Raw genomic sequence first — 115343 nt, 5'->3', positions numbered from 1 at the left:
TCGATATCGAACACTAATTTTTGCTTTATGGTTTTTTCCCAATCATAAACACCGATTGTGGTTATTACTGATAATTGCTCAATAAATACGATATCCATCACGTCATCTCTTATTTTTTCTGCTCATCGGATACCACTTCCGATGAAATATGCGTATTATCCATACATGCCTAACGAACTTACATAAACATTGGAGAATACAAATGAGTGCTAACGCACTTGGAATGATCATCTTCGCCTACTTGTGCGGCTCAATCTCCAGCGCGATATTGATTTGCCGACTGGCAAGACTACCTGATCCAAGAAAATTTGGCTCTGGCAATCCCGGAGCGACCAACGTCCTACGTATTGGTGGAAAAGCGGCCGCAGCGGCAGTACTTATCTGTGACGTCCTAAAAGGGATGCTTCCTGTTTGGCTCGCCTACTATTTAAATGTGCCTCCTTTTTATCTCGGCATTGTGGCAATCGCGGCTTGCCTTGGGCATATCTACCCTGTTTTCTTCCACTTTAAAGGCGGAAAAGGCGTCGCCACAGCATTTGGTGCTATCGCTGCCATTGGTTGGGATTTAAGTGGTCTTATCGCAGGAACGTGGTTACTCACCGTTTTACTAAGTGGCTATTCATCACTTGGCGCAATCATCAGCGCACTGCTTGCCCCTTTTTATGTTTGGTGGTTTAAACCAGAATTCACTTATCCCGTTGCGTTATTATCATGTCTTGTACTTTACCGTCATCATGACAATATTCAACGTTTATGGCGCGGCCAAGAGAGTCGGATCTGGCACAAATTGAAGAAGAAAACCGAAAAAACAGAAAAAGAGATCATTCAAGAAGCGAAAGAGCAAGAAAAAGAAGATTAATTAGTTTCTGTTTAAAATTTGAATTGAAAAAAGAAAAGCCACTTTGAAAGTGGCTTTTCTTTTGCAGATATCGTGTGCCAAATTAAAAATAGACACTTTACAATATATTATTTACTTTCGAGGGCAGGCAATTCAGCTAAAGGCCAGCGTGGTCTTACAGTCACACTTAACGGGCCTTCTGTACCGCCTTTAAAGCGGATCATCCCCGCTAATGCAATCATTGCACCATTATCAGTACACAGTTCAGGACGCGCATAAAAAACTTCGCCGCCTAATTGCTTCATCACGGTTTCCATTTTCGCACGTAATGTCCGATTAGCACTTACACCACCTGCCATCACTAAACGTTTAAAACCTGTTTGTTCTAAAGCTCTACGGCATTTTATCGCTAGCGTATCAACAACAGCATCTTCAAATGCCCGTGCAATATCAGCGCGAGTTTGGTCTGAATCGTCATTTTGACGAATAGTATTAGCCGCAAAGGTTTTTAAACCAGAGAAACTAAAGTCAAGCCCCGGTCTATCTGTCATTGGGCGAGGAAAAACAAATCGACCTTCTGTGCCCTGTTGCGCCATTTTCGATAATACAGGACCGCCGGGATAATCTAATCCCAACAATTTTGCTGTTTTATCAAAAGCTTCGCCAGCAGCATCATCGATAGATTCACCTAATAAGGTGTATTCGCCAATTCCTGTCACACTGATTAACTGTGTATGACCACCAGAAACCAAAAGCGCCACAAATGGAAACTCAGGTGTTTTCTCTTCAAGCATTGGCGCCAATAAATGGCCTTCCATATGATGAACAGGAATAGCAGGAACATCCCATGCAAAAGCTAATGAGCGCCCAATTGTTGCACCTACAAGCAAAGCGCCAACAAGACCAGGGCCCGCAGTATAAGCAACTGCATCAATATCTTTTGCCGTAAGATTTGCTTCTTTCAGTGCCGCTTGAATAAGAGGTACTGTTTTACGGATATGATCCCGTGAAGCAAGTTCAGGAACTACACCACCATAATCGGCGTGCAGTTTAATTTGGCTATAAAGTTGATTCGCTAATAGACCGGCTTTATCATCGTAAATTGCGATACCGGTTTCATCGCAAGATGTTTCAATACCTAAAACTCGCATGACGCTTCCAAATTCTTCTTCGCGGACTCGCGTAATAAATCGATTGTACCATTATTTCGGTGATTTTATACGCCTTCGGCACATCTTTTACATACCAGCATGTGACAAATTCCTTTTTCTGTTCTATAATTATCCACCTATTTTAAGTGATTTAAATGTGTGGTTAGCGATTTTCGCTTTTCGTGTTCTCCCAAAAAGACACAAAAGTGAGAGTTTGCGTTTCAATTTTGTGCATCTCTTTACAAAGTGCCCTGCTTTGAAGTAAAATTCCGCACCATTTTAAATGTCGGCTGGCTTAAATAATGCCAGCGCAAACCGATTTCTATTGAGGTGAGAGGCACATGCCGGTAATCAAAGTACGTGAAAACGAGCCATTTGACGTTGCTCTTCGTCGTTTCAAACGCTCTTGTGAAAAAGCAGGCGTATTAGCAGAAGTTCGTCGTCGTGAGTTTTATGAAAAACCAACGACTGAACGTAAACGCGCTAAAGCATCAGCAGTAAAACGTCACGCTAAAAAATTAGCTCGCGAAAACGCACGTCGTACTCGTCTGTACTAATATTTTGCGGCTTATACCGCAACATATGCAGACACTGTAGTCGCAGTTAAAGGCCGTGCTTTCTTCTGAGAGCGCGGCTTATTCTCGTTCAACAACAGGCGTAAAAGGGCTTATGGCTGGACGAATTCCACGTTCATTTATCAATGATTTGCTAGCTCGAACCGATATCATCGATCTTATCGACGCTCGCGTGCCGTTAAAAAAACAAGGCAAAAATCATTCAGCGTGTTGTCCGTTTCATAATGAAAAAACGCCCTCTTTCACAGTAAATAGCGACAAACAGTTTTATCACTGTTTTGGTTGCGGCGCGCATGGCAATGCTATTGATTTTTTAATGAATTACGACAGGCTCGATTTTGTCGAAACCATTGAAGAGTTAGCAGCAATGCATGGGTTAGAAGTTCCTTATGAAACAGGAACAGGCAGTAGTCCTATTGAACGACATATAAGACAAAATCTCTATCAAGTGATGGAGAAGTTGAATCAGTATTATAGTAGCGCTCTCAATAAACCTGATGCACAGGAAGCAAGAAACTACCTTGCGCATCGTGGGCTTACTGAAGATATTATTACCCGTTTTTCTATTGGATTTGTACCAACTGGTTGGGATAACGCCCTAAAACGTTTTGGTCAAAGTGCCGATAATAAAGCCTTACTTCTTGAAGCGGGTATGGTAATAACTAACGATAATGGTCGTACTTATGATCGTTTTCGCCAACGAGTCATGTTTCCGATCAGAGATAGACGTGGCCGTGTTATTGCCTTTGGTGGACGAGTGTTAGGTGATGATTTACCTAAATACTTGAACTCACCAGAAACAGAGATTTTCCATAAAGGCCGCCAACTTTACGGGCTTTATGAAGCGCAACAATCTAATAATAACGTCACAAAGCTATTAGTTGTTGAAGGTTATATGGATGTTGTGGCATTAGCGCAGTTTGGTATTGATTATGCCGTTGCCTCATTAGGAACCTCCACTACAGCAGAACATATCCAGTTGCTCTTTCGGACAACGGATAACATTATTTGCTGCTATGATGGAGATAGAGCTGGTCGTGATGCCGCATGGCGAGCATTAGAAACCGCCCTTCCTTTTTTAAATGATGGTCGCTCTTTACGTTTTATGTTTTTACCCGAAGGTGATGATCCTGATTCATTGGTTCGCCGTGAAGGTAAAGAAGCTTTTGAAAAACGTATGGAACAAGCACATTCATTATCAGAATTTTTATTTGATTCACTCGTTCCTCAAGTGGATCTGAGTACTCAAGAAGGCAATGGTAAGCTATATAGTTTAGCCAGACCATTAATAGATAAGATCCCAAGTGAAACTTTACGTCTATATTTATTAAGAGAGCTTGGAAGCTTAACGGGAAATCCCGATATAGAGCAGATGGATCGTTTATTTGGTAAAACGCCGGTTAATCACGAATTATCGTATCAACCGACAAAATTACGCACCACACCGATGCGTATATTGATTGCCCTATTGATACAAAACCCAGAATTCTCTAAATTAGTGCCCCCTCTCGAGGGATTAAGTACAGAAAAAATTGCAGGTCTATCGCTTTTTATTGAATTAGTTTCCGTTTGCCAAGCACAACCGGGCCTAAATACAGGACAGATTATCGAACTCTATAGAGAGAATAAATTCGGTAAACAGCTTGAAAAATTGGCAATGTGGAACGATATAGATATAGATGAGATTGCAGAGAAAACCTTTACAGACACGTTAGATCATCTTTTTTTAACCGCAATGGACGAGCGTCTAAACGCACTTATTGCGAAAGAGAGAACAGAAGGCCTAACGCAGGATGAACGCGAAGAAGTCCAATTGATAATACAGGCACGCGTTAAAAAGTAAACACAGAATTAAGATTAAAAACACGGCTTAATTGCCGCTATCGGTAGGTACTAAAAACCTACATTTGCTACGCTGAGGGGACCGTAGCAATCGACAATGAAAATGCCCCTCCGTAGTTATTGTTGGCTGAACAGTTATCGCCGACCGACACCAACCCAAATTACTTTGAAGTGTGGATACCGTCTTATGGAGCAAAACCCGCAGTCACAGCTGAAGCTACTTGTTACTAAAGGTAAGGAGCAAGGCTACCTGACCTATGCTGAGGTCAATGACCATCTGCCGGAAGATATCGTCGATTCAGATCAAATCGAAGACATCATCCAGATGATTAACGACATGGGCATTCAGGTTATGGAAGAAGCACCTGACGCCGATGATCTGATGCTGGCAGAAAATTCAAATGATACTGATGATGATGCTGCAGAAGCCGCAGCTCAGGTACTTTCTAGTGTAGAATCTGAGATTGGCCGTACAACCGACCCTGTGCGTATGTATATGCGTGAAATGGGTACAGTTGAACTGCTCACCCGGGAAGGTGAAATTGATATCGCAAAACGCATTGAAGATGGTATTAACCAAGTTCAATGTTCCGTTGCAGAATATCCTGAAGCAATTACTTATCTTCTTGAACAGTATGATCGCGTTGAAGCTGGCGAAGCACGTCTTTCAGACTTAATTACTGCGTTTATTGACCCTAATGCCGAAGAAATGGCAGAAAGTGAAGATGTCAACTTAGACAAAGATGATGAAGTCGACAACAGCGCTGAAGACGAAGATGAAGACGAAGATGAAGATGGCGACAATGACAGCGATAGCGATGATGATAACAGCATCGATCCTGAATTAGCGCGTCAGAAGTTTACTGAGCTTCGTGAGCAATACGAAAAAACTCGCAAAACTATCAAGGCGAAAGGTCGTAACCACAAAGATACAGAGCTTGAAATCTTATTGTTATCTGAAATTTTCAAACAGTTCCGTTTAGTACCGAAACAGTTTGATTATCTGGTTAACAATATGCGTGACATGATGGACCGAGTTCGTGCTCAAGAGCGTCACATCATGCGTCTTTGTGTTGATCAAGTTAAGATGCCAAAGAAAAACTTCATTACTTTGTTTACAGGTAACGAAACCAATGACACATGGTTCACTGCTGCTCGTGCAATGAATAAGCCTTGGTCTGAAAAACTGGCAGGTATTGAAGAAGAAGTACAACGCAGCTTACAAAAACTGCAACAAATTGAAGTTGAAACTGGACTGACAATCGAACAGGTTAAAGATATTAACCGTCGTATGTCTATCGGTGAAGCCAAAGCACGTCGTGCGAAAAAAGAGATGGTCGAAGCGAACTTACGTCTCGTTATCTCTATCGCGAAAAAATATACCAACCGTGGTCTACAATTCCTTGACCTAATTCAGGAAGGGAATATCGGTCTGATGAAAGCGGTTGATAAATTTGAATACCGTCGTGGTTATAAGTTCTCAACTTATGCAACATGGTGGATACGTCAGGCAATTACTCGTTCAATCGCTGATCAGGCGCGTACAATCCGTATCCCTGTTCACATGATTGAAACGATTAATAAACTGAACCGTATTTCTCGTCAAATGTTGCAAGAGATGGGACGTGAGCCTTCACCAGAAGAGCTTGCAGAACGCATGCTGATGCCTGAAGACAAGATCCGCAAGGTACTGAAAATCGCTAAAGAGCCAATCTCCATGGAAACCCCAATCGGTGATGATGAAGATTCACATTTAGGCGATTTTATCGAGGATACAACTCTCGAATTACCACTGGATTCTGCAACATCAGAAAGCTTACGTTCAGCAACTCACGAAGTGTTAGCAGGTTTAACATTACGTGAAGCGAAAGTCCTGCGTATGCGTTTTGGTATCGATATGAATACCGACCATACCTTGGAAGAAGTGGGTAAACAGTTTGATGTTACCCGTGAACGTATTCGTCAGATTGAAGCGAAGGCACTGCGTAAATTACGCCACCCAAGCCGTTCTGAAGTATTGCGTAGCTTCCTTGACGAGTAATCAACTTACTTTTCAATAAAAGTTATAATAGACGCCTGTGATATCACAGGCGTTTTTTATGGGATTTCAAAACGGTATCTGCAATCTATCTAAGCTACGATAAATTTCATCTACACATATTTATAAAAAATAGCCTTATTATTTATATTATTGTGCCTATACGTAAGCTTATCCGTTAATCGTTAAACTATGTTATTGATATCACAGTTATTCTCTGTTTTATTTTTTATTGTTTAGATTGAACAGAAATTGCGCATACAGTCATTCAAAGGCTAGACCTAGTGCCAAATGGCACGTATAATCTCACCTCATTAGGCCCCTTAGCTCAGTTGGTTAGAGCAGGCGACTCATAATCGCTTGGTCACTGGTTCAAGTCCAGTAGGGGCCACCAAATTTTAGCTGTTAAATCAGCACATTAAGCCACTTCTTAGCAAGTGGCTTTTTTATTTTTATAGATCGTTGCCCCATTTTGACCCATCAAATATTTTTATCTCATACCAAACTAACAAATTCACTACTTATAAAACCCTGTTTAAGCCAGTAATGCTTGTATCAATATAATAATTTCTCTTTACTTAAGTGGTGAGTTATACCGCCTATTTACTGTAATAACTCATTACTTAACCATCAAAACAAGCGCCACCAAAGAAATACATTTAAAATCATCTATACATTACACCAGTAGTTAATTTGAAAATAATTGCCAATATAATTAATACGTAGATAAATTTATTCTATTTTTATTTCTATTTGCCAAAATAAAAGCCCACTTTAATCGTGTTATTAAAGTGAGCTTGTTTTAAATACGATATTGACTGACTAATTCAACTTATTAGTATTGTTCTTTAATTTGAAAGACTGAAACTTTATCCGTTAAGTTCTGTGCTTTCTCATCTAAAATCATTGTTGAAGTTGCGCCTTGTTCAACTAAAGCCGCATTTTGCTGAACAACAGAATCCATTTGGTTAATGGCGACTGCAATCTGTTCAATACCCACTTTTTGCTCTTCCGATGCGATACTAATACCCTGCATAATATCGCTAACTTTAGTAATAGAAGAAACGATATCCTGCATATGCTCGCCCGTTCTATTCACTAATTCTCGACCATGAGCCACGTCAGCAACGGATTCTCTGATGATTTGATTAATTTCACGCGCAGCATCCGCACTTCTTGCTGCTAAATTTCTCACTTCTGTTGCAACAACAGTAAATCCACGACCTTGTTCACCAGCACGTGCTGCTTCAACTGCTGCGTTTAATGCCAGAATATTAGTTTGGCTTGCAATGTTATTAACCACATCATTGATTTCAGCAACCTTTAATGTTCCTACCTCGATTTTTTTCATCGAGTTAATTGCATCATTCATGATATTAGAACCATCAATCGCCAAATCACGAGTCTCTGCGGTAATGGAGTTAGCTAAAACCGCATTATCCGTGTTATTCACTACCGCAATTTTAATCTCTTCCATACTCGCAGCTGTCTGTTGCAGCGCACTTGCTTGCTCTTCGGTACGAGAAGAGAGATCTTGGTTACCAGAAGCAATTTCCGCTGAGCCTTTTTTAATCTCTAGCGCTTCTTCTTTAACAAGTTGAATAGTCGATGTTAGCGAAGTTTGCATATCACCCACATTAGAGAACAAGGTTCCAAACTCATCATTTCGTTTCTTAGGTAGAGTGAAACTTAAATCACCCTCTCCTACTTTTTGCAAAATGGCTGATAGCGTATTCAAGTTAAAGATAAACGTTTTATTTACCCAACGGATAACGATATAAAGAAGAACAAGAATGATCCCCAGAGCAATGATCGTTGTGTAAAATGACAACTGCACCATCCAAGCTTGCTGTGCTTTAATGTCATCATTCACACCTTTCGTGATCATAAGATATTCATCAAAAAGTTCAGATAGGCGAGTAAAGTCGTTAGAGAGATTTGATTCTGTGTAATCTAGCGTATCAATAGGTGCAATAAGTTCATCTAGAAGATAATAGAATAACACTGAGAGCTGTTCTGAATTACGTTGAGCATCAGGGCTTATCTTCTTCACACCTACCCAATGAGTAATAGTCGCTTTAGATTTTGTTGCCAGTTCTTTCGCTTCAGCAACAAGTGATTTAATGGTTTCTTGCTTGTTCTCATCCGTCATCGTTTTCAACAACATTAGATAGTTGACGTGAGAACGAATGGTCGCTAATTCATATCTTGCTTCTTGAACACTATTTAGTCTGGTATTCAAGGAATCCAATGATGCGAAGTTTTCTTGCATTCTATAAATAAAAAACGACGACAATACAGATGATAATAAAAAAATGGCTAATAGTATGATGGAACCTACTTTAGCTGATCTTTCAATACTCATGAAATAATCCACCCCGGCAATAAAATAATACAAATGTACTCATTTATCGGCACGAAATAGATTTTATTTACTTATTAATCAGAATTCTCGATACAAACACTTAATACAGTTCTCAATCAATGATGCCAATCAGTCTTTTACTCTGTTTCCATACCATTAACGAAGATCATATACCGTAATGAAATAATATTTCAGTGTTATTAATTAGTTAGTAACGATGGGTTTGATTTTGATTAAAAATAAACGTCGGTAAAACATTTAAGTTCTGCAAAAAATAATAAACATTGTTTAGCAATTAATACTTCTTAAGTATTTTTACGTTATAGCTCATAAATTTGAGATAAATAGCTTCAGAAAAGGGAGGAAATGGAGTACATATACTTAGGATATTATTAACAAAAAATCATCATCTGAAAAAGAGCAAAATAAGGAAATAAGCACTCAATTTATACTTCTACTCTCTTTTAGGGGAAAGTAAGCATTTCTTAAATATAAACCAACCATCATTGCAACTAATACTTCAAAATAAGCTCATCTTCTTAGTATAGAACAATCAAATCATCTCAATTTATAATATTCCCCTCAAGAATTATTGAGTTATATCAATTTTTTCATTTTATCTGATTAAGTAAAAAATAGGGTTAAATATATTATTCAAAAAAATACATAACCCATTTTCATTATACAGCCCAAATTTCAATTTTATTCAGAGAATTCTTACGTCCTGCAATTTTCATAAATACCCATAATACGAGTAAAATACATTTCCTTACAGTATCTAACCCTTTCATACAATCCATCTTATAAAGATGAAAAATGAAACATAAAATAACATATAACTTACCAAACAACATTTTTCACCAACGAAAACTCATATAATGAGTATCGCAATTAGTTTGTAATTTCATTAAATTACTTAACGTATTGATATATCTATCACTTACTAAAACTTAAGTATAACCTTACAATAATTACTCTCTTGATAGGTGTGACCTATTACAAAATGTAATCGCATAGGGTAAACCATTTTTACGCAATAATTTATGTGTAATATAGTTATTCAAACTTAAATGACTAATTTTAATATGTGATAACTTCTATATATTAGACCTCATGTTATTGGAATTAATTTATGAACGATCTAGACATAAAAGTAGGCCTTTTTTTTAAGAAGGCTAGAAAAGAGAAGAAATTATCAGGTCGTGAGCTGGCAAAAATAATTTCTGTCAGCCAACAACAAATATCCCGTTATGAAAACGGTAAAAATAGTATGTCGCTTAGCCTAATAAATAAGTTACTTATTATTTTTGATAAATCATGGGATGATTTGAATCGTGAAGTAATAAGCGCCTATAACGAAAAAGGACCTAGTGCACAATCTAAAAAAAGGGGCTATGAATTTAGCACTAATGTTATTAGTCAGCTAAATTAAAAAACAATCATTTAACAAAATTACGTGAACATTACTATAAAGAATTATCTATGAAAATAAAATATTTAATTATGTTTTATTTTCATAAGCTATTAGCTTTATAAAAGTAGGGGTGTTAACAAAAGACAAACTATTACTCTGTAATAATGAATATTAATTATTAGGAAAATAAATAACGCTTATTAAGCGTTATTATTTGCCACGGACTGCTTTTATTTATTTTTACACTAATGGTGAGTCAATAAATAAGTTTCTAAATATTAATTTTAATATTTAGCGATTTATTAAAATGTAGTTATCTAATATAAAACGAAGGAATTTAGAATGAAAAAATCTATCATTGGTGCATCTTTAGCAATGGCATTTGGTCTGATGGCTGGTAATGCATTTGCTGCTGATAATACTGGTACGATTACTTTTAATGGTGAATTAACTGATACAACTTGTAAAGTTGACATCGAAGGCCAAGGCCCAGACGCAACTATTACTCTACCAACAGTCAGTACTGCAACTTTAACAGCTGCGGGCCAAGTAACTGGTCGTACTGGTTTCAATATGAACCTGTCTGACTGTAAAGTCGGTGCTGCTGGCCATAGCAAAGTATCTGCATTCTTCGAAACTGGTGCAACTGTTGACCAAGCAGCTGGTCGTCTGAAAAACATGGATGTAGCTGCAACTGGTGCAAAACTGGTTCAATTACAATTGTTAGATGGTAGCAATGCATTCGCACCAATCAAAATTGGTAATACGTCTCAAGTAAATGCAACTACTTACGTTCAAATTACTGATGAAAAAGCCACTCTGCCATACGCTGTTGAATACTACGCTATCGGCAAAACCGAGGCTGGTAAAGTAACAAGTAGCGTTGTTTATACTCTTCAGTATAAATAATCGAAATAAACAGGGAGGAGAATTCTCCTTCCTGTTTGCTTTTTATTAATGGAATAAAGATAAATATGAAAACCACTAAATTAATTAAAAGCTTTTTTTTGAGTTTATTAATTATTATTCCAACATGGGTGAATGCTGCCGTCGTAATTAGTGGCACTCGTGTTATTTATGATGAAAATGAAAAAGAAGTAACTCTTAAAGTTTCTAATGAAGGAACTGTTCCTGTATTAATTCAAAATTGGCTTGATACTGGAGATGTCGATGCAGCACCAGAAACTATTCAAGTTCCTTTTGTATTAACACCACCCGTATTTCGCATTGAACCAACTAAATCTCAAACGTTAAGGATCGGTTATACCGGTGGCGTTGCTTTACCAAAAGATAAAGAAACTATTTATTGGCTAAATGTATTAGAGATACCACCTAATGCAACAGATAAAGAAAATAAATTACAAATTGCTTACCGCTCTAGAATAAAACTATTTTATCGTCCAATTGCACTAAAAGATAAAATGGGAGCGATTAATGCTGCTGAAGGCTTAAAGTTTTCAGTTTCAGGTAACACTTTAAAAGTCATAAATAATGCCCCTTATTATGTTTCTTTAGTTTCTATTTCTCTTAATGGAAATGATAAACAGCCTATTGATGGTGAATTAGTCCCACCATTAGGTAGCCATAATTTTGCTATACCAAATGGCGTATCCGCAAATACAGGAAATAAAATCGTTTATCGATATGTAAACGATTGGGGCGCAATGAAGATAGTTGAATCAAAACTTTAATTCTCCAGTGACTTTATAAAATATACGGGAATACTCAAATGAGCAGTTATATTTTAAAAACTATTATAATATCTGCTGGTGCGACTTTTTTTTTAGTCGCGCCCTATACCTATGCAGAAAATATAACAGTAACAGAGAAGAATAAATGGCTGCCGAATGGTAATCGTGCATTATCGAGTGTAAATAATACGTTACCTGCGCATGTTGCGACACAAAGCTTACCAGCAAGTGCTAATGGCAATAATTTGCCTACCACAAATGGTAATAATAATACCGCAACCACATTTAACCCGATTTTTATGAATACGTCACAAAGTGATATTGATATCAGCCGTTTTGACAAAGAAAACTCAATATTACCTGGTACGTGGGATGTTGATGTTTATGTCAATAATCATTTTATTGCTAAACAGAAAATCACTTTTAGAGAAATGGCCAACCAAAAAGTTGAACCCTGTCTCACAAAAGACACGATGAGTCTTATCAATATCAAGAGTGATAAGCAGTCTCCATTGTTAAAAAGTGCACTGGAGCTTCATGAATGTATTGAATTAGTCAATCTCGTTCCTTCAACAGCCGTTACCTATGATCCTTCAATACAACGTCTTAATGTTGAAGTACCGCAAGCACTTGTTGGATATAAGCCAAGAGGTTATGTTAGCCCTTCACTATGGGATAGAGGGATCAACGCCCTGTTAGTGAACTATAACGCTAACTATTTTACGTCTAGAAATAACGGTACAAACTATAATTCCGCATTTGCCGGCATTGATAGCCATGTGAATTTGGGGACATGGAGTTTCCACCACACCGGTAACTACTCATGGGACGAAAACAATGGCCATGATTACACATCAACCTATAACTATTTAGAACGTATTATCACTACTATCAAAGGGGTGGTACAAATCGGTGATGTGTTAACAACAGGTCAGTTATTTGACTCTCAACCACTAAGAGGTATCCAACTCTTTAGTGATGAAAAAATGTTGCCTGATTCTCAGCGCGGGTTTGCACCAACCATTCGTGGTATTGCCAAAACGAATGCGCGAGTCATTATCCGCCAAGATGGACGTGTTATTCACGAAACCGTAGTTTCACCAGGTCCATTCGAAATTGATGACCTCTACCCTTCTGGTTATGGTGGTAACTTAGATGTCACCATTCAAGAAGCTGATGGTACACAACAAAACTTCAAAGTTTATTACGCTTCACTGGTGCAATTATTACGCCCAGGGCAACATAACTACACTGTTGCAGCAGGTCATTTAAATTCCAAGTCTGTAGATTATGATCCTACTCTATACCAAGCCACCTACCGCCGTGGTTTAACCAATATTATTACAGGTTATGCAGGTGTTCAGGGTACTGGTGCAGATTACTACGCTGTTCAAGTCGGTTTGGCATTAAGTACACCTTTAGGTGCCTTTTCTGCCGACGTTACACAAGCTCGAGTGCATTTAAATACGACCGCTTCTGCTGTTAATAGCGGACAGAGTTATCAGGTGAGTTACAGTAAATATATTCAAGATACCAACAGTAACTTGACTATTGCGGCATATAAATTTAACTCCGAAAACTTCTACGACTATACCTCTGCGGTACAGGCAATAAATGAAGAAAAACATGGCAGAAGTATTAGCAATATCTGGCGTCCAAAGAGTCGTTTTAACGTCACCATCGATCAAGGATTAGCTGAGGGGTGGGGTAACTTTTATGTCACAGGTTATACCCAAAACTACTGGAATAATGATACTACCGACTTACAGTACCAATTGGGTTATAACAACAACTGGCGTAGATTGTCTTACGGTCTTAACGTAGGTCAAGTCCGTAATGCCGAAGGTAAAAAAGAAACCACTTTTGAGATGAACTTTACCTTGCCATTGTATGATCTCAGTATTGACCATATGCCAACTCTAACCGCCGCTGTGACTCGTGATGGTCGAGGTTATGTGGGTGAAAGACTCGGTATTTCTGGCTCTGCGGGTGCGGATAACCGTTACTCTTATGGTGTAACCGCAATGAATACAAACCACGGCGTTGGCTCAAGTATGACAATGAGTGGTAATGCAAGAACAAACTTTAGCAGCTTAAGTGCAACCTACGGTATTGGTGAGCACTATCAAAATGCATCAGTTGGCGCGAGTGGTTCGTTAGTCGGTTGGTCAGGTGGTTTAGCTACATCGCCTTATCAAGGTAACACCTTCACTATTATTGATGCTGATGGCGCAGAAGGGGCCGCGGTAAGTGGCTATCCAGGCATCGAAGTTAACAGCTTTGGTTATGCTTTAGTGCCTTACTTAACTCCGTATCAATTAAACGATATCACAATTAACCCTAAAAATATGACCACTAGCGTTGAATTACAAAATACTCAAGCCTTTGTCGCGCCATTTGAAGGTGCAATAACTAAAGTTGTCTTTGAAACTGATAAGGGTACGCCATTGTTGATTACTATCCAAAGAAATAATGGACCTATTCCATTTGGTAGTGTCGCTTACGATGAACAGAACAGTGAAGTGGGTAGCATTGGTCAGGGAGGACTTCTCTACGCCCGCGTTAAAAATCCATCAGGTCGTTTAACGATTAAGTGGGGACCAGGTGAAATTCAGCAATGTACTATTAACTATAGTGCCCCAACACAAGATAAAGATAATCAAAGTAGTTTTGTTCAACTGACTAGTGTATGTGGAGAATAAAGTATGAAGCCGATTATTAAAAATTCATTAGCCTTAATGCTTCTACTTTTTCCTGTTACGGAGGTTATAGCAGCACCACCTATAACTTGTACACGTATTGATTCATCTTTACCTAGAAATTTTAATATCAATGTTGGTGGTGCTATACATGTAGGGGTTGATAAGCCGATAGGTTCTATTATTTATACCTCAGTATTAACCATTGATACCTATCTTTATGGGCATCTATGTAATCGAAATAGAAATGCTAATCCTCATGGTACTTATTTCATTTATGAAACTACTACTCTAAAAATGTTATCAGCCAATGGAACAAAAGTGACAGGTATAGCGGGTATTCCGACAAATACTTATCAAACTAATATTCCTGGCATCGGTATTAATTTTTACGCAAACAATGATAAAAATAATACGTTATCACCGGGTGCTCCCGTTATTAACTGGGAAGGTAACCGTGAAATAAGTGATGGAACACTCAACGGTGCATCTGGAATGAAATATTGGAGTAAACCTCAATTAAATTTTTCTTTAATTAAAATAGGTCCAATTTCTCCTGGTATTATTAATTTAAATAATTTTACTAATATTGAGATGATTATTGATTATCGCGATAAAGGCGTAGCTGTTATTGCTAATGATTTCCCTTTTGTACACACACGATACCAATTGATGGGTTCAATAAGTGTCACATCATCATCTTGTCGAACACAGGACTATAACGTTAATCTTGGTTCACATAAAATAGGAGAATTGCCAACAAAAGGAAGTACGACAAAATGGATCAACTCAGACATTAACTTATATTCTTGTCCTGCATTTAGAGGATATTACTCAGGATATAGAGGGAATATTATCTCAACAGAAAATAAGCAAACTTTCCCAGATAAAAGCCCTAATGAGATAAAAGTAAGAATAAAACCAGCAAATCCAATTATTTCCGCATATCCCGGCACTTTTGCGATTGATAATATCCCTGGTGCGGCAAGTGGTGTAGGAATACAACTTGCATTCGGTGATACCGGCGAGGATTTCGTTAGCTTTAATACGCTAAAAACCTTTTCACAGCCAGTCACTGAAAAAGCAGGTACTGTCACAATTCCATTACGGGCGCGTTATATTCGTGTCGACGACAGAATATCGGCAGGTTTAGCCAATGGGGCTGCAACCTTTATGATTGAATACTATTAATCCCTTATTCTGTTTGCCAACAGCATAAAATCGCACCTCTTAGTCTAAATCACTAAGAGGTGTTTTTTTATGGCTCATTATTCTAATTTTCATTATTAATAATAAAAATCATTATTTATCAACAAATAAGACCGCCTCTATCTCATTTTTAGAACAATGATATAATAAGTAAAATATATTTCTCAAACTCTGATGATTTACGGAGCCTTACCCTGTATGCAACCCCAATTTGAAAACGCGAAAAACACCGTAAAAACGTTATCAGTGTTTGATTTTGATGGCACGCTAACCTATCACGACAGTTTTATTCCTTTTCTAAAATTCGCCTTTGGAAAACGTAAATTCTCACGCCGTTTAATTAAAATGGTGTTACCAACATTACGTTGCTTTAGACGCAAACTCACGCGTGATGAACTAAAAGAAGTGCTTATCAAAACCTTTCTAACCAATATTGATGAACAATGGTTAAAAGAAAAAGCAGAAGAATTTTGTAAGCTTTACTGGGCTAAATTGATGCGCCCTACTGGCTTATTCGCTGTTGCAGAAGAAGTGAATAGCAATGCTGAAGTGACAATTTGTTCTGCATCACCCGCGATGGTGTTGCAACCTTTTGCCAAGCGCTTAGGCATTAAACTAATAGGAACAACGCTTGAAGTTATTGATGGAAAGCTGACAGGCAAAATTATTGGTAATAACTGTCGTTGTGGTGAAAAAATAAAACGATTAGAAGCGGTATATGGGGACTTAACACAATACCATTTAAGGGCGTGGGGAGATTCTCGTGGTGATCATGAATTGCTGTTTGCAGCGCAAGATCCTCATTGGCGTCACTTTCATACTGGTCGTCGTAAATCTAAAAATTCACCGATTAAAGTAACCGTAAAAAAAGAGCCTTAATCGCTTACTATTTGCTTATCGATACAAACAAATAGCCCCCGCAAAAGCGAGGGCTAAATAGAGTCTTAGATATTTACGCCGTGTTGTGCTGCTAACGCACCTAAACCACCCGCAAAACCTTGACCAACTGCTTTGAATTTCCACTCTGCGCCGTGGCGATATAACTCACCAAAGATCATTGCAGTTTCTGTTGATGCATCTTCAGAAAGATCAAAGCGTGCAATTTCAGTATTATTGTCGTTGTTATAAACGCGCATAAAACTGTTGCTGACCATACCAAAGTTTTGTTTACGGTTTTCTGCATCATAAATGGTGACTGCGAATACCAGTTTTTTCACTTCAGCAGGGACTTTTGATAGAGTGATTTTTACTTGCTCATCATCACCATCGCCTTCCCCAGTACGGTTATCTCCTTGGTGCTCAACGCTTCCACATTGACTCACTTTGTTATTAAAGAAGATAAAACTTGCGTCTGAAAGTACTTTTCCATCTTCACCTACCATGAACACTGACGCATCTAAATCGAACTCTGCGCCATCAGTCACGCGGGCATCCCATCCTAGACCAACCATAGCAACCGACATTGTTGGTGCTTCTTTAGTCAGAGAAACATTACCACCTTTAACGAGGGAAACTGCCATATCAAAGCTCCTACTTTATTGAATAAACTGGCAATCACATCTTATGATTGCCAGCGGTTAGTGTCTTATAAATCGACTATCAAGAGGCATTAATACCGTATTGAGCACAAACTGAACCTAAACCACCCGCATAACCTTGACCAACAGCGCGGAATTTCCACTCCGTGTTATGGCGGTATAGCTCACCAAATAACATTGCTGTTTCTGTTGATGCATCTTCAGTTAAGTCATAACGAGCAACTTCAATTTGGTTGTCATCATTAACTAAACGAATAAATGCACCAGATACTTGGCCAAAGCTTTGGCGACGAGCTTGCGCATCATGGATAGTCACAACGAAGATAACCTTATCGACATCATTCGGGATCATGTCTAATTTGATTTTCAGCGCTTCATCATCACCATCGCCTTCACCAGTACGGTTGTCACCAGTGTGAACAACTGAGCCATCAGCAGATCTTAAGTTATTATAAAAAATGAAATCGGCATCGCTACGCACTTTTCCATTTGCAGCTAACAGAAATACAGACGCATCTAAGTCAAAATCTTGACCATCTGTAGAACGGGCATCCCAACCAAGTCCGACAAGGACGTTTTTCATCGTTGGGGCTGCTTTGCTCAGAGAGACATTACCACCTTTAGAAAGAGAAACGCTCATTTTATAACCTCTTTAGTTTTGTTTTTAATATTCTGATTTCTCAAGAATATTTATTAATTTGTCTTACCTTCATCATCTTTTTTCTCTGGGAATACAAAGCTTGCAATAATACCCAGAGCAAGAACACCTAGCACAACAAATAGGCTAGTTGTCGCGGAGATGCTGTATCCATGTTGCCAGATATGATCTGTTGCATTTAAACCCAGTTTTGCAGCAATAAAGAACAACAACACAATAACCGCTTTTTCAAGGTAAACCAGATACTGTTTTAACGCTTCTAACACGAAGTAAAGCGTACGTAAGCCTAAGATTGCAAACATCATTGCACTATAAACAATGAGGGGTTCACGGCTTACTGCGATAATAGCGGGAACCGAGTCGAAAGCAAACATCACATCAGAAAGCTCTACAACAGCGACACACAGCATAAGTGGTGTTGCATATAACGCGGCTTTTGTACCACGACCGATAGTAATTTCTTTGTTTTCTGGTTTTGCTAATTCAGCATCAACTTCTTTTTGTGTTAATACAAAAGCGTGTCCTGTGATTTTTGGCCATATAGGGAAAAATCGTTTAACTAAGCGATAAGCAAGATGTTGTGAATAATCTTCAATTTCTTCACTGTCATCACCGCTTTTCAGCATCATAACTGCCGTCCAAGCAACGATTAAGGCAAATACTACCTCAACATATGGTCCTAAACTTAACAGTCCTGTACCGATGGCAACAAAGATCCCACGGAAAACGATAGCACCGATGATACCCCAATAAAGAACGCGGTGACGGAAGCGGTCAGGTACAGCAAACCAAGAGAAAATCGCCATCATGACAAACAAGTTATCAACGGAAAGCACTTTCTCTAATGCATAACCTGTTACGAATAAGCTCGCAACTTCTGCACCATGGTGAATATAAAGGAATCCTGCGAATGCCATTGCAATAGCAACCCAGAATATAGACCAAAATATGGCATTCTTTAACGTTATCGGCTTATCTGCACGATGCATAAATAAGTCGATAAAAATAGCGCCAATCGCAAGTACAACAAAGACAATGACAGTTTCTGTCGGAAAACCAATATGTGTGGATACCATAATAATTCCTGAACGGTTCCCTATAAATTAATTACAAACCAAATTCTGCGGGCTCAAAGCCTAATGCAATGGCAATAGCACGCACCGCTTCTTTTTCATCATTGTCAAAATCACCATCACTTTTCGCAACAGCAATACCGACACGAATAGCTAATTGCGCAGCTTCTGGCTGATCTTTCATTGCCAGAATATACTTCATGGTTTCGCCTTTACCGACTTCAGTATCGAACTCGAAACTCAGGATTAGCTTATTAAAGAATTCGATAACTTCAGTAGTATCAAATACTTTAAGTTCATCCGATGCTTTTAAAAAACCAAGCATCTTCTGTTTTTCTTCAGAACTCACACCGTCACTGGCAATGGCGATACGCGCACAAACCGCAACAGTACCTTGCATAAATTTTTTATTTTTAAAGCGACCAACTTGCTTGGCTAACTCAGAACGGCTTGTATTAAAACCTTCTTTTAATTTGTTAAAAAAACTCATGTTATTTTTCCTTATATCAATTTGATCACTTAGAGCCCGCTGTCCAGCGAAACCCCCACCCGTAGGCATTATCCATATCACGGTGGCCTTTAAAAAACTCATTGAGACGTTCAACTTTTATTGATCCGTTCTCATTAACTAGTCGGGCAATCGCACACATGCCTCGACCATTATTACCATCAGTTAAGCGTGTTTCGATAGGTGGTTGATCAGGAACATGAATAGTGACCACACCATCAGTCTTGCTCCAATTCGGTACACCTTCATAAATAAACGCGAAAATCAGCACTTGCTTAATATTTTTCCATTCACGCCCATTCACAAAGATCCATTCACCACCAGCAACATCTCCTGTGCGGTCATCACCTTGCAATTCAACATAAGGAATACGATTAAAATCGCCAAACCCGTTTCCTAATGCTTGAATAACGGACTTATGCCCTTGTTGAAGTTCAACGAATGCACCGATATCTAGGTCGATACCTTTATTGCCGCCGAACAATCCGCCTAATAACCCAGAGCTCCCGCTTTTGCTTTCACGATGCCAATCAAGGTTGATTCGAATTTTACCGAAGTCATCTTTCTTCGTAAGGCTGATTGCTGGTTTCTCTTTGGTTAAAGAGACTTTACTTAAGTTCACCGAACTTGGCGCTGGCGTTGGAGCGGGTGCCGGTTTCGGTGCTGGTGCTGGTGCTGGAGCAGGATCTGCAATATCAACACCAAAATGTTCAGCGAGTGGTTTTAAACCCCCGTTAAACCCTTGGGCAATAAAGCGGAACTTCCAACTACCATTACGACGATACAATTCACCTAAAATTAATGCCGCTTCAGGACGGCCGTTAATATCAACATTACCGTTCGCCACCACTTCGTTATTAGCATCAACTTGAATCGATAATCGTTGTAAATTTGCGATAGTTTGTTGACCATCACAGGTCGCAGTAAACGCAATTTTTTCAACATCAGGATGCAAACGGGCTAAATCCACAGTAAAAGATGTGCTGTTTCCAGCTGTCGCATAAATAACGGTGCGATCATCATTGGCTGTCTGCCCATAAAACACCATATCGGTGTCGCCATTCACTTTACCTGACGCATAAAGTCTAAAAGCAGAAACATCAACAGGCGCGCCTGATTGAATTCTAACGATTAATGTTTGATTAGGAACCGGTAAGTTCCCACCTGGAGTCATATTCATTTATCGCACCACCGTAGCCACAATATCAGGCATCATGTCGTTAATAACACGGCCTTTACAAGGCGCACCAAACGCAGTGAAATCCCATTGACCATGATTACGTTGTAAAGAAGCAATCACGATACCTGTATGAGAGCCTTGCTCTGTTAAGGTATAACGCACTAGCTCTTTGTTAGTTGTTTTATCAACAACACGGCAGAACGCGTTTTCAACTTCATTGAATGTTTGCCCACGGAAACTGTTTACTGTGAATACCAAGTATTCAACATTTGTTGGTAAACGGTCTAAATCAACGAAAATTGTTTCATCATCGCCATCACCGTCACCTGTTAAGTTATCACCAGAGTGAATAACTGACTGACAACTTGATTTTAATTTTCTAAACCAAATGGTATCGATTTGATTGCCACTTGCGTCAAGCAATACGCAACTTGCATCTAAATCAATAGAACCACCACCACCAAAAAGACCGCCTAATAATCCTTTTTTCTTAATCGGATCCCAGCCCAAACCAAACATTAAATGGCTCAGTGTAGGTGCTTGTTTACTGAGAGAAACTGTTTGATTCTTGCTTAATGAAACCATAATTAAATTCCTTCAGAGGTAGAGTGAAACAATAACGCCATTTGTGATTAATTCCATATCATGAAAATCATCATATCATGATGAAGTACACGAGCAAGACTATTTTTCTTATTCAAACTTAAAGTTTTGTCAACCAATTGATATTAATGACATTTTTATTGTAATAAAATGTTAAAAACACAAGAAAATCATAATAATAACGCAATCAATCACCCATTTTTAAAATTAACTCAAATAAATCATATTATGATTGACACAGTTCTTCGAAATCTTCATGATTATAGGCATTGAACCCTACACTTTTATTTCACGGTATACAGAGTAATGAATAACACAATTTGGTTTATGGAAGGTTTATCATCACAACGCGATATAATTCAAAGTGTTAAAGACTTTGCAAAACAGCAGCACCAAGAGATCTTTGTGCTTGCATCTCATCGTCATACTCGAAATGAGATTTTATCGCTTGCTGATGGGGCTTTTTATGAACCTCTTGAAGAGACATTACGCTTAAAATTTATTGCTGATGTTGTAAAACAGCATCAAGTGAGAGTCATTCACACGGGGCGCAATAGCGCATGGTTTGAATTACACCGCCAAGAAATTGAGTCGTTAGGGGTAAAATTAACAACCGGAGCCACACAACTTGAGCAGCTTCAGTTAGCTGATAATAAAGTCGCCTTTGCACAAGCGATGGAACAATGTGGACTTCCTGCGGTACCTTCTATTTATATTGAATCGATCGATGAATTAGAAGCGCATATAAAAGAGCCTCCTTTTGGTGAAACTCCTTTATGCATCAAACCCGTAAAAGGGATTTATGGCATGGGTTTTTGGCGTTTTGATAATCAAGTTTCGCCGATGGCACTGTTTAATCACCCAGAAAATCGCCAAGTCAATCCTCAACAATATCTTGATGCATTAAAGGCAGTAGAACATTTTGAACCTTTAGTTTTAATGCCTTATTTACCGGGTCCAGAATACTCTGTGGATATGGTGGTTGAGCAAGGTAATGTTATTGCCGCTGTTGCTCGACGCAAAGAGGGTGCAATACAACATTTGGAAATTTCAGGCGAGGCTTATGAATTAGGTAAAGCGTGTGCAACGGCAATGAAAGCCGACGGGCTTGTGAATGTGCAGACTCGAAATAATCATCAAGGCAACCCGCTCTTACTTGAAATTAATATGCGCCCTTCTGGTGGTATTGGTTATACCCAACATTGTGGAATTAACCTTGCAGGTATTTTTGCTTTACGCCAATTAGGATTAATGAGTATTGAAGAGGCTCAAGCCCAAAATAACCATTTTACACCAACAAAAATACGCTCAATCACCGATTCTATTGTTTTCAATTCAACGTTAACAAACTTAATCAGTACGGATAATAATTAATAATGAAAAATAGTATGAGTGACTCATCCGTTTATCGTCGCCCTCTTTCTTGTGGCACATTAAGTGTGACGCCAAATTGCCCTATTGAGTTACTTGATGAATTATTTGATATTGCAGAAAGACGCAATCCTAAGCGTGCATTTTTATTTGTCAGTAAAGTATTGGGGCGTCATATCCCTGTTTCACCGAAAAAAATGCGTGAAACCTATCAAAAACTTGCCTGTCAATTTCCTGACTCACTTGAAGGCCCTGTTCTGTTTATTGGTATGGCAGAAACCGCAGTCGGTTTAGGTGCTGGCGTTTTTGATGAAGTGAGAAATCGCTATCAACAAGCTGTTTATTTAACATCAACACGTCATCCTGTTGATCAAGGTGAATTGTTGTGTGAGTTTAAAGAAAATCACAGCCATGCGACTGATCACTTACTCTATTTGCCTAAAACAGCAGAACAACGCCTGTGGGTACAACAAGCAAAAACTGTTGTATTAATTGATGATGAAGCCACTACGGGCAATACTTTTATTAACCTACTTTCAGCACTGCGTGAAGAAGGTGGATTAACCCACATTGAGCAAGTTATCGCTGTAACCTTAACCGATTGGAGTGGTGATTCTATCTCTGAGCGCTCCCCATTACCGATTAAGACCATCTCTTTAGTTCAAGGTAAATGGCAATGGGATGCCGATCCAAACGCGCCTTTACCTGTTATGCCTAATGTTAATATTACTGCATCAGGGCAAGTAGCGATCACCGGTAAACAGAGCTGGGGTCGATTAGGGATGACAACGCCGGCAAGCGATCTCGGTTTATCCATCAATGCTTCTTTGGGTGAAAAGATCCTTGTCTTAGGATCGGGAGAATTTGTCTGGGAACCGTTCTTATTAGCTGAACGCCTTGAAAAACAAGGTGCTATTGTAAAATATAGTTCAACAACCCGTTCACCTATTTCAACTAATTTTGCCATTCAATCAGCGATTACATTTACTGATAATTATGGTTTAGGTATTCCTAACTTCGTCTATAACGTAGCTCATCAACAATTTGATCGCATTTTGCTTTGTTGTGAAACACCAGCCGAAAGTATTGATCACCAACTGATTGAAGCCCTCAATAAAGTTGCCCCTATTGTTGAGGTAATCAGTTATGACTAAGCCCGTTATTTTAACTGATCTCGACGACACCTTATTTCAAACACGTCGTAAGATGGTCGATGAATTAGCGCTAGAACCCTATAAAACGGGTGCGCTCGATAGAAGCTTAGAACCTCGTAGCTTTATGACTCAAGAGCAAGCCATGCTTGTCGATTGGATGTTAGAGCACGCAGATTTAATTCCAGTTACTGCGCGCGGAACAGAAGAAATTAGCCGAGTCACCATTGCGTTTCATTCTTGGGCGATCACCACACACGGTGCAGTGATATTAACGCCTGAAGGCACAGCAGATGCGCAATGGCAAAGCCATATCACTCAAAGCTTAGCGACCTATACACAACGTTTGTTGACGCTACAACAATCAATTACGCAATTAATGGCGCAACGAAACATTGATGGTTGGGCACGTATTAACTATGAATACGATGATTTGCCTATTTATTTAGTCATGAAGCATAACGATAGCACTCGCTTAGACGAGCTATATGCCATAGGTGATGAAATAGAAAAAACATTTTCAACCGACGGTTTTTATATTCATCGCAACAGCAACAATATTGCTTGGTTACCCGAGCCTATCGAAAAAGGCAAAGCTGTCACCTATTTGCTCAATAAATTAAAAGCTGAGCGAGGTGTTTTCCCTGTAATTGGACTTGGCGACAGCCTTAGTGATCATCGCTTTATGAAATTATGTAGTTGGTATGGGCTTCCTCGTCAAAGCCAATTTGCAGATGCGATTAACACAAAAATTTTTGGAGAATAAACATGATGGATCATAAGCCGTTTTCTGGCTCTTATGTATCAGGAGATGTCGATTTCCTACTTCAACCGGTGAATATCGAAATGACGCCCGTTGAGTTAAAAGAAGAGCTGATACAGTCGGGTAAACGCCACTATTCTGACATGCTAAGTCAAGAGCCTGAGCCAACAACATGGCATTTAGATCTCTTTGAAAAAGCACTAGAAACAGGCGCTACACGCTTAGCAACTGAAGTCATAATGTTGGCTAAATCACTAATTGAACGCTTTGGTGATACCCCAATAATCCTAACAAGCCTTGTTCGTGCAGGTGTTCCTTTAGGCGTCATGTTGCAACAAACATTGCGTAAAATGGGAAAAACCTCTTATCACTACGGTATTAGTATTATTCGAGATAGGGGCATTGATAGCGAAGCACTTTCATGGATAGAACAACGCCACGGTACAGAGGGTATTGTTTTTGTTGATGGATGGACAGGAAAAGGCGCTATTACAGGTGAGCTTATTCGTTCGTTATCAGGACGAAAAGGCTATCCAGCTCAACCTCGTCTTGTCGTCCTTGCTGATCCTTGTGGCTGTGCATGGCTAAGTGCCAGCGATGAAGATTGGCTTATCCCCTTTGGGATCATGGGAGCCCCTGTTTCAGGTTTAATTTCACGTTCAATTTGGACTGAAAAAGGCTTTCACGGCTTTGTGGATTGCCAACATTTAAAACAGTATGAATGCAGTCGTTATCTTGTTGATACTGTTGGAAAAGTCGTTGATATATTAATCAACAACGAGATCCCACTAGCCACATTTAAAGAACAACAATCAGACTTAAAAAAGCTGAGCGAAAACGTCGTTAGTTCACTTGCAAACAAATATGATATTTCAAATATCAATCGTATAAAACCCGGTATTGCTGAAGCCACACGCGCTGTTTTACGCCGTGTACCTGACCATGTTCTTGTAAGAGAAATAGCCGATCCTGATGTTGCGTTACTGGTTTATCTTGCGCAAGAAAAAAATATTGCTGTTATTGAAGCAGGGCAAGCGCTTGGTCAATATCGTGCAGTGACTATCATTAAAAAGGTGAAATAATGATTGAACGATTATCCCCGTGGAATTTAGGGGCAACGCTTTATATGCCTGCAACACGAACAGATATTGCAACAACGATCATCGACCAGAAAATTGAAGGGTTACGCTCTTTAATTATCTGTTTAGAAGATGCCGTGAGTGATGCCGATATTCCTGTTGCATTAGAAAATTTGGCAGCGTTATTAAATACCTTAGCAGAACACAAAAAAAACAGTGATTGTAGCCATTGGCCACTGCTGTTTATTCGCCCTCGCCACACTGAAATGGGTCAATGGATCACTGAAAACCTTGATGTCAGTGCCATCGATGGTCTTGTTTTACCTAAGTTCACGCAAGCTTCTCTGCCAGTTTGGTGGAATATTATTGAAAATACACATTTATGTATGATGCCAACACTTGAAACAGAAGAAGTGTTTGATGTTATTCAAATGACAGAGCTTGCAAACCATCTGTTAACTCACCCTTGCCATAACAGAATTATTGCATTACGTATTGGTGGTAATGACTTAATGAATGTCATTTCTCTTAGACGCAATCGTCAATTAACACTTTATGATGGTCCAATGGGTTACGTAATAAAAATGCTGGTTGCTGTCTTTGGTGCTCGCCAATTCGCCCTTACTGCGCCTGTTTGTGAGCATATTGATGATCATCATATTATGGATAAAGAGCTGGCACTTGATATTGCCAATGGTCTTGTCGGTAAAACGGCAATCCATCCAAAGCAAATTCATAAGATTGAACAAGCGCTCATGGTATCTCAATCCGATCATTCAGATGCGTTGCGTATTTTAAATTCAACACAAGCAGTCTTTAAATCACAAGGTGCAATGTGTGAACCAGCAACACATCGTCGCTGGGCATTGAGTATTTTAACCAGAGCTAAAATTTATGGCATTATTCCTAACCAACAAAATAATGCTCAACGTTTTAACGCAACATAAAATACTCTATAACGAGCTGTAATCTCTATGAGATAAAATAATTATCTTATATTGATTTCGATTTATAAGTTTCTAGTTAAAGCATGTTATCTTTAACTAGAACTTATAAGAATAACGCGAAATTTTTTATTTAAAAAAGTGTATTTTTTTTATTTCAATTATTAATTTATACTACATTTAATAGGAAGCTTATTTTATTTATCCTTGTCAATACAGAACAAGAATAATAGAAATTATTGCTGAATATTTTGACACACAAATGACAGAATAAGTGGTAACTAAGCATGCAATTAAGCACTCGTCAGGTCAGAGTCTTTACACTGGCAACCCTTTTAAGCTCTGGAAAAAAGGTTCCAACCATTAAGATTATTTCTGCTCTTGAATGCTCAGAGCCTACGTTAACTCGTGTTTTAAAAGAGATAAGAGATTCTTATGGCGCTGAAATAAAATACAGCAAAGCCTCTCGCGCATATCAAATGACTGAACGAGGTCAACTCGATAGTAAAGCATTACGCCGTATGCGTGAGGCATTATCTGCCAGTGAAGATCTTCGTCATAATGGAATGACAAGCCGAGTTTATCTTGATAAAGATAAGAAAAAATCGGTTTCACTTTCATTAAAAATGTCAGCATTACGTAAGATTGATAGATTATCTTATTTAAATAATTCCACACGTAGTGAAGCTGTTGAATTATTAGTTGATCACTATATTGAAAATTTAATTCAATCAACACTCGAAGAAATAGCCGATAAAGAAAAAGAAAAAAAGAATTAAAAATAGATAATAAAAAGTGACTTGATACTTCTGTATCAAGTTATTTTTTATAAAATAATAAAAAATGAAAAAATATATAAAAACTTATTTAATAAGTTTGATTTATATATTTAATCTTACTCTTCTTCTATTTTAAGTTACGTTAAAAATAGAAATTATCAATATGCTAACAGATTGAATTAATTAATTTTTCATGGTTACTATTATTTTTAATTAAAACAAGGTATTTATACCTAGTCATTATTAGCTAATCATTTGGCATCTCTCTTATTGTGATACCACAATAAAAAACACTTCCTTTAATAAAATTAAATCACTCCGCCACTCAATTTTGGAGTAAAAGGCAGCCCAATTCCTCTTTTATTTTACTTTTCATGCGATCTTTATTCAGATTAATAATATTGGACAATCATCACTGCGTTTTTTCTCTAATTTAATTAAACTAAGCATTATCTCAATTGAACACCTTCATGAGTCGGTTAGTATATTAATCGCTTACTTCTACCTCACTCACAGGATAAATGCATGAGAAGATTGCCAGTTTACCTTTTACTTGATACATCGGGTTCTATGCATGGAGAACCTATTGCAGCAGTAAAAAATGGCGTTGAAATGCTCTTATCAACACTACGCCAAGATCCTTACGCATTAGAAACCGCTTACATTTCTATCATCACCTTTGATTCAACCGCACAACAGATTGTGCCACTCACTGATTTAATCAATTTTAAAGTACCTGATTTAGTCGCAAGTGGAACAACTGCATTAGGTTCAGCACTTACTTTAGTTTCTAGTCGTATTGAAAAAGAAGTACAAAAAACCACGGCTGAAACAAAAGGTGATTGGCGTCCATTGGTTTTTGTGATGACAGATGGTGCCCCAACAGACGATTGGAAAAAAGGCGTTGAGAAATTTAAAGCGGCACGCACGGGTGTTGTTATTGCGTGTGCGGCAGGACGAGCAGCACAAACTGATGTGCTCAAAAATATCACTGAAATTGTATTACAGCTAGATACTGCGGACTCCAATACGATTAAGTCATTCTTTAAGTGGGTTTCAGCCAGTATTTCTGTCGGTAGTCAAAAGGTCGATTTAACTAAGAAAGATATTAGTGATCTTGATGACTTACCACCGCCACCTCCTGAGGTTAACGTTGTACTTTAAATAAAAAAGGAATGAATATGTCGGTTAGTTTAAAAAAAGGACAAGGTGTTAGTTTAAAGAAAAATGAATATGACCTTTCCTCTGTCACTATCGGTTTAGGCTGGGATATCAACGAAGAAAAACGCGGATTCCTTGGTGGGCTTTTTGGTAAAAAAAGCGAAGAATACGATTTAGATGTTATCGCCTTCTTATGTGGCGAAAACGGTAAAGTAAACGATTTAGGCAAAATTGAAGGTGGGCAACCTTCCCTCGTCAATGGCGATATTATTTTCTTTAATAGCCTACAACATAAATCAGGACAGATTTGGTTAACTGGTGATAACAGAACGGGTGCAGGCGATGGAGACGATGAGCAGATCATCGTGAAATTAAACACACTTGATCCTAAGTTTACCAAAATTGTCTTTATTGTTCAGATTTACAATGGTCGAGAGCTACAACAACACTTCGGTAAAGTACAAAACGCCTTTATCCGCGCTGTTGATGCCAAAAATATAGAAATGGCTCGTTTTGATTTATCTGGAGGCGAAGCCTTTAACAACCAACGTTCAATGCTGTTTGCTGAATTAGTCAGAGAAGAGAATGGCTGGAAACTTAACGCCATTGGTGAGCCTTCAAGTTCAGATAGCTTTATTTCTTACTTAAAGGATTTCACCTAATGAGAAGACTTCCCGTTTACCTATTAATTGATACTTCTGGATCAATGAGAGGTGAATCTATTCATGCAGTTAACGTAGGGATACAAACAATGCTTAATGCATTGAGACAAGATCCTTACGCATTAGAAAGTGTGCATATCTCTATCATTACCTATGATAATGAGGCGCGTGAATTTATCCCATTAACCGCATTAGAGGATTTCCAATTCTCTGATATCACTGTACCTAGCTCTGGCGGTACTTTTACGGGTGCAGCACTGGAATGTTTAATCAAGTGTGTTGATCGTGATATTAAGCGCTCTGATGGTGACCAAAAAGGTGACTGGCGTCCTCTCGTCTTTTTAATGACCGATGGCACACCTTCTGATGCTTACGCCTATGGTGAAGCGATTAAAGAAGTGAAAAAACGTTCATTTGGTTCGATCATCGCTTGCGCTGTGGGTCCAAAAGCCAAACACGATCACCTTAAAGAGCTCACATCTCAAGTAGTGGCTTTAGAAACGCTAGACTCCAATGCCTTCTCTGGCTTTTTTAAATGGGTTTCTGCCAGTGTTGCATCTGGCAGTTCAAGTGCAGGCGTGAATACGGATAAAGATACCCTACCGCCACCACCTCCTGAAATCCAACTGGTACTGTGATCCGCAAAAGCAAAGCACTTCAAAAGGCTTTGCTTTTATTTTATTCAGGCTTTGGTTTATCCATCACAATACATAACAGCCACGATAAAGTGATAAGGTACAACAATGAGAAGGCTACCCATTTTCTTTGTTTTAGATTGTTCAGAATCGATGATCGGTGAAAACCTAAAAAAGATGAATGACGGTCTGACAACTATTATTAGCGATCTTAGGCGCGACCCGCACGCCCTTGAAACGGCTTATGTTTCTATTATTGCCTTTGCTGGCGTTGCAAAAACGATTGTTCCACTCACTGAAGTCGTCTCTTTTTATCCTCCCCAACTTCCATTAGGAGGAGGCACTTCATTAGGCAGTGCATTACGAGAACTTTCTCACCAAATCGACACTCAAGTAAGAAAAACCACCCTTGAGCAAAAAGGTGATTGGAAACCTGTCGTTTACCTTTTAACAGACGGCAGACCTACCGATGATTACGCACAAGAGATCAAGCGCTGGAAAGCTCACTACGCCAACAAAGTTAACTTAATTGCGATTGGATTAGGCTTAAGTGCAGACTTACATGTACTGTCACAATTAACTGAAAATGTACTGTTATTTACCGAAGCACAAGAAGGCGATTTTACTCGTTTTATTAAATGGATAACGATGTCAGTGGTTTCTCATAGCCGAAGTGTTGGCGAAGACCCACCACCACTTTTAAGTCAAACAGAACATATTGTTCGTCTTGCGAAAGATGATGTCGCGCGTGCTTATGATGAATCTTGTGTCACTTTTGTTGGTCGTTGTAGCCATACACGCTCACCTTATTTAATGAAATACGAACGCCCCCCCATGAAAGCTTCAGGGCTGAATTTTAATCTCAACCTTAATGGCTTTAACTTAACGGGTTGCTACACCTTAAATGAAGATTACTTTGCATGGAGTGATCTCAGCGCCACAGCATATCAAGTTAATACCAGTGAACTTCATGGCACACCGGGTTGCCCTTATTGTGGTAATGCCACTGCTTTTGCCGTTTGCCAATGTGGCAAATTGCTCTGTGTAAATGGCCCTGAAACCGTTATTTGCCCTTGGTGCGATAACAACATCACCTTTGGTGATAACAGCAACCAATCTGACTTTGATGTCACACGAGGTAAAGGCTAATGGATAAAAAAGCCCTACTCACAAAACTGATTATTGATGACACGCTGACACAACAGCGCATTCCGGTACATGAAGAGCTGGTTATTGCGCTGTATGAAGATGCAGAAATCGCTCAACACATTGATTTTATTATTGATAAAATCAATGCAAAAACGGCAGAAAAAATAACATCACAAGACAAAGCACAGCCTATTCTTCTGTTATTGCCACCAGCCCGCGATTTAGCCTCTGAAGAAACATCATTACCAGAAGAGAGCCCATTAAAACCGGGACAAATTCCAACACACTCATCGCCAATGCCAACAGAAAAACCGATTATTCAACGCCCTACGGCAAAAATTACTCTTTCTAATGCCAAAGTAGGTACAGCGTTTAACTCTACGCTCAATATAGAGCTAGATACCCTCGAAATTGCCGAAATTGAAGCAATTGATTTTCCTGAAGCACTTGGAATAAGCTTCGATCCTGAAAGTCGTTGCTTAGTGGGTATGCCGACAAAAAGTGGCAATTTCACATTGGTTGTCCATTGGTCTGTTAATGCTATTCGCTATCACAATGACGTCTTATTAATCATCAATCCTGATCCTCGTAGCTTATGGCAAATCAACGAGCCTCCCGCTGATAGCCCTTATCCCAAAGCGCATATAGATAGCAAACTTATTCTTGAAGAAGGCATTCGTATTGCAGGCGCAAGCCGTCGCGGTCGCTCTCATGAACATGCAGGCACATTCCGTGATGATGATTTTTACATTCACCACGATGATCAAAGCCAATGGAATATTTTAATTGTCGCGGACGGTGCGGGTAGTGCGCGCTATTCTCGTGAAGGCTCACGCATTGCTATCAATACCGTAAGCCACTATTTAAAATCACAGTTAAGTGAGGGAAATGAAGCATTTAAACCTCATCTTGCAGCCATCCATCAATGGAATGACAACAACGCCATTAATCAAGTGGGAAGCTTCTTTGCTCAACTCTTTCGTAATGCGGCGCAATTAGCGATTAATAACCTGAAAAACGAAGCCATTCATATTAATGAGCCGGTAAAATCTTTTTCGACTACGTTATTAGCCACGGTTTCTTTGCGTATCAATGATGAGTTATTTGCTGCCTCATTTTGGATGGGAGATGGTGCGATTGCGGCTTATGGTCCCGCAGGAAAAGTGCGCGTTTTAGGTATTCCTGATAGTGGTGAATATGCAGGGCAAACTCGTTTTCTTGATGATAGTGCGCTCAACGATACTGAGTTTAATCGACGCATTATTATTGGTAAGTGGAAAGAAATTTCACATCTTATTTTAATGACGGACGGGGTGTCTGATCCGGTATTTGAAACAGATAATGGCTTACAAGATCCCAATAAATGGGCTGCACTCATTGATGAAATATCGCCTTGTTTAGCTTCTCCTGAAAATGCAGATAAGGCATTGGCTGAATGGCTGAATTTCTTTTCAGCAGGCAATCACGATGACCGCACTCTGGTTGTGGCTTGGTAATCATAAAAGAGAGAATGGGTGAGTTTCATGGCAGAGATCATTACCTGTACAACGCAAAGTGGAAAAACAGTTCAGTACGTCAATGAAATTATTGGCTCTGGCTCAATGAAAGATGTCTATTTTTCCCCTGACCGAACCTATGTTGTTGCCTTTTATAAAACAAAACAGAATGCACAAGCCAAAGATAGAATCGATATGATAACAGGCTCTTATCGGCACAATATTTTTGAGCAAAGTGGCGGAGAATATTGGAAAAACCTCTTTTGCTGGCCAACAGATGTTGTCGAACATCAAGGCAAGATTGGGATTGTTGTTCCAACTTATCAATCCCACTTTTTCTTTAAATATGGATCTAAAAACAACGACTTTCTAGCGATAAAAGGTCGAGAAAAAGAAGGTAAATGGTTTGCTAGTGCCAACAACCAAAATAAATTTCTCGATCCTCGCGAAAGAGGCAATCTGTTAAATTATCTGAAAGTCTGTTTATTGCTCTCTCGTGCCGTGCGCCGAATGCATGCCGCTGGCTTATGCCATAGTGATTTAAGCTATAAAAACGTCCTTATCGATCCTGAGCAAGGTCATGCTTGTGTGATTGATATTGACGGTTTAGTCGTTCCCGGTAAATACCCACCTGATGTCGTGGGAACACCTGATTTTATTGCGCCAGAAGTGGTAAAAACTAGCCATTTACCGAAAGAAGATCCTAACCGTATCTTGCCAAGCATTACGACCGATAGGCACGCACTTGCAGTATTAATCTATATGTATCTGTTTTATCGTCATCCATTACGTGGCGGTAAAATTCACGATCTTGACGATGAGATGCGTGATGAAACATTGTCTATGGGTGAAAAAGCGCTGTTTATTGAGCATCCAACCGATCGTAGCAATGCGGTAAAATTGAATCAGGTAAAACCGTCATCTCTCCCTTGGGCTGATCCTGAAAAAATCCCATACACGATTATGGGACCGTACCTAACACCTCTTTTTGAAAGAGCCTTTATTTCAGGGTTACACGATCCTTCTCAACGCCCTACCGCAGATGAGTGGGAAACCGCTTTAGTTAAAACGGTAGATTTAGTTCAGCCTTGTCAAAATAAAGATTGTGAACAGCAATGGTATGTTTTTTCAGGAAAAACACATCCTGTTTGCCCTTATTGTCATACACCATATAAAGGACAATTACCGATTTTAAATCTTTATTCTTCACGTAAAGCGGGTAGCTTCAGACCTGACGATCACCGCTTAATGGTTTGGAGTAATCAATCACTCTTTCCTTGGCATGTTAATCGCCTTATTGCGCCTAATGAACGTACCACCGATGAACAGAAAAAACGTGTAGGTTATTTTGTTTATCACAATTCAACATGGTGGCTTGTTAATGAGCGTATTGATGGATTAATGGTATTACCAGAGAAAAAGCAGATAGCGATTGGCGATAAAATTGCACTAACAGATGGGTTGCAATTTGTATTATCGACAGAAGAAGGCGGGCGACTTGTTGTGGTGCAGTTAGTATCAAATTAATAAAGTAAGAGAATAATCTATTTAATTTATCGCGGGTTATTCTCTTTTTTCATGGTATTAAATTTAACCTTGAGCTCCAAGCTTAAATTTCATAACCAAATTTAAATCTTTTACTGGTTTTCCTGTTTCATAGCGCCATTGTTCCATAGCGTGAATAAGTGACAAACCAAAAACATCCACTAAAGGTGAATCTAGCATCCTAATATTTTGTACATGCCCATTTTCATCAACATCAAATTTCGCCTTTAGTTCACCTTCAATACCTTGAAAATAAGCTTTTACAGGATAATTAGGTAATGGACGTGATAAATTCTTAGGGTGATTTTTAAACGCTAGATTTAACTCATCTATTTCACTCTGAGTCAATTTCACTGGTTCACTAACTAACTTTGTTTTCAATAACAAATGAGATTGTTCATCTGGCTGCATTGGTTGAGTAGCACATCCACTTAATAAAATGGTACTGCAAAGCAAACTTAAAATAGCTAATTTTATTTTCATTTTTCGTTTCTAAAATAAGATTAAGTATAAAATACAATAACACATCTCATAATCATTTCTATTCTCAGATCTATATTTAGTTAAGAAAAACTGTGCAATTAATCCTATTTTAGCCATTTTATTTAAATTCAAGTTAGATCACATATTTACCTCTCTCCCTTTCCATTTAACGCTAACGTTCAATATTGGATATCAAGATCTCAGTTTATTAAGCCCCGTTATTTACAATACCCCACAGTGATAATTGGAGGCATGAATGAAAACTAAAAATAAAATCAATGTGCTAGAACTTATTTCGCCAGAGATGAAACAAGTTATGCAATTTTATGCAGATAATCCGCAATCAGCACCAGAAAATGATGGTTATCCATCAATGCGTCTTGCTTATAATCAAGATAGGCGTTATTGGAATGCAGATGCACCAGAGATGTTTAGCATACAAGATATTTCGGTGAGTACTTCTTATGGAAATGTATTAACACGTCTTTATAAACCCAAAGAAAAAACACCCGCAACACTCTATTATCTGCATGGCGGTGGTTTTATTTTAGGGAACCTAGATACTCACGATCGCATTATGCGGCTGCTTGCCTGCTATACCGGTTGTGCCGTTATTGGTATTGATTATTCACTGTCACCCGAAGCGCACTATCCTCAAGCTATTGATGAATCGGCACAGATTTGTCAGTATTATCATCAACATGCAAAACACTATGATATTAATACGCAACATATTGGTTTTGCGGGTGATTCGGCAGGTGCAATGTTGTCTCTTGCCACCGTATTGTGGCTACGCGATAAACAAATTTACTGTGGCAATATCAGTGCTGTTTTGCTTTGGTATGGATTATATGGCCTACGCGATTCCACCAGCCGTCGCCTTTATGGGGGAGAATGGGATGGATTGCGCCAACAAGATCTAGAAGAATATGATAATGCATATCTAACCGCACTTGGCAGTCGTGATGCACCTTATTATTGCTTATTTAATAACGATTTAACGCAAGATATTCCACCTTGCTTTATCGCCAGCGCACAATATGACCCACTTATTGATGATAGTGTGACGCTATTTAAAACCTTAGAAGCCCATCAATTAGCTTGTGAATATAAAATGTATCCAGGCACATTACATGCCTTTTTACACTACTCACGTATGATGAAAGTGGCTGATGACGCCATTCGAGATGGCGCTCGCTACTTTGTCAAACAACTGACTTTGTCAAACAACTAGCTTTGTAAAACGTCAGCCTATTAAAACTCAAGATTTCGAATAAAACGATAATCCGCAGACGCCTCTTTAAGTCGATACAGACTTGCAGGGCGTCCTCTTTCTGCTCGTTTTTCTCCAGTATCAATCAATAAGTCAGCTTGTTCGATGCGTCGTCTAAATGATTTTTTCTGGATCTCTTTACCAATCAAAATTTCATGAACATGTTGCAATTCTGGCAAGGTAAATACTTCTGGTAATGCAAACCCGGGAACAATCGAATAGAGTGATTTTTGCTTTAATCGCTCTCTCGCTTGGGCAATTAATTCATGATGATCAAACGCTAAGCTTTGTTGTGCAATCTCATCAATAGGGCACCACATCACCGAATCCACGGTATCGATATGTGCTTCACAGGCTTGATGTGCAATCAACGCGGTATAACAAACCGTCACCGACCAACCTCTTACATCACGCTGGCTATTTCCCACGGAACAGAGTTGCTCAATATAAGGGGGGATCACGCCCGTTTTCTCTTTTAATTTTCTTAGCACCGTATCTTCAAGGCATTTGTCTTTCACTTCATCGACAAATCCACCGGGTAAACCCCATTTTCCTTTTTCAGGATGCTCCCCTCTTTTTACCAACAACACTTTTAACTGCTCTTCATGATAAGTAAACAGTACGGCATCAACGGTGATCAGTGGAGATAGGAAATCACGACGGTTATAACTGGCTAAAAAATCTTGTTCATTCATGGCGTAAGCTTTATTAGAAAACGATGAAACTATTTTAAGCCTAAACAGCAAAAAATCAAATTTTGTCATAAAGACACTAAATCAGTTGACAAGCATAGTGTCGATAGGACACAATCCAGTTATTGTCATAAGGACACTAACTGGAGAGACACTATGTTTAACTTAAATTACTTTAAAGCTGATTCATCAACATTCATTATCAAATCCGTCAATGGTCGCGTTCGCCAACAAGGTAAAGGTTTGAGTTTTTGGTATAACTCAGCCACAACCTCTATTGCGGCATTACCTTTAAACGCGCAAGAAGCACCTTTTATTTTTAACTTTCAAACCTCAGACTTTCAGGGATTACGCATTCAAGGGCAAATCTCATTTCAGGTTAAAGCACCTGAAAAAGCCGCAGAAGTACTCAACTTTAACTTGAGCAAAAACGGCAAATCGTATGCCTCTGAAGATCCACTCAAACTCAGTGATCGTGTTGTACGTATTGCACAAACCTTAATTCAAGCAAAGATCCAAAGTACCCCACTTAGAGAAGCGTTATTACTTAGCCAATCACTAGTCACTTTGGTGATGGAACAATTAGTTGAACATCCATCATTAGAAGCATTAGGTATTGCGATTTTAGATGTCTCTATTGCGGCAATCACTCCATCACCCGAAACCTTAAAAGCACTTGAAGCTGAAGCGAGAGAATCCTTACTGAAAGAAGCCGATGATGCAATTTATGCCCGTCGTAAATTCTCAGTAGAACAAGAACGCACCATTAAAGAGGCTGAATTAGAAACCGATTTATCTGTTCAGCGTAAACGCCAAGAGATTGAAGAAGCACGTTTAGAAAACGAACGTACATTATTACGCGAACAAGCTGAGATTGAAAAAGAACGCCTTGAAGCCAAGGTTAATGCTGAAGCAAAACGCAAAGAACTGGTCGCATTAAGTGCTGAAAATCAGAGAACACAATCAGAAGCAGATGCTTATGCTATTGAAGCTACCATGCGTGCTTATCGTGAATTGCCAGTTGAAAATCTAAAAGCCATGGCACTAGCAAAAATGGACTCGCAGCAATTAATGGCAATGGCATTTGAAACCTTAGCGCTGAATTCAGGAAAAATCGGCGAGTTGAATATCACACCTGATTTATTTAGCCAATTTATGAAAAAAGGCAGTAAATAATGCAACGTAACGAAGATTTTCGCTTTGTGCTGGTGATGAGAAAAAGCCGCTTACAGGAATTAATTGAGCGCTTTAATACTTGGTCGCAAGCCAAATTCTATTTAGAACACAATAATGTTGAGGTAAAGGATTACCTCAATGAACACAATTTATATCAAAAGCAACTCACTGAAGCTGAGCTGATTTTAAAATCATTAGGACGATTTCAACTTTTAGAAAGGGGTTTATTACCCAGCTATCAATTCTCACCTCACGATATTGTGGTGGTAATTGGTCAAGATGGGCTTGTAGCTAATACGCTGAAATACCTTAATGGACAGCCCATCATTGCGATAAACCCTGATCCATCAAGATGGGATGGTAAATTATTACCCTTTGAAATAGGACAATTAAAAGAGACAGTCATCAATACCATTAATAAAAAAATGCCATTTAAAACGGTCACTTTTGCACAAGCGACAACCAATGATGGTCAATCCTTATTAGCGGTTAATGACTTATTTATTGGCCCTAAAAGCCACACTTCCGCACAGTATATTTTGCAATGGAATGGCGCTGAAGAAGTGCAATCTTCATCAGGTATTATTGTATCAACAGGACTGGGATCAACAGGATGGTTTCAATCTATTCTTGCTGGCGCGATGGCAATTACAGGAGAAGCTTCGCACCCTCTGTTACAAGGTTTTAGCTGGAGTGAACGAAAGCTACAATTTAGTGTAAGAGAGCCGTTTCCAAGTAGAACAACAGGTGTTGCATTGACTTTTGGCACTATTGAGCCTGATTCACCACTGCAATTAGGATCTTTGATGCCAGAGAATGGTGTGATTTTCTCTGATGGCATCGAAGATGACTATTTACAATTTAACGCAGGTTGCATTGCCCACATTAGTATCGCTGACATACAAGGGCAATTAATTAGCCAAAAAGGACGTCAGCGAATTTAAATTTAATGAGTGCTCTTTAATACCGTTTCAAGTCCAGAGATCATCACATCAAGGACAAACAAAAATGCAGCATCACCATTATCACTATCCATAATTGCAACGGCTTGGGTTAATAATGGCGGATAGGCAACAGCATCCGTCTCTGCTTTTTCACGCTCTTTTTGGCTTTCTTGATGCTCTTGAGTTTCCAGTACAGAACCTAATGTGAAATGCGCAATAGAGCTCAATGCATACACGGCTTGAGATAGACTAAACCCTGCATCACACAAAAATTGTAGTTGCTGTTCTGATGTCTCAAATTGGCTTTCAGATGGGCGTGTTCCTGCATGAATTTTGCCACCATCACGATACATTAATAAGGCTTGGCGAAAGCTTTTCGCGTTATTTCGTAAAAAATCCTGCCATGTTTCATTCGGCAATGGCAAAACATGATGATGGTGCTTTTGCAAAATAGTTTCTGCTAATGCGTCTAACAAAGCACGTTTATTTTTCACATGCCAATAAAGCGTGGGTTGTTCCACTCCTATTTTTTGTGCCAACTTACGCGTTGTTAATCCTTCAATACCAACTTCATTAAGTAAAATCAACGCATTATCAATAACTTGTTCTTTATCTAGCTTTGCCATTACCTACCTCAGAATAAAATAGCCTTGACAATCTATCACTGATAGAGATATTTTACACCCACTCTATCACTGATAGATTTTTTAGGATCTCAATGAATAAATCAATTATTATTATACTGCTGATCACCGTATTAGATGCCATTGGCATCGGGCTTATCATGCCAGTACTCCCTACGCTATTAAATGAATTTGTCAGTGAAAACATACTGGCAACCCATTACGGTGTGCTATTAGCGCTCTATGCTACCATGCAGGTTATTTTTGCACCTATTCTAGGACGACTGTCTGATAAATACGGTAGAAAACCCATCTTGTTATTTTCCCTTTTAGGCGCGGCACTTGACTACCTTTTAATGGCATTCTCAACCACACTTTGGATGCTCTATATTGGGCGCATCATTGCGGGGATCACTGGCGCAACAGGTGCCGTATGTGCATCAGCGATGAGCGATGTGACTCCTGCTAAAAATCGAACTCGCTATTTTGGTTTCTTAGGTGGCGCTTTTGGTGTCGGCCTTATTATTGGTCCAATGCTAGGGGGATTATTAGGTGAAATCAGTGCTCATACGCCATTTATCTTTGCCGCTATTTCACACTCAATATTATTAATCCTCTCTTTGCTCTTTTTCCGTGAAACGCAAAAAAGAACAGCGCTTGTTGCCAATAGCACGCCTGAAAACCAAACTGCATCAAATTCAGTCACTGGTTTTATTAGAAAAAGTCTCTACTTTTGGTTAGCCACCTATTTTATTATCCAGCTTATCGGGCAAATTCCTGCCACCATCTGGGTACTGTTTACACAATACCGCTTTGATTGGAATACAACCTCTGTCGGCATGTCCTTGGCTACTCTGGGTATATTACATATTTTCTTTCAAGCGGTTGTCGCCGGAAAATTAGCGCAAAAATGGGGCGAAAAAACCACTATTATGATCAGTATGTCTATTGATATGATGGGCTGTTTATTATTAGCGTGGATAGGTCAAGTTTGGGTTATCTTGCCAGCATTAATTTGCTTAGCGGCTGGAGGTATGGGACAACCCGCTTTACAAGGCTATTTATCAAAATCTGTCGATGATAATGCACAGGGGAAATTACAAGGTACACTTGTGAGCCTAACCAATATTACTGGAATTATTGGTCCACTTTTATTTGCTTTTATTTATAGTTATAGCATCGCTTATTGGGATGGTCTGTTATGGCTGATGGGGGCAATATTTTATGCCATGTTGCTTATTACTGCTTATTTTCACCAAAGAAAAGCAACACCTGAAACTGTTATTTCAGCATCTTAATATTAAAAAATTACAAAGATCATAAAAGTCCTATCCACTCTTAATCGTGTAGATAGGACTTTATTTTTATCGCTATTAATAAGTCACTTTTACCCAAGGCTTACTTGCTGCAATCATAAACATCGGTGTTGAGCGATAAAGCACTTTACGCTTTTCGTCATACACTCGCTCATTAATATTGGTTAAACAAGTCAACTCTGAATAACCGAGAGTAACTAGTGTCTCAAGATCCCATTGAGGTCTAATTTTTTGACACATCGGCATACTTTTACGGTAATCGAGCATTGCATCGCTATATCCTGCTGGCTTTTCATTAAACAGTGCAGTATATGCTTCAATATCTTCACTATTTTTCTGATTTAAGCCGTCATCAAATAAATAGCGATTCCAGTTAGCATCAAAAATCAGTGTTCTTGCTCCCGGTTTTAAGACTCGTAACCACTCTTTATAACCTTGTTTGGCATCTAATAACGTCCATGCCACATTACGGCTAATCACCAAATCAAAATGATCATCAGGGAAAGGTAAAGAGTGGCTATCGCCTTGCATTACATCGACATCAACTTGGTAAGTTTCAAAGTTTTTCTTAGCGACATCAACCATCGCATCAGTGCAATCTATTGCCGTTACTTTGTGCCCTGCTTTCGCCATAATAATAGAGAAAAAACCAGGCCCTGTTCCCACATCCAGTACCTTTAATGTACCTTGTTGACCACAATATTCATGAATAATATTCAGCCACGCTTCTCGTTGGAAACCGTTTAATTCTAATTGGATCAAATTACTGTAATTCTCAGCTCCCTCTGTCCAATTTTTTAATAATTTATCTTTTGAGTCCTGCATAACAAAACCTACCAGTAAGTAAACTAAAATAAATAAGCAAAATCACGGCGCGACTAAGATCTGATATAGCTAGCAAAGAGCGCCGTAGAGACTATTTTTCAGATGTATGAGGTACAGTGAGTTTTTCCCATGCAACAGGCGCGTAGTTATTTACACCCACTTCAAAATTAGCCACCTTCTTAGGATTAATGGCAAAGTTTGTCACAGGATGATAAACCGGTGCGGTGATCGCCTCTTCACTAATAAAGGTCATAATGCCGTCATAACCTTTTTGGCGATCTTCTTCGTTTAATGTCGCTAAAGTTTTATAAATCATCGCCGAGAGATTTTCGTCATACCATGCTTTAGCTTGCTGATTATTAGCTTGAATATCGTAGATCTCTAGCATAGAGCTATGAGGCATCCATGAATCTGAAGCCGTGCGCATTAAAGCCATATCAAAATCTTTTGATTCTAAAGTAGATTGGGTATAACCATTACGATCGAGTATTTTTAAATTAACTTGAATACCTGTTTGCGCTAATTCTGCTTGAATAAATTCGGCAAGGGTTTTCCATTCAGGAAATTCGTCTGTTGTTAGCAAGAAAGAAAAAGCCAAAGGCTTACCTTCTTTTTCAAAAATTCCTTGGGCATTTTTGCTATATCCAGCCTCAATTAATAATGCCTGCGCTTTATCTTTATCACCCGCTAATGTGGTGTTATTTTTTGCATTTGCATAAGGCACACCAGATTGATACATTCCGGTCGCTTCTTTACCAATATGATTAAAGAGATCTTCCGCAATGCTTTTTTTATCAATGGCGTAATTAATCGCTTGGCGAATACGCTTGTCTTGTAATTCAGGTGTACGTTGGTTAAATGCAATAAAGTGGGAACTTAATGTATCAGCGGTAAATGTTTCAAATTTCTTATCTTGTTCTAGTTCCTGAATATTTCCCATCGGGATTTTACCAATCAGATCACCGCCAATAATATCTACCTCACCACTTTGTAAGGCAAAAACACGCGCCTGACCATCAGGAACAACTTTAAAGATAATGCGATCTAACTTTGGTTTTTCACCCCAATAGTAAGGATTTGGCACCAGCGTAAAGCTTTTATCTTTTTCATAACTTTCTAGCATCCAAGGACCCGTTCCGACAGGTTTAGTAAAGGTTTTACCGTCTTCACCTAACGATGCGGGGCTTAAAAAACGTACAGGTCGAGGATAAGTCATTTCCATTAAAATAGGATAAGAAGGATTTTTATAAGTAATACGCACAGTGTATTTATCAATGGCTTCCATTGAATCTACTAATGTTGCGGTAATTTGGCTATAACGAGGATTATTCACCCAACGTTTTAAGTTAAAAATAACCGCATCGGCATCAAACGGAGTGCCATCAGAAAACTTCACATTTTCGCGCAGTTTAAAAGTATAGGTTTTACCATCTTCTGAGATATCCCAACTAGTTGCTAATGTTGGAATAATCTGACCTTCGCCGCCATCTTCTGTTAGGCCGTCATAAATCATCTTAAAGACAAAATGAGGGCCATTATAACTGGCAGCATCAAGCATATTCATCGCACCATCACGATAAATAGCCACGACAACTTCTTTTTTCTGTTCAATTTGAGTGGTGTTTTCTGTTGGTTTTTCATCATTACAGCCTGTTAATGCCGTTATTGAAAGAAAGCCAACTAATAAAGTACGGTGTATTAATTGTTTAAACATATTTTTTCTCTTTCTATCTTATTGTTATCAATTGATTATTTGATGACATGCAACCCAATGATCAGAGGCAATTTCTATCAAAGGAGGATTTTGTTGCTTACAGATATCTTGTCGATTTACACAACGATGGTAATAAGGGCATCCTGTGAGTGTTTTAGGTGCATCGGTGTAAATTTGTTGTTTAAAAGGCGTGCGTTGTGAAGGATGAGTCGGTAATACGGCAGATAATAAAGTCTGACTATATGGGTGTTGAACACGGTTATCCATTTTAGGAATAACTTCAACAATATGACCAAGATACATCACAATAATACGATCACTGACAAAGTTAACCGCAGAAATATCATGAGAAATAAACAAATAGGTCAGTTGTAATGTCTTTTTAAGGGTATTAATTAACGTAAGGATTTGCTGTTTTAAAGCAAAATCAATACTCGAAACAATCTCATCACACACCACAAATTCAGGCTCAAGCACGAGTGCTCTTGCAATACCAATCCGTTGTTTTTGTCCACCGGATAACGCATCAGAATGTCTTGATAAAAAAGAGCTATCTAAACCGACTAACTCTAATGTTTTACTGATCAGTTGCTGACGCCCTTGGCGAGTAAGGTGTTTATAATTAATTAATGGCTCAGCAATAATTTGTTCTACGGTAAAATAAGGATTAAAAGCATCTGCACTGGCTTGAAAGATCATCTGCATATTTTGGCGAATTTGGCGCATCTGTTTAAAACTAAAATCTGTGATCGCCTGTTTTGAAAACGTAATAACGCCCTCATCACTTTGTTCTAATTTCAGTAATAATTTGCCAAGCGTGGTTTTCCCACATCCAGATTCCCCAACAACACCTAACGTTTCACCTCGATAAATACAAAATGAGGCATTGGCAACCGCACAGGTTGTAACGCCATTTTTTTTATAATATTTAGACAGGTTTTTGACTTCGACTAATGGCATCTTATTCCCCCTGCTTTATTGTTGAAAATAAACGCTGGGTATATTCATGTTGAGGCTCATCAAAAAGTTGAGTCACACTTCCCGAACTCACAATATTGCCCTGATACATCACATAAACGTTGTCTGCCATTTGCGCCACAATACCCAGATCGTGCGTGATCAACAAAATGGCGATCCCCAATGATTTCAAACGATCAATTTCATATAAAATAGCCGCTTGCGTTGTGAGATCTAAAGACGCTGTCGGTTCGTCAGCGATAACAACTTGCGCCTCTGATAACAGCCCCATACCTACCATAATGCGCTGACACATACCGCCACTTAGCTCAAATGGGTACTTATTTAACAACTCATCTGCATGGCTTAATCCAAGGCGAGATAAAATATCTTTATATCGTTGTCGCTTTTCTGTTTTCGATTTTTTTCGCCATAAAGGGGATAACGATTCGGCAAAATGCTTTTCTATTTTGATGGTAGGATTTAATGCACTTCTTGGCTCTTGGAAAATCATGGCAATTTTCTGCCCACGAATATTTCGCCACTGCCTTTCACTTTTATTTGAAATCACATCACCAGATAACATGATTTCACCCGAAATAACCTTTCCGGGCTTATCCACTAAATTCATTAAAGAGAGTGCCGTAGCTGATTTACCACTTCCCGATCCTCCAATTAATGCCGTTATTTTTCCGGCATAGAGATCAAGATCGATATTATTTACCGCTACAAACTCACTTTTTTGTTGTTGGAAAACGGTCGTCAGCCCTTTGACGGATAAAACAGGTTTAGAGCACATCTTAAATCTCCTCCTGTTTTTTTAAATCTAAGGCTTTGGCGTTGTTTTGTAAGACATCATTTAATCCTTCACCAATCATATTTAGCGCCCACACTGACAGCATAATGGCAAGTGCAGGATAGATAATCATCATCGGATATTGCGTCATATATTGTCGGCTATCACTGAGCATCACTCCCCAATCTGCAATAGGTGGTTGTGAGCCTAAACCGATAAATGAAAATGCCGCAACATGCGTAATAACCGCCGCAATACGTAATGTGGCGAGAACAATAATAGATGACATGGCATTAGGAATAATGTGATGAAATATAATACGGCGATGAGGTGAACCGACAGAGATAGCCGCTTGAATAAAATCTTTCTCTTTTAATGCAATAACAGAGCCACGAATAATACGGGCAAAAGGTGCCCACCAAAGGGTAATAAATACCAATAGGATCGTCATTAAACTGGGACCTGTGATCCCAATCGCCGCCAATGCCAATAAACTGGATGGAAATGTTGATGCGATATCAACAAGACGCATAATCAAGTTATCGGTTTTGCCTCCTACATATCCCGCTAAAATTCCCAATGGAATACCAATACTAAGCATTAATGCAGTGGCAAGTACCGCTGTCGAAAGGCTGGTGCGGACCCCATAAATTAATCGTGAAAAGACACAACGGCCTAGCTGATCCGTTCCTAATGGATAATCAACGCTAGCACTCATCAGTTTTAATTTAACGTTAGTCAAATAAGGATCATGAGGGGCTAAATAAGGAGCAAAAACACCTAAAATAATGAGAAAGAGGATGATCACCACGCCAGTCATTGCTAAACGTTGTTGTAAAAATCGCTGCAAAAAATTTGGCTGCATGGTTATCACTCCATCATTATTTTAGGATCGATAAACACATACAACACGTCTATCAAAAGGTTAATAACAATGTAGGTTACCGCCACAACAACGATATATCCTTGAATAACAGGCAAATCTTTAAGGCGAATACTGTCTACGGCAAATTTGCCAATACCGTTCCATGAAAAAATGGTTTCACAAGCAAATTGCCCGCCTAACAACTTACCAAAATTCACGCCAATTAACGTAATACAAGGCAAAACGGCATTTTTTAAACCATGACGAAAAAGTGCTGCTGTTTTGCCTAAACCTCTTGCTCTGGCTGCTCGAATATAATCGGTATAACTCACTTCAATTAAGTTATTACGTAAAATACGGGTATACATAGCTGCATACCCTGCACTGAGCGTTAAGGCGGGTAAGAGAATATTTTGCATACTGTCGCCTGCAATCACTGGCGCAAGATGTAATTGGATCGCAAAGATATACAGTAATAACAATCCGAGACAAAAATCAGGTAAGGTCGCTGCAACCGTGGTTAAAAAACGAATGCCGTGGTCAATCGGTGTATCTTTAAAACGCACAGAAACTAACGCGATAGGGACACATAAAATAATGGCAAATAACGTCGAAACCAACGCCAATTTTAACGTTGCAGGAAATCTATCCATAATTTCTTGGCTAACAGGTAAACCGGATTGAATCGATGTACCAAAATCACCTTGTAAGGTGTGTGCCAACCAACTTAAATATTGAATATACAGAGGTCTATCTAATCCCAGTTCTGTTCGCACCGCAGCAATACTGTCCGGTGTTGGAATGATCCCTTTGCTTCGTAAAGTAATTTCAGCAATATCACCCGCTGAAATATGGCTTAATATAAATGCCAAAATACTGACAATAATAAGCATAGGAACAACTTGGATAAGTCGTTTAAAAATAAAGCGTTTAAAGTTCATTTTGATGATTTATTATAATGATAAATTTGGCGTCTAATAACTTAAAGCCAAATTATAGAGATTAATCTTTGATGAACTATTGATATAACACGTTATTTATTCAATTTCTTTAGCTAAATAAAAAATAACTTTTTTATTTTATATATATTCTAAAGATAAATATTTATATTTTTAAAACAGTTATAAACAAAATTATATTTGGAATTTTAGAAATAATAACAGTTTATTTAGATTTTGTTTATATGATTTAAAATCAATTAGTTACAAAACTAAAAGGAAGATAAAAATAAATAGAATTGCTTTAATAAAAAATAAAATGAATGTTTACTTTATTTAACATCAGAATAATCTTTTAGATTACATGGGCAATCGACACAAAAGGCACAAATTAATAAAATTTAAAAACAGAAATACATTACCAATGCTTATTAATAAACAGAAATATTTCCTAAATAAGCACTTCTCACTTCACATCGTGTGTTATTAAATACCGTAATAAAATCTGCATTAAGACAGTGGTTTTCAAAATCTGCCTTTGCTATTTCTTGATTGTGTTGATATTGCAATAAAGGAAAAAATGATTTTATTTCTGATACATGATCCAGACAACTATCGGAAGGAAAAAGTTGAAGATCAAGACAAGCATCCATGTTTGCTTGATCTTCGATTAGCGTTATTAACATCCGTTGTTTTAACACTATATTGTCTCGATGCCATCCTTGAGCAATCCAACCCAAACTAAACGCCAGTAGTGCAATCCATGCATATAACGCTTGTGTGTTGAACATGACCTAACTCCTTAGCCATTCGAGACAAAACTGACTTTATCGACTTTTATTATGATGAAAACGTGTTGCACTTTTTACTTGGTATCATCTTTTTCTTTCCCTGAAAAAAATTGACTACCTCGTTTACGTAACCAGATTTCGACTAACTGATAACCCACAATACCGAGCGCTGAGCCAATTCCCATTACTGCGACAGAATCAATTCCAGGCCATAAAATAAGCAGTGCGCCAGCAACAACAGAAACCGCAGAGCCTAAAATAATTTTGCCGATAAACAATCTTAATGTAATGGTTTCATTCGCAACGAGCATCTTCCCTAATGCAATAAAAGCGCCCACTATTACTAACGATATCAATGTGCTGTCATATTCATCCATGAATACACCTCATCTCTGATTACACTTTTTTAACCGTAAAAAGAACCCTCACCTCCCAACATTCATCAGATAATCTGTAAAGAATTAGCAGTAAACCACGACCCTGTGTAACTGAATAAATTCCCGATTGAGATAACGTAAGTTCCTTTTATTTCAACTACGCGCAACATCCATTTGCGATAAACAACAGGCGATTCAGTTATATTACTGCTAACTTCCTTGTTAACTTGTAATAGACATCCTTGTCTATTGCTTTCTACTTACACTGAAAATCAACAAAAAGAATAAACAACAAATTCAATATCTTGCTTATCTCCGTATCATTTAACGTGAAGCTATTATCTACAAAGTTTGTATTTCAGGCTAGTAAGTTTGTTCGGTTAACGTCGGTTATCAGAGCTTATCCGACAATAACCGAACTATTCACATCAATCAAAACAAATAAACTTGTTTTAAACATCTTTAAATAACCTTAAAACAAAGATTTATATAAAAAAACAATAAATAGGCTGGTTATAATACAAATTTCAGCTAATATAGAAGCTATCTGATAGCCTTTAGCAAAGAGAAAAGCGATATGCGTGTCTTAACTATTTTTTGTCCTGAGTGCGGTGAAAAAGCGCTTATAAAGAAAAGTAATCGTAAACACAAAGAGTTATCCGATCTCTATTGTGCTTGTCGTGATCCTGAATGCGGGCATACCTTTGTTTTAAACCTCACGTTTAGTCATACCCTTATGCCAAGTGCAAAAAACAAAGATACGTTGTTATTAGATGTGATTAAAAACCTTTCTCCAGAACAGAGAGAGAAAGCACTCACTCTTTTGCAAGGTATGTAACCATCACCAACTGACACTCTCTTTTTCATTTATTTTTATGATCTTGCTCCCATTCTGACAGGTTATTTGACTAACCTATTCTTATAGAAAGATAAATGATGTAGATTCATTTTTAAGCTAAATAAAAATAATTCTTATGTTTTAAATAAAACAAACACCGCTTATTGATGCCGTGTTTGCCAATCCTTTAATAAATAATTTGTCAGCCACCCAAACCAGAAACCCTATTTCTGGTTTGAAGACTAAACACAAATTTCAAATGGAGCATTTAAGATGAAAAAGCTGATTAATCGAGTTGATGATGTGTTATCTGAACAACTACAAGGCTTTGCAAAAGCCCATCCTGAAATCAAACTTCATCCCTCCTCTTTTTATGTCACGCGAAAAGATGCTCCAGTAAAAGGTAAAGTTGCTCTATTGTCCGGCGGTGGTAGCGGACATGAACCGATGCATGCAGGTTTTGTGGGTAAAGGAATGCTTGATGGTGCATGTCCGGGTGAAATATTTACGTCACCAACACCTGATAAAATGTATGACTGCGCCAAAGCCATTGATAGCGGTGAAGGTGTTTTAATGATCGTGAAAAACTACACCGGCGATGTGCTGAATTTTGAAACGGCAACAGAACTGCTTCATGACGATGGTGTAAAAATCGCAACGGTATTAGTTGATGATGATGTAGCAGTAAAAGATAGCTTATATACCGCAGGACGTCGTGGTGTCGCCAATACCGTATTAATTGAAAAACTACTGGGTGCGGCAGCTGAAAGAGGCGACTCTCTTGATGAACTAGTTAAATTAGGTCATCACATTAATAACAATGGTTTTTCTATCGGTGTTGCCTTGGAAGCTTGTACAGTTCCTGCTGCGGGAAAACCCTCTTTTACTTTACCTGAAAATGAAATGGAGTTTGGCGTCGGTATTCACGGTGAACCAGGTATTGATCGTCGTAAATTTACATCCCTGAATGATACTGTTGATGCCATGTTTAATACTTTAATTGAAAATGGCCACTATCAACGTGTGATCCGCAATTGGGATCGTGAAAACGGCACTTGGATCGATGAAAATCAGGAAAAACAGCCTTTAAAATCTGGCGATCGTGTCATTGCTTTAGTTAATAACTTAGGTGCCACACCACAATCTGAGCTTTATGGTGTTTATAACCGTTTAACCCAATGCTGTGAAAAATTTGGCTTAACCATCGAACGTTCTTTAATTGGTTCTTATTGTACTTCGCTCGATATGTCAGGGATCTCCATTACGTTATTAAAAGTGGATAACGAATTATTGACCTTATGGGATGCTCCAGTAAATACACCTGCGATGGTGAAATAAGTCTTTAATAACAAGAAAAAGGAACAAGAAATGGCTTTAACTCACGCTCAAATTACTCTTTGGTTACAACAATGCGCACTACTGTTTGAACAAAATAGTGATTATTTAACGGATTTAGATCGTGAAATTGGTGATGCTGACCACGGTTTAAATATGAACCGTGGCTTTAGAAAAGTGCAGGAAAAATTACCTGAATTTGAAGGGCAAGATATTGGTACCATCCTTAAAACCACAGGCATGACATTGCTCTCAAATATTGGCGGAGCAAGTGGTCCTCTATTTGGCACCTTCTTTATTCGTGCCGCCAAACCCACGGCTTCATTGCAAAATCTAGAACTTAATCAACTCGTTGAAATGGTAACAGAAGGTGTAGAAGGCATTGTAAGTCGAGGAAAAGCAGAGCCAAATGACAAAACCATGTGTGATGTTTGGTGGCCAGTGGTTGAGTCATTAAAGCAATCTAATGAACAACATCTTTCTATTAAAGAAGCCCTCAACCAAGCACAAATTGTCGCCGAAAAAGCCGCTGAAGACACTATTCCGATGCAAGCTCGAAAAGGAAGAGCAAGCTACTTAGGTGAGCGCAGTATCGGACATAAAGATCCCGGCAGTGCTTCTGTGGTACTGATGATACAAGCTCTTGCAAATAGCATTAATGCATAACTGACCAAGAAACCGATACAAGCAACCAATAAAGGTCTACCATGATAAATATTGTTATTGTTTCTCATAGTAAACATCTCGCTGATGGTGTGGCAGAGCTTGCCAGTCAGATGCTTAATCCGGCTCATTGCCAACTTGCCGTTGCCGCCGGTATCAACGATGAAGAACATGCAATTGGTACTGATGCCGTTAAAATTATGACGGCGATAGAATCACTTTCTCAAGCACAATCCATTGTTGTGATGATGGATTTAGGCAGTGCAATATTAAGTGCAGAAACTGCGATTGAGTTACTTGATCCAGAGCTCGCTGAAAAAGTCACCCTCTGCTCTGCCCCCTTAGTTGAAGGTACACTTGCTGCGGTTGTCGCCGCATCTTCAGGAGCGTCATTAGAGAAAGTGATTGAAGAAGCTTCAAATTCTTTATATCCAAAGAAAATTCAGCTGGGTGAAAATTTCGTTCAGCCTAAAAATGATATTAATGCCCCTGTCAAAATTCACGGCAAAGAGGCAAGTTGGGTTGTTCGTAATCCTCATGGATTACACGTAAGACCGGCTGCAACTTTAGTTGAGGTACTTTCTGCTTTTCAGGCAGATTATCAACTCGTTAAAGGGGATAGACGTATTAATCCTCTCAGCTTAAATCAGCTTTCATTAATACAAATTCGCCAAGGTGATGAGATAACGCTAATTGCCTCTGGTGAGCAAGAAGATGAGGCGATTGCCGCTTTTCTTGAACTTGCCAAAAATGGCTTTGGTGAAGAGCTGCCTTCTGATTCTAATACCATCACATTAAAAGGTATGTTAGCCCCAGTGTCTCAAATTAAAGCCCCTGCTTTTATTTGGCATGAAATAGAGCTATCACCGATAGAAAACTTATCTGAACCAATTGATATTGGTGCTCAAGTTGGCAAACTTAATTTTGCAATAAAAGAGACGCTAAAAGCTCTAAAACAGACAGCCAATAAAGCGAGCCAGACATTAGGTGAGCATATTGGTGCTATTTTTAACGGCCATATCATGATGTTAGATGATGATGAGTTAATTACGAGTGTGATTGATCGCATTAAAGAAGAGAAAATCAGTGCCCAACAAAGTTGGTCAGATGAAATGCAAGAAAGAACACAACTGTATTGCGCTCTCACCGATCCCTATTTACGCGCACGTGAACTCGATCTTCGTGATCTGCGTAATCAGGTGCTTTATCATTTACAAGATAAAACACGCCCAAGTTTCACCCCTTCACAACCCGCTATTTTGGTCGCAAAAGAGCTTTTCCCTTCTACACTCATTCAATTAATTGATAGCCCGTTAGTCGGTATTGCTTTAGCAAAAGGTGATAGCCGCTCTCACAGTGCCATTATCGCAGCAGAAATGCGCTTACCGATGTTAGTCAATTTAGGACCTGAGTTATTAAAAGTTTCTGAATCTCAAAAGCTAAAATTAGATACCAATAAGGGTGAATTAGTTATTGAACCAATAACGTTATAAACCTCTTTTCACATTAACCGCATAAAAAAACCCGCACAATCATGTGCGGGTAAGTCAACGAAAAACGCTATCAATCTAGGTCATTATTGACTCTTCTAATTTTATTAAGGTATTGATAATACCAATGTCGTAGTACCACTAAAGTTACCTAATGAAGGCGTTCCATAGGTTTGAAGCTTTGACATCACTCTCACATAAGTATATTCATTCTTTATTGCGTTCACCTGTGTTCCAATCGATGCAGGTGAACCATTTAAAGTTAAAAAAGAACGAATGCTACCATCTGGTTTTAAGTTTAAAAAATGATCTTCCATTGAACTGGTAATTTTTACAGGCATAGTTTCATTACAAGTAAGTGCAAATTGCTCTTCGGCTTCATTACCATTAACTTGTGTCACATCAAGTACGCCATGTGAAATATTTAAATTGCTAGAAATAAATGCACATTTACCTTCAGGCGGTGGGGCAATACCACATACGCCACCAGGTACCATTCTTCCGCTTCCTCCCGTTGCACTACTGGTCATAAAAAAAGCAATACATTCATCAACCTTAGGTTTACCAAGGTGATCACTAAAACCAACAAAAGGAAGTGATAAACCACATTGATTCATTGCAACATCGCGTATCTCGGACATACTAGCCAATTTTTGTAAATCAACATTACAACGCCATGGAACTCGACGTTCTGTTCCCGTTCCCCCTTTATTAGGTAGGCTGTGGAAGTGATTTATTTGAATAAAACATCGCCCACTAAAACCTAAACTTTTACAAGGGTTTGGCGTAAATCCCATCTCTGTCCAATATTCCATAACAAAGTTATAACGTATATCACTATCCTTATCTGGTGATACTCCCGATTTAGTAATATAAGTAAAATAACCTGCATGTGCGCTAAATAGTGAAAAACTGCATAGTACAATTAATAACTTTAAAATTTGCTGTATTTTTTTCATTATCTTTTACTCATATTTCAAAGAAAACACGGCAGTAGCAGAAAAATGCCCCGGTTTAATTGATTTATTTGCAATAGCAGCCGCTGTTGCTTGCAGATAAGCAATAAAATTAAGCTCAAAAATGCCATTATTAGGAATATTATATAAACTGGTGTAATCCCCTAATATCACGGGTACACCTTCTTTAGTGGTAATTTTTATTCCTAAATCAGGGTTATTTGCACTGTCGTCTAATGCCAATAATCCAGCAAGTTCATTATGCGTTGCCCCTTCAAACTTAATTTTCACTTGCTTGGCAATAGAGATATCACACTCTGATAAAATGATTTTGAAATCCTTTTTCTCGAATTCAAAATAACTTTTATAAATATCATCCAAGCGAATTTCATCAAATATCACATCAACCTGAGAGTGTTCAGGTAAGACTTTGCAAGGTGCAATAATTAATGAACCAAAAATGTTAAGATTTTCAGCTGCAAAAACAGAAGAGGAAAATAATAAACAACTACCAATAATAGAGCGAAACACACTTAGTCTATTCATTATTGGTACTCCACAAATAAAGTGCCACCTGAGGTAAAATTACCGGGTGTCAGTTCACTATTTTCTTTTCTAACCAAGACAGCCCAAATCTTTTCAGGATTATTTAAATTAACCGAATACTTTTTATTTAAATCAATAATAGAGTCACCCATCATAAATTTTACGGCTAATTCATTAATATTGGTTCTCAGTCCATTGGGATCGAAACTGCTTTTTTTCCCATCTATCGATAAATACATATTCCAGTTATTTAAATTTTCTTCACAAGTAATTTGGTAATTAATCTCTCGCTTTTGGTCATAGCCTTTAATCGTTTTTATCGCCACAGGACCAAAATTCACCTCAATCATATTGCCATCATTCACTTTACAAGGAGGTGGAGTTAATAAATTACCTTTAATCAGTACCTGTGTTTCATTATCTTTTGCCAAACTGGATGAAGAAAATGTAGAAAATAAAAATAACATAATGAGGAATGGATAATAACGCATGTTGTTTATTCCTCCGTTAGTTGTAATAAACCTGCATAGTTGCAGTTGCAGTAAAAGCGCCCGTTGGTAACGTGGCACCACTTTTTTTCACGAGTACAGCATAAAGCTCAGGTCGAGTTTGATAGTTAAACTTGAACGGTGTTGTCATATAGATATTGGTATCAGCGGTTTTAAATAACACCCCTAAATCTGTCACACTTGTTTTTAAATAACGTGTATCAAACCCTGCACCATCACCGGTAAATTTCAGCGACATACTCGGATCACCTGTTGTTTTACAATCCAAGGTGTAATCCATTTTTTGTTTATAATTTTCGTTTTCTATTCTTGTGGTCATTACATCATTAAAATTCACTTCGATAGGTTTACCATCGTTAATTTTGCAAGGACGTGATTCCACACTCCCGCTCACTGTGACTCTTAAAAAGCCAGAAGCAGCCCATACAGAAGGAGCGAGAAAACTCATACAAAGAAAAAGTATTACACCTCGGAATATAAGCATAATATTACGCCTTCTTATCTTTGATATTTGCTGAACAAATATCTCCACGACATTGGAATGTTAATTCAACTAATCCACCGAAATCATTGAGATATTCAATGGCTGGCGTTACACCTAAATCACCTACTTTTGCCCCTAATGGACGTTGTCCAAAAGGCTCAATCATCACCGCTTCAAAGTCTTTTACTTCGGTATTGTTCTTTCTGACTTTGGTAATGGTTAAATAATAAGGTGAAGGATTTTTCACATTGTAATTAGCACCTTGTTTTTCAATCACAATGTCTTTTTCCATTGGATTAGCCTCTAAGCGGCTAGGTGCAACAATGCTTTTTGGTCGATAAAACACTTTAATTTTTGTCTGTAATGCAATTTGTAAAACATTGGGAGAATCACTACGAGGAGGAATTTCACGAACATTAAGGTAATAAATACTTTCTCTGTCTGTGGGTAACATATTGGTTGCAGGTAATGCCTGTATTTTAATTTGGCTTTTGTTACCAGCTTCAATACGTTGAACTGGCGGTGTTACCACAAAAGGAGAATTAATTTTTTCATCTTTACTATTCTCAAGCCAAGATTGTGCTAAATAAGGTTTAGATTCATTTTCATTTTCTAAAACCATACTGACTGAGCGCTCACCTTCATTATATAAAACACGTGTTCTATCTAATGCGATAGCGGAATAAGCGGATTGAGAAAAAAGGCAAAGTGTAACGATAGCGCTTAATGTTTGTGTGTTGATATATTTCATTTCATTCACCGTTGACTTAAATTTAATTACTTACAAGGAAGCAACAACATGTTGCTTAAATTATTTTCTAACACTTGAGGTAATTGGAATTGGCAAGTTTCACCATTCCAAGCAAGATCTAAAGTTTCACCTGCTTTTACACCTGATAAATAAACAAAGCCTTCGTCTGAAATAATGCCGACCTCTAATTTATCTTTGTTATAAACACTAGCTCCAAAAGGAGGATGTTTCTTATCAGCCATGGTGATCACGGCTAAGACCTTCTCACCTTCAATCACATTAAATTTACGATAGCCAATCGCCCCTTCGGTTAAGGTGGCATATTGAGATGATTGAACAGCATCCGCTTTTTCAGGAAGGTTATTAATATCGATCGTAATATGGCTACGAGAATAATTTTGCACGCCCATTAAAATAGCTTTACCGTGGCGGTTAGTCTCAATTGGCGTTAAACCTGTTTTAATCGGAATATCTTGAACATTATTGGTATCAACCAATATGCGTGAATTTCCCATTGAAGTGACCCGGTGGAATGCGCCACCTTCTGGAGTGACAGTTATTCCACCCATTAATTGCATTGATAATGCGCTTTGATTATTTTGGGTATAAGTACCACTTGTCGTCAGTTTTGCTAAATTACCGTCGTAGTTATAGAAACCTGAAAGATTAACTTTATCGCTATCCCACGTTCCTGCCGATAAGTTATACGTACTGCGTTCATTAAGTCGTTCATAATAGTTAACGCTGTTACTGGTATTATGGCGATTAAACGATCCAGAATAACTAATATTGGCATCATTACGCTCAAGTGGTACACCTAATGACACATAAACCCCTTCATCATTATTGTGGCTCGATTCCACTTTATAAGCTGATAAGTTAATGGATAAATTTTTAAAATTAGCCCAATCAAAATAACTAGAAACCGTAAAGCTATAATTATCCGTTGAAGGTCGATTCCAATAGGTTTGGCGAGAATAGTTTAAGTAAGTATTGATATTATATTCAGGGAAAGCCGTACCAAAGATTGCGGTATAAAGCTCTTTACCACTGTCAATATGAAGCCCACGATAACGACCATCTAAAAACTGAGTCATACTTAAATAGTCACGTTGAGAGAAGCGATAACCCGCAAACGTAATCTGACTATTTATTTCATCGAATTGCTTTGAATAAGTAACGTTATAAGAAGTTCCTGATAGGGTTTTATCATCAAAATTACTTCCCATTTCAGCCCGTGAGGCTGAAATATTAAAGGAGAGCACCCCGAATGGCGCTAAATCTTGCCCTAAACCTAAAGCAATATTTTGATATTCGGTTGAGGCTAATAACCCACCATAAATTGTGGTGTTATTCGCAGCCCCCCACGAGAAAGAACCTAAAGAAAATGCAGGACCTTCAGTATCGTGTTCATTTTTAGTGGGTTTACCCATCACCAACTTGTATAAAAACTGTCCCGGTCTTGTTAGTGTGCCTAAACGCGATGTTTCCACTTTAAATGTTTGAACAGAACCATCTTGTTCTTCAATAGAAACATCTAAGGTACCGCCACCGAATGTATTGACGTCCTGAATTCGAAATGGCCCTGGACTTACTTCATTTTGATAAACAATACGACCATCTTGACGCACAATAACCGTGGCATTAGTTCTTGCAACTCCCGCAATTTCAGGTGCATAGCCCTGTAAACGCGGTGGGATCATCGCATTATCACTTTCTAATGAAGCACCAAGATAACGGAAGCTATCAAAAAGCTCTGATGAGAGATATTGCTCACCTAACGTTAATTTGGCTCCCAAAGAACGAATGGCACGAAAAATATAAAGCTGGTTCCAACGCCATGATTTATCGTTGCTATTTAAATTACCGCCAGAAGCTTGCCAATCGGAGCGAAAACGCCAAGCGCCCATATTAATGCCCATTACACCACTAATATTGGTTCCCGTTTCTGTCCTTTTATCGTTGTTTTCATATCGAATAAGGCGATTACTCATATTGTAATCAAGAAAGAATCCCGCAATACCATCATCCCAACGTGATGGCGGATCCCAACTCGGATCTTGATATTCCATAAAGGCTTGAGGAATACTGATATTTAAAATACCGGTGTAGAGATCACCCACAGCATTCATATTTGGCACTGAACGAAAATCAAGACACTGGATATTATTTGTTGTTAACCAAGTGACTTTTTTTTCCCATTCAGACTTTAAACCTAAAATGGGATAAACCTCTGGGGTGATACAAGGAATAGATAATTCTGCGTTGTAATCTGGGGCAAAAAATAAAGTAGGCTCTTCGTTTCTTACTCTTTGTTTATTAACGTCGGTCGCCAGTAAATGAGTGCCCGGCTGAATATAATTTGCGTAAGAAAATTTAGTAAAATCGGTATTTTCAATACCTTTATCAGTTAAGAAGTCGGTATTAAAATCGACTGCTTCTTCTGCAAAAACAGGCAACGAAAAAGGAACAAAGAATAAAAGCATTACTTTTGTGATCTTATTTATTTTCATGCTTTTCATTTTGCTATGCCATCCTCAGCATTATTAACAGAAGACAATATTGATGAGATGCATGGCGCTTAAGCGCCACACATCTTATTAAAAAAACAACAATTATTCGTAGATAACCTTGAAGTTAGCTACTGTGTCGAAAGAACCTGTTGTTGCTTTCTTATCAACAGCTTCGTTACCTTTCACGTAAGCTGAGAATTGCAATGTAGTGAGAGAGCCGTCGCCATTATTTAAAGCGTGACCTGCTACTGGGAAGCCTTGACCAAAAGTAATTGGATTATTACCACGGTCAGTGATAACGATACCTGCGTTTTGTACTTTGCCACCTAAGCCCAGTAATTCGCCTGTATAACCGTCAAAACCACTTACAGTTGCACCAGTGAATGATACTTTTGCAGTTTTGTAAGTTTCAGTTGAGCAGTTTTTCAGGATAATATCGAAGTTTTCGCTATCTGAACGGAATTTATTGCTAGTCAGTTCATGCAATGCGATTTCACCAAACTTAACCGTTTGATCTAAACTTTTATCATCAATTGAACATGGAACGTCATTGATAAAGCCAGTAAAACGCACTTTACCTTCACGGCTTTCCGCTGGATCTGCTGCTAAAGTAGGAGCAGCAACAACTAAAGATAACGCAACACCTAAAGCTAATTTAGTAAATTTCATAAAATTTCCTTTATATACAATAAAGATAGTGATATTTCTTGGCTTCTGACTAAATAAGCGATAAATAATAAATACATCGCCCTTCTACAATTTAAATTTTACAGATCCATTGATATTGATTTATAAAACCAAAATAGGGGATATCCTACGAATGCGTCCTTTATGCATTCATATTCAAATTAATTTACGGAATAAGTTAACCGTATTAACTTTTTTAAACGTCGTTTTTAAATATTTTAGAAATTAAGTTCCTTAATTAATAAAAACATCTTAATTTGACATGTAAATAAGTAATAAATTTTAATCAGAAAGTAAGAGTAAAAAATTAAAGAAAAGAAACGATTTAAATAATATTTCTTTACTTGTTTTTGCAATGAAATACTCGCAAAAGGCGTAAATTAAGTCAAAAGTCAAAAAATGATATTATTAGTATAAGTCGAGGATAGTTATCAAATGAAACAATTCTTTAAATGAGTAATTAAAGTATTTTAAACTAAAATTACATATAGATTAGATACTATTACTTAATAAAAAACAAAGCCGCCATCATTAACACTTTCAGCAAGTAAAATAAACATAAAAACCAAATAAATAAAAATAATCAGTTTTTTGTAACGAAAATATATAAAAATACAGAGAATAATATTCTGCTGACACGATAAAGCCAGCACACATACAAAAACACTTAGGATTCATCTCAATTGAGAGATTATATTATATTCTTTAATTTAATTAAAAATCAGATAATCTAATTATGACAATATATTTAAATATCGTTAATTTGTTCTCAACAAGAATTAAAAATAAACTATAAATACAAATCAAACATGATACTCTTTTAATGATTATTCTTTTTAACATAGTCAATTATGGAATAAAATAACTTTCAGAATAATAAAAAATTCATAGCAAATAAGATAATAACATCTCGCAACTATTTTTTACTTTTTTATTTTATTTTATTTTATTTCCGCTATTTTATAAAAAATACAAAACTAATTGTCATGTAAAAAACACCATTATGACAGTCAAATAAAGACACCTCTTTCTTTATATTTAAATATTAATGAGATTTTAAGAAAAATAAATTTAAAATAGTTCATTATTTTGACACGCTAAAGGTGTAAATATTGCACAGCACCATAACAATAAAATTTTAACCTGATAGATTAAAAATTAAAGTATAAAAAATAAAACAAGTTATCTTTTTACGATTTTAAATAAAATAAAAGACAAAACGAAATCAATATAAAATATAAAATATAAAATATAAAATATAAAATATAATAGCAACAAAAGAAAATAATAAATAAATCTTATATTAAAAACCCCCATACTCTTTATAAGTGTAAAACAACACAGGATATATAAAAAAGCATAAAGAAGGTTTCTTTAAATTAGCATTTATTTAAATGATGCATTTTAGAGAAGGACTCTTTTATTCAGAAAATGGATAAACGCATAAAATTTCTTTCATTAATAGAAAGATAAAAAAGCAATCTAATATAGATAATCAATAAAGGATATAGTATGAAAAAGCTGACATTGGCGGTTCTTGCTGTTGCTATTATGGGTGCTACTACCCTTGCTCAAGCAGACACTCGTAAAGCAAACGCAGTTGCTTCATGGGATGCCAAAGCAATTAAAGACACTAAAAGTATGTTAGTTGTTACTCCATTAAAATCTTTAGTATTTAACTATGCTGAAGGTGTTAAAGGCTTTAATACTCAAGATGGTGCGTTCGACATCACTATCCAAGGTCAAGAAAAAGCAACTGATTTTAAACTGACTTCAAAAGTGATCAGTAATGAGCTTAGAAATTCTGCTGATAATTCAGTGCTAACAGTAAAAACTGACTGGAACGGTAAAACACTATCAAGTCACCAAGAAACCGTTATCCTTGATAATCAAAAAGGAATAAATAAAGGGCTGGTGGTTGAAACTAAAGCGACAGAAAAAAGTGAGCTAAAAAACCTTCAAAGTGCATTTCTTTTTAATGTAATAAATAGAACAGAACCAACGACAACCTTACCCGAAGGCTTGTGGGAAGGAACATTGCGTATTGAATTTACCAGTAAATGGTCGGGTGATTTTGTGACTTTAGCGACAAGATAATTCAAATACTGTGACTTAAAAGAAAACCGCGAAAGAGCGCCAGTATGGCGCTTCTTTGTTATTTAATTGCGTATAAATCAAACCTTCGGTTTATAGCTATCTTTATCGAGATCATGTTTTTTCATTCGCAAATACAGCTTCTTACGTGGAATACCCAAGTAATCCGCCACATCACTAACCCGACCTGCAAATAAATATAATGCATCTTCAATTAACCGACGCTCATACTCATCAACTAAATTATCTAAAGGGCCTTCAGGTGGGATAATGGCTCGATGTTGTTCACTATCAACCATTTTCACAATGCCTACCGCATATAATTCAGCGACATTTCGTAATTCGCGAATATTACCCGGCCAATCGTAACGCTTTAAAATATCAAGATAATTACGATCAATTTTCGGTACTGCAATGCCAAGCCGCTGTGCGCTTTGTCGTAAAAAAGCTCTAAATAGCGGAATAATATCAGGGCGTCTTGCACTTAATGGAGGCAATGAAAAAGTAATTTGTGAAAAATAGTAATAGAATTCAGGGATTAACCGTCCTTCTGTTACTAATTGCTGTGTATTATTTTCTAAAATCGCAATCGTTCTAAAATGGCGCTTTCCTTGGCGTTCCATATCTAACAAGTAAGAACTCAACCAGCGTTGTGCTTCTGATGATAAATCATAAGGAGAACGCAAAATCAGCGTTCCTACTTCATCTGCTTCAATTTGAGCTATAACCTGTTTAATATCAGATAAATTCTGACAATCCACAGTTTGGATCGTTTTATCGCTATGCGGACTTAATTCATGCAATAGTTGAGCTAGAAGATGACGCCCTGTTCCCATCTCGCCTTCAATCATTAAGTCTTTGTCGATATCGGCAATTTGTTGCACTTGCTCTCTGATTGCGGTGATTTGCGCACTATCTCCGACTAGTCGCTCTTGAGTGGTGCTTATCACGGCATTTCTAAGAGAAAGAATGGATTGACGCTCTTTATGTGCTTTTGCCACTAGCTCTAAGAAAACAGGTGGATTAATTGGTTTTTCAATAAAATCATAAGCGCCTTTTTTTACCGCTTCTACTGCTAACGGTATATCTCCATGTCCTGTGATCATGATAACCGGAATGCGAGCATCAATTTGTTTAATGCGCTCTAAAACTTCCATGCCATTCATTGCTGGCATATAGATATCAAGAACAACAGCACCCTGCCATTCTGGTGTTAAAAGGCTTAATGCTTTTTCTGGTGAGTCGGTTACTCTGGCAACCATTCCCGCAAGATTGAGTAAATGGCGATAAGATTCAAGAATATCTTCATCGTCATCAATTAATAAAACGTCGATATCAGGCATGTGTGACTGTGTCATCTGTAAACTCCAAAACAACCATGGCGCCACCATTTAATGTAGATGCCAAGTAAATTTCATAACCAAACCGTTGCATAATTGAACGGCAAATGGATAACCCTAACCCAAGCCCCACATCTTTTGTGGTCGTAAATGGGGTAAATAGTTTTGGTAAAACGGCTGAATTAAACCCTTTTCCACTGTCGGCGATCCCCACTAATTTTTGTTTAGGATCAACAGATAAAAGATCAATCGTGATCTGACTTTCACCAACACCTGCAATCGCATCCATCGCATTAACAAATAAATTAACCAAAACTTGCTCAATTTGTGTCGGGTCTGCACAAATGGTTAATTCATCAGGAATATTATTCGTAATGATGCACTGCTCTCGCTTAGAACGAGACTCCACCAGCACCATTGCGCTATCTACCAACTCTTTTAATGGTGCTGAAACAAAGCTAATTTCAGACGAAGATTTACGCGAGAAATTACGTAATGCTGTAATAATTCGATTCATACGTGCGCACAGTTTTTCAATGCGCTCGATAGAATCAGGTAATTGATCGTATTTTCCCATCTGCATAGTCAGTTTTGCGCTGTACAGATAAGTGTTGATTGCAGAAAGTGGTTGATTAAGTTCATGTGCAAGACTGGTCATTGCCTGCCCGACAACCGCCATTTTAGCCGCTTGTACTAACTCTTCTTGTGTTTGAATTAGGTGTTTTTGTGCTTGTTCACGGCGCAACATCTCTTCATTTAATTGCTGGTTTTTATCCTGCAAATCTTGTGTTTTTAATGCCACCAGCCGTTGAAGCTCTAATCGGCTTAACTCTTGGCGCGTAATATCTGTGATAGTCACAATATATTTATGCTCATCTTTATGCGGATATTCACGAATATTAAATTGTAAGAAATGAGGCTCACCTACTTTTACCATGCGAATAGTGCATTCACTTTGCCCTAAGCGATAAAGCTGACTGCTTGAGCTAAATTGCGCTTTAAGCATTGTGCTCGCCTCACCACTAAACAGTAACCAAAGTGGTTTATTACTTTGCTCTTTTCCTGTTCCTAATAACGTTGCCGCACTTGGATTGACGGTTTCCATTCTGCCATCGTGGTGGCAGGTAATTAAACTGGCATCGGTATTATTGATAAGATTTAACGCATTGCTGGCTTCAACTTCTTTCATTTGACGCCAAAATCGGCGAAGCCGCCGACTTAATAGACCAATTTCATCTTGCCCTTCAATCAGTACAGGCTCCGTTAAATTACCTTTGGCAACATGCGCTAAGTCATCACTGAGTTTATTCAATCTTGCGATAAGTCTTCTATCAATCAAGATTTTCATCACAATAATACTCAGCAATAGTGATGCAATAATAATCACAACAATAACGATTTTCCCCGTTGCCATTAGCTTACGAGTATTATCATTAAGCTTGTTTAGCGCTTCGCTTGTAGCAAAAACATTGCCTCTTACCGCATTATCAAACTGAGATAACTTTTCATTTAATTCAGGAGTTAATGCTTTAAGCTTTTTTTCGTTTTCTACATCATCAATCAGTGTTTGATAGATATCACCATCATAACGGGTGATAGCGATAATCTCTTGTAATACCTGACGATGAGCAATGGTTGACGGGTAGCTTTTTAGCTTCTGATTTAAAGCGATAATTTCATCAATTTTAACGCTGATATAGTGGAAAGCGACATCAATATCACGGCTATAACGCTGATGCGCGATTTCCTCAACTAAACTGATTAACTCATTTTCTGTGGTGAATAACTCTTGTAACAACGTCGATTCTAATAACAGTTGTAAGCTATTTTCCTGTACGTTTTTTTCATTGAGCATTTGGCTGACATGCCACTCAATTTCATTAAGTAGCGGCTTAATATCTTCACCAACGGCGTCATGCATCCACGCTAATTGCCCTAATAATTGAGCAAGACGATTCTCTAATTCACGCCGCTTATCCAGTAGCACATCTTGTTGATTAATGAGTTCTGAAAGCTCATCGACAAGTTGAGTATAAAAATCACGTTGTGGTTTTTGCTCTATAGGAAACTCACGCAGATTATCTAATAACTGATGAATTTCCTGCTGTTGTTGCTCTGAAACTGATTTTCTCTGTGTCTGCTCTCGCTCTTTTAATAGCATTTGTAAATTGGTGCTATAACGTTCCATGTTGTAGCTGATGGTTAGCATTGGTAGAGATTCACCCACTGACGTATTAATTTGTGTCGCCAGTTTTCCCCACATAAAAAAGATAATCACACCAATTAATAAGGTGAGTAAAGAACTAAAGATAAACGCCATATACAGGCGTCTACCTAGTTTGCCAAATTGTTTAGGCACTAATAATTTCATCCGTAATACCTTTCATAAAAACAGCGCTTCCTGCTGTATATTTGAACCACAAGGCGGTTAGGGTGATTTTGTCTCTTTCAATAAAACCAATGCTTGTTCAAGCCTTTCAGCTTCTAATGTACGCCATTGATACAACACAGCTAACGCTTGATCAGAGTACTCTCGCTGATCAGCTTCTTTCATAAATAAGGCTTGTAATGTCGGTGAATTAGCCTCTTTTTCGCTAATTAACACCGAACTTGCTATTTTTCGAGCTTTACTGATCGCAGAAATGCGTTCTGGCGTTTTGTTTTCTTGTCTTTCTGCTTCGTGGATATCATTCCAAACTTGGCGCATTAAAGGGAAGTTATGGGTGATCATTTGATCAAATAACACATTAACCACTTCACTACGACGATAAGCTTCATTGCTGTTTAAAATAAATTCCGTGTTATTAGCAAGTTCATCGTTATTACGTAAGATCTCTTTACTTAATGGGATCTTTGCCATATCGCTTTTATAGATGATCTCTTGTCCTTCATCCGATAAAAGAAAGGCGATAAATTTGGCTGCTGTGTCTCTTTTACTGCTTTCTGCCACAATGGCGACATAAGCCGGTAAAATAATCGACTTATCAAAATAGCTAAACTCGACAAAATCAAAGCGTTTTTGATGGTTAAAAGCGTAGTTATCAATAATTGGCCCTGCGCCGACAATACCTCTGGCGATGGCATCACTAACACGTGAACTACGTGCCGAAATGGAAGAAAGATTACCACTGGTTTCGAGTAAGATCTGCCACCCGCGCTCCCAGCCATACTCTTGTAGCACATTTTCCACCATCAATTGCATCGTGCCAGAGTTTGCCGGCGTCGTCATGGTTAAGTGCCCTTGATAAATCGGATCACTTAAATCAACCCAACTTCTAGGTGCCGGAATACCGAGTTTTTGTAGGTATTGCGTATTACTCATAATGCCAATACCAGAATAGCCCACCGTGGTTATCTTATCGTTTAAGATATCACTATGACGTGTTAACCATTTTGGCGTTTCATACTTGACGGGTAATCGCGCCAGTAGCCCTTCTCTATCTAGATGATGGAAAAAGTTAGCCGATGACGACATCACAATATCAACAGGCTGTGTGGGATATTGTTTCATCATCCGTGTCGCAATCGCGACACGACGATAAACCACTTGCACCTTAGTATCTGGATAACGCGCACTAAAGGCCTCTGTAAGTGGTCGCATTGGTGTATCTGAAAGTGTCGTCAGTATAACAAGTGGCTGCTCATCACTACGCACTGGTGTGATAAACAGCCAACTAAACAATAAACAGACGAGGCTTAGTGTTATTTTTATTCTCATGACATACCCCTGGTTTTGTTTTGAATAAACATAAAAATGTGTCGAACTTCAAACTTCTGATATTTAGCAATATTTATTATTTTGAGCTAATGAGTCCTTAATGACTCATTTACAACAATGATACGACGATATCTTCACTCATTTTTAAACCAACGCCTAATAGCGATGTTACAAATTTGACTCACCGATTCAGCAGAATGTGTCATCGATGACTCAAATTCCCTCTTTTGCACCAAGATGACCTAAATGAATAGCATCAGCTCTGAAAACCAAAATCAGCTTCAGACATGAATAATATTCGGAGTCATCTCTATGCTAAGTTTCTTTAAAACCAGAAAGGATCTGCCGCTAATAGAAGCGTCAAGTGAAAAGATCCGCGCAATATATAAAAAGCACCAATGGCAGGTCTTCTTTGGTCTTGTTCTTGGTTATGCCATGTTCTATGTGGTTCGTATGGCACTCGGTGTGGTGAAAAAACCTATGCTGGATGCAGGTATCGTAACCACCGCTGAACTCGGTTTAATGGGTTCTGCGTTCTTCTTTACCTACGCATTTGGTAAGTTCTCTAACGGCTTCTTATCGGATTATGCCAACATTGGACGCTTTATGTCCATCTCGTTGATTGCCTCATCCTTTGTTTGTATCTTCATGGGAATGTCAACGGCGAGCCTGTTCTTTATCCTGTTATGGGGTATTAACGGTTGGTTCCAATCTGTTGGTTCAGCACCTTCTTGTGTCTCTATCTTCCAGTGGTTCTCACCAAAACAGCGCGGTACGGTTTATTCCATCTGGGGTGGCTCGCGTAATATCGGTGAAGCAATTACGTGGATCTTGACTGCAACCATAGTGAGCTTCTTCGGCTGGCGTGCAGGTTTTATCGGTGCAGGTATCGCAGGTATTGCTGCGGGTATCATCTTACTGATGATATTAAAAGACCGTCCTCGTACTTATGGCTTGCCTGATCCAGCAACTGCGTATGGCGAAGAGTCAGAAGCGGTTAAATCAAGTGATCCTAAAGAAACTCGTCGCGCTCAGTTATTCGTATTAAAACAACCAACAGTGTGGATCATCGCAGCAGCATGTGCGGCTATGTATATCTCTCGCTACGCAATCAGTTCATGGGCAGTGCTTTACCTACAAGGTTCAAAAGGGTACTCACTGATTGATGCAGGTTTCGCAATGTCAACTTACCCAATCGCTGGTTTCTTCGGCGCAATCTTAGCGGGTATGGCGTCTGACAAACTGTTTAACGCTAACCGTCATATTCCAACACTGATTTATGGTATTGCCAACATCGCTGGTTTTGCACTGATGTTCTGGGGTCCACAAAGCCGTGTTATGGATGCAGTTGCATTAAGTATGGTTGGTTTTGCAATGGGTGGTCTGGTTGTGTTCTTAGCTGGCTTAACCGCTTGTGACCTGATGCCGAAAAACGCAGTAGGTGCAGTAAAAGGCTTTATCGGATTGTTCGCTTACATTGCAGCATCCGCTCAAGAACTGATTTCAGCATCACTGATTAAAGTAACTCAAGTGGGTGATATCACTAACTACGACTTCACCACAGTACAGTATTTCTGGATAGGTTCTGCCATCGTTTCCATGATTTTAGCAACGCTAGTCTGGAATGCGAAAAAAGTTACCATGGATTAATGAATTAATTAAGTTGTCATCAAGGGATACCGTTGGGTATCCCTCTTTAAAAAGAGAATGTCATTATGCGTAAGACAAAAATTGTTGCGACTCTTGGCCCAGCTAGCTGTTCAGAACAGATGATTGAAAAGCTGATTATGGCTGGTGCTAACGTATTTCGTTTAAACTTTTCACATGGTACTCGCGAACAGCATCAGGCCACTGCCGCAACTATCCGTCAGGTCGCAGAAAAACATCGTGTATTTATCGGGATCTTAGCAGACCTGCAAGGCCCGAAAATTCGTATCGCTAACTTTAAAAATGATTCAGTTCAATTAAAACAAGGCGATAGCTTTATTCTAAATGCAGATTTAGACAGCACATTAGGCGACGAGCAACAAGTTGGTTTGGACTACCCACAACTTGTTCAAGAAGTCACACCAGGGAATATTCTGTTACTTGACGATGGCAATATTCAATTACAAGTCAGCGCCGTCAATAATAATAAAATAGAGACTGTCGTTACTGTTGGTGGAAAATTATCTAACCGTAAAGGCATTAACTTACTCGGTGGTGGTTTATCTGCACCAGCATTAACAGACAAAGATAAACAAGACATACACACAGCAGCCGCTATTCAAGCAGATTACATTGCCGTTTCATTCCCTCGTAATGGTGCGGATATTGAATATGCCCGTGGTTTAGTGATTGCCGCCGGAAGTCACGCCAAAATCGTTGCTAAAGTTGAACGTGCAGAAGTAGTTTCTTGTGAAGAAAACATGGACGACATCATTAAAGCATCTGATGTCATTATGGTGGCACGAGGCGATTTAGCGGTAGAAATTGGTGATGCCAGCTTACCGGGTGCACAAAAACAACTGATTGCACGTTGTCGCGCATTAGGTTGTCCTGTGATCACAGCAACCCAAATGATGGAATCAATGATTGAAAGCCCAATGCCAACCCGTGCAGAAGTCATGGATATTGCGAATGCAGTTGGTGATGGAACAGATGCCGTTATGTTGTCAGCTGAAACAGCAGCAGGGAAATATCCTGTGGAAGCTGTTAGTGCAATGGCTCGCGTGGCTGAAGGTGCAGAGCGCTCTTTTGCCGCTAATGCTGAAAATCCTTGGCAATCACCGTCTTACTATTCACAAACGGGTCGTTGGATTGCGCTAGCTGCTGCCACAACCGCTTTCCATGACGACAAGCATTTAAGCGTTGCCGCATTAACAGAAAATGGCAAATCAGTGACCTTATTGTCACGCTTTATGCCAAACAACAACGTATATGCATTAACAGATAATCCTGCACTTGCTGGTCAATTGACTGTATTACGTGGTGTAACGCCTGTGGCTTATCAACGTCAAAACAACAATGACTGCGATGAAAGCATCATGCAAAAACTGCAAGCAGAGGGATTATTAACAGACATGAATTCACTCTTAATTACCCGTTTATCAACCTTTGAAAAAACGGGTGAAAGCGATTGTTGTCATCTTGTTCCTGTAAAACAAGTTGAAGCAGCAACGGCTTGAGTGTCTTCCATCAAGGGGCTTATGAGAGAGGCAACCTGAAGTAAATAACAAGAAAAAGAGCACACCAAATCATTTTAGCCACAAGGATTGTGGCTATTTTTCTTTTTATTCATCGCAAGGATAGGCATCTTGTAATGCGGCAATATAAACTAACTCTATTGATGTATCTTTATATTTTTGCTTAGCAATAGGATATTTATCAAGATAAGCATCAATATGCTTTACCATAAAATCGCCATTTTGGATGACTTTTTTGGGTGGACAATAAAGTGGCTTAAAATCATTACCTTCATTATGCAATCTTACTGACACTGCATAAAAATTAAATCCATTCGCAATACCGTTTAGATACGCTTGTGTCACCGATTCTAGTTGTTTATTAGAAGGATGGTCTAAGGCTAATAATCGTTTTACCTCAAGATAACCGCTTAATGTTACTGCCTGTGAATAAAGTGGGAGTAGCAGTAACATCCCTATTAACCCTTTTAATAACATTCCTTTTTTCATGCTAATTTTCTCTTTAGTTCAATAGATATTGATTTCATTCTAGTCGTTTTATTGTTCTAAGAATATGTGCAACGAATATATACATTGAAGATCTTTTCGAAGATCTGATTGTACAAATCAGACTCATCAAATTGTGATCACAAACGCATTTAGGATGGTTTCTAAACTAATTAGTCGTTTTATACTTTACAAAGTAAATAAAACGGTGCATAACTATCAAACACAGACGATTTTATATAAAAAAAACATCTTTTAGTTTTGTTTCTAAACAAATGGAGTGGTAACGTGACACCGAACGTACCCAATACATTACGGCAAATGAATGCCTCGCTTGTATTAAATGTCATTCGTCATCAAGGTCCTTTGTCACGGGCTCAGATAGCCAAAATTAGCGGAATTACAAAAGCGACGGTGTCTGAAATTATTAACGATCTCCTTGAAGAAAAAATCGTTTATGAAAGCGGAGTCAGTTCGCCAGCAGGACAAGGCAGAAAAGGTATTTTAGTTAACTTCGATCCTCAACACAGTTTAGGTGTCAGCATTGACTTAGGTGGAACAAAAATCGCTTATGCGGTTTTTAACTTAGATGCCGAATTGTTGTATGAATATCAAGAGCCTACCTTTGATACTGACGATCGTGAGTACTTTATTACGCAATTTGCACAAAGTATTGAAAATGTGATCGAAAAAAGCGGCGTAGACCGTAAAAAGATCAATGTTATCGGTGTCGCCACACCAGGGATCATCGATATCAAAAATGGTGTTGTACTAGAAGGCTCCCCTAACTTACCTCAATGGGATAATTTACCTCTAGCACAACAGCTTACAGAAAAACTCAATGTACCCGTTGTACTCGAAAATGATATTCGTGCAGCACTTGTGGGTGAAATGTGGAAAGGCCGTTGTCGTCATACACATAGTTGTGCGCTGATTGGTATCGGCACAGGATTAGGCTCCGCCTTGCTGATGGATGGAAAAGTTATCCGTGGTGCAAACAATGCAGCTGGTGAAATCGGCTATATGATGTTTGCTCGTGACCATCTCTTTCGTAATTGGCGTAACAAAGGATGCTTTGAAAGTTTCTGCTCTGGCTCAGGTTTAAGTGAGCGAATGGCAAACTTGCGAGGAGAAAATCTTAGTGCAATTGAGATTATTCAAGCCTCACAACAAGGCGATCCGCTTGCTCAATCCTTAGTTGAGGAAATGGCAGATTATCTTGCTATCGGCATTATGAATTTAGTCGCCATTGCAAATCTGGAAAAAGTGGTATTAACAGGCGGGATCACACGCTCTGCTGACACCTTTTTACCGCGTGTTCAGGCAAATCTAGATAGACATTTATTTGCTAACACCAAAGTGAATATCGAGCTTTCTGAATTATGGGAAAAAGGCCCGCTTTATGGCATTGCTATTCTCGCCTTAGCCACGGTTTACCCATCAATTCAATTTATGCCCGAGATCCAATTGAGATAACCCTAATAAAAAAGTCTTTAAACGAGATGGGAGCGACTCATGGCAGGAATACATCTTCACCCACATGATATTTTAGACGAAGGCATGCCCGCTATTCTTCAACGCCTTGATGGTATGAAGCATGTTGAGCATTTATTTGTCGAAATTAATACTATATTTGAACGTAACCCTTACCCTGTTGGCGATCTGCCTCATAACCCTATTCATAATGTGGTTATGGGGACAGGTACACTACATATCAATACTCATACTGATTTTCCTCGTCTGGGCCAACGAGTTGATCCCACCATTTTATCGGGTGCAGATCCGCTAATGACGATAAAAAAAGCCACCGACGGTGGAAAATATAAAGTCATTCCATGGGCAAATATTCTGAATGGCGATTTTATTGGTGATGTAGAAAACAATCAGGTTGTCGATTTTAAAGGTCGTCCACAAGAGCATTGGCTCTGCCCTAATGCCCCTGATGTCGCTCAATTGTGGCAAAAAACATTCACAGCATTAAAACAAAACTACGGTTATGACACCTTTTTAATTGACCGCATTCGTTTCCCTGATTGGGCAGGTAAAGAAGTCAATCCAGCGGGATTATTTACCTGTTTTTGCCCTCATTGTGAAAAGAAAATGGTGCAACAAGGCTTACCCGTAAATGAAATCAAGCATCGCCTTGCAGCTTTAGCGGATTCATTAAAACAAGGGGATTTCGAAGCACCTGTTAGCGCATTAAAAGAAGAGCCTCTGTTAAAAGCATGGCAGCTATTTCGCCAACAGAGTGTGACTCAATTAGTTGAAAAATTGCTGTCTGATGCCAAACAAACGGCGGGTGGAATTACGTTATGGCTCGATTTGTGGCCACCAGCTTACAGTTGGATTTTGGGTCAGAACTATCATGAATTAACACGTTATTCATCAACACTTAAACATTTCCCTTATCATAAATTAGGGGGCGGCGCGGATGTTCAAGGATTAATTAATCATTTTGCTCATGATAGTGAAAGCCAAGAGCGTGCATTTACTGCGTTTAAACGCTTATTTGAATTACCTTATGATATTTCATATGAAACCTTTAAACAGCAAGGTTTCCCTATTCACTTTGTTGCTGAACAAAATAATAAAGTTCGCCAGCTTTCACAGCCAAATACCTTTATTTATAGCGGTATTCAAATGTGGAATTTACCTGCCTCTCAATTAATTGAAGCCGTTATTGCCGCAGAAGAAAGTGCTTGTGATGACTTACTTTATTATTGCTATGGATGGGCGACTCAAGAATTATTTGATGCGATTGGTGAACACAATGCACCTAATAACGCTTATAACAACAACAATAACAACAACACAATTAAAGAATAATACACCGCGGAAAATCAGGATCAAATTATGGCTAAACAACAAAAATGGAAAGTCTTTTTCCTTCTGTTTGTCACGATGTTTTTACTCGGTGGCATTCAAAATACAAAAGGACTTATTCTCGAACAAGTTCAACATGATATTTCATTAAATATGAGCCAAGTGGGCTCATTAATTACCTTTTTCCAAATCGGCTTTTTAGTCGCCAGTTTATTAACGGGCTATTTTACCGATAAGAAAGGGTTAAAAGTCATGATGTTTATTGGCTCATTAATGATGGCTGTTGGTTTAACAGGAACCAGCCTTGCTTTCAACGTGATGCTATTTTTTGGCTTTTATCTGGTTATTGGTTTAGGGATTGGCTCAATGCTTGTCTCTATCGTGACCGTTATTCCAACTTTCTATAAAGAGAAAGCAGGAATGATGTTTAATGTCTCTAACGCTATGTTTGGTGTAGGGATGATTGTTACGCCACTTATTTTACAATATCTATTCTCACACTCTATTTCATGGCGTACCTTTTATGTTGGTGTTGCCGTTATTGTTGCTGTGATTATTTTAGTATTAAGTACGCTAAAAATAGAAAGTAGCGCACAAGTCGATATGAAATTCAGTGACTTTTTAGAGTTACTGACACAAAAATCACTATTGCTAGTTATTTTATTTATCACTTTATATGTGGCAGCTGAAGCCGCATTCTTAAACTTCTTCCCTATTTTCTATACCTCTATGGATATTGGGAATATGAGTAATGCGCAAAAAGCAGAGACAGCCGCTTATGTTATTTCTAGTTTCGCATTCTTATTTACTATCGGTCGCTTTATTGGTGGCTTTATTAACCTTGCACTGGGTGATCGCAAAACATTGATTTTATTTTCACTGTTCTCGCTTATCGCCATTATTGTTAGTCGTATCTTTGTGCACGATGTTGTTTATCTATTTATGGTATTTGGTTTTGCATTATCTGTTCTATTTCCAACAGCCGCAGCGGTTGCCACAAAATTAACCAGTAAAAGTGGCTCGGTGATGGGACTTATTTATGTGGCTTCAGGATTGGGCGGTGCGTTAGCAGGTTCATTAATCGGTCAGGTTTCAGAAAGCTATAATGTTTCTGTCGGCTTTAACCTCATTATCGTATTCGTCGCCCTCTTCTTTATCATTTCTCTGTTTATTAGAGAACAAAAACAATAACAACGACGTATTATGCCTCTGAAATTTCCCCCCTCTCTATGAGGGGGTTTTTATTTCTATCACCCTATCTTCTCAATCTATATTCTCTTTTATTCTGTTGATTTTTTCGCCATCGCCCTAATAATAGTATTTATATTCACTGTTAAAATAGGAGAATATGATGGCAAGTGGATGGGCTAATGATAGTGCTGTTCAAGAGCAAATAGATGCCACCATTGATGATGCAATTGCAAGAGCTCGCAATCAAATGGCACAAGGTGAAAGTGCAGAGTTTTGTGATGAATGTGGTGAGCCAATCTCTCTGGCTCGGCAAAAAGCCGTTCCAGGTGTACGCTATTGTTTAAATTGCCAAGAAGCGTTCGATAAAAAGAATAATACGTTTAGTGGGTATAATCGTCGTGGTAGTAAAGATAGCCAACTCAGATAATCTGCAACTTTTATCCGATAAAACAAAAACTGTACCTTAATATGAGTTTCCTCTATTAAAGTACAGTTTGTTTTATTTAATCAGTCAATGATTTGATTAGATTTTCACAGCCTTTTTTGAGCTCATATTTTGACTCATGTCGGTTAAAATCTTCATAAAATTATCAATATGCGCACGTTCAGTATTTGGGTTCATAAATACGGCTTTTTCACCCGGAAGATAAACATAACGGTTATTTTTCGCATATTTAGAGCAGGCAATAGAATCCACCCAGTTAGTAAATAACCCTTCTCTACCACGCTGTAAGAAAAGTTTTCTATGCCATTGTGTATTATGAACCATAAAGTCATAAGCTTCTTTGTCAGTAGAACATGTCAGTTCTAAATCAAACGCAACGTTAGGATCTTTGACTAAATTAGGATCATACAGTTTAAAACCAACACTTGGACCTTGGTTTTGAGGAACGATAACTTTTGCGTTACCCATCTCTAATAGTTGATGGCGCATATAGTTCGCATTTTGCAGGCAGTGAGCAATAATGGTTTGATAACCCTCAATTCCCATATAATGCATTGCAGAGTAAGCACCAAAAATACCCACACCACTACGTGTACATTCAATAGTAGATTGTAAGTGAGTCTGCCCTTCTAACTCATGCTCAAAATAGGTGAAGTTTTCAGGATCGTTTTCAAGTGCAACGAAGTCATTTCCGTTTTTCACCAGCACTAAACTTGAGGTGTAAGGAACGTAGCCCCACTTATGGAAGTCGATAGTGATAGAATCGGCATATTTCAGATGTTTGAATTTCTCTACGTTCTGACGTAAACCTTCTAAAGTGACATCATTAATCGCCAGCGGGTTACTGCTAAAGTCATATTCTAAGAAGAAAATGATCGGCCAACCAACAGCGGCATCAACGTGTACGTGAGGCTTAACAGGGATCTCGAACTCTTCACATAAACGGTCACGTAACTCACAAACACCTTTCACATCATCCACACCAAAGGTATCTGTTGTTCCGGTAGTTAACATGATCGTTGGCACTTTACACTTAACGGTAAAGCACGCTCTTAATTCACGCTCTAAGTGCTCTAAATTAATGGTGTTATCTTCAGACACTTTAATACGGATGGTTTTGTTATCAACATCAACACCTAACAGCGCAAGGTTAGTCATGTTTGAGTAGTGACCACCTTGAGAGTTAATGATGCGATAATCTTGATCTGCTGCCATACCTAAGTGTTTAGAATTAGGCATAGATTTGCGTAAACCAAATAGATAACCATATAAATTACACATGGTGCCACCTTGAGTGAACACACCAGATGCAACTTCAGGATCGTAACCAACCAATTTAGCGACTTTTTTAATCGTCACTTTTTCTAACGCATCAGCGACACCTGAATATTCACAATACACCATGTTAGGGTTGCCCATTAACCCCAAGATTGAACCATAAACACCCGGATCACTTGGCATTGCAATAACGTTTTCAACAGCTAATGGGTTTTCCCAGTTTTTACACAGTGTCGAAACTAACATCAGTAATTCATTAGGATCGTTTTCTGGGTAATTAATATTTTGTTGGATTTGCGTATCCGCCATTAAACGATCGAATAGCTGTTGCCCATTTGAGTAACGTTGTAATTGGTCATTATCGTTAGTTGTTGTTTTTCTAAACTGTGTAATCGATTGGATTGTTTTATCCTGAAATATCGGCCAATACTTCGGATCTCGGCTGAAAAAGTGAGCAATAACGTCGTGGTATTTCTTCTCAAATTCCGCATTCAGAATGTTAGCAGAAGATAGACCTAATAAATCTTGATTTTTCACTATATTCTCCAAATAGAAACCGACAAAAATTTAAATTGATTGCATAGCAATACTATACATTTTCTAATTAAATTAGTTAGTGCTTCATGCGATCACATGGGTTCTGTTGGCGACCACATAAAACAAAATATTTTATTTAATATCAATACAATAGAAATCTTCGGAAAGTTAAATTTACAGATGTTATTATTTCATTTATATGCTTATGTGACTGACATCACAGTGAAAATAAGGCTATAAACAAAAATAATCACCTGCAATAATATTAACTATTTGAAATATAATCAAAATATAATAATCACATGCTAACCGACTGATATTACTGAATTCTTAATTTAATTAATTGAATTAATCTGTTATTTCCACAATTGGTACAGCAAAAATTACATTTAATTTAATTACAACGAACAAAATCAAACGAAAACACTATAATATTTTTCATAATTAGCAAATTAATTTTAATTTTAACCATTATTAGGTACAAAATATCGGATAAGGCTAAGTTAATAGATAGTGTTTAATGAAAATATAAATAAAGAAATTATCACAGTTGATTGTTCTGGCAATACTATAAATATTGGTTAAAATGAAAATTAGTAACCTAACTAAATAATCAGAATATTTACTCTACATATTTTGTGTTCTTTGCCGATACTTAAGGTAATAGAGTAGGTAATTAACGGAGAACACAATATGAAAGCACATATCGCTGTTGCTGCTGTATTCGTATTATTATCCGCAAGTGTCCATGCTGAAGAATTTACCTGCCAACTTGAAAATGGTAAGTATGTCAGTGTGTTCGTTGAACATGGAAAGCCTCCTGTTTATCGTTATGGCACACTTGCTAAAACAGAGATCACGCTACCAGTCCCTCAGCAACCCAATAATAATGTCTTTTATGGACATCAGATGTTTGTTGCAGGGGCATCGACCTATGTTCGTTTTAAGAATGGAAACTATAGCTACGTCGTTTATGACGGAGAAGGAAGAGGCTGGAATTTTAACGGTATTATTGTTTATAAAGACAATAACATTATCAGTAAGAAAGAGTGTAAAGAGCCATTAACACCAAGTCTGGATAATATCAAAGATTATTCCATCAAAATGGACCCTTACTTAGAAACGTATATTTATGCTCCATAGTTTCTAGCTTTATTAATTAGACATAAAAAAACCCAATTTAAAAATTGGGTTTTTATTATTTAAATTGACGCTCTAATAATTAATATATTAAGCGCTCCCCTATAACTAATAGCTATATTAAAGAGAATAAATTAAATAATGATTTTAAGGCGTTGAGTTATCTAAATTTCAAAAAGGGCATCGCCGTGATAAGCGTTAAAATCCCATTTTCGCATAATAGTGATGACTTGCTGTATTACCCATTTTGAACCAATATCAAACTCATGTTCAATAGCGCAAGGTATTGCAATACCTGAGTTTTTACATTTTATCGTAAAAGAAAACCCTTCTTCTTTTTCTAATATTTTCTGTAAATGATGTTTAATAAATTTTATAAATATAGTTCTAAGTTCATTTAAAGTAATTGGCGGGTTATTACGATTATCATTAAGTCGTTCGGCTGCAAAATGGAATGATATTTTTAATTTAGCTCTATCTTCTTGAAGAATTTCATTAATATTTGCAACTAACTGATTTATTTCTTGCTCTGTTATCATATATAGGCAGCCGTAATCTCAGCGAGTTTTTTATTCAATTCTTCATCACTTGTTGCGGTAATCGTACCTACAAATTCCGTATGAGATAAAGTTCCTGTACGTACATCAAACTCATAATTATTAAATGAATCAACCACAACAAATACTTTTGTTATCGGGTTAAAAAAAGATGCACAATTTTGGGCTATGCACATATCAAAGTTCATATTACCCTCCTACTTTGCTATAAAAATGTAGGAATAGAGATCTTCAATCTCATTACCTATGTTATATAGGCTACAAAATACACTATTGATAGTCAAGAAAATAGATAGTAACAAGCTAAAAAAACAACAACTAACACATTGATTTTAAATATCTTATTAAAGTTTTTCGTTTATTTTATTGAGTAAATAGACATAAAAAAACCCAATTTAAAAATTGGGTTTTTATTATTTTTAAGCAACGAAATGTATTGATTAGTCTTCTAATAACAGAACAGATTCTAATGCAATTTCAATCATTTCATTAAAGGTAGTTTGACGCTCTTCTGCCGTGGTCTGTGTACCTTTTTTGATGTGGTCAGATACAGTACAGATAGTCAGTGCTTTTGCGCCGTATTCAGCTGCAACACCGTAGATACCTGCTGCTTCCATTTCAACACCTAGGATGCCGTATTTTTCCATTACATCAAACATTTCTGGATCTGGAGAGTAGAACAGATCAGCAGAGAAGATATTACCAACGCGAACTTTAATATCTTTCGCTTTGGCTGCATCAACAGCATTTTGAACTAATTGGTAATCAGCGATAGCGGCAAAGTCTTGGTCTTTGAAACGCAGACGGTTAACTTTAGAGTCAGTACATGCGCCCATACCGATAACAACATCACGCAGTTCAACATCTGGTAATACTGCACCACATGAACCAACACGGATGATAACTTTCACGCCGAAATCTGTAATTAATTCTTTTGCGTAAATTGAGCAGGAAGGAATACCCATACCGTGGCCCATTACAGAAACTTTACGGCCTTTATACGTACCTGTAAAACCTAACATACCACGAACATTGTTTACCTGACGCACGTCTTGTAAAAAAGTTTCAGCGATGTATTTAGCACGAAGCGGGTCGCCCGGCATTAAAACGACATCAGCAAAATCGCCCATTTCTGCGTTAATATGAGGGGTAGCCATAATTCTTCCTTTTAATTGATCTTTTTACTATTCAAATATAATTCGGCAGGCATATTGCTATGCCTACCGAAGTAAAATTAAAACATTGCTTTACCGTAATCGACAGGAGACACACCGAAGTATTTAACAACAGTTTGGCCGATATCAGCGAAGGTTTCACGATGACCTAATGAACCTGGTTTAACTTTTGGACCATAAACAAGAACAGGAATGTGCTCACGAGTATGATCAGAACCCGGCCAAGTTGGGTCACAACCGTGGTCTGCTGTTAAGATAAGAATATCATCTTCTTTTACCAGTTCCATTAATTCTGGTAAACGACGGTCGAATAACTCAAGTGCTTCACCGTAACCTACTGCATCACGACGGTGGCCGTAAGATGAGTCAAAGTCAACAAAGTTGGTGAATACAATAGTGTTGTCGCCCGCGAGTTTCATTTCTTCAAGTGTCGCATCAAACAGAGCATTAATACCCGTTGCTTTCACTTTTTTAGTGATACCTACGTTTGCATAGATGTCAGCAATTTTACCGATAGAAACAACGTGACCTTGTTTTTCATCAACCAGTTTTTTCAACATAGTTGGTGCTGGTGGCTCAACCGCTAAATCATGACGGTTACCTGTACGAGCGAAGTTACCCGGTTTGTCACCGATAAATGGACGCGCAATAACACGACCAATGTTGTAATCGCCTTTGTTTAGTTCATCACGAGCAATTTCACACAGCTCATATAATTCATCTAAACCGTAAGTTTCTTCATGACATGCGATTTGGAATACAGAGTCAGCAGAGGTATAGAAAATCGGCTTACCGGTTTTCATATGCTCTTCGCCCAGTTCATCCAAAATCACTGTACCAGATGCATGGCAGTTACCTAAGTAACCTGGTAATTTTGCACGTTTAACGATGTTTTCTAACAGCTCTTGTGGGAATGAATTTTTCAGTTCTTTGAAATATCCCCAATCAAACAGAACAGGAACACCTGCGATTTCCCAGTGGCCTGACGGAGTATCTTTACCAGAAGAGATTTCACTCGCGTAGCCATAAGCTCCGATAATATCTGCGTCTTTATCTAAACCAATAGGGAATTTACCTGTTGATTCTTCCGCAGCTTTACCTAAACCTAAACGGCAAAGATTAGGTAAATGAAGAGGACCTTTACGACCATCTCTATCTGCTTTACCGTCAGCAAACGCTTGTGCGATATGCCCTAAAGTGTCTGAACCTTGGTCACCGAATTTCTCCGCATCACCGGCAGCACCGATACCGAAGGAATCTAATACCATGATATGTACACGTTTCATAATTCTCTCTCCTGTGTCATTCTCCGTAGACCACGGATATGTCACTTATAAATCGTAATTGAGTTCTTATTCGCTGATTTGGCGGTACACCATTGGTGAAGCTTCGCGTTTGCTGTCACCAATTACCATCGCTTTACGGACTTCTGCCGCAGCTTCTTGCCATGATTTTTCACTGTTAGCGTGGATCATCGCTAAAGGTATATCTGTATTGATTTCAGCACCAAGCGCTACGATGTCGCTTAAGCCAACACTGTAATCAATAGCATCAGTTGCTTTACGACGACCACCACCTAATGTCACAACTGACATACCTAATGCACGCGTATCCATTTCAGTGATAAATCCTGCTTTCTCAGCGAATACAGGTTTACTTAATACCGCAGTTGGCAGGTATTTATTGTAGTTTTCAACAAAATCAGATGGGCCTTTCTGTGCTGCAACCATACGACCAAAGACTTCTGCCGCTTTACCGTTATCCAACACATCTTGCAGTTTTTGACGAGCTTGTTGACGATCATCCGCTAAACGGCCTGATACTAACATTTCAACACACAGCGCCATAGTGACTTCAAATAGACGTGGATTACGATATTCGCCTGTTAAGAACTGAACAGCTTCACGAACTTCAACCGCATTACCTGCGCTAGAAGCTAATACTTCGTTCATATCAGTTAACAGTGCAGTGGTTTGACAGCCTGCGCCATTTGCTACTTGGACAATTGACTCAGCCAGCTCTTCAGATTTCTGATAAGTCGGCATAAAGGCACCCGAGCCCACTTTAACGTCCATCACTAATGCATCTAAGCCTTCAGCTAATTTTTTACCTAAAATAGAGGCAGTGATAAGTGGGATTGAATCAACTGTAGCAGTAATATCACGGGTAGCATAAAAGCGTTTGTCAGCAGGTGCTAATGAATTAGTCTGCCCGATAATAGCAACGCCGACATTACGAATAATGTCGCGGAATTTCTCATCATCAGGGAAAATATCAAAGCCTGGAATTGCTTCAAGCTTATCTAATGTTCCACCTGTGTGGCCTAATCCACGACCAGAGATCATAGGAACATAACCACCACAAGCCGCAACCATTGGCCCTAACATCAGTGAAGTTACATCGCCTACACCACCTGTTGAGTGTTTATCAACGATTGGGCCATTTAAATTTAGGCTTTTCCAGTTCAGTACTGTACCGGAATCACGCATAGCTAATGTCAAAGCAACACGCTCTGGCATTGTCATGTCGTGGAAATAAATAGTCATTGCTAATGCAGCAATTTGACCTTCAGAAACAGTATTATCTCTGACGCCATTAATGAAAAAACGAATTTCTTCCTCAGTTAAAGGATGACCATCACGCTTTTTACGAATAATCTCTTGGGCAAGAAACACTGCAACCTCCTGGTTTTATAGCATTGATAACGCCCACAATAATGAAAAGTGGGCGTATTTCACGAATGGATTAGTAACCACTAGACGATTTTTGTTCGCCATGACCTAAAGTGGCTAATAAATTACCTAACAGGCTTGACGCGCCAAAGCGGAAGTGACGGGCATCAACCCAGTTGTCACCCATAATGCGGTTAGCTAATGCAAGGTATTGTGCGGCTTCTTCAGCGGTACGTACACCACCAGCTGGTTTGAAACCAACTTCTTTGCCAACACCCATATCGTGGATCACTTGGATCATTAACTCAGCGCTTTCCAGTGTTGCATTTACAGGTACTTTACCTGTGGAAGTTTTAATAAAGTCAGCACCTGCTTTGATTGAAATTTCAGATGCTTTACGGATAAGTGCTGGATCTTTCAGCTCACCCGTTTCAATAATTACTTTCAGTAAAGAACCTGCTTCTGCACAAGCTTCTTTACATGCTTTAACGATATCAAAACCGATTTGTTCGTTACCAGCCATAAATGCACGGTAAGGGAAAACTACGTCAACCTCATCTGCGCCATAAGCTAATGCCGCGTTGGTTTCTGCTAATGCGATATCTAAATCATCATTACCATGAGGGAAGTTAGTTACGGTTGCGATACGGACGTCTGGAGTACCCTGTTCGCGTAACACTTTACGTGCTAACGGAATAAAACGTGGGTAGATACAAATAGCGGCTGTATTGCCTTCTGGGCTTTTAGCCTGATGACATAATGCAGTCACTTTTGCATCAGTGTCGTCATCATTTAATGTAGTTAAATCCATCAAAGACAGCGCAAGGCGCGCTGCAGCGGTTAAATCTGTCATAAAACTCTCCAACGATGTTTCTCAAGCCCTTTTGGGCATACGCTTAAGGTTAGCGATTAAATTTGTTGGCGAGCGGACTTGGTTCCTTGAAGATGTTGTTGTAACTTGCGCTACAACGACAGCTGAGCTCCCTCTCACCGCGCTATGCTCACTTCGGCGACCCGTCATTGAGCCTTCGCCATTCCATGAAGTTTCAGCACATCTTATTTGAACACGCTAAGGAACAATTAGATGTGCTTTGCGTCACACTAATCAAATGCAACTTGCAAACAATGACATAAAAGTGTGACAAACATCACAATTAGGTCATTTTCTGGTTTAATGTTACTCGAATAGCGCCTTTAAGTCGTCTTTATAACGCAAAAAAAGCGTGATCAATATGAAATGATATTGCTATTGACCCTATTCAATACAAATTGCGAAATATCTCACACAATAAAAGTAGTTAACATTACAGCAGAAAACAAACATAAAAGAGCAGATAGGCAAACCCCATCTGCTCTTCACAATAAAAATCAATTAAGCAGCAACAACAGCCATTGCCGTTAATGCAAAGAAGAATCCTGCAATTGTTGCACTCATTAAGTTAGAGAGCGTACCAGCCAGCACAGCTTTCATACCTAAACGAGCTACATCTTTACGACGGTTTGGTGCCATTCCACCTAAACCACCTAGTAGTACAGCAACAGAAGAGAGGTTAGCAAAACCACATAATGCAAAGGAGATAATAACCTTCGTTTGAGCAGATAACACCACTAATCCAGAACCTGCAACTAATGCATCTTCTTTTAAGTATTTACTAAATTCAGAGTAAGCATAGAACTCATTGATAACAATTTTTTGTCCAATAAATGAGCCTGCAATGGTTGCTTCACTCCAAGGTACACCAATCAGGAAAGCAATTGGTGCAAATACCCAACCTAGCACTAGTTCTAATGAGAAATTCTCATAACCAAACCAGCCACCAATACCACCAAGGATACCATTAACTAATGCAATCAATGCAACGAAAGCAAGTAACATAGCACCGACATTAAGCGCAAGTTGTAAACCTGAAGAGGCACCCGCAGCAGCGGCATCGATAATATTGGCAGGTTTTTCGTCTTCCGCCATTTTATCCAGCGCATCTTTTTGATCATCTGGTGTTTCTGTTTCAGGGATCAGCAATTTAGCAAAGAGTAAACCACCTGGAGCTGCCATAAAGGATGCTGTGATCAGATACTCCAACGGTACGCCCATACTCGCGTATCCAGCGAGCACTGAACCCGCAACAGAAGCTAAACCACCACACATAACCGCAAAGAGTTCTGAGGTTGTCATTCTTGCAATATAAGGGCGAACAACAAGTGGTGCTTCGGTTTGTCCAACGAAAATATTTGCAGTTGCAGACATAGATTCTGTTCGTGATGTGCCAAGTACTTTTTGTAAGCCACCACCCAGAATTTTAATAACTATTTGCATAATGCCAAGGTAATACAGCACTGCAATTAATGAAGAGAAGAATACGATAACAGGTAGTACGCGTAGGGCGAATACGAAGCCGCCACCACCAAACAACTCGAACATTTTATCTGATACTAGGCCTGCGAATAGGAAGCTCATCCCATTATTGCCGTAATCAATAACATTCTTAACGCCATCAGAAACCGCAAGAAGCACCTCGCGACCACCGTCGGAATAAAGAACGAAGGCACCTAAGCCAATCTGAATAAGGAATGCGCCACCAACTGTACGTAGTCTAATTGCACGTCGATTGCTGGAAAACAGAATGGCTATCAATATTAATGTTACCATTCCGACCAAGCTCATAATGAGTTGCATTGAAGGATCCCTGTTCACATAAAAATTTAATGGATTATCAATAATGCTCTTGCCAGAGCTTATTGACTCTTTTTGCCGGATAATTATACCTAGTCTAAGAAAAGAACCCTCAATATCCATCACAAATAGAGTCTGAAAAAAGTAACACAAAAGTCACAAATGAGAAGTTGATCACATAAACAAGAAAGAAAACGCATTTGTTGAATAGGCTAATTAGAAAAAATACGCTTGGGATTAACAAAACGTATTTTCAATCTTAAATCGAGGGAATAAACAAACGCCCTATTCATATTAATAAGATTAAAATAAAGGGCGTTTTTAACCTTTAGATAAACCGCATTTTCATTCAAGCGCTAGGTAATATTGTTGAGCCCAAATAATTGTAGGCTATTGAGATAGAGTTGCTCTGCGATCACCTCTGGTGATCCTTGACGTAGCTCACAGAGTTGGGAAAAAACGTTCTGAATACGTTCTGGACGATTAGGTTCACCTTGAAAACCACTCACAGGCATATCAGGTGCATCTGTTTCTAATAACAGATATTCTAGCGGTAACGAGGCAATTGCCCGGCGAGTTTTTTGTGCTCGCTCATAAGTAATGGTTCCACCAACACCAATAAAATAGCCTTGCTGAATAAACTTTTCTGCCTGTTGCAGACTTCCTGCAAAACCATGAATAACCCCTTTGCGAGGCACATCATAACGGCGTAAAAGCGCACTTAGTTTATCGTGGGTTTTACGTGAATGTAGGATCACGGGCAAATCAAATTTAATCGCTAACTTAAGCTGTGCAATTAAAAATGCCTCTTGCTTCTCTGGCTGAGGATTTTCCATATAGTCATCAAGCCCAATCTCTCCAATGGCGACACAACGAGAAGCTGTTTTTAATTTTTGTTCTAATTCCAATAGATGTTGTTCAGTGTGCTCTTCAATATATAAAGGGTGTAACCCCAATGCACAATATAATTGATGATGATTATTAGCAAGCTCAGCAACAACATCAAAATTCCAACGGGCAACGGCAGGAATAATTATTTTTTCAACATGAGCTTGATGCGCTAATGACAAGCTATTGGCAATATCATCATAAAAAACTGGGAAATCAAAATGGCAGTGAGTATCAATAAATTTATTCATTCTGAATTTGCCTCACATCAGGATGTACGCTTCGAGTTCCTTGTTGAATAATAGAAGCATTCTCTGCTTTATCCGCCTTCGCTTCTTGTTCAAATAAGCTAAAGACTTTTTTATCGTGCTGTTTGAATTTTTTCTTAGAAAAATGCTGACCAATTGTCGCCAGAAAATAGCGGCCACAACGTCTACCTACATGATAATCATGATTTAATGCACTTAAACGACTTCCTAATGCACTAGATTGCAATGTCGTTGGTGGATAAATTTCAATAACCACAACATCTTCTGGGGGAGATTGGATAAATTTAATTGTTTCGGTATAGGTTTCGATATGTACTTGAGCCATCTCCATAAAGCGCTGTAAACGGCTATTTTCAAACCATTTTCCCATACGCTCAACCCACTCTGTTGTGTATTGGTATTCAGAAGGAACAGTACGAACAACGACAATAGTACGACAACCACGTCGATAAGCTTCTCTTACAGGAATAGCATCGCTGATCCCACCATCATGATAAACAACATCATGAAATAAGACACCATTACGATAAAAAGCAGGAATCGCACTGGACGCTTTGATTATCTCAAGCCAAGTCGGTTCATCAGGTTGAAAATAATTTGCCTGAAAATTATCAGAACGACTTGCCACCATATAAAACTCACGACCCGTATCAAAACGGCGTAGCGCTGTTGGCATATCAAGAGGCATTTCTTTGGCTGTCGTATCTATATACCAATCAAGATCGAGTAAATTGCCGCCACGGACAAAGCGAATAGGATTGAAGAATTGATTATTGGTTGTATAACGATTAATAATTTTACGTGCATATCCACGCTGACCACAGGCAAAAGCAGATAAATTTTGTGCACCCGCAGACACCCCAAGTAGAATATCAAAGGGATCAAATTGTGATCGCATAAATTCATCAAGGACACCCGCAGTAAAGATCCCGCGTTGGCCTCCGCCTTCACAAACTAAAGCGACTTTGCCTTGTGGTAGTGAGGATTGAAATTCGAGTGCCGTAATATTATTTAATGTGACAGGTATATACTTCCCCATAATGTCTCCTTTATACAACTTATCAAAGGATACCCGCACATTTTTTTGACGTCATTATTTTTACGTATTCATACAAATAAATTAGACAATATCTTCTTGGAATATGACGAATACAAAAGAAAATTATGTTTATGATTTGATATTTACATCTGAGTCTACGCTTTTAACGCCTTCAATTTTTTCAATAAGTTGTAAGATCTTTTCTTCTTGGGCTTTACTATCAACAAAACCTGAAAGAAAAACATGCCCAAACTCAGTGCGAACAGAAATATTCTCACTATCAATATCTTGCATTGGTAATAGCGTATCTTTAATTTTATTCGAGATGGAAGTATCACTTAAATAATAACCCGTGTTATTTCCACTGTTATTGATTTCGCTATACCACGATGTTTCAGCTGATGCGCCCATACTAACAACAGCTAAGCCCATTGACATCACTAACGCTAATTTTAGCGTTTTATATTGTTTCATTGCTCTCCCCCTAATCACAATAACTGCGATAGGAAATATGTGTGTTTTAATATCTATATTTTTATGAAGCACTACAAAATTTTAACAATCTAAGCTATTACACTAATAAGCTATTTGAGTTAAATAAAGCAAAAAATAGCAAATAAAGACTAATCCTAATAATTTTATTCTAATAATAACAAATAAAACTATAATAAATTTTACATATATTTATAAATAAGTATAAAAACGAGCATAATGTTAGCAGAAAAAAAAGAGTGTAATTCCAAATTAAGAAGGGCTTTTTGGCAGGATATTAGGGATATGCAGAGGACATTTAACAAAGAAAAACGAGTTTACTACTGAGATTTATTGGCTACAAACACTTAAAAAAGTAAAAACACAAAAAAGGCTATATTAAAATATATAGCCTTTTCATTAGATTACATACTCTAAATAATTCAGGGTGTAGCTAGGCGACAATTAAATGAGTCGCTAGGAGCATACACAAGTATGTGACTAGTGCGAATGAACGCCGTCAACAACGCTACACCTTGAAGTATGACGAGTAACGAATGAACGCCGCCAACAACGCTACACCTTGAAGTATGACGAGTATTAGTGTTCACGCGTCTGATGAAACTCAACATCAGGATAACGCTCACGCGTTAAATTCAAGTTAACCATCGTTGGTGCGATATAAGTTAAGTTATCGCCGCCATCAAGTGCCAAGTTTTGTTCATTTTTACGTTTAAACTCTTCGAGTTTTTTCTCGTTGTTACATTCAACCCAGCGAGCTGTTGAAACGTTCACGGATTCATAAATCGCTTCAACGTTATATTCACTCTTAAGTCTTGCAACAACTACATCAAACTGAAGCACACCCACTGCACCTACGATTAAATCGTTATTTGCCAGTGGTCTAAAGACCTGTACAGCACCTTCTTCTGATAACTGTACCAATCCTTTAAGTAACTGCTTCTGTTTTAACGGATCACGTAAACGAATACGGCGGAATAACTCAGGCGCAAAGTTTGGAATACCGGTAAATTTCAGGATTTCACCTTGAGTAAAGGTATCACCAATTTGGATTGTACCGTGGTTATGAAGACCAATGATATCCCCTGGATAAGCATGTTCTACGTGAGAACGATCGCCTGCCATAAAGGTTAATGCATCAGAAATCACCACATCTTTTTTGATTCGAACTTGGTGTAACTTCATGCCTTTATCATACATACCTGACACAACACGCAGGAATGCAACACGGTCACGGTGTTTAGGGTCCATATTGGCTTGGATCTTAAAGACGAAACCTGTGAACGTCTCTTCAGAAGCGGTAACTTCACGCATATCAGTTTGACGAGGCATTGGTGCTGGTGCCCATTTTACAAGGCCATCAAGCATATGGTTAACACCAAAGTTACCTAATGCAGTACCAAAGAATACAGGCGTTAATTCGCCAGCTAAGAATGCTTCATGATCAAATTCATGAGATGCACCTAATACCAACTCTAATTCATCACGTAATTGGCTTGCTAAATCATTACCAATAGCTTCATCAAGCTCTGGGTTATCTAACCCTTTAATGACGCGAGAATCTTGAATAGTATGACCTTGACCTGTTTGATAAAGATAGGTTTCATCTTTAAGAATGTGATAAACCCCTTTAAAGAGTTTTCCGCAACCAATAGGCCAAGTCACAGGGCTACATGCAATTTTCAATTCTGTTTCAACTTCGTCCATGACTTCCATTGGATCACGAATATCACGGTCGAGTTTATTCATAAAAGTCAGAATTGGAGTATCACGTAAACGAGTTACTTCCATTAACTTACGAGTACGATCTTCAACCCCTTTAGAGGAGTCAATTACCATTAAACAGCAGTCAACTGCGGTTAAAGTACGATAAGTATCTTCAGAGAAGTCTTCGTGCCCTGGGGTATCTAATAAGTTAACTAAGCAATCTGCATAAGGGAACTGCATGACTGAGGTTGTAATAGAAATACCACGTTGTTTTTCCATTTCCATCCAGTCAGATTTTGCATGCTGATTTGAACCACGGCCTTTTACGGTTCCTGCACGTTGAATTGCTTGTCCGAATAACAACACTTTTTCAGTGATGGTTGTTTTACCCGCATCGGGGTGGGAAATAATGGCAAAAGTTCTACGACGAGCAACTTCTTGCTGAAAAATAGGATTAGACATCAATGGTGATCTTCTGGTTGATAGACGAGAGAATGTAAGGCACTGATATATTGCGATAAGTAATAATTAAAGTGACTATAAAAGACATTCAACCCGTAAGTTAATCTTAATTGGCGCTTATTTTCGCCTATCTTGTCTGTATAAACAATCAATGGTTACTATTTTATCTGCTTGAGGGAGTGATGCCTAGTGTTTGCAAAAATTAATCGTGCCCATTGCTTTATAGGGCAACGCTGTTTTCATTGATACTCTCAAAATACCTATTTTGCTAAAAATTTTACAAACTAACTTTATGAGCTACTAATAAAGCCCTGAATTAGCCTATTTATTTTCGGTTAAAATCGGGATTGAATATAAGATCCTATATCAATACACCTTTATTTAGATTTAATTTTGTCTATATTTAGAGACTAATCACTTTATTTAAAACAAAAATAAATACTCAATTTACTTATTTCAAATACTATTCACCTTTTTAACACTGTTATAATCACCTAACGTTTTAAAATTAAACAATGACAAAAGTGAAATTAACTTGATAAATTTACATTAAGTAAAAATAAAGATAAATTTTAAATACAATTAATAAAAAATAAAATTTTCATACTTCAAATAAAATAAAAAAAACGCCTAATAGAAGGCGTTTTAAATTTAACTTAAATAAAGATTTAATTAGAAAGAAATAGGATAAGCCATGATAATCGCATCTTCATTTCCCGTCTTTGTTGGGTAATAGTTTTTGCGTTTTGAAACGAAATTAAATCCAATAGATTCATAGAGATTGAACGCTTTTTCATTAGATTCTCGCACCTCTAACCACAAGGTAGTGATATTTTTTTTCTCAAGTGTTTCAATCAGTTCTAATAAAAGAGCTTTGCCGTAACCTTTCCCCTGATAATCAGGATGGATTGCAATATTAAAAAGTGTTGCCTCATCTAATATTAATTGCGTAATTGCGAAACCTACAATAATATTATCAATGCAAATTTTCAGATTAAAATAATGACTTCCTTGGTTACTATAAAATGTTTCTTCACTCCAAGGGAATGAATGACTTAATTTTTCAATTTGCCATGCTAAAGGTAAATCAGCAGGGTTTAAGAGTGAAATGGTCTTCATATTGATAGATTTGTTTCCAAAGATCGCGTTTTGCATCAGCATCAAAATATAACTGATGTAATGAAGGGCTTCTCAGAGAAGTATATTCAGAGGGAAGTATGAGATCAGTGCCTAATAACCAGCAGGGAAGATCAAATGATTCTGTGAGCATGCTCACATCATCTGTTGTAATACAATAGATTTCGTCTTTATCTATCCCCATGGCGCTAAAAATATCAGAGAAAAGCCCGTTATTTAGATCAACGGTATCATCAGTAATGATAAGTAAACGTGTTGTATCCGGAAATTGAACAGAATGCTCGCCTTTTAACACAGCAGGCTTACGAAGTACCCACTGACGAATTCCAAGTTGGGATAACATTCTGTCTTTACGGCTCATTATGCTTACCTATCAAGTGTAGAACAACGGTACATAGTATCAGAGGGCATAAACTACGCCAATAAATAGCGTCGGTTTCTTTATATCTGATATCATGCGTCTCATGTTTTTTAAGGAGTAATAATCATAATGTCCTCACTGTCCCCTGCTAGCGAAGTTATTCTTCGTCACCTAGATCATTTCGCAGACAGGCATGTACTTATTGCAGGTGATCTTCAAGATACTTTCGCGGCGCAAATTCAGGCGAAAAGTGTCAGAGCATATACCAACCAATATCACCAGTGGCTACCATTACTAAAATCAATGGGTGATAACGCACTCTTCGGTTTAGTTGCAGATCAGTCCTTTGTGAAATATTGCAATACCTTGATCTATTTTTGGCCTAAAAATAAAAACGAAGCCACTTTCCAACTGCGTAGCCTTTGCTCTAACTTACAAGTGGGTACTGAAATCTTTATCGTTGGTGAAAACCGTAGCGGTGTTAAAAGTGCCACTGAATTAATGAACGGTATCGCTAAACTAAAAAAAATAGATTCAGCACGCCGTTGCAGCTTATTTTTTGGTACTCAAACATATCAAACACTGTTTGACCGTAATAACTGGTGGCAAACTTATCGCCATGACGATCTTACTGTAATGGCATTACCGGGCGTCTTTAGCCAAAATGCATTAGATGAGGGTAGCCGCTTATTACTTTCAACTTTTGATGATGCAATGGTTGGCGACTTACTGGATATGGCATGTGGCTGTGGTGTCCTCGCCACTGTACTCGGTAAGAAAAACCCAATGTTAAAACTGACACTGTGTGATGTGAATGCCGCAGCAATTTCTTCTAGTATCGCCACCTTAAACGTGAATGAATTAGAAGGTCGAGTGATTGCAAGTAATGTCTATTCAGCAATTGAAGAAACTTATGATTGGATAATCTCAAACCCGCCTTTCCATGATGGTTTAGGCACAAGCTATGAAGCAGCTGAAGATATCATTCGTCTTGCACCAAATTATTTGAAAAGAGGCGGTAAATTACGAATTGTGGCGAATTCGTTTATCCCTTATCCAGATATATTGGATCATGTATTTGGCTCTCATGAAGTGCTTGCATCAACAGGTAAATTCAAAGTTTACCAAGCAACCAAAAAAGACTAATCACAAGCCCTGTTATCTAAAACAGGGCTTTATTTTTGGGGCTGATTTTAAGTGATAATTCAAGGTGTTTTATTTTTCATCACCAAGATAATTTATTGATAAAAAATAATTGACGCCAAAAATAAAAGGCATAAAATTCGCTTCCTGTCTGAATGCGAGAGTGGCGGAATTGGTAGACGCGCTAGCTTCAGGTGTTAGTGTCCTTACGGACGTGGGGGTTCAAGTCCCCCCTTTCGCACCAAACAGACAATGCCCAGAGTAAAATTAATTGAGTAAGACTGCGAGGATGGCGGAATTGGTAGACGCGCTAGCTTCAGGTGTTAGTGTTCTTACGGACGTGGGGGTTCAAGTCCCCCTCTTCGCACCACTCAATAACCTTTTTTCTCCTTGTGATAACCCCCATTCGATTACACACTGAATATCTCTTCTCTATCCATGATATGCGACTAAAAGCGTCATCAAACTGTAGGTTAATACAACACCTGCGGGGATCATTACCCACATCTGTAATTTTTTATGAAACAGCATCAAGGTGGATAACAACATTGAAACCACTAAAACCAGCGTAAAAGCAGATGTTCCTGCAATAGAATGCGTAATAACTGTTAGCAAGGAAGAAACAGCCAACATTTCCCATAAACTAATGCGAGATGTCCAAGATGTCACTGGAGATATACGTGTTGGTTTAGCCATAATAACCCACCATTAATGATAATGATTTTCATTATTATATATAACACCTATACTAAATCAACTTATATAAAGAAAAAAACTTACTTTATATCCTTATTTTTTAAAGGGTTATGTCTATTCATTAGTGTCATAAACAAAAAAACGCCTTATCATTTTCATGATAAGACGTTTAATTTTATTATGTTGTTTCGTAGTCAATAAACAAAATTAAGCGTTATTTGGCTTGATAAAATGAAAGACTAAATGAATATCTTCAGGCTCTCTTTCATAAAGCTCAGGATCAGCAATATCAATTAAACGACACCCTAAATGCTGATAAAAATTCACGCTATTTTCAGAAGGTGTTGATGAGATATATAATCCACCAGCCCCTTTTTTCTTCGCATATTCCACACAATAATCAAATAATATTCGTGCTAAACCTTGCCCACGTTGCTGGTAGCTAACATGTAAAAAAGAGAGTTGAAGTAAAGTGCCATTTTGACCGCGTTTTTGTGGATCAACACTCGCAGCTGCAACCAATTGACCTTGTTTAAAAACGCCCCAGAAAGGCGCTCCTCGGTCAAAACTTTCGAGTAAAACCGGAGTGTAATGCTCTGCTTCACCTTCTGGCCAGCCTTTCATATCAAAGCGTTGTTCTGATAAATGCAACGTCCCTTCTTTTAATACATATAACTTTTCAATAAGCTCGGTTCTATCAATTTCCCACACTTGTGGAATTTCATTTCTTGTTAATTGACGAATATTGTTTTTCATTATTAAAGATTAACCTGTTCTGATGATGATTCACTTCGTTCTAATGCATGGTAAGCTACTGCACAGAATAAGGAATTCAACCGTTTCATATCACCGAGCAAACTGGTATGCAGAGAACTGGTTTCAATACTTTGCATATTATGCAAATGAAGACGTTCTACATGAGCAAACGAGTAACGCTGGTTGAGTAAACGGAAACGATGTTTTGCTCGACGTAATTTACGAGCATGTTCCATGTTGCCGGAAACAAATACCGACATCGCCAGATTCAGATTACTTTGCAGACGCTCAAGGAGTGTCTGTAATTCACGACGTCCTTCCTCCGATAAAAATAAGTGATGATTTAAACCTTTACTCACCACTTCAGCCGACATACGCGCAATGATAGCGGATGATTGTTGTAAATTCATCGCTGTATCAATAATTTCAGCCCAGCGTCGAGAATCTTCAGTCCCTAGATCATGCTGTTGAATTTGTGCCATATACAATTTAATGCTGCTGTGGAGTAATTCCACCTCTTCTTCTAACTGGCTAATGTCCCTTTTTTGCTGGCGATCGCCTTCCATTAATGCAATAAAACGTTGCAGCATTTGTTCTATAACATCACCTAATCGTAATGATTCTCTAACCGCATTGGCAATTGCCAACGACGGTGTATCAATCGCGGATTGATCTAAATATCGCGGAGCCATTTCAGATTCAGTAACCGGTAATTCAGGAATAAGTCGCTGACATAATTTCGCCATTATGCCGACAAAAGGGATCATCAAAATACAGCGAACAAGATTATAAATAACATGAAAATAGATAACGACTTCAGCCGGTGAAAATCCATATTGCTGAATTTTATTTGCAATGATGGTTATCCAAGGTAAAACCAATAGCGCACCAATCAATTTAAAAAATAGACTTCCTAATACTACTTGGCGTGAAACAACACTTTGACCTCGACTACTCATTAACGCCAGCAAACCACTACCAATATTCGAACCAATCACAATGCATAAGCTGATATATAAAGGCATTAACCCAGTTGTACTCAGTGTCGCGGTTAATAATACGGCGGCAAGGCTCGAGTAACTTACCATCGCAAATAAAGCACCCACGAGAAGCGCTAAAACAGTATCGCCACTTAATGAAGTAAAGATAGCTTGTACCGCACTGGCATGGGTAATTGGCTCGGCAGAGGTGACTATCAGTTGTAAGGCTAAAATAATTAAACCAAGGCCAATTCCTACGCGCCCTAATTGCCCAACTCGCTCTTTTTTACGACTTAGAAAAGTGATCACCCCGACAAGAATAAGCAATGGTGATAACCAAGAGAGATCAAAGGTTAGCACTCGCGCCATAAGTGCAGTACCCACATCTGCACCTAACATAATAACCAGTGCTGGTGTAATCGAAATCAGTCCTTGCGTCACAAAAGAGATAACCAAAAGTGCCGTCGCATTACTGCTTTGGACTAATGCCGTTACCCCCACCCCCGCAAGGAAGGCGTTGGATTTCTTATTAATACTTTTACCTAAAATTCGGCGTAAATCAGAACCAAAGACACGCATAATACCTGTACGAACAATATGTGTTCCCCAGACAAGAAGCGCGACTGATGAGAGTAAATGAAGCAGTGTCAGCATAGAAAGAATAACCTTATTTTTATCGTTGTTTGTTTGACTCTGTTCTCCTTCAATCTCATAAAAAAGAGAAAGACCACGAGCAGATAATCTATCTGAGAAAAGATTTTTTACGGGTAATGCCTTAATAACGTGGAGCGTTATTAGACAAAAAGATATTGCAACTTAAGTACAATAATCAATGGAGAAGTTGAGAATATTACATAGATTAATTTGTAAATTCTGTTAATTATAGCAGAGAATGTGTAACTTTCAAAATCAGCCTGTAAATAACCTATTGATTTATTATCATTTTATTTTAAATGGACTAAATTATTAATAAAAAAACGCGACCAGAGGGTATCTCTCTAAGTCGCGCGAAAATACAACAATTTAGTAAGGCAATTCGACTACAAGTTCAGACAGACTATAAATTCAACTTAAATTTATTTCAGACCCATCGCATCACGCATTGTGAAGAACAAGTCTGTTTGATCAGTTAACCCAACCACATTAGCAGCGTGTGGGCCATAAGCAGCAACACGTAACTGAGCCCCTGTATGTTCTTGGGATTCTTCTTCCGAGTTACCGTAATTCACCACCATTACTGCACCATCTTTAGTGATAAGCGCTTGTGTTAAGCCACTTGATTTCACATCCGCTTCAATAATTTGGCTTGAATGAGCGTGGTCAGCCGTCACGATAATCAGAGTGTCACCGTTTTGCTTAGCGAAATCTAAACCGATTTGTACGGCTTCATCTAACGCAACAGTTTCACCGATTTGTCCGCAAGGATTAGCATTATGATCTTGCTTATCAATAGAGGCACTTTCGACTTGTAAGAAGAAACCTTTTTCATTGGTCTTCAGTAAGTCGATCGCTTTTTTGGTCATTTGTGCCAGTGTTGGCGCATTTGGATCAAGTTTAGAATTAGGTTTGCACTCTAATGGTGGATTGTTCAAATTACCATGATATGTCGCTTTAGGACCTTCCCACGCCACAGCCATATTGCCCTCGTGGAACAAACCTAATACTGGTTTATCTTGGTTTGCCAACGTAATCGCATCCAGTGATTTTGCATCCTTCACGATTTGATAACCACGTTCAATCGCTTGCTGTTCTAATGTTTTACCTTTGTACTCACCCGCAACCGCAGTCTGAGCAAAACTTTTCGCTCCGCCCCCTAATGTAACGTCTGCTCGAGTCACTAAAAGTTGCTCAGAGATAGAGCCTCTACCGCCATTTTCTAATGCGTTTGTTGAGCATTTTTCTAAAGTCTCAACGGGACCATAGCATTTACGTCCTGTCACATGCGAAAACAGTGCCGCAGGTGTTGCATCTTGAATTTCCGATGTCGTCACATTCCCTGTTGCCTTTCCATTGGCTTTTGCTAATTCCAAAATAGTTTGGTGATCCTTACCAAACACATCAATTCCTAATGCACCATTATAAGTTTTCACACCCGAAGCCCATGCTGTCGCAGAAGCGGCGGAGTCTGTTACATAGTTAGGTTTTTGTGTTTTTCTATCTAAAGCATAGTGTGTGTATTGACCCGTCATCGGTAAGGCATCGATACCTTTAAAGAAACCACCTGCACCTTCCGCGTAGTTACGCGCAACAGTGATTTCTGAATCCCCCATACCATCACCAATAAAGAGGATCACATTTTTTGCTTGGTTATTATTTAAAGCTGCTTTTAATGCCTCAGTTTGATCTTGAGTCATACGGCGAGCACCGCCAAATTCCGTGATATTACCTTTTGCTGCGCGATCTTGTGCCAAAATTGCATCAGCAGCAACGGGAGCTGCAAAAGAAGAGAAACTCGCGCCAGCCAATAGCGTTGTTACAATAACGGATAAAATAGAACGTTGGTAACGATGAGACATAGCTTTTTCCTTGCACTCTAAAGTAAAAAAAACAGGATTAATGTTTTAAGTCAGGAAAAGCTTACGGCAGTTAAATGACAGAGAAATGAAGAGTAAAAGCGATTTCGATGACAACTTTATGACAAGTTAATGACAAACAAAAAGCTTATACCGCGAATGCATGTATAAGCTTCTGTTGTATTAAAGCATATTGTTAAAGCGAGGTATCGAGTTGAGATCTTAAACTAGTCATTCTCTTGGGTTAATGCTTTAGCCCCCAAATACAGGGTTTCACACCAAGAAATATAATCATGCCCACTGGCCATTTCGAGTGATTGAACCGGATAGCCTTTTTGCTCTAAAACCTGCTTAAGGTGACGATTATTATTTAAAATCCCGCCTTTATCTCCCCGACTTTCAAATAGCCCAGCCTCTAAGAAAAACTGCAATGGCTTTCTATCTGCTTGCTCAAATTGTCGAATAAGCCATTCAGGCTCTTCATTTTCAGGCGCCCACCAATAAGAGCCAGACATACTCAACACTTTACCAAAGCGATCAGGGCGATTAAATGCGACCCAAGAAGATGCTAATCCGCCATAACTTGAGCCAGATACTATCGTTTCTTCTCCAGATACGTGAATGCCTTTCTCTTTTTCTAGCCAAACAAATAGTTCATCTGCTAAGAAACGGTAAAAATCGGGGTTTGGTGGTAATTCAACACTACGGCGATCACTATCAATACTATCAACAAATAAGATCATCATAGGTGCCAATTTGCCTTCCTCGATCTGTTTATCAAAAAACCGATCAATACCATATTGGCGACGATACGTTTGGCCATCAAATAAGACCAAGATCCGCGGTGTTTCCATTTTTTGGGCTGGCTGATAAAGTGCGATTTCACGATCATTATTTAAGATCTCACTGTGAAAACGAACAATCTCTGTCTTACCTTTCATTGTTCTATCAAGAATATCAGGCAATTGACACTCGCGTTTACTGTCTAACGACAATAACGAAAAGTGATTATAGATATCCTCAGATTGACTTGGCGAATTTTGGGAATTAAACGGATCGGCCTGTGCTGTGGTTAGAATCGCGCGACGTTGCTCAAATGGCGCTGAATTTTCAATAACAGGTACATCTGGCGCTAACTTATATTGCATTAATGTATCGTTAGGCACGATATAACTACGATACCAAATATCACTATTGGCTAAATGCGTTAATGGATCATGATTACCATCAGGTGATCCCAATAAATAGACATTCTTTTTTGCGCCTCGCCATAAAAAAGTCACTCGCTTTTTATCATTATCATAAGGCTCAATCAGAGGAGCGCCTTCCTGATGTATTTGTTGCCAAAACGCCTGAATATTTTGTTGATTAAGCTGTTTTGCGAGTGTTTGTAAACGGGGGCTTGTTGGTGCAATACCTGCATCTTTATCTAACGGTTGATAAGGCTGTGTTGTTAACGTGAATTGCCACTGTTTTTTAGCTTCACCTTGTGCAACCAATTGATAATTTGCCGTTTCAGGTAATAAAAAGCGTACTTTTTGTTGCCCATCAGCGGGAATATCCTTTAATAAACTACGAATATGAGTGCCGTCTTGTTTCTCTAACCGTAGGTTTTGTATCCCTTTTGCGTTTAATTCAACATAACGTTGGCTTTCGAAATGAGCGGTAAAACACAACGTATTGTTGTTATCAAACTGACCTGTCATTTCTTTATTTTCAGTTACTGCTAAGCAACTAGCAAAACTGGGAAAAGAGGCCATCAATGCGCATATCATCAGAGGAATTCTCACTTTATTTCTCATTATTAACTATTGTGAGAATCAATAGTAATGATAATTGTTATCAATTCAATAAAAATTAAGCGTGTATAAATTTATAATAAATTTAGTACCTCAGTAAAAAATAATAAAAACCTCCTCAATCATTTTTGTTATTGAGGAGGCTTCCTTTCTAAGCTAATTAACGTTAAAACGCTCCTATTAACGCTCTTCTAGTGGATAACTACGGAAGCTCCATAATCCTAACGCTTTTAAGCCATCACGATAGATACCTTGTATATCTGATTTGCTTGCCTTTTGTAATTCAGCTAATGGCTTATCCGGTGCAACAACCGTTAGATAAGTAATGTCACTTGGACCACTTTGCCAGCTTGCAAGCGTGAAAATCGCATCGGCACGACGAACATGACTACCAGAGCTAATAATAACGGCTGTTTTAATACGATGTTTGGTTAAGGCATAGCGACTAAATAACGCATTCTCTACGGTTGTACGCGCGTAGTTCTCTTGGAAAATACGCTCTGGTGCGATACCATTTTTCACCAACCAATCCGCCATTAATTTACCTTCTGTTTGATGAGCTTTAGGCACACCACCCGTAACGACAATCATGGCTTCAGGCAATTGCTTAGCCACTTCTAAGGTTTTATTTAGACGCTCAATTAAGATTTTGTTCATTGTACCATCGGGATTTAATGCATAACCCAATGTCACAATCGCGTTGTTATCTTTGGTTTTATTTAATTTCGCTAAATCTGTTTGTGTTAATTTATCACTTAATGGCATTGTGCTTACGCGATCAATTTGTGCAAAGAAGCGGCTGATCTCTTCAGCTTTAGCTGGATTTAATGATTTCAATTTAGCGAAATACGCTTCGCTCTCTTTGTCTTTACCTTCAAAACGAGTCCATGAAGTGACGTAAATTAGCGCATCAATATCATCAGGAGCCGCTTCTAGGATCTGTTTATAAATCGTAATCGCACGAGGAACATCATTGTTATAGATATAAGCGCTAGCAGTACTAAATAATAAATCGAGGCGATAAGGTTCTAATTTATAAGCTTGTTGCAGTTTTTGCGCCACAATTTCCATATTTGATGGCAGTTTTCCCGTAAAACCAGCATCAGAGACACGCGCTGGTGACTTAAAGGCATCTAATGCATCTTGGATCAAACTATCAACCGTTTGGCGCTGTGAGACATACTGCTGATAGCTATTATCTGGTTGATGAACTTTTTGATAAGCCAATGCATTTGATGAGACGGTAAAACCTAAAGCAGCAATCGCTAACGAAATGACTGTTTTCTTAATATGAAGTGAAACACGGGAAGGTTGCGCCATTATCTTGTCCTTTTACGAAAAATAGTCTGCTTCTTCACTTGAGCGAATGAAGATAGAGAGTGTGACTCCTCACACCTAATGGCAAAAGAAATACACACCGATAAATCTATACCTGTTATCTATAATAGAGATCCCCGCATTAATTTTCAGTAACCTTTTTCACCTTATTGAAAAAAATAGCATTATTACGTAGATAGCTTATTTGACAGATTTTTTTATGTATTTTTATCTTTTGGTGAGTGATTTTGTTCTGATAGTGCATCAGTGATAAAGAATAATAAATAAAAGGAATTTACTCTGAGAGGAAAGCGTTGAGTTTTGAGAACAGTGATTATTTTTATTCTAAAATGTAAAAACGCCCCTTAAGGCGTTTTATATTAACGTATTCACTCAATATGCTTTGATTGCATCATCAATAATTCTCTGACTAATTCAACGCAACTTAAGAAGCGTTCGTCATAATCAGGTGAGTTAACTTTAATATACTCGATATTGTTTTTATCGAGCATTTCCATTAGTAAGGTTTGGAAACGGCGACGATCTTTATCGCTACCTAAACTACGCAAACCATCCGCTACCCATGGTGTATTATTTTCTAAAACAATCACTAAATCAAAACGGTATTCATCAATCAGAGCTTGAACAAAGGGATGCTCTTTACCTTCATAACGTAAACAAAATGCCTGTGTTGTGACAAAATCAGTATCAATAAAAGCAACTTTATTTGCATATTTAACAGCAAAATCAATATATTGAGCATGTCCTAAAGCAATTTTATCGTAGTCGGAATATTGTAACGCCATTTCATCACCACCAAGGTGAGAAAAGACATAATCACGACCATATTCCCATGCACTCGTCGTATTAAAAATATTGGCAAGCTTATTCACTAACGTTGATTTACCACTAGATTCTCCACCCAAAATCGCCACTGTGCGCACAAAGAAGGGTTTAACTTCTGTTGGAATATATTCCCAATATTTAAAAGGTGCTTGGCGAATTTGACTGCCACTGATATTCATAAATGAGCGTTCAGGATCAATCAATACTGTTTCAATACCCAAGAAAGCATTATATTGATCCGCATCTTCCCGTTCACTGGTATAGATAAAATCAGGGGTTATTTGCTTTTCACGTAAAAATGTTTTGATCCCCTCACTCCACATTTCCCAACCGTGAGGCTGTGGCTCTATACCGTGTTCATCAAACTCATGAATACGGATATTTTTTTGATATTTAAAGGTTTGTAATAACCAGCGCAATCTATCACTGACTGTCGGTTGTTGTGACATCGCACTGTTGATAAATAGGTTTTTATCACGAGGCTCGTCATGACATAAAATGACGTGCAATTCATCAACTTGACTACAAGCGCGTTGAATTAAATAAATATGTCCTGTGTGAAGAGGATAAAATTTGCCAAAAATCACACCAATAGTTTTCTTTTTTACTGGGTATTCTAACCCTAAAAATTGGTGTAATGCCGACATCTTTTGAGCACTGGGACTCTTGATTTTATTATTAATCAATTGGCTAAGATAGCCTTTCGTCATATCACTTTCATCAGCAACTTGTTGTAAAGTATATCCATTTTTTCTGATAGCCTGTTTGATATAATCAAAAGAACCCATACTTTTCTCCTTTAGAAATCTTCCAAATCATCAAGGACAGATAACGCATCTGACAGCTTCTTCACACCATACACTTTCATATCAGGGGGATTCTTTTTCGGCATATTTGCACTTGGTACAATTGCCCGTTTAAATCCATGTTTTGCTGCTTCTGCAATACGCTCTTGTCCACTCGGCACAGGTCGAATTTCTCCCGCAAGTCCCACTTCACCAAATATCACTAAATCACGCGGTAAAGGACGATTACGAAAACTTGATACTAATGATAATAACAAGGCTAAATCTGCACTGGTTTCTGTAACTTTGACCCCACCAACCACATTCACAAAAACGTCTTGATCAGACATTTGTAACCCGCCATGGCGATGTAAAACGGCAAGTAAAATAGCAAGGCGATTTTGCTCTAATCCCACCGCAACACGTCGTGGATTAGACAACATTGAGTGGTCAACTAATGCTTGGATTTCCACCAGCAAAGGTCTTGTACCTTCCCACACCACCATCACAGAACTGCCCGATGTAACTTCATCACCTCGACTTAAAAAGATAGCTGAGGGATTGCTCACTTCTCGTAATCCTTGTTCTGTCATGGCAAAAACGCCTAATTCATTAACGGCACCAAAACGGTTTTTATGACTACGTAAAGTACGAAAACGAGAGTCTGTTTCGCCATCCAACATCACTGAGCAGTCAATACAGTGTTCCAACACTTTAGGCCCTGCCAATGTGCCATCTTTTGTCACATGACCTACCATAATAATGGCAACATCATTAGTTTTAGCAAAACGAGTCAGATAAGCAGCTGTTTCACGAACTTGAGCAACACTGCCCGGTGAAGATTGAATATCCGCCATATGCATCACTTGAATAGAGTCAATCACCATCAATTTAGGTTGTTCTTGTGAGGCAATTAAACAAATCTGTTCAATACTAGTTTCTGACAACATATTCAGTTCTGCTGTCGGTAAACCTAATCGATGAGCGCGCATAGCGACTTGTTGTAGCGACTCTTCACCCGTGACATACAGTGTTTTCATTTCAGTCGCTAAACGGCACATGGTTTGTAGCAATAAAGTACTCTTACCTGCGCCGGGGCTTCCCCCGATTAAAATGGCACTTCCGGGAACAACACCACCACCTAATACACGATCAAACTCTTTAAATCCTGTGGAAAATCGGGGTAATGCTTCAAGGCTAATTTCCGATAACTTTTGAACTCGGCTAACACCTTTTGCATCACCCGCAAATCCACTAAAACGCTCGTTGCGGGAAGAAGGAGTTGCAGCAAGGCGCACTTCTGTAATTGTATTCCACGCATGACAAGCAGAACATTGTCCCTGCCAGCGAGGGTAATCTGCACCACATTCGTTACATACAAAGGCTCTTTTTGCTGCTTTTGCCACACTTCTCTCCCAACAATAATTATTTTAGAAAAACACCTTTAGCGCTCTTCGTGTTTTAAACCGCCACTTAAAATGCACAATACACCCATTAGATCAGCGTGGCGGATCGCCACTTTCGCCTGAGCATACACTTTAGGTTTAGCATGATAAGCAATGCCAAGCCCTGCTTTTCTCAACATTTTAAGATCGTTTGCACCATCCCCAATGGCAATTGTTTGCTCTATTGGGATCTCTAAATCCTTAGCTAAACGAGCAAGGACTTGGGCTTTATATTTCGCATCAACAATAGGGCCTTTAACTTTACCTGTTAGTTTGCCATCTTTAATTTCAAGATGATTAGCAACAGCAGCCACTAAACGTAATTTTTGTTTTAAATTATCAGCGAAATAAGTAAAACCACCGGATGCGATAGCAATATGCCAATCCATCGCCTGAAGTTTGCGCACTAAGCTCGTTAACCCCGGCATAAGAGGCAAATCATCCATCACTTTTTGTAAAATAGAAGCATCCGCACCTTTAAGCTCAGCAACACGGAGTTTTAAGCTTTCACTAAAATCCATTTCACCTTGCATTGCTCGCTCTGTTATCGCAGCAACTTTATCACCTACTCCAGCAAGTTTGGCGATTTCATCAATACATTCAATTTGAATAGCCGTTGAATCCATATCCATCACTAAAAGCCCAGGAGAACGTAAACGAGGAATTTCACCTAGTGGAACGACATCTAGGCCACATTCATCGGATAAACGACGGATACGGCGAGTTAGGCTACCTGCAATACGCACAACTTGGTAATCATCAATGCGCCATGAAGAAACCACTACGATTGCCACACCTAATTTATGTTGGAACTCGCTTATTCTTTTCTTATCAAGTTCACGTCCATAAAGTAACCACCCACTATCGCCAGCGCGGTAATCTAGTGGCATTACCTCTTCACCACTGAGTGATAACGGCAGACCCGGCCATTTACGGATTTCATCCGGTAAATAGCAATAGGTCAGACTATTTGACATACTTATTCTCCTGTTTTCCCCTGTCTGAACAAAATAATCGTTATTCAGCCTATTCTATCTCTGGCTCATCTGGCAACATGCACATACTTGCTTACGCAAAAGGATGAACATGCTTAAAGACAAACTAAAATTCAAACTACAAAAAACGGCGATTATACTGATTTGTATCGCACTATTGGCATTTCTAATGCAAGGCGCGTCTTATTTTAGCCGTGCAAATCAGCACGCCCGTATTACTCAGTTTGAAGAGCTTGCAAAAACGCTGGCAGAACAAGTTGCGTTCTCTTTATCCACTTATATAGATGACAGTAGCAAAGATAACGTAAATCCCCTCATTATGGCTAATTTAAATCATCTGACTCATGATAGTCGGGTGCTTGATGCCAGTCTCTATTTAGAAGATGGTACACAAATAGCGCATAGTGGTGAAAATGTCACTGTTAAAGAGCGATTAGCTTTAGAAGGGCAAAAGAGTGGCGGTTCTTTTAATCACCAACTTGTTGTACCTGTACCGGGCAAAGATAAACCCAAAGGTTTTTTAAGACTCACTCTGGATACTCACCAGCTTGTCACTGAATCAAGCCAAGTCGATAACACGACAAATTTACTACGTGTCATGTTATTAGTTGCGCTTGCAATTGGCTTTTTGCTTTCTCATAACCTTCTTCAGTTAACCCCTGTTCATTGGCAACAATCGCCTTATTTATTAACTGCCAACTTACCGCCTCGTACTGAAAAAGAAGAAGTAGAAGAAAACGAGAGTGATAAAGAGAAAGATAACGACACAGAGAATAAAACAGATAAACCATAGATTTTTATTACATTAAGAAGTCACTAAGTGGGTTGAGTTATTCATTAGCTGAGCTCACTTTTTTTATTTCTAGCTAACCATAACTTTATTTAGATATATCTAATTTATACGTATTTTCGTGCTATTTCCTTAATCTTTAAAGGGGTTTTGTTTAAAGTCACGGTAAATTCTAATCAAGTCATTAACCTAAAAAGATAGGTTTTAAATCTTTTTCTGGCTCTTTGAGTACTGAGGTGGTTATGACTGAACAATCTGTTATCCAACGTTGTCAACAAATCGTAGAAAACCCAACCCTTTCCCCTGAACAAAAACGTCATTTTCTCGCTTTAGAAGCTGAAAATATGTTGCCTTATCCCTCACTTCCTGAGGATGCAGCTAAAGCGCTTAATGAACGGGTTATCTGTGATATGTATGAAGGTCACGCCCCTTATAAACCGCGTTATGTCTTACCCGATTATGCGAAGTTTTTAGCACAAGGCTCTCGCTATTTAGAACTGGAACCTGCGCAAGATTTTGATGATGCCTTAAACATGCTGACTATTCTTTATCATCATGTTCCTTCTGTAACTTCTATGCCTGTTTATTTAGGGCGTATTGATAAAATCTTACTGCCTTATGTTGGTGAACTAACCGAAGAACAGCTTTACCCTAAATTAAAACGCTTCTGGCGCTATCTTGATAGAACGCTACCCGATGCCTTTATGCACGCCAATATTGGTCCAGAAGATTCTGTTCTTACACGTCTAATTCTTAAAGTGGATGTTGAGCTTCAGCAAGTCGCACCTAATCTCACATTTATTTATGATGCAAAATCAACGCCTGCTGATTTACTTCACCAAGCTATCACCAATATTTGCCACAGCAGTAAACCTCACATTGCTAATGGTACGTTGCAAGATGCGGTATTTGGCAAAGATGAATACGGAATTGTCAGTTGCTATAACTCTCTGCCTCAAAGTGGTGGTGGTAGCACCTTAGTGCGTATAAACCTCAAAGAGGTTGCGCAGCGTAGTCAAAATAGCCTCGATTTTCTTAAAAATGTATTGCCTTTTTACATGCAAAAACAGATTGAGATCATTGATGCTCGTTGCGAGTTTCTCTATGAAAAATCTAACTTCTTTAAACAGAGTTTCTTAGTTGAAGAAGGATTGATCTCACCTGATCGTTTTGCCCCTATGTTTGGGATCTATGGAATGGCAGAAGCAGTAGCGCTTTTACTTGAAAAAGAAGGTAAAAATGTCGCTTATGGTGACAATGAATCTGCCAACCAACTTAGCTATATGATCAGTGAAAAATTGGCACAATTTGTCACTGAAACACCTGTAAAATATGGTTGGAACCACCGAGCAATGCTACATGCTCAATCAGGTATTAGTTCTGATATTGGCACAACTCCTGCGACTCGAATTCCTTATGGTAAAGAGCCAGATCCTGTTACCCACTTAATGACCGTTGCTCCTCACCATCAATTTTATACCTCAGGGATCAGCGATATTTTAACGGTTGATGAAACCATCAAACAGAACCCTGATGCCTTAATGCAACTCTGTTTAGGGGCATTTTCTTCCGGATTAAGAGAATTTACCGCCAATGTGGGTGGAAATGATTTAGTGCGTGTTACAGGTTATATGGTGCGCTTATCTGATCTGAAAAAATATAAAGAAGAAGGCTCCCGTCTTAATACCACTTGGTTAGGTGATGAAGCCACGGCAAATTGTCATATTGCTGAACGTAAACCACGAGTTATCAGTCATGAACAGCAGATGCGCTTCGATAAATAAGATACTCCCCTTTTCTTGTGTTGATGGCCCAGGCAATCGTCTGGCCATCTTCCTACAAGGGTGTAATCTGCGGTGCAAAAATTGTCACAATCCCTATACCATGGGGATCTGTGACAATTGTGGTGACTGCATTCCGACTTGCCCACAGCAAGCGCTTTCATTGCAGAATGGAGTAATGCGTTGGAATAGCACCAGTTGTGAACAATGTGACACATGCATTCAGCAATGCCCACGTCAATCAAGCCCAATGACCTTAACCTATACCGTTGATGAATTAATGGCTATTACACGTAAATATGCAGCATTTATTAACGGCGTAACAGTAAGTGGTGGAGAATCTACATTACAACTTCCTTTTTTAATTGATTATTTTAAGGCAATCAAAGAAGCCCCTGATCTCAAACATTTGACGTGTTTAATTGATAGTAACGGCACGCTTTCCCTTAATGGTTGGCAAAAAATTTCACCTTTTATGGATGGGGCGATGATTGATTTAAAAAGTTGGAATGAAGACACCCATATTTATTTAACTGGAAGAGGTAATCAGCGGATTAAAGAATCAATCAAATGGTTAGCTAATAATAATTTACTTACAGAATTACGCCTTTTATATATTCCAGAGAGAACTGATTATTTAGAGAATATTGAATTACTTTCTCAGTTTATTAATTCACTTGGTGAATCTGTGTTGATCCGTATTAATGCATTTCATCAACATGGTGTTTATGGAGAAGCTGCAAATTGGCAATCTGCCAATAAAGATGACATTAATCGACTGAAAATAGAACTTAATAAAAGAAACATCACATTCATAAAAACACCTAACATATATTCATAATAAAAATATATTAAATAAAATAAAACAAATTAAAAACTAATAATATCTAAAATAATTGAAATTAAATTTTTTAAATAAAACACTCTAATATTGACAGGTTTATACGTTCAAATTAATCTTCAAAAACCTGCAAAATAGATGGAGTCATTTCTTATGCTTATAAATAAAAACAAATTAAAAATTTCAATTATTATATCGCTAATAATTACACCCTCATTAAGTTACTCTAAATATATCACTTCCGAATTAATAGAAACATCTCCTATTGATTTTAAATTTTATGAAGTAAATAAAAATAACTTAACTCTACCAAATAATTTTTATCATCACGGAAAGCTATCATCTAAAACAACGCCAACAATATTATCATCAAAATATTCAAACATTATTATTCTATCTAACAATAATAAAAACAGTATAAGTTATGATGCTGGGGTTAGTTTCCAAGGTTTAGAAATTGAACATTATAGTAATATAAATTTTCTTTCGTTATCAGAAGATGGGCGTTACATTACAGCTCATGGGAATCATCTTGAAAATAAAGAAAAAAATGTATTAAAACGATTTTTTATCTATGATACTTATCTAAAAACGGTTCATCAATTTAATTCAAAAGAAGATACTTATTATGATAAGGAAGATTATTTTCTTACAACAAAAGATGGTAGGTTTAGCCTTTATGCTGATTATTCAACAGAGTATGAAACCATAAAAGAAGCTAACAATGGCTATCTTCCTTATAATAAAATGTCCTACTTTATCTATGATAATAAAACTAAAAAAACAATATCACTAAAAGATATTGAAAATACGGATATAAATAATCATTTAGAAAAAAACAGATTTAAATCTTTCCTAAATTTAGATTTTATTAATGACATTATAGATAGAAAACCTATCTTGACAGGTATTTCTTTTGATGGAAAATATTTATATGGAACATTGAACAGAACATCATCTATTTCAGAAAGTAAACCTGCTTTTATTTATGACTCAATTAACAACACCATTAATTTTATTTCAAAATCAGAATATGGTGATGCAAAAATAAATGCAATGTCAAAAAATAATATTGCAGTAGGCTGGTTAGAAGATAGAGTAAAGTATAAAAATGAGCGAAATCAAAGACTACTTAGACAAGCATTTATTTACGATGCAAAAGATAACAAAACCATTATTCCTAGCAGAATAAACCCAGATAATAGTGACTATTATAATTCAGAAGCTACTGGAATTTCAGACAATGGTAATACTATTGTAGGCTGGGTAGAGCAAGGATATAAACGAAATATCAATAGAAGCTTTGATTATAATAAAGATTTAGAATCGAGATATCCTAGAAGTGCCTTTATCTACTTTAGAGATAATGATACTTCATTATTACTACCAAACTTAAACCATTCCAATGAATTAGAATCTGAAGCACACGCTATCTCAAGTGACGGAAAGGTTGCTTTTGGTGTCGCTAATAATAAAGATAATATCTGGAGATTTGTTAGTTGGAAAATAGAAGAAGCCAATAAAATAGATAAAGATTATCAAGCATTAATTGCTAATAATAACATTTCATCTATGAAGAATATAGTTGATAATCTTTCTTTAGATATTAATAAAGAAAGAGAAAAAATTAGACTCGCGCTTTTAGAAAAACAAAAAGAGACTGAAAAAAGAAGAAAAGAAGCAAATTTAAATAAATTAAGTTTAGAAAAAAAATTAGATGATCCTGATTTATTCAATAAGTACATTGGCGAATATACAAAATATCAAGATAACGAGGCATTAGCACAAAAGGAACTCGATAATATACAAAATACTTTAAATAATTTCGAATCATTAGCATTAACACCAGAATTAAAAGCCAGAGAATATCAATACAACGTATACAAAGAAGCGCTTGATATACAACAAGGCATCGCAATAGATAAAAATAAAGAGGATCAAGATAAAACAACAACAGAGAAAGAGCGCTTAGCCGAGATTGCCAAACAGCAAGAAAAAGCAGACAAAGAGCGCTTAGCCGAGGTTGCCAAACAGCAAGAACAAGCTGAGAAAGCACGCCTAGCCCAGATTGCCAAACAAAAAGAGCAAGCTGAAAAAGAGCACTTAGCCGAGATTGCTAAACAGAAAGAACAAGCTGAGAAAGAACACTTAGCCGAAATTGCCAAACAGCAAGAGCAAGCTGAAAAAGAGCGCTTAGCCGAGATTGCCAAACAACAAGAGCAAGCTGAGAAAGCACGCCTAGCCGAGATTGCCAAACAACAAGAGCAAGCTGAGAAAGCACGCCTAGCCGAGATTGCCAAACAACAAGAGCAAGCTGAAAAAGAGCGCTTAGCGAAAGAAATACTACCCGTTGAAGACGGGTTAGCACTGCGCACTAAAGAGAAAGCAGATACCAAACCATCCGTTGTTATTAGCAAACCTATTGATATTGAAAACACCCATAAATCCATGCAATTAATAGCTGAAAATAGCTATAAATTAATGGATATGCAACAAGGACAATTACGCTATCTGGCTTCTGCAACCTGTTCTGTGGGTACTAAAAAAGCCTGTATTAGCGGCTTTGCACACTATCAAAATGTAAATAAAGCCAATGCAACACAAACTGGGTTAAGTGGTGCTTATCGTTTTGATATTAACCATATTCCATTAATTGTAGGGCTTGCCATTGATACAGATGTTTATTCTTCATTACCTAAAGGCTATCAATATCAAGGTTATGCATTACCTTTAATTGGTTTTAGTTTAGATTTAATGCCATCACTCAATGCAGAATTAAATAGCAATGCATTACATCTGTCATTAAAAGGGGCGTACTTAAGTCGTAAAGTATCTATCGAAAGACAAGCATTAGAAGATACCGAAGCTGGTAAAGGCGATGCCAGACTCTCTGGATACCATATTGATTTTCAAGGTTATTATCCTTATTCATTATCAGATAATTTACTACTTACGCCATTTGTAGGACTTACTTTCAACCAGATATCTCGCTCAGCCTATAGCGAAACACAGAATGCCCAATTTCTAGTACATTACGATGCACTGAAAACACATTCGCTATTAGCCAAAATGGGATTAGGGATGGAGTATTTACTAGGTTCTTCATTCATATTTAATACTAAGGCGGGTTTACTGTGGAGCTTATCGCATCATCAAGATGATTTCCGTAGCCATATTGATTATATCGGTCAGCAGAAAATCAATTATGCAGACAATAAAAAACAACTCAAACAACGCCCATTTGCTAATGTAGGATTAACTTATCAGTTTGATAACCAATCTTCCGTCAATACATCCGCAAATTGGGAAATGACAACCTATCGTAATCACGATATGCAAATAGGTGTAAGTTACACTTATCGCTTCTAATTCCTTATTGTTACATTTAGCAGTTATATTTGGCTTCCTATATCAAAATATAGGAAGCTTTTTTATTAAAGAGAATAGTTATCCGTTCTTATTATAGAAATACTCTTCTTTATCGACCCACCACACTTTGGTCGAAACCTTCTCAAGTAGTGCTTTATTGTGGCTAAAAATAATCAAACTTAAAGGACGCTTCTGACTTTCATCGATCAATACTTGCCAAATATCGGCTTGAATTTGTGCATCCAACTGCGCCGTTACTTCATCAGCAATTAATATTTGAGTACGAGGATCTAATGCTCGTAATAACGCAATACGTGCAAGCTCTCCGCCTGATAATTCATTAGGTCTACGCGTTAACCACTCTTGCTTGATCCTTAGTTTTTCAAACCAACTTTCATCTGGTGACCAAGCATCACGAACACTATCTCCCGTTGTTCGAAAGGGATTAAAACATTTATCAGGGTGTTGAGGAACTAACTGAATAGGACAATAACCCTTGTTAGATAATGGTTTACCATTAACAAGAATTGAACCTTGAGTAGGCATTTGCCACTGAGCTAAAACACGACCTAATGTCGTTTTTCCTGTGCCACTTGGCGCTGAAATACCGAGTCGCTCTCCCGCATCTAACGAAAAGGAGAGATCTTGCCATAACACTTTACCTGCTTGCTCCACAGATAATTGTTTTAACTCTAAAAGTGGCATAAAGATAACTCCAGAAATAACAAATTAAATGTATAAAAATAAAACTTAAGAACTCAATATTATAATGGGTTAAGTGATGCTTCTTTTGTATTTATAAATTGTTGTTCAGGTAATGCATTCCAAAGCGTTTTCAACCACTCACTACCTTCATGACGATTAAGCACATTCGCTGGAATAATCTCGTTAACTTCACCCTGATTAAGCACCGCGATCGTATCCGCAAATCGTGCAGCTAAAGCTAAATCATGCGTCACCCAAAGCACTGATTTACCTTGATTGCATAACTCTCTTAAATGTCCTAATAACAAACATGCATGTTCATCATCAAGCCACGAGGTGATTTCATCAGCCAAAATATATTGTGCATTAGAGAGCGTCGCATTACAGGCTAATACACGTTTTGCCATCCCACCAGATAGTTTTGCTGGATATGTTTTTACCAATGAGCCTGAAAGATGATAAAGCCCTAACTGTTGCACGATATCATCAGACGTAACATCAGCACCACTTAAACGCGCAGAGCGGCTTAATTGGTCACCGATACAGATCAACGGATTCAGGGCACTGACACCTTGAGGAATATAACAAAAGGTATTCCCACGATAAGCGATAAGTTCCCGTTCACTTAGCGTATGCCCATTCAATTTAATCGCACCACGGACTCGCATATTGGCAGGCAAAAGTCCTAATGCACTTTGTAATAACAGGCTTTTACCTTCACCACTGCCACCGACTAATGCCAGCATCTTTCCGGGTTTAATATCCAATGAGATTGATTTTAGCAACGGTTGCCAATTTCGTTTTCCTAGCCAACGAAATTGTGCGATATCAATGGAAAGCTGTTCAAAACTTAACATCCTGCCCCTCTTAACCATAACTGTTGCATTGCTTTAGCAAATTGATCGAAGATCAATACCAAGCACATCAAAATCAATCCCGGAAACACCACCATCCACCATGAGCCCGTACTTAAATAACGCAGTGCATCAGCCAGTAACAAGCCGAGTGAAGGTTCATGAGCTGCCTGACCAAAACCGAGGAAACTTAAGGCTGCGCTATGCAATACGGCATGAGGAAACATTAACAATGTTCCCACGATCCACTGAGGTAATAGCATAGGGATATAGTGTTTTTTCACGCACTCAAAAGGTGTATTACCAATACGGCGTGATAACATCACATAATCAGCTTCTCTAATACGCTGAATTTCGCCTCTTAAAATTAAAGCTAATTTAGGCCAATGGGTTAATGCCACCGCCCAAATTACCCCTTGTTGCCCACCACCTAATGTAAAACAAATTAAAATCAACAGTAATAAATGAGGTAATGCTAAAAGCGCGTCAACAACGCCTCTTACAAAAAAATCACAATAACGGTTAATTGAGGAGATACCAGCAAAAATTAAGGCGATTGCACCACTAACAACTGCACTCGTCACACCGATATTTAAACTGCTCAACATACCTTGGAAACAACGTAGCCATAAAGAACGACCTAAGTTATCAGTCCCAAACCAATACTGATCTGACGGAGCTTGATTCCTAGCCAGAAAATCCATTGCGATATCCGTATGAGAAACAGAAAAGCCATACGCCACTAACCCAATTAACGCGAGGGCTACTAATAAAAGTCGCAACAAAGGCCTATTTGGATCGTAAATCATGAGTCTCGCAAAATTCCTTTATTAATACGTCGCAATAGCAAGTTAGAAATACTATTGCCAAAGAAAATCAAAATAGTACTAAAAACAACAATACCCATTAACAGAGGAATATCTCCTCGTAATCCGGCATCAACCGTTGCTTGCCCTAATCCAGGATAAGCAAACACTTTCTCTGCTAAGAGAGAGCCTCCAAGCAATTCGCCGATTGATGCAAACTGTAAGCAAAGTGCAGGTGTAATGGCATGACGTAGAACATGAAATAGCATCATAGCCCACCCTTTATCACCTTGAGCCTTAGCAAAATGGATAAATTCACTGCCCATTACTTCGGCAACTTTTGCGCGAGTATGCAAAGCGATATTCCCAGTGCCTAATAATCCAAGCGCAATCATAGGTAAGATCAGATGGGAAAAACGCTGACTTAATGTTGCCGTTTCGGCACTACTTCCCATCGGCCACGCACAACAAATTGGTGCCCAATGTAAGGTGACAGAAAACAGAGATAACAGCAGTAATCCCACCCAAAATGTCGGTAATGCGGCTAATAAATAAGATAAAGTAGAGATAATTCTATCTGGCCAACGATTAAGATATCGACCTGCGACTAATCCCATCACAACGCCAATAACACCTGAAAATACCCACGCTGAGAAAAGCAAGATAAACGAAGGCCCGGCACGCTCACGAATAACATCAATAACAGGCATGTTATACAACATGGAATAGCCAAAATCCCCTTGAATAATTTGGCTAAACCAAAGCCAAAATCGCATCCATAAAGGTTGGTCAATTCCCCAACGCGCCGCAATTAAAGGATATTGTTCCGGAGGAACATTCAGTAGATCACTACCGATATAGGCCTTAATGGGATCGATCGGTGAAAAACTTAATAAAATAAAAACACCTGCTGTTGTCACCAACAGCAGGCAGAGTAATCGCAGGAAAAAACCCGCACTTTGACGTATTACTGACAAGTCCACTTCCAAGTATCTACGCTATTTAATAATGACCATGAACCATGGATTTCAGGTGTTCCTGTCCCCAGATCAACACAAGGGTTAGTTAGGTAAGTATGTTGCACATTCATCAACCAAGCCCAAGCAGCATCACCTTTTACACCAACGCCATTTTTACCATCCCACTCAACGGCTTTCCAATGAGGAACAGCTTCTTGCCACGTATGGGCATCAAGTGCGGCTTGTAGGTGTTTTTCGACTTCAGGATTTTTATAATAACCCGGATTATAATAACCAACACCAGCGGCATTAGCACTGTAATGATGATAAAGCTCCATAGGATCAAGGCTACCCCAACCAAATAAAGTTGGATTTGAGTGCATATAGCGTTCTACTGTATCCCAACTTCCTGATTTAAGATCCATTTGAATCCCAAGAGGTTGCACTAGCGCACGAATTGATTCGGCTAAATCGCGACGAGTTGCATCACCACTGGTATACCATAAGGTCAGTTTGGCTTCTAAACCGTCCTTTTCACGAATACCGCTTTTATTCAGTTTCCAACCTGCATCTTCAAGAATTTGCTTCGCTTTTTCAACATCACCATCTTTGAAAGCAGCGTCAGTTTGATCCCAAGGTAAACCTTTTACACCGGTATATGCAGGAACGGCATAACCATCAAGCACTTGCTCTGATAACAATTTACGGTCAAGAGCATAGTTAATCGCTTTACGAATAGCGATATCTGCGGTGATGTCGTTACCAATGTCATAACCTAAGGCGTTCTTCTCACCTGATTTTACCATTGGGAAAACAATACCGCGGTTCTCAACACTTGGTCTTTCCCACAATTTGGTATTTGGTAAATTCTTAGCGATTGCAGCCGTTGCTGGTGGAATACGCACAATGCCTAATTGCCCACTTTGAGCAGCAGCAAAGGCGGCATCTTCATCAAGGAAAACAAAGATGAGTTTTTCAAAATCGTTTTTCTGTCCTGCATAATAAGGGTTAGCTTCAACAATTAATTGCTGACCGGGTTGGAAGCTGACCATGCGATAAGGACCAGCACCAATTGGCTTTTGTGCATAGGTTTTTTCATCATACTTATCAGCAGAAACAATGCCTAAAGAGCCGAGTACGTTAACAAAAGTACTTTGTGGCGCTTTTAATGTAATAGTGACATGTAAGTCATCATCTGCTTTTGCAGAAAGGAAGTTACCCATATCAACTTTACCGCCACTTGCAGCGGCATTGTTATAGGTAAAGACGATATCTTTTGCTGTAAGAGGCAGACCGTCAGAGAATTTTAAATCTGGCTTTAACGTTAATTTCCATGTTTTACCATCTTCACTTGGCTGATAGTCACTTAACATATTGCTATACCAAGAGAGATCCGCATTTTGCTTTAACAATGGGCTATGAAGAAGTAAATAACTGCCATGACTCCAACCCAGCATTGGGTCGAAACCCTCTGTTGGCTCTTCACCAATCGCTAATTTCAACGTTTGAGCAGATGTTGCAAAAGGGACGCTTAACGCGGCTAAGCAAGTTAACGTTACTAATGATTGACGCCAACCAAACCGAATAGACATAAAACATTCTCCGATTTTTTAGATACGGCTTATCATCAGTCTCTA

Annotated in this window: 102 protein-coding genes and 3 tRNA genes (1 of these 105 running past the window's edge); 46 read left to right on the top strand and 59 right to left on the bottom strand. The window is 38.3% G+C overall.

What is annotated here, in order from left to right; genetic code table 11:
* On the bottom strand, positions 1-98 hold the beginning of the coding sequence (folB, locus tag AB4J89_RS09865; protein ID WP_075672896.1) for a bifunctional dihydroneopterin aldolase/7,8-dihydroneopterin epimerase. Its footprint begins 253 nt before the window's first position; the window shows 98 of its 351 coding nt (coding positions 1-98); its start codon is at positions 96-98; the stop codon falls past the left edge of the window.
* Positions 99-202: 104 nt separating this feature from the next.
* Here folB and plsY point away from each other — a divergent pair, with 104 nt between their 5' ends.
* Positions 203-859, top strand: coding sequence for a glycerol-3-phosphate 1-O-acyltransferase PlsY (plsY, locus tag AB4J89_RS09860; RefSeq protein ID WP_075672895.1), 657 nt, complete (start codon positions 203-205; stop codon positions 857-859).
* A 107-nt stretch (positions 860-966) separates the two neighbouring features.
* On the opposite strand, the gene tsaD is transcribed toward plsY, so the two are convergent.
* Positions 967-1989, bottom strand: a complete 1023-nt coding sequence (gene tsaD / locus AB4J89_RS09855) for a tRNA (adenosine(37)-N6)-threonylcarbamoyltransferase complex transferase subunit TsaD (RefSeq protein ID WP_088494635.1) — start codon at positions 1987-1989, stop codon at positions 967-969.
* A 341-nt stretch (positions 1990-2330) separates the two neighbouring features.
* On the opposite strand from tsaD, the gene rpsU reads away from it, so the two are divergent.
* From rpsU to AB4J89_RS09835, 4 genes are all read left to right on the top strand, one after another.
* Positions 2331-2546 (top strand): 30S ribosomal protein S21, encoded by a 216-nt coding sequence (gene rpsU, locus AB4J89_RS09850; RefSeq protein ID WP_001144069.1) that lies wholly within the window; start codon positions 2331-2333, stop codon positions 2544-2546.
* 112 nt (positions 2547-2658) lie between these two features.
* Positions 2659-4407 carry a DNA primase gene (gene dnaG, locus AB4J89_RS09845; protein ID WP_088495988.1) on the top strand — a complete coding sequence of 583 codons (1749 nt, stop codon included), beginning with the start codon at positions 2659-2661 and terminating at the stop codon, positions 4405-4407.
* Between the two features lie 186 nt (positions 4408-4593).
* Positions 4594-6447, top strand: a complete 1854-nt coding sequence (gene rpoD, locus AB4J89_RS09840; RefSeq protein ID WP_088494634.1) for an RNA polymerase sigma factor RpoD — start codon at positions 4594-4596, stop codon at positions 6445-6447.
* Positions 6448-6761: 314 nt separating this feature from the next.
* Positions 6762-6838: transfer RNA gene (locus AB4J89_RS09835), tRNA-Ile, on the top strand.
* A 441-nt stretch (positions 6839-7279) separates the two neighbouring features.
* Here the strand turns inward: AB4J89_RS09835 and AB4J89_RS09830 are convergent.
* Positions 7280-8809, bottom strand: coding sequence for a methyl-accepting chemotaxis protein (locus tag AB4J89_RS09830; RefSeq protein WP_311755306.1), 1530 nt, complete (start codon positions 8807-8809; stop codon positions 7280-7282).
* A gap of 1132 nt (positions 8810-9941) precedes the next feature.
* Between AB4J89_RS09830 and AB4J89_RS09825 the strand changes: the two genes are divergently transcribed.
* The 6 genes from AB4J89_RS09825 (at position 9942) to AB4J89_RS09800 (ending at position 16701) form a co-directional block, all read left to right on the top strand.
* Entirely contained in the window at positions 9942-10241 is a 300-nt protein-coding gene (locus AB4J89_RS09825; RefSeq protein ID WP_311755305.1) for a helix-turn-helix transcriptional regulator, read from the top strand.
* Positions 10242-10565: 324 nt separating this feature from the next.
* Positions 10566-11132, top strand: coding sequence for a fimbrial protein (locus AB4J89_RS09820; RefSeq protein ID WP_088494631.1), 567 nt, complete (start codon positions 10566-10568; stop codon positions 11130-11132).
* Positions 11133-11197: 65 nt separating this feature from the next.
* A complete protein-coding gene (locus tag AB4J89_RS09815; protein ID WP_368469069.1) occupies positions 11198-11914 on the top strand; it encodes a molecular chaperone in 717 nt (238 codons plus the stop codon).
* A gap of 38 nt (positions 11915-11952) precedes the next feature.
* Entirely contained in the window at positions 11953-14616 is a 2664-nt protein-coding gene (locus AB4J89_RS09810) for a fimbria/pilus outer membrane usher protein (RefSeq protein ID WP_368469067.1), read from the top strand.
* A gap of 3 nt (positions 14617-14619) precedes the next feature.
* The gene (locus AB4J89_RS09805) at positions 14620-15804 is read left to right on the top strand and encodes a fimbrial protein (protein ID WP_088494628.1); all 1185 of its coding nucleotides are present in this window, start codon (positions 14620-14622) and stop codon (positions 15802-15804) included.
* A gap of 216 nt (positions 15805-16020) precedes the next feature.
* On the top strand, positions 16021-16701 hold the full coding sequence (locus AB4J89_RS09800; RefSeq protein WP_088494627.1) for an HAD family hydrolase: 681 nt from the start codon (positions 16021-16023) through the stop codon (positions 16699-16701).
* A 65-nt stretch (positions 16702-16766) separates the two neighbouring features.
* On the opposite strand, the gene AB4J89_RS09795 is transcribed toward AB4J89_RS09800, so the two are convergent.
* From AB4J89_RS09795 to AB4J89_RS09770, 6 genes are all read right to left on the bottom strand, one after another.
* Entirely contained in the window at positions 16767-17342 is a 576-nt protein-coding gene (locus AB4J89_RS09795) for a TerD family protein (RefSeq protein ID WP_023582790.1), read from the bottom strand.
* A gap of 79 nt (positions 17343-17421) precedes the next feature.
* Positions 17422-18000, bottom strand: a complete 579-nt coding sequence (locus AB4J89_RS09790) for a TerD family protein (RefSeq protein WP_088494626.1) — start codon at positions 17998-18000, stop codon at positions 17422-17424.
* 53 nt (positions 18001-18053) lie between these two features.
* A complete protein-coding gene (locus AB4J89_RS09785) occupies positions 18054-19094 on the bottom strand; it encodes a TerC/Alx family metal homeostasis membrane protein (protein WP_194951190.1) in 1041 nt (346 codons plus the stop codon).
* A 31-nt stretch (positions 19095-19125) separates the two neighbouring features.
* Complete coding sequence (locus AB4J89_RS09780; protein ID WP_088494624.1) at positions 19126-19581, bottom strand: tellurite resistance TerB family protein; 456 nt, start codon at positions 19579-19581, stop codon at positions 19126-19128.
* 25 nt (positions 19582-19606) lie between these two features.
* On the bottom strand, positions 19607-20779 hold the full coding sequence (locus AB4J89_RS09775) for a TerD family protein (protein ID WP_088494623.1): 1173 nt from the start codon (positions 20777-20779) through the stop codon (positions 19607-19609).
* Complete coding sequence (locus tag AB4J89_RS09770; RefSeq protein ID WP_072064329.1) at positions 20780-21364, bottom strand: TerD family protein; 585 nt, start codon at positions 21362-21364, stop codon at positions 20780-20782.
* 324 nt (positions 21365-21688) lie between these two features.
* Here AB4J89_RS09770 and AB4J89_RS09765 point away from each other — a divergent pair, with 324 nt between their 5' ends.
* From AB4J89_RS09765 to AB4J89_RS09710, 12 genes are all read left to right on the top strand, one after another.
* Complete coding sequence (locus AB4J89_RS09765; protein WP_088494622.1) at positions 21689-22756, top strand: ATP-grasp domain-containing protein; 1068 nt, start codon at positions 21689-21691, stop codon at positions 22754-22756.
* Positions 22757-22770: 14 nt separating this feature from the next.
* Complete coding sequence (locus AB4J89_RS09760; protein ID WP_368469140.1) at positions 22771-23907, top strand: phosphoribosyltransferase domain-containing protein; 1137 nt, start codon at positions 22771-22773, stop codon at positions 23905-23907.
* Positions 23900-24670, top strand: a complete 771-nt coding sequence (locus AB4J89_RS09755) for a hypothetical protein (RefSeq protein WP_088494620.1) — start codon at positions 23900-23902, stop codon at positions 24668-24670. The genes AB4J89_RS09760 and AB4J89_RS09755 overlap by 8 nt, the downstream gene beginning before the upstream one ends.
* A gap of 2 nt (positions 24671-24672) precedes the next feature.
* Positions 24673-25749, top strand: coding sequence for a cysteine protease StiP family protein (locus tag AB4J89_RS09750; protein ID WP_311755298.1), 1077 nt, complete (start codon positions 24673-24675; stop codon positions 25747-25749).
* A complete protein-coding gene (locus AB4J89_RS09745; protein WP_088494618.1) occupies positions 25749-26693 on the top strand; it encodes an HpcH/HpaI aldolase/citrate lyase family protein in 945 nt (314 codons plus the stop codon). The genes AB4J89_RS09750 and AB4J89_RS09745 overlap by 1 nt, the downstream gene beginning before the upstream one ends.
* 284 nt (positions 26694-26977) lie before the next feature.
* Positions 26978-27469, top strand: a complete 492-nt coding sequence (locus AB4J89_RS09740; RefSeq protein WP_311755297.1) for a tellurium resistance protein TerW — start codon at positions 26978-26980, stop codon at positions 27467-27469.
* Positions 27470-27994: 525 nt separating this feature from the next.
* Complete coding sequence (locus tag AB4J89_RS09735; RefSeq protein WP_088494616.1) at positions 27995-28633, top strand: VWA domain-containing protein; 639 nt, start codon at positions 27995-27997, stop codon at positions 28631-28633.
* A gap of 17 nt (positions 28634-28650) precedes the next feature.
* Entirely contained in the window at positions 28651-29292 is a 642-nt protein-coding gene (locus tag AB4J89_RS09730) for a TerD family protein (RefSeq protein ID WP_088494615.1), read from the top strand.
* Positions 29292-29930 carry a VWA domain-containing protein gene (locus AB4J89_RS09725; RefSeq protein WP_075672662.1) on the top strand — a complete coding sequence of 213 codons (639 nt, stop codon included), beginning with the start codon at positions 29292-29294 and terminating at the stop codon, positions 29928-29930. The genes AB4J89_RS09730 and AB4J89_RS09725 overlap by 1 nt, the downstream gene beginning before the upstream one ends.
* Positions 29931-30035: 105 nt before the next feature.
* On the top strand, positions 30036-31076 hold the full coding sequence (locus tag AB4J89_RS09720; protein ID WP_368469061.1) for a TerY-C metal binding domain-containing protein: 1041 nt from the start codon (positions 30036-30038) through the stop codon (positions 31074-31076).
* Entirely contained in the window at positions 31076-32572 is a 1497-nt protein-coding gene (locus tag AB4J89_RS09715) for a PP2C family serine/threonine-protein phosphatase (RefSeq protein WP_368469059.1), read from the top strand. The genes AB4J89_RS09720 and AB4J89_RS09715 overlap by 1 nt, the downstream gene beginning before the upstream one ends.
* Before the next feature lie 27 nt (positions 32573-32599).
* Positions 32600-34099: a lipopolysaccharide kinase InaA family protein gene (locus AB4J89_RS09710; protein WP_311755295.1), complete on the top strand. Its 1500-nt coding sequence runs from the start codon at positions 32600-32602 to the stop codon at positions 34097-34099.
* Between the two features lie 63 nt (positions 34100-34162).
* Here AB4J89_RS09710 and AB4J89_RS09705 read toward each other — a convergent pair whose 3' ends face one another.
* Positions 34163-34600: a TonB family protein gene (locus tag AB4J89_RS09705; RefSeq protein ID WP_368469057.1), complete on the bottom strand. Its 438-nt coding sequence runs from the start codon at positions 34598-34600 to the stop codon at positions 34163-34165.
* 256 nt (positions 34601-34856) lie between these two features.
* Here AB4J89_RS09705 and aes point away from each other — a divergent pair, with 256 nt between their 5' ends.
* On the top strand, positions 34857-35834 hold the full coding sequence (aes, locus tag AB4J89_RS09700; protein ID WP_368469055.1) for an acetyl esterase: 978 nt from the start codon (positions 34857-34859) through the stop codon (positions 35832-35834).
* A 20-nt stretch (positions 35835-35854) separates the two neighbouring features.
* Here aes and AB4J89_RS09695 read toward each other — a convergent pair whose 3' ends face one another.
* Positions 35855-36568: an NUDIX domain-containing protein gene (locus AB4J89_RS09695; RefSeq protein ID WP_088495987.1), complete on the bottom strand. Its 714-nt coding sequence runs from the start codon at positions 36566-36568 to the stop codon at positions 35855-35857.
* Between the two features lie 153 nt (positions 36569-36721).
* On the opposite strand from AB4J89_RS09695, the gene AB4J89_RS09690 reads away from it, so the two are divergent.
* Positions 36722-37741, top strand: a complete 1020-nt coding sequence (locus AB4J89_RS09690; RefSeq protein WP_088494609.1) for an SPFH domain-containing protein — start codon at positions 36722-36724, stop codon at positions 37739-37741.
* A complete protein-coding gene (locus AB4J89_RS09685; protein ID WP_088494608.1) occupies positions 37741-38685 on the top strand; it encodes a sugar kinase in 945 nt (314 codons plus the stop codon). Before AB4J89_RS09690 ends, AB4J89_RS09685 begins: the two co-directional genes overlap by 1 nt.
* A gap of 2 nt (positions 38686-38687) precedes the next feature.
* On the opposite strand, the gene tetR(H) is transcribed toward AB4J89_RS09685, so the two are convergent.
* Complete coding sequence (gene tetR(H) / locus AB4J89_RS09680; RefSeq protein ID WP_368469053.1) at positions 38688-39311, bottom strand: tetracycline resistance transcriptional repressor TetR(H); 624 nt, start codon at positions 39309-39311, stop codon at positions 38688-38690.
* 92 nt (positions 39312-39403) lie between these two features.
* On the opposite strand from tetR(H), the gene tet(H) reads away from it, so the two are divergent.
* Positions 39404-40606 carry a tetracycline efflux MFS transporter Tet(H) gene (tet(H), locus tag AB4J89_RS09675; RefSeq protein WP_088494606.1) on the top strand — a complete coding sequence of 401 codons (1203 nt, stop codon included), beginning with the start codon at positions 39404-39406 and terminating at the stop codon, positions 40604-40606.
* A 75-nt stretch (positions 40607-40681) separates the two neighbouring features.
* On the opposite strand, the gene AB4J89_RS09670 is transcribed toward tet(H), so the two are convergent.
* The 8 genes from AB4J89_RS09670 to AB4J89_RS09635 all read right to left on the bottom strand — a co-directional run bounded on the left by AB4J89_RS09670 (position 40682) and on the right by AB4J89_RS09635 (position 47887).
* A complete protein-coding gene (locus AB4J89_RS09670; protein ID WP_088494605.1) occupies positions 40682-41449 on the bottom strand; it encodes a class I SAM-dependent methyltransferase in 768 nt (255 codons plus the stop codon).
* Positions 41450-41540: 91 nt separating this feature from the next.
* Positions 41541-43163: an ABC transporter substrate-binding protein gene (locus AB4J89_RS09665; RefSeq protein ID WP_088494604.1), complete on the bottom strand. Its 1623-nt coding sequence runs from the start codon at positions 43161-43163 to the stop codon at positions 41541-41543.
* A 27-nt stretch (positions 43164-43190) separates the two neighbouring features.
* Complete coding sequence (locus AB4J89_RS09660; protein WP_368469050.1) at positions 43191-44123, bottom strand: oligopeptide/dipeptide ABC transporter ATP-binding protein; 933 nt, start codon at positions 44121-44123, stop codon at positions 43191-43193.
* A gap of 1 nt (position 44124) precedes the next feature.
* Positions 44125-44919 (bottom strand): ABC transporter ATP-binding protein, encoded by a 795-nt coding sequence (locus AB4J89_RS09655; RefSeq protein ID WP_088494602.1) that lies wholly within the window; start codon positions 44917-44919, stop codon positions 44125-44127.
* 1 nt (position 44920) lies between these two features.
* Positions 44921-45781 (bottom strand): ABC transporter permease, encoded by an 861-nt coding sequence (locus AB4J89_RS09650; RefSeq protein WP_194951207.1) that lies wholly within the window; start codon positions 45779-45781, stop codon positions 44921-44923.
* 5 nt (positions 45782-45786) lie between these two features.
* Positions 45787-46722 carry an ABC transporter permease gene (locus AB4J89_RS09645; RefSeq protein WP_088494600.1) on the bottom strand — a complete coding sequence of 312 codons (936 nt, stop codon included), beginning with the start codon at positions 46720-46722 and terminating at the stop codon, positions 45787-45789.
* Positions 46723-47150: 428 nt separating this feature from the next.
* Complete coding sequence (locus tag AB4J89_RS09640) at positions 47151-47510, bottom strand: hypothetical protein (protein ID WP_088494599.1); 360 nt, start codon at positions 47508-47510, stop codon at positions 47151-47153.
* A 74-nt stretch (positions 47511-47584) separates the two neighbouring features.
* Positions 47585-47887: a phage holin family protein gene (locus AB4J89_RS09635; RefSeq protein ID WP_088494598.1), complete on the bottom strand. Its 303-nt coding sequence runs from the start codon at positions 47885-47887 to the stop codon at positions 47585-47587.
* Between the two features lie 577 nt (positions 47888-48464).
* Here AB4J89_RS09635 and AB4J89_RS09630 point away from each other — a divergent pair.
* The 4 genes from AB4J89_RS09630 to dhaM all read left to right on the top strand — a co-directional run bounded on the left by AB4J89_RS09630 (position 48465) and on the right by dhaM (position 52216).
* Positions 48465-48725, top strand: coding sequence for an ogr/Delta-like zinc finger family protein (locus AB4J89_RS09630; RefSeq protein WP_023582814.1), 261 nt, complete (start codon positions 48465-48467; stop codon positions 48723-48725).
* A gap of 273 nt (positions 48726-48998) precedes the next feature.
* Positions 48999-50063 (top strand): dihydroxyacetone kinase subunit DhaK, encoded by a 1065-nt coding sequence (gene dhaK, locus AB4J89_RS09625; protein WP_368469047.1) that lies wholly within the window; start codon positions 48999-49001, stop codon positions 50061-50063.
* Between the two features lie 30 nt (positions 50064-50093).
* Positions 50094-50726, top strand: coding sequence for a dihydroxyacetone kinase subunit DhaL (gene dhaL / locus AB4J89_RS09620; protein WP_368469045.1), 633 nt, complete (start codon positions 50094-50096; stop codon positions 50724-50726).
* A gap of 41 nt (positions 50727-50767) precedes the next feature.
* Positions 50768-52216, top strand: a complete 1449-nt coding sequence (gene dhaM / locus AB4J89_RS09615; protein ID WP_311755288.1) for a dihydroxyacetone kinase phosphoryl donor subunit DhaM — start codon at positions 50768-50770, stop codon at positions 52214-52216.
* Positions 52217-52320: 104 nt separating this feature from the next.
* Here dhaM and AB4J89_RS09610 read toward each other — a convergent pair whose 3' ends face one another.
* From AB4J89_RS09610 to AB4J89_RS09580, 7 genes are all read right to left on the bottom strand, one after another.
* Positions 52321-53172, bottom strand: a complete 852-nt coding sequence (locus tag AB4J89_RS09610; protein WP_088494594.1) for a hypothetical protein — start codon at positions 53170-53172, stop codon at positions 52321-52323.
* A gap of 6 nt (positions 53173-53178) precedes the next feature.
* Positions 53179-53715, bottom strand: a complete 537-nt coding sequence (locus AB4J89_RS09605) for a fimbrial protein (protein ID WP_088494593.1) — start codon at positions 53713-53715, stop codon at positions 53179-53181.
* On the bottom strand, positions 53715-54206 hold the full coding sequence (locus AB4J89_RS09600; RefSeq protein ID WP_088494592.1) for a fimbrial protein: 492 nt from the start codon (positions 54204-54206) through the stop codon (positions 53715-53717). Before AB4J89_RS09600 ends, AB4J89_RS09605 begins: the two co-directional genes overlap by 1 nt.
* Before the next feature lie 16 nt (positions 54207-54222).
* A complete protein-coding gene (locus AB4J89_RS09595) occupies positions 54223-54708 on the bottom strand; it encodes a fimbrial protein (protein ID WP_088494591.1) in 486 nt (161 codons plus the stop codon).
* A gap of 4 nt (positions 54709-54712) precedes the next feature.
* Complete coding sequence (locus AB4J89_RS09590) at positions 54713-55459, bottom strand: molecular chaperone (protein ID WP_088494590.1); 747 nt, start codon at positions 55457-55459, stop codon at positions 54713-54715.
* A 26-nt stretch (positions 55460-55485) separates the two neighbouring features.
* The gene (locus tag AB4J89_RS09585; protein WP_311755287.1) at positions 55486-57981 is read right to left on the bottom strand and encodes a fimbria/pilus outer membrane usher protein; all 2496 of its coding nucleotides are present in this window, start codon (positions 57979-57981) and stop codon (positions 55486-55488) included.
* Between the two features lie 93 nt (positions 57982-58074).
* A complete protein-coding gene (locus AB4J89_RS09580; RefSeq protein WP_088494588.1) occupies positions 58075-58641 on the bottom strand; it encodes a fimbrial protein in 567 nt (188 codons plus the stop codon).
* Between the two features lie 1530 nt (positions 58642-60171).
* On the opposite strand from AB4J89_RS09580, the gene AB4J89_RS09575 reads away from it, so the two are divergent.
* Positions 60172-60756, top strand: a complete 585-nt coding sequence (locus AB4J89_RS09575; RefSeq protein WP_311755286.1) for a common pilus major fimbrillin subunit EcpA — start codon at positions 60172-60174, stop codon at positions 60754-60756.
* A 77-nt stretch (positions 60757-60833) separates the two neighbouring features.
* On the opposite strand, the gene AB4J89_RS09570 is transcribed toward AB4J89_RS09575, so the two are convergent.
* Genes AB4J89_RS09570 through AB4J89_RS09560 form a run of 3 tightly spaced genes read right to left on the bottom strand, consistent with a single transcriptional unit; the run spans position 60834 to position 65811 of the window.
* Complete coding sequence (locus tag AB4J89_RS09570; protein WP_368469041.1) at positions 60834-62111, bottom strand: sigma-54-dependent transcriptional regulator; 1278 nt, start codon at positions 62109-62111, stop codon at positions 60834-60836.
* A complete protein-coding gene (locus tag AB4J89_RS09565) occupies positions 62089-64464 on the bottom strand; it encodes an ATP-binding protein (protein WP_368469039.1) in 2376 nt (791 codons plus the stop codon). Before AB4J89_RS09565 ends, AB4J89_RS09570 begins: the two co-directional genes overlap by 23 nt.
* 57 nt (positions 64465-64521) lie before the next feature.
* Positions 64522-65811 (bottom strand): ABC transporter substrate-binding protein, encoded by a 1290-nt coding sequence (locus AB4J89_RS09560; protein ID WP_088494584.1) that lies wholly within the window; start codon positions 65809-65811, stop codon positions 64522-64524.
* A 312-nt stretch (positions 65812-66123) separates the two neighbouring features.
* Between AB4J89_RS09560 and AB4J89_RS09555 the strand changes: the two genes are divergently transcribed.
* Positions 66124-67461 carry an MFS transporter gene (locus AB4J89_RS09555; RefSeq protein WP_088494583.1) on the top strand — a complete coding sequence of 446 codons (1338 nt, stop codon included), beginning with the start codon at positions 66124-66126 and terminating at the stop codon, positions 67459-67461.
* A gap of 65 nt (positions 67462-67526) precedes the next feature.
* The gene (gene pyk / locus AB4J89_RS09550; RefSeq protein ID WP_088494582.1) at positions 67527-68978 is read left to right on the top strand and encodes a pyruvate kinase; all 1452 of its coding nucleotides are present in this window, start codon (positions 67527-67529) and stop codon (positions 68976-68978) included.
* A 105-nt stretch (positions 68979-69083) separates the two neighbouring features.
* Here pyk and AB4J89_RS09545 read toward each other — a convergent pair whose 3' ends face one another.
* Positions 69084-69485: a hypothetical protein gene (locus AB4J89_RS09545; RefSeq protein WP_088494581.1), complete on the bottom strand. Its 402-nt coding sequence runs from the start codon at positions 69483-69485 to the stop codon at positions 69084-69086.
* A gap of 285 nt (positions 69486-69770) precedes the next feature.
* Between AB4J89_RS09545 and AB4J89_RS09540 the strand changes: the two genes are divergently transcribed.
* The 4 genes from AB4J89_RS09540 to AB4J89_RS09525 all read left to right on the top strand — a co-directional run bounded on the left by AB4J89_RS09540 (position 69771) and on the right by AB4J89_RS09525 (position 73923).
* Entirely contained in the window at positions 69771-70958 is a 1188-nt protein-coding gene (locus AB4J89_RS09540) for an ROK family transcriptional regulator (RefSeq protein ID WP_227718971.1), read from the top strand.
* Between the two features lie 39 nt (positions 70959-70997).
* Positions 70998-72308 carry a hypothetical protein gene (locus AB4J89_RS09535; protein WP_368469036.1) on the top strand — a complete coding sequence of 437 codons (1311 nt, stop codon included), beginning with the start codon at positions 70998-71000 and terminating at the stop codon, positions 72306-72308.
* 27 nt (positions 72309-72335) lie between these two features.
* Complete coding sequence (locus AB4J89_RS09530) at positions 72336-73496, top strand: sugar MFS transporter (RefSeq protein WP_368469034.1); 1161 nt, start codon at positions 72336-72338, stop codon at positions 73494-73496.
* A 160-nt stretch (positions 73497-73656) separates the two neighbouring features.
* A complete protein-coding gene (locus AB4J89_RS09525) occupies positions 73657-73923 on the top strand; it encodes a DksA/TraR family C4-type zinc finger protein (protein WP_088494578.1) in 267 nt (88 codons plus the stop codon).
* Positions 73924-74019: 96 nt separating this feature from the next.
* Here the strand turns inward: AB4J89_RS09525 and AB4J89_RS09520 are convergent, their stop codons facing one another.
* The gene (locus AB4J89_RS09520) at positions 74020-75756 is read right to left on the bottom strand and encodes a pyridoxal-dependent decarboxylase (protein WP_311755284.1); all 1737 of its coding nucleotides are present in this window, start codon (positions 75754-75756) and stop codon (positions 74020-74022) included.
* A 693-nt stretch (positions 75757-76449) separates the two neighbouring features.
* Here AB4J89_RS09520 and AB4J89_RS09515 point away from each other — a divergent pair.
* The gene (locus AB4J89_RS09515; RefSeq protein ID WP_088494576.1) at positions 76450-76899 is read left to right on the top strand and encodes a hypothetical protein; all 450 of its coding nucleotides are present in this window, start codon (positions 76450-76452) and stop codon (positions 76897-76899) included.
* A gap of 161 nt (positions 76900-77060) precedes the next feature.
* On the opposite strand, the gene AB4J89_RS09510 is transcribed toward AB4J89_RS09515, so the two are convergent.
* From AB4J89_RS09510 to AB4J89_RS09450, 13 genes are all read right to left on the bottom strand, one after another.
* Complete coding sequence (locus AB4J89_RS09510) at positions 77061-77435, bottom strand: hypothetical protein (RefSeq protein ID WP_194951231.1); 375 nt, start codon at positions 77433-77435, stop codon at positions 77061-77063.
* The gene (locus tag AB4J89_RS09505) at positions 77432-77641 is read right to left on the bottom strand and encodes a hypothetical protein (protein ID WP_109410045.1); all 210 of its coding nucleotides are present in this window, start codon (positions 77639-77641) and stop codon (positions 77432-77434) included. The genes AB4J89_RS09510 and AB4J89_RS09505 overlap by 4 nt, the downstream gene beginning before the upstream one ends.
* A gap of 252 nt (positions 77642-77893) precedes the next feature.
* The gene (gene deoD / locus AB4J89_RS09500) at positions 77894-78610 is read right to left on the bottom strand and encodes a purine-nucleoside phosphorylase (RefSeq protein ID WP_036934279.1); all 717 of its coding nucleotides are present in this window, start codon (positions 78608-78610) and stop codon (positions 77894-77896) included.
* Positions 78611-78687: 77 nt separating this feature from the next.
* The gene (gene deoB / locus AB4J89_RS09495) at positions 78688-79914 is read right to left on the bottom strand and encodes a phosphopentomutase (RefSeq protein ID WP_088494575.1); all 1227 of its coding nucleotides are present in this window, start codon (positions 79912-79914) and stop codon (positions 78688-78690) included.
* Between the two features lie 66 nt (positions 79915-79980).
* Entirely contained in the window at positions 79981-81303 is a 1323-nt protein-coding gene (gene deoA, locus AB4J89_RS09490) for a thymidine phosphorylase (protein WP_311755283.1), read from the bottom strand.
* A gap of 70 nt (positions 81304-81373) precedes the next feature.
* Entirely contained in the window at positions 81374-82153 is a 780-nt protein-coding gene (deoC, locus tag AB4J89_RS09485) for a deoxyribose-phosphate aldolase (RefSeq protein WP_064721106.1), read from the bottom strand.
* Positions 82154-82672: 519 nt separating this feature from the next.
* The gene (locus tag AB4J89_RS09480) at positions 82673-83974 is read right to left on the bottom strand and encodes a NupC/NupG family nucleoside CNT transporter (RefSeq protein ID WP_088494573.1); all 1302 of its coding nucleotides are present in this window, start codon (positions 83972-83974) and stop codon (positions 82673-82675) included.
* A gap of 353 nt (positions 83975-84327) precedes the next feature.
* Positions 84328-85110, bottom strand: coding sequence for a TatD family hydrolase (locus AB4J89_RS09475; protein WP_088494572.1), 783 nt, complete (start codon positions 85108-85110; stop codon positions 84328-84330).
* A complete protein-coding gene (locus AB4J89_RS09470; RefSeq protein ID WP_311755282.1) occupies positions 85103-86167 on the bottom strand; it encodes a patatin-like phospholipase family protein in 1065 nt (354 codons plus the stop codon). The genes AB4J89_RS09475 and AB4J89_RS09470 overlap by 8 nt, the downstream gene beginning before the upstream one ends.
* Before the next feature lie 129 nt (positions 86168-86296).
* Positions 86297-86641 carry a BON domain-containing protein gene (locus AB4J89_RS09465; RefSeq protein WP_088494570.1) on the bottom strand — a complete coding sequence of 115 codons (345 nt, stop codon included), beginning with the start codon at positions 86639-86641 and terminating at the stop codon, positions 86297-86299.
* Between the two features lie 597 nt (positions 86642-87238).
* Positions 87239-88828, bottom strand: a complete 1590-nt coding sequence (gene prfC / locus AB4J89_RS09460) for a peptide chain release factor 3 (protein WP_368469028.1) — start codon at positions 88826-88828, stop codon at positions 87239-87241.
* A gap of 672 nt (positions 88829-89500) precedes the next feature.
* Complete coding sequence (gene rimI / locus AB4J89_RS09455) at positions 89501-89947, bottom strand: ribosomal protein S18-alanine N-acetyltransferase (RefSeq protein WP_023582914.1); 447 nt, start codon at positions 89945-89947, stop codon at positions 89501-89503.
* Positions 89916-90326: a DNA polymerase III subunit psi gene (locus AB4J89_RS09450; RefSeq protein WP_023582915.1), complete on the bottom strand. Its 411-nt coding sequence runs from the start codon at positions 90324-90326 to the stop codon at positions 89916-89918. The genes rimI and AB4J89_RS09450 overlap by 32 nt, the downstream gene beginning before the upstream one ends.
* 129 nt (positions 90327-90455) lie before the next feature.
* Here AB4J89_RS09450 and rsmC point away from each other — a divergent pair, with 129 nt between their 5' ends.
* The 3 genes from rsmC to AB4J89_RS09435 all read left to right on the top strand — a co-directional run bounded on the left by rsmC (position 90456) and on the right by AB4J89_RS09435 (position 91839).
* Positions 90456-91472 carry a 16S rRNA (guanine(1207)-N(2))-methyltransferase RsmC gene (gene rsmC / locus AB4J89_RS09445; protein ID WP_088494568.1) on the top strand — a complete coding sequence of 339 codons (1017 nt, stop codon included), beginning with the start codon at positions 90456-90458 and terminating at the stop codon, positions 91470-91472.
* Positions 91473-91626: 154 nt separating this feature from the next.
* Positions 91627-91713, top strand: a tRNA-Leu gene (locus AB4J89_RS09440).
* Between the two features lie 39 nt (positions 91714-91752).
* Positions 91753-91839 (top strand) — tRNA-Leu (locus tag AB4J89_RS09435).
* A 62-nt stretch (positions 91840-91901) separates the two neighbouring features.
* On the opposite strand, the gene AB4J89_RS09430 is transcribed toward AB4J89_RS09435, so the two are convergent.
* The 9 genes from AB4J89_RS09430 to serB all read right to left on the bottom strand — a co-directional run bounded on the left by AB4J89_RS09430 (position 91902) and on the right by serB (position 103583).
* A complete protein-coding gene (locus tag AB4J89_RS09430; RefSeq protein WP_088494567.1) occupies positions 91902-92165 on the bottom strand; it encodes a DUF1435 family protein in 264 nt (87 codons plus the stop codon).
* A 207-nt stretch (positions 92166-92372) separates the two neighbouring features.
* Entirely contained in the window at positions 92373-92921 is a 549-nt protein-coding gene (locus AB4J89_RS09425) for a GNAT family N-acetyltransferase (protein WP_088494566.1), read from the bottom strand.
* Positions 92922-92923: 2 nt separating this feature from the next.
* A complete protein-coding gene (locus AB4J89_RS09420) occupies positions 92924-94555 on the bottom strand; it encodes a Na/Pi cotransporter family protein (protein WP_368469024.1) in 1632 nt (543 codons plus the stop codon).
* 422 nt (positions 94556-94977) lie between these two features.
* Complete coding sequence (phoA, locus tag AB4J89_RS09415) at positions 94978-96417, bottom strand: alkaline phosphatase (RefSeq protein WP_311755279.1); 1440 nt, start codon at positions 96415-96417, stop codon at positions 94978-94980.
* Positions 96418-96641: 224 nt separating this feature from the next.
* Complete coding sequence (locus AB4J89_RS09410; protein WP_368469022.1) at positions 96642-98174, bottom strand: alpha/beta hydrolase-fold protein; 1533 nt, start codon at positions 98172-98174, stop codon at positions 96642-96644.
* Between the two features lie 219 nt (positions 98175-98393).
* Positions 98394-99533, bottom strand: coding sequence for an ElyC/SanA/YdcF family protein (locus tag AB4J89_RS09405; protein ID WP_194951244.1), 1140 nt, complete (start codon positions 99531-99533; stop codon positions 98394-98396).
* Between the two features lie 386 nt (positions 99534-99919).
* Positions 99920-101164, bottom strand: coding sequence for a multifunctional transcriptional regulator/nicotinamide-nucleotide adenylyltransferase/ribosylnicotinamide kinase NadR (gene nadR / locus AB4J89_RS09400; RefSeq protein WP_311755277.1), 1245 nt, complete (start codon positions 101162-101164; stop codon positions 99920-99922).
* Positions 101165-101175: 11 nt separating this feature from the next.
* Complete coding sequence (gene radA, locus AB4J89_RS09395) at positions 101176-102567, bottom strand: DNA repair protein RadA (RefSeq protein ID WP_088494561.1); 1392 nt, start codon at positions 102565-102567, stop codon at positions 101176-101178.
* 38 nt (positions 102568-102605) lie between these two features.
* Positions 102606-103583 carry a phosphoserine phosphatase gene (gene serB / locus AB4J89_RS09390; RefSeq protein WP_075672712.1) on the bottom strand — a complete coding sequence of 326 codons (978 nt, stop codon included), beginning with the start codon at positions 103581-103583 and terminating at the stop codon, positions 102606-102608.
* A gap of 109 nt (positions 103584-103692) precedes the next feature.
* Between serB and AB4J89_RS09385 the strand changes: the two genes are divergently transcribed.
* The 4 genes from AB4J89_RS09385 (at position 103693) to AB4J89_RS09370 (ending at position 110382) form a co-directional block, all read left to right on the top strand.
* On the top strand, positions 103693-104394 hold the full coding sequence (locus tag AB4J89_RS09385; protein WP_088494560.1) for a YtjB family periplasmic protein: 702 nt from the start codon (positions 103693-103695) through the stop codon (positions 104392-104394).
* Positions 104395-104633: 239 nt separating this feature from the next.
* Entirely contained in the window at positions 104634-106175 is a 1542-nt protein-coding gene (locus tag AB4J89_RS09380) for a YjjI family glycine radical enzyme (RefSeq protein WP_368469018.1), read from the top strand.
* Positions 106147-107013, top strand: coding sequence for a YjjW family glycine radical enzyme activase (locus AB4J89_RS09375; RefSeq protein WP_311755274.1), 867 nt, complete (start codon positions 106147-106149; stop codon positions 107011-107013). Before AB4J89_RS09380 ends, AB4J89_RS09375 begins: the two co-directional genes overlap by 29 nt.
* A 153-nt stretch (positions 107014-107166) precedes the next feature.
* Positions 107167-110382: an autotransporter domain-containing protein gene (locus tag AB4J89_RS09370; RefSeq protein ID WP_368469016.1), complete on the top strand. Its 3216-nt coding sequence runs from the start codon at positions 107167-107169 to the stop codon at positions 110380-110382.
* Between the two features lie 78 nt (positions 110383-110460).
* Here the strand turns inward: AB4J89_RS09370 and AB4J89_RS09365 are convergent, their stop codons facing one another.
* The 5 genes from AB4J89_RS09365 to AB4J89_RS09345 are packed head-to-tail and all read right to left on the bottom strand — an operon-like array spanning position 110461 to position 115298.
* Entirely contained in the window at positions 110461-111087 is a 627-nt protein-coding gene (locus AB4J89_RS09365) for an ATP-binding cassette domain-containing protein (protein ID WP_311755272.1), read from the bottom strand.
* Between the two features lie 59 nt (positions 111088-111146).
* Positions 111147-111944 (bottom strand): ATP-binding cassette domain-containing protein, encoded by a 798-nt coding sequence (locus tag AB4J89_RS09360; RefSeq protein ID WP_088494553.1) that lies wholly within the window; start codon positions 111942-111944, stop codon positions 111147-111149.
* On the bottom strand, positions 111938-112750 hold the full coding sequence (locus AB4J89_RS09355; RefSeq protein WP_088494552.1) for an ABC transporter permease: 813 nt from the start codon (positions 112748-112750) through the stop codon (positions 111938-111940). Before AB4J89_RS09355 ends, AB4J89_RS09360 begins: the two co-directional genes overlap by 7 nt.
* Entirely contained in the window at positions 112747-113730 is a 984-nt protein-coding gene (locus AB4J89_RS09350) for an ABC transporter permease (protein WP_088494551.1), read from the bottom strand. Before AB4J89_RS09350 ends, AB4J89_RS09355 begins: the two co-directional genes overlap by 4 nt.
* The gene (locus tag AB4J89_RS09345) at positions 113715-115298 is read right to left on the bottom strand and encodes an ABC transporter substrate-binding protein (protein WP_368469013.1); all 1584 of its coding nucleotides are present in this window, start codon (positions 115296-115298) and stop codon (positions 113715-113717) included. The genes AB4J89_RS09350 and AB4J89_RS09345 overlap by 16 nt, the downstream gene beginning before the upstream one ends.
* Between the last annotated feature and the right edge of the window lie 45 nt (positions 115299-115343).

The organism is Proteus sp. STS61-E, from assembly GCF_040932335.1.
In the GTDB taxonomy this organism is placed as follows: domain Bacteria; phylum Pseudomonadota; class Gammaproteobacteria; order Enterobacterales; family Enterobacteriaceae; genus Proteus; species Proteus mirabilis_B.
This window is presented reverse-complemented; position numbering and strand designations above follow the sequence as displayed.

Bases quoted from the DNA above. Each gene is read 5' to 3' on its own strand.
- dhaL (WP_368469045.1), top strand. From the start codon at position 50,094: ATGGCTTTAACTCACGCTCAAATTACTCTTTGGTTACAACAATGCGCA.
- AB4J89_RS09775 (WP_088494623.1), bottom strand. From the start codon at position 20,779: ATGAATATGACTCCAGGTGGGAACTTACCGGTTCCTAATCAAACATTA.
- AB4J89_RS09375 (WP_311755274.1), top strand. From the start codon at position 106,147: ATGAACAGCAGATGCGCTTCGATAAATAAGATACTCCCCTTTTCTTGT.
- AB4J89_RS09450 (WP_023582915.1), bottom strand. From the start codon at position 90,326: ATGAGCCGTAAAGACAGAATGTTATCCCAACTTGGAATTCGTCAGTGG.
- dhaM (WP_311755288.1), top strand. From the start codon at position 50,768: ATGATAAATATTGTTATTGTTTCTCATAGTAAACATCTCGCTGATGGT.
- AB4J89_RS09785 (WP_194951190.1), bottom strand. From the start codon at position 19,094: ATGGTATCCACACATATTGGTTTTCCGACAGAAACTGTCATTGTCTTT.
- AB4J89_RS09715 (WP_368469059.1), top strand. From the start codon at position 31,076: ATGGATAAAAAAGCCCTACTCACAAAACTGATTATTGATGACACGCTG.
- AB4J89_RS09650 (WP_194951207.1), bottom strand. From the start codon at position 45,781: ATGCAGCCAAATTTTTTGCAGCGATTTTTACAACAACGTTTAGCAATG.
- AB4J89_RS09705 (WP_368469057.1), bottom strand. From the start codon at position 34,600: ATGAAAATAAAATTAGCTATTTTAAGTTTGCTTTGCAGTACCATTTTA.
- AB4J89_RS09420 (WP_368469024.1), bottom strand. From the start codon at position 94,555: ATGCTGACACTGCTTCATTTACTCTCATCAGTCGCGCTTCTTGTCTGG.
- AB4J89_RS09510 (WP_194951231.1), bottom strand. From the start codon at position 77,435: ATGATAACAGAGCAAGAAATAAATCAGTTAGTTGCAAATATTAATGAA.
- rsmC (WP_088494568.1), top strand. From the start codon at position 90,456: ATGTCCTCACTGTCCCCTGCTAGCGAAGTTATTCTTCGTCACCTAGAT.
- AB4J89_RS09610 (WP_088494594.1), bottom strand. From the start codon at position 53,172: ATGAAAAAAATACAGCAAATTTTAAAGTTATTAATTGTACTATGCAGT.
- AB4J89_RS09815 (WP_368469069.1), top strand. From the start codon at position 11,198: ATGAAAACCACTAAATTAATTAAAAGCTTTTTTTTGAGTTTATTAATT.
- AB4J89_RS09810 (WP_368469067.1), top strand. From the start codon at position 11,953: ATGAGCAGTTATATTTTAAAAACTATTATAATATCTGCTGGTGCGACT.
- AB4J89_RS09750 (WP_311755298.1), top strand. From the start codon at position 24,673: ATGATGGATCATAAGCCGTTTTCTGGCTCTTATGTATCAGGAGATGTC.
- rimI (WP_023582914.1), bottom strand. From the start codon at position 89,947: ATGAAGACCATTTCACTCTTAAACCCTGCTGATTTACCTTTAGCATGG.
- AB4J89_RS09565 (WP_368469039.1), bottom strand. From the start codon at position 64,464: ATGAAATTATTAGTGCCTAAACAATTTGGCAAACTAGGTAGACGCCTG.
- AB4J89_RS09515 (WP_088494576.1), top strand. From the start codon at position 76,450: ATGAAAGCACATATCGCTGTTGCTGCTGTATTCGTATTATTATCCGCA.
- AB4J89_RS09795 (WP_023582790.1), bottom strand. From the start codon at position 17,342: ATGGCAGTTTCCCTCGTTAAAGGTGGTAATGTTTCTCTGACTAAAGAA.
- AB4J89_RS09430 (WP_088494567.1), bottom strand. From the start codon at position 92,165: ATGGCTAAACCAACACGTATATCTCCAGTGACATCTTGGACATCTCGC.
- deoC (WP_064721106.1), bottom strand. From the start codon at position 82,153: ATGACAGATTTAACCGCTGCAGCGCGCCTTGCGCTGTCTTTGATGGAT.
- AB4J89_RS09800 (WP_088494627.1), top strand. From the start codon at position 16,021: ATGCAACCCCAATTTGAAAACGCGAAAAACACCGTAAAAACGTTATCA.
- deoD (WP_036934279.1), bottom strand. From the start codon at position 78,610: ATGGCTACCCCTCATATTAACGCAGAAATGGGCGATTTTGCTGATGTC.
- AB4J89_RS09405 (WP_194951244.1), bottom strand. From the start codon at position 99,533: ATGGCGCAACCTTCCCGTGTTTCACTTCATATTAAGAAAACAGTCATT.
- AB4J89_RS09765 (WP_088494622.1), top strand. From the start codon at position 21,689: ATGAATAACACAATTTGGTTTATGGAAGGTTTATCATCACAACGCGAT.
- AB4J89_RS09595 (WP_088494591.1), bottom strand. From the start codon at position 54,708: ATGCTTATATTCCGAGGTGTAATACTTTTTCTTTGTATGAGTTTTCTC.
- AB4J89_RS09645 (WP_088494600.1), bottom strand. From the start codon at position 46,722: ATGAACTTTAAACGCTTTATTTTTAAACGACTTATCCAAGTTGTTCCT.
- AB4J89_RS09665 (WP_088494604.1), bottom strand. From the start codon at position 43,163: ATGTTTAAACAATTAATACACCGTACTTTATTAGTTGGCTTTCTTTCA.
- AB4J89_RS09695 (WP_088495987.1), bottom strand. From the start codon at position 36,568: ATGAATGAACAAGATTTTTTAGCCAGTTATAACCGTCGTGATTTCCTA.
- AB4J89_RS09575 (WP_311755286.1), top strand. From the start codon at position 60,172: ATGAAAAAGCTGACATTGGCGGTTCTTGCTGTTGCTATTATGGGTGCT.
- nadR (WP_311755277.1), bottom strand. From the start codon at position 101,164: ATGGGTTCTTTTGATTATATCAAACAGGCTATCAGAAAAAATGGATAT.
- AB4J89_RS09570 (WP_368469041.1), bottom strand. From the start codon at position 62,111: ATGACACAGTCACACATGCCTGATATCGACGTTTTATTAATTGATGAC.
- AB4J89_RS09555 (WP_088494583.1), top strand. From the start codon at position 66,124: ATGCTAAGTTTCTTTAAAACCAGAAAGGATCTGCCGCTAATAGAAGCG.
- AB4J89_RS09410 (WP_368469022.1), bottom strand. From the start codon at position 98,174: ATGGCCTCTTTTCCCAGTTTTGCTAGTTGCTTAGCAGTAACTGAAAAT.
- AB4J89_RS09755 (WP_088494620.1), top strand. From the start codon at position 23,900: ATGACTAAGCCCGTTATTTTAACTGATCTCGACGACACCTTATTTCAA.
- AB4J89_RS09560 (WP_088494584.1), bottom strand. From the start codon at position 65,811: ATGAGAATAAAAATAACACTAAGCCTCGTCTGTTTATTGTTTAGTTGG.
- AB4J89_RS09780 (WP_088494624.1), bottom strand. From the start codon at position 19,581: ATGAGTTTTTTTAACAAATTAAAAGAAGGTTTTAATACAAGCCGTTCT.
- AB4J89_RS09585 (WP_311755287.1), bottom strand. From the start codon at position 57,981: ATGAAAAGCATGAAAATAAATAAGATCACAAAAGTAATGCTTTTATTC.
- AB4J89_RS09475 (WP_088494572.1), bottom strand. From the start codon at position 85,110: ATGAATAAATTTATTGATACTCACTGCCATTTTGATTTCCCAGTTTTT.
- plsY (WP_075672895.1), top strand. From the start codon at position 203: ATGAGTGCTAACGCACTTGGAATGATCATCTTCGCCTACTTGTGCGGC.
- AB4J89_RS09670 (WP_088494605.1), bottom strand. From the start codon at position 41,449: ATGCAGGACTCAAAAGATAAATTATTAAAAAATTGGACAGAGGGAGCT.
- AB4J89_RS09480 (WP_088494573.1), bottom strand. From the start codon at position 83,974: ATGCAACTCATTATGAGCTTGGTCGGAATGGTAACATTAATATTGATA.
- aes (WP_368469055.1), top strand. From the start codon at position 34,857: ATGAAAACTAAAAATAAAATCAATGTGCTAGAACTTATTTCGCCAGAG.
- AB4J89_RS09735 (WP_088494616.1), top strand. From the start codon at position 27,995: ATGAGAAGATTGCCAGTTTACCTTTTACTTGATACATCGGGTTCTATG.
- rpsU (WP_001144069.1), top strand. From the start codon at position 2,331: ATGCCGGTAATCAAAGTACGTGAAAACGAGCCATTTGACGTTGCTCTT.
- AB4J89_RS09380 (WP_368469018.1), top strand. From the start codon at position 104,634: ATGACTGAACAATCTGTTATCCAACGTTGTCAACAAATCGTAGAAAAC.
- rpoD (WP_088494634.1), top strand. From the start codon at position 4,594: ATGGAGCAAAACCCGCAGTCACAGCTGAAGCTACTTGTTACTAAAGGT.
- AB4J89_RS09770 (WP_072064329.1), bottom strand. From the start codon at position 21,364: ATGGTTTCATTAAGCAAGAATCAAACAGTTTCTCTCAGTAAACAAGCA.
- AB4J89_RS09630 (WP_023582814.1), top strand. From the start codon at position 48,465: ATGCGTGTCTTAACTATTTTTTGTCCTGAGTGCGGTGAAAAAGCGCTT.
- pyk (WP_088494582.1), top strand. From the start codon at position 67,527: ATGCGTAAGACAAAAATTGTTGCGACTCTTGGCCCAGCTAGCTGTTCA.
- AB4J89_RS09825 (WP_311755305.1), top strand. From the start codon at position 9,942: ATGAACGATCTAGACATAAAAGTAGGCCTTTTTTTTAAGAAGGCTAGA.
- AB4J89_RS09545 (WP_088494581.1), bottom strand. From the start codon at position 69,485: ATGAAAAAAGGAATGTTATTAAAAGGGTTAATAGGGATGTTACTGCTA.
- AB4J89_RS09525 (WP_088494578.1), top strand. From the start codon at position 73,657: ATGGCAAGTGGATGGGCTAATGATAGTGCTGTTCAAGAGCAAATAGAT.
- AB4J89_RS09580 (WP_088494588.1), bottom strand. From the start codon at position 58,641: ATGAAATTTACTAAATTAGCTTTAGGTGTTGCGTTATCTTTAGTTGTT.
- AB4J89_RS09355 (WP_088494552.1), bottom strand. From the start codon at position 112,750: ATGATTTACGATCCAAATAGGCCTTTGTTGCGACTTTTATTAGTAGCC.
- AB4J89_RS09530 (WP_368469034.1), top strand. From the start codon at position 72,336: ATGGCTAAACAACAAAAATGGAAAGTCTTTTTCCTTCTGTTTGTCACG.
- AB4J89_RS09760 (WP_368469140.1), top strand. From the start codon at position 22,771: ATGAGTGACTCATCCGTTTATCGTCGCCCTCTTTCTTGTGGCACATTA.
- AB4J89_RS09720 (WP_368469061.1), top strand. From the start codon at position 30,036: ATGAGAAGGCTACCCATTTTCTTTGTTTTAGATTGTTCAGAATCGATG.
- dnaG (WP_088495988.1), top strand. From the start codon at position 2,659: ATGGCTGGACGAATTCCACGTTCATTTATCAATGATTTGCTAGCTCGA.
- AB4J89_RS09640 (WP_088494599.1), bottom strand. From the start codon at position 47,510: ATGTTCAACACACAAGCGTTATATGCATGGATTGCACTACTGGCGTTT.
- AB4J89_RS09465 (WP_088494570.1), bottom strand. From the start codon at position 86,641: ATGAAACAATATAAAACGCTAAAATTAGCGTTAGTGATGTCAATGGGC.
- AB4J89_RS09710 (WP_311755295.1), top strand. From the start codon at position 32,600: ATGGCAGAGATCATTACCTGTACAACGCAAAGTGGAAAAACAGTTCAG.
- AB4J89_RS09660 (WP_368469050.1), bottom strand. From the start codon at position 44,123: ATGCCATTAGTCGAAGTCAAAAACCTGTCTAAATATTATAAAAAAAAT.
- prfC (WP_368469028.1), bottom strand. From the start codon at position 88,828: ATGTCTAATCCTATTTTTCAGCAAGAAGTTGCTCGTCGTAGAACTTTT.
- deoB (WP_088494575.1), bottom strand. From the start codon at position 79,914: ATGAAACGTGTACATATCATGGTATTAGATTCCTTCGGTATCGGTGCT.
- tsaD (WP_088494635.1), bottom strand. From the start codon at position 1,989: ATGCGAGTTTTAGGTATTGAAACATCTTGCGATGAAACCGGTATCGCA.
- AB4J89_RS09425 (WP_088494566.1), bottom strand. From the start codon at position 92,921: ATGAAAAACAATATTCGTCAATTAACAAGAAATGAAATTCCACAAGTG.
- AB4J89_RS09365 (WP_311755272.1), bottom strand. From the start codon at position 111,087: ATGCCACTTTTAGAGTTAAAACAATTATCTGTGGAGCAAGCAGGTAAA.
- AB4J89_RS09370 (WP_368469016.1), top strand. From the start codon at position 107,167: ATGCTTATAAATAAAAACAAATTAAAAATTTCAATTATTATATCGCTA.
- AB4J89_RS09385 (WP_088494560.1), top strand. From the start codon at position 103,693: ATGCTTAAAGACAAACTAAAATTCAAACTACAAAAAACGGCGATTATA.
- serB (WP_075672712.1), bottom strand. From the start codon at position 103,583: ATGTCAAATAGTCTGACCTATTGCTATTTACCGGATGAAATCCGTAAA.
- AB4J89_RS09505 (WP_109410045.1), bottom strand. From the start codon at position 77,641: ATGAACTTTGATATGTGCATAGCCCAAAATTGTGCATCTTTTTTTAAC.
- AB4J89_RS09345 (WP_368469013.1), bottom strand. From the start codon at position 115,298: ATGTCTATTCGGTTTGGTTGGCGTCAATCATTAGTAACGTTAACTTGC.
- AB4J89_RS09635 (WP_088494598.1), bottom strand. From the start codon at position 47,887: ATGGATGAATATGACAGCACATTGATATCGTTAGTAATAGTGGGCGCT.
- AB4J89_RS09470 (WP_311755282.1), bottom strand. From the start codon at position 86,167: ATGGGGAAGTATATACCTGTCACATTAAATAATATTACGGCACTCGAA.
- phoA (WP_311755279.1), bottom strand. From the start codon at position 96,417: ATGTCTCATCGTTACCAACGTTCTATTTTATCCGTTATTGTAACAACG.
- dhaK (WP_368469047.1), top strand. From the start codon at position 48,999: ATGAAAAAGCTGATTAATCGAGTTGATGATGTGTTATCTGAACAACTA.
- AB4J89_RS09820 (WP_088494631.1), top strand. From the start codon at position 10,566: ATGAAAAAATCTATCATTGGTGCATCTTTAGCAATGGCATTTGGTCTG.
- AB4J89_RS09685 (WP_088494608.1), top strand. From the start codon at position 37,741: ATGCAACGTAACGAAGATTTTCGCTTTGTGCTGGTGATGAGAAAAAGC.
- AB4J89_RS09745 (WP_088494618.1), top strand. From the start codon at position 25,749: ATGATTGAACGATTATCCCCGTGGAATTTAGGGGCAACGCTTTATATG.
- AB4J89_RS09740 (WP_311755297.1), top strand. From the start codon at position 26,978: ATGCAATTAAGCACTCGTCAGGTCAGAGTCTTTACACTGGCAACCCTT.
- AB4J89_RS09535 (WP_368469036.1), top strand. From the start codon at position 70,998: ATGGCAGGAATACATCTTCACCCACATGATATTTTAGACGAAGGCATG.
- AB4J89_RS09590 (WP_088494590.1), bottom strand. From the start codon at position 55,459: ATGAAATATATCAACACACAAACATTAAGCGCTATCGTTACACTTTGC.
- AB4J89_RS09730 (WP_088494615.1), top strand. From the start codon at position 28,651: ATGTCGGTTAGTTTAAAAAAAGGACAAGGTGTTAGTTTAAAGAAAAAT.
- AB4J89_RS09690 (WP_088494609.1), top strand. From the start codon at position 36,722: ATGTTTAACTTAAATTACTTTAAAGCTGATTCATCAACATTCATTATC.
- AB4J89_RS09830 (WP_311755306.1), bottom strand. From the start codon at position 8,809: ATGAGTATTGAAAGATCAGCTAAAGTAGGTTCCATCATACTATTAGCC.
- AB4J89_RS09790 (WP_088494626.1), bottom strand. From the start codon at position 18,000: ATGAGCGTTTCTCTTTCTAAAGGTGGTAATGTCTCTCTGAGCAAAGCA.
- AB4J89_RS09360 (WP_088494553.1), bottom strand. From the start codon at position 111,944: ATGTTAAGTTTTGAACAGCTTTCCATTGATATCGCACAATTTCGTTGG.
- AB4J89_RS09725 (WP_075672662.1), top strand. From the start codon at position 29,292: ATGAGAAGACTTCCCGTTTACCTATTAATTGATACTTCTGGATCAATG.
- AB4J89_RS09655 (WP_088494602.1), bottom strand. From the start codon at position 44,919: ATGTGCTCTAAACCTGTTTTATCCGTCAAAGGGCTGACGACCGTTTTC.
- AB4J89_RS09805 (WP_088494628.1), top strand. From the start codon at position 14,620: ATGAAGCCGATTATTAAAAATTCATTAGCCTTAATGCTTCTACTTTTT.
- AB4J89_RS09600 (WP_088494592.1), bottom strand. From the start codon at position 54,206: ATGCGTTATTATCCATTCCTCATTATGTTATTTTTATTTTCTACATTT.
- AB4J89_RS09605 (WP_088494593.1), bottom strand. From the start codon at position 53,715: ATGAATAGACTAAGTGTGTTTCGCTCTATTATTGGTAGTTGTTTATTA.